Source organism: Terriglobus sp. TAA 43, from assembly GCF_000800015.1.
GTDB lineage: Bacteria > Acidobacteriota > Terriglobia > Terriglobales > Acidobacteriaceae > Terriglobus.
In genome coordinates this window covers 1,209,313-1,324,655 of the sequence record NZ_JUGR01000001.1, presented here as the reverse complement: position 1 = coordinate 1,324,655, position 115,343 = coordinate 1,209,313, and the positions used below count along the sequence as shown (strand labels likewise).

Here is a 115,343-nt window from a genome sequence, read left to right as displayed (position 1 = left end):
TTGCAGGATCAATCAGCGCAAGCCCATCACTTTTCTCGTTGAGGAGGCAGCTCGAGGGATGGCTCGGCATAGGGAGACTGCTGAATCGAATCACATATGGCTCGGTTGGGTGCCGCTTATCGACTCGTTTCATGCGGTACTCAAAGCAATGTGACTGATCCAGCGAGACAACAGCGAATGATCCTTCGAATGCACCATCAAACTGCACGGGAAAGTCGGCTCTATGGTCCGCAGGATCTTTCCCGTTGACCCTGATCACGTCACGCGACTCCACCAGAGAAGATGTGCCATCGCCGTTTGCGGTCCGCTTCAAACGAAAGACTGATTCAATTGCGGCGTCTTGTCTAGGGAAAGCAGGCTCAAGTTTGGAATTTACTGTTTCATCGCAAAAGAGACTGGGCAGACTTTTGTCATAACGCCTTAGGTTCGCTTCCAGCCTTTGTAAGACATCGTCAAGAGTCGGTGGTGTCCCTTGGGCCACGCCCCGGCGGGCTAAGAGCGCAAGAGGGAGGATGAGAAAAGCGCTTGCGAAACATGCCTTGAGAACGCTATGCAAACGATCCTCCCCATTCCCGCATCTTGCGTCACGTTTCTACATGTCTCTGACGAAACGAACAAAATTAGGTATGCATTGAGGCGGTCTTTGAGGTTTCCAGGATGCGATTTGAAGAGCGCCCGGGGGCTGGCGACGTCACAGGCGCTGTTTCTAAAATTTGAGCCGGTTCCGTACGGGTCAGGGGTTTGCGCATACACTGGCACTGAATGATCTCCCCCGCGCAATGTTTTCGAGCAATTGTGACGAGAACGCGGGGTGTCGTGCATCTTCTGACCGCTGTATGTTCACTTGCTGCGTTGCTGTTGTTGGCAGGAATATCGGCTAAAGCGCAGGATTTGGAACCGCGAGCCTATTCAGCATCGCCGGTCGGCCTTTCCTTTGTCGGAGTGGCGTTTGGAAGGTCAAACGGGGGCGTCGCTTTTGACCCCAGTCTTCCGATTCAGGATGCAAGAGCGACCCTGTATTCGCCCGCGCTCGGCCTGGGGCATACCTTCGGTCTTTTGGGCAGGCAGGCACTCTTTACCGCGGCTCTGCCGTATGCATGGGGTAACGCGTCAGGTGTGGTGGGCAATGGTCTGCAGAGTGTCAGCCGCTCCGGTCTGGCGGATGTGAGGGGACGCTTTTCCATCAACATCAAAGGGAGTCCGGCGTTGAGTCCGCGAGAGTTTGTGCAGCGCGGGAGCCATGGTGTCATCGTCGGTACAAGTCTGGCCTTCGTTGCGCCATCCGGCCAATATGGCAACACGAAGCTGATCAATATCGGGAGCAACCGCTGGGCGTTCAAACCTGAGCTGGGTGTCTCTGTGCCCGTAAAGAAGTTCGACCTGGATCTGTACGCAGGTGCCTGGTTCTTCACTGCGAACGACAATTTTTATACCGGGCACTCGATTCGTACCCAGACTCCTCTTACGAGCCTTCAGGCACACATCAGCTATACCGTTCGCCGCGGACTCTGGCTTGCCGTGGATTCAACCTGGTATGGGGGCGGTCAAGTAACCGTGAACAATGGCCCACCGCAGGCGCGTCAGAACAACTCCCGGCTCGGTGTGACTGCATCGTTGCCCTTGTCAAAGGGAAATTCCTTGAAGATTGCCTACAGCAATGGCGTGAGCGGAACGATTGGTTCGAATTTCAGCACCGTCAGTGCCGGCTGGCAGTATGCGTGGTTCGGGCCTCATCTGGGCCGCTAGCGCTCTGACCTTGGATTATGAGCGTAGGTCGCACAACCGCATGAGGCGATCTGTTTCGCGATACGCTTCTTCCACCCAGGCAACAATGTTTGCGGGATCAGGAGAGTACTCCAGCTCAATGGATACCGCACCATCGATGGCCTGCTCCTTGATTGCCTGCAGGTAAGGGTGAAACTTCACCACGCCGCGTCCCGGGGGCAGATCTCCGTGCACCATGCCATTGCAATCACTGATGTGAACGTGAACCGCTTTCCCGTGCAATTGCGAAAGTGAGTCGGGTCCGCAGTCCGAAAGAACGAGATGGCTGATGTCGATGTTGGCGCGAACGTGCGGATGATTGCATTCGGTAAGAAACCGCACCATCTCGCTCACGTTGTTAAGCAGACTTAAGCGGAAAGGCTCGAGCTCCAGAGCGATATCTAATCCTTTCGCGCCAGCGTCGTCACCCAATATGCGGCACGTCTCAATTGCCCATCGCCATTGGTCTTCTGGTGGAATTACCTCACGCTGCCAGATGTACTCTCCGAGGACCAGAACGATATTTCTCGCCTGGAAGTCAGAGGCAAGCTGCAGAAACTTTTTACAGCGTTCCACATGGAAATCGCGCACAGGATCGTTGAAGTCAATCAAGCCTGTTGCGACGACTGGCAGCGAGACAATCGGAAGGTCGCGGCGCTGACATGTATCGGCAATCAGACGCCTCTCTTCCGGTGTTATGGTCATTGCCTCTGTGAAGATGTCGACGCAGTCGAAGCCGATGCGCGCAATGTGCTCCAGGCCCGTGGCTGTATCCATGCCCACCTGATTGAATGCGCTGTTAATGATCCCTAGCTTCATGCTGACTGACCTCGTGCAATTTCATTCCGCGATGAACGGCAATACTGCACTCCGTCAAAAACTCAACGGAGTGCGGTATTGCGATAAGGGCTACGACTTTGGCTGGGCCGGACCACCTGCCGCAATCCATGTGTCTACGCGCTTCTCCAGAATGTCGAGCGGTAGCGCGCCGGAGTCGAGGACTTCGTCATGGAAGTTGCGGATGTCGAACTTCGCGCCCAGCTTCTGCTTGGCACGTTCGCGCAATTCAAGAATCTTCAACTGACCGCTCTTGTAGGCGAGCGCCTGTGCCGGCCATGCGATGTAACGGTCGACTTCAGCCTGCACCGATGGCTCATCCACCGCTGAATGCTCGTGGAAGTAGTCAACCATCTGCTGACGCGTCCAGTTCTTGCTGTGTACGCCTGTGTCCACAACGAGGCGTATGGCGCGCCAGATGTCAGCCTGCAGACGACCATAGTCGCTCAGCGGATCCTGATAGAAGCCTGCGTCCTTGCCCAGGTGTTCGGCGTACAGACCCCAGCCCTCCACGTATGCGGTGTAGCCGCCTTCCTTACGGAATTCAGGGATACCGGTCAGCTCCTGCGAGATGGAGATCTGCAGGTGATGGCCGGGGACACCTTCGTGATACGCGATGGCTTCCGTGGTGAAGAAGGTACGGTTGGCAAAGTTGTAGGTGTTGGCGTTGAAGACGCCGGGACGCTTGCCGTCGGGCGTGCCCTGCTCATAGTCGGCGGGGGCGGAGTTAGCGGCACGGAAGTCCGGCGTGGCCCTTACTTCAAGCGGAGCCTTCGGCAGACGACCGAAGAGTTCCGGAAGCTTCGCCTGCATGGCGGCAAGCGGCTTCTTGTAGGCATCGAGTAGCTGCTCGGCAGAAGTGGGATGCTGCTTCGGATCATTCTTCAGGTGGTCGTTGAAGCTCTTCAGATCGTTGAAGCCGTACTTCTTCGCAATCGCGAGCATTTCGGTTTCATCGCGTTTCACCTCATCCAGGCCAAGCTGGTGAATCTGATCGGCGGTGCGGGTGGTGGTCGTAAGCGTACGAATCTGGAATTCGTAATAGGCCTTGCCATCCGGCAGAGCCGATGCGCCCAGCGTGGTGCGGCACTTGGGGATGTACTGTGCCTTCAGGTAGCGGCCGAAGCGGTCGTAGCTGGGCAACACCTTCTGCGTGATGGCATCCATCGCGTCCTTGCGGATGCGCTTCTGATCCGCCGGTGAAATGGAGGCGGGCATCTTGGCCAGCGGGCCGGCGAAGGGACTCTCTTCCGGCTTGGCAGTGGCGATCTTCTGGATCTGCGCCTGCGCCTTCTCCATCAGCATCTGCGGTACGGTACGGCTGTCCTGCACACCCGCGTCCATGGACTGCTGCACCTGCATGAAGACGGCGGGGATGGCGTTCAGACGGGCGATGTAGTCGTCGTAGTCCTTCACGGTGGTGAAGGGCATCATGTTGATGACTTGCAGGAAGGAGAGGTGGGGGCCGCCGAACTGGTTTACCGGCGTCTCCCAGGGCTTGAAGCGAGCGCCTTCCTGGTCATCGATGAACTGCTTCATCAGCAACGTGGAGGAGAGCTGTTCTTGCTCTGGAAGGCCTGTGGTATCGATGGCACCGAGTTGTGCGATGAGTTCCGCTTCGTGCTGCAGGCTGGCATTGAAGACGGTGGCGCTGTAGTCACTCCAGCGATCGTTGTAGCGGGTGTCGCCGACAGAGGTGGCTGTTTCCGGCGACTGTTTCAGCGTCCATTGCCAGTAGTCATCAAATAGCCGGTTCAACGCGCGGGAGCGCTCGGCCACACTGGTGGCGGCGGCGCGCGGAGCCTGTGCGATGGACTGCACCGGCAGGGTTACAGAAAGGGCTGCGACTGCGAGGGGAAGAAGAAAGCGCATGAGCCGCAGTGTAGCGGATTCTGCGCTGACACTGCGGCCCTGATTGTCCTCAGGTGGACACCATTACGGAGAATGAGTCCAACATGCGGTAAAGCGTTGAGCGGCTGATGCCGAGCACCTCGGCCGCTCGCAGCTTGTTTCCGTCGCAGCGGTGCAGTACGGCAAGCACGTGTCCGCGTACGACCTGGTCGAGCCGCCAGGAGCGCAAATCGATGCGGTCCGGAACGGCGGATGTGGGCACGGGGTGAAACATCGGCGGGCTCACACTTGCCTTATCGTCAGCAGACGTACAAAAGTGAGGCAAAAGAAAACAGGAAGGCCGAAGCCTTCCCGTTTTCGAACTTCTTTATACTGCGGAACTTACGCGGTTGCCTTGGCGCAATGCACATCGAATGCACGTGCCAGCTCCTGCGCGATGGCAGGTGCGTTGGCCGATTCAATGGCGGAACGCTGCATCAGGTACACCAGCTGGCCGTCGCGCAGGATGGCGATGGCGGGTGAGGTCGGCGGGTGACCACCGAAGTAGCCGCGTGCTTTGTCTGTGGCGTCGCGGTCCTGTCCCGCGAACACGGTGATGCTGTGATCCGGGGTGGTGGCGTGCTGCATGGCCATGCGTACGCCCGGGCGCATTTTGCCCGCGGCACATCCGCAGATGCTGTTGACCACAACCATGGTGGTTCCGGGCTGTGCCAGCGCCTGATCGACTTCCGCGCTGGTGCGCGCTTCCTGAATACCGGCGCGGGTCAGTTCCTCGCGCATCGGGATCACCATAATCTCTGGGTACATGTGTGTTTCCTCCGGGCCAAGGCGGGGTGAAGGTCCGCGGCCGTGTCTGTATTGATTCTAACTGGATGCGCCGGGGCGCTGCAGGATTCGCGGACTGGTAGCCTCAAAGGGATGCCGATGCAGATTGATATTCAGAAGGAAATTCCACTTGCGCCGCTGACGACGCTGGGAGTTGGAGGGCCGGCGGCACGGTTCTATCGCTGCCAGAACGAGTGGGAGGTACTGATTCTGAGCGAGTTTGCTCGCAAGGAAGCCCTTCCGCTGTTTGTGCTGGGTGGTGGAAGCAATCTGCTGGTTTCCGATGAAGGATTTCCGGGTCTGGTGCTACAGATGGCCATCACTGGTGTGGAGCGCGAGGGCGACGTGCTGCGCGTGGGCGCTGGCGTCGTTTGGGATGATTTCGTGCAGCACACCGTCGACGCGGGTTTGCAGGGCATTGAGTGCCTGGCGGGCATCCCCGGAACGGTTGGCGGAACGCCGGTACAGAACGTGGGCGCATACGGTCAAGAAGTCAGCGAGACGATTGTGTCGGTTCGCTGCTTCGATAGCGTCGCGGGGAAGTATGTCGATCTGAGTAACGACGCTTGTGGATTTGCGTATCGGACCAGCCGCTTCAATACAACGGAGCGTGGTCGCTACATTGTGACGCGAGTGGATTTTCGACTGCGCGAAGGTGGCGCCCCGTGTTTGAAGTACGCCGATCTTCGCAAGCATTTTGAGGGGAAGCCTCAGCCTTTGCTGGCAGAAGTTGCAGATGCGGTGCGTGTGATTCGCCGCGGTAAAGGCATGGTGGTGGATGCCGGTGATCCGAACTCACGTTCGGCGGGGTCGTTCTTTCGCAATCCGATTGTGGCCAAGGAAATTCTCCTGAAGGTTTCAGAGGCTGCGGGCGTTGGTGTGGATGCTGTGCCGCACTGGCCTGCCGGTGAGGGGCTCATCAAGCTGCCTGCCGCGTGGTTGCTGGAGCAGGCAGGCTTTGTGCGTGGGTATGCGATGGGGCGTGCGGGTATTTCGTCGCGGCACACACTGGCCGTGATCAATCGCGGAGAAGCAACGGCTGCGGACATCATCGCGCTGCGTGAGCAGATCGTCGCGACGGTGCGGTTGAAGTTTGGAATTGAACTGGAGCAGGAACCGGTCAGCGTTGGCTGAGGTTTGCAAGCATTTCTTTCTTCTCTTCTGAGAGCACTTCGTTCGGCGAGCCCCGCGCAATGATGTGGCCTGCTTCGACGCGGATGACTTCATTGGCTTCCAGAGCTTCAGGAAGGTCATGTGTCACGGCGAGTACGGCGATGTTGCGTGCCGCGCAGTGCGTTCGAACCTGCTGCACAAGAGCGTCGCGTTGTGTGCGGTGCATGCCCGTGAAGACTTCATCCAGAAGTAGAAGATGCGGTGTGGAAGCAAGCGCGCGTGCGATGGCGACTCGCTGACGTTCGCCTCCGGAGAGAGTTGCGGGTTTTGCATCCGCGAGAGCTTTGAGACCAAACAGGTCGAACATTTGAGCGATGGATTCGGCTTGGTTGCTTTCGCTTCCGAAAGCGATGTTCTGGCGCACGGTCATGTGCGGGAATAGTGCCGGTTGTTGCGCTACGAGTGCGATCTGTCGCTTGTATGCAGGCGTCGCTGTGATGTTGTTTGCATCAAGCAGAACGCGGCTTTCTTGTGGCTGCCATAGCCCTGCGATGAGGCGGAGAAGCGATGATTTGCCGGAACCGGATGGCCCGAAGAGAACAGTCCACGGCTGCGTTGTTGTGAACTCAGCATCGATGTGGAGAGAACCGATGGGTGCGTAGCATTGCACTTGAAGCTGCGGAGTATTAGGCACGTTCCTGCCTCCGGAATAGCGGCAATGCATACAGCAGCAGTAGAGCGAGTGTTGAGAACCCGAGAAGCGTGAGTGCGAGTGTGTTGGCGGCGTGGAAGTCGCCGTTTTCTACCAGGTTGTAAAGCGCGATGGAGAGGGTGCGCGTGCGACCGGGGATGCTGCCACCCAGCATCAGCACGACACCGAACTCGCCAACGGTATGTGTAAATGTGAGGATGGTAGACGTCAGCAGCGAGCTCTTTGCAAGCGGCACAGCAATCCGCGTGAAGGTTCGTTGTGGTGAGGCGCCGAGCGTTGCGGCGGCTTCAAGATATGCGGGATCGACGGCGCGTAGACCTGCAACGATGGGCTGCACTGCGAAGGGAAGGCTATACAGGATGGAACCCACGACAAGACCACTGAAAGAGAAGGCAAGTGTGTGGCCGAGGATGCTGGTGATTACGCGTCCTACAGCTGTAGTCGGGCCGAGACCGACGAGGAGATAAAAGCCAAGCACCGTTGGTGGAAGGATCAGTGGCAACGCAACGACAGCCTCCGCGAGATAGCGCAGACGGGTTTGAGCAAAAGCAATCCAACCTGCCAGCGGGATAGCGATAAGCAGTAGCACCGCCGTTGTTACGGCTGCCAGTTCCAGCGTCAGGAGCAGGTCGGCGGTGTCCACGCGTTTGAGTGTACCGTTCTCATGGAACCAGAAGGTTCGGCGCTGCGTATGAGTTGTGTATGACACGGTTGATGGTGGTTGCGCTCTTTCTTTTCGGCACCTGTGCTTCAGCTCAGGAGAGCTTCGATGTGGCCACCATCCGGCCCAGCAACCAGAGTGTGAAGTTTGAGCGCGATGGCGAGACGGAAATCTCGCATGGCACGCTGCACATGCATGACGTGACTCTCATCACCTGCATCAAGTACGCTTACCACGTGCAGCGCGCGCAGATTGTCGAGATGGATGGCATGGACAAGCAGCACTACGACATCACGGCGAAGACCGATGCGTCTGCAAACGATGACCGGATGCGGCAGTTGATGCAGGGGCTATTGGCGGAGCGGTTTGGATTGAAGTTTCATCCGGGAACGAAGGAAACTTCGGCTTACGTGGTGACGGTTGCTCCGCAGGGATTGAAGAAGATGAAGCCTGCCGTGCAGGATGGCGATGCGTGGCATCAGAATTCTGCAATGGGCATGGTGGCGAAGGATTGGACGATGCAGGAATTGGTGGCCTATGTCTCCGATCCGCTGGGCGCGCCGATGGTGGACGAAACGCATCTACCCGGAAAGTACGATTTCAGCTTTGACTTTCATCCGTATGTGGATCAGGCGGCGGAGATTCACGCCGATCCGCAGGCAGTGCTGCGCATGACCTTTGAGGGAGAATTGGGATTGAAGATGACGCGACGGCACGTCACCATTCAGACGATGGTCATTGACCACGTGGCGGCACCGACAGAGAACTGACGGCTACTTCACGCGGCCCAGGCCTTTGGTGTCCAGGTCGGATTGGACCTTGTCGCTAAGGATGAAGTTCAGTAGCAAATGGGCGCCTTCGTGATTTGCGCCATTTTTGAGGATGACCGCGGTCTGAACGATTTCGGGATATTGGCTGAGCGGAATCAGAACGAATTGACCGGCATCTTTGAATTTGGGCGAGACGGCCATGGTGCGTGAGATGAATGCCACTTCGGCATTGCCGCTTAGGGCAAACTGTCCGGCCTGCGAAATGCTGTCTGCCTGTACGATGTGCGGAGCCACGTTGGCGTACAGGTTCATCTGTTTCAACGCAGCAATTGCGGCACGACCGTAGGGCGCTCTATCTGGATTGGCAACAGCTACCGGACCAAGGTCTTTACGCGAGAGAACATCGATGGTGAGCGGCTTGAAACGCGAATCATTGCGTGCCCAAAGCCCCAGCGCGCCCTTGGCGTAGGGTGTCGGCGCCTTCTGCATCGTCAGCCCGGAGGCCACGGTCTGTTCTGCGAAATAGAAATCGGCAGAGAAGAAGATGTCCGCGGGTAAGCCATTCTGAATCTGCTGCGACAAGGCAGCCGACGCGGCATAGCTGATTTTGAGTTTCAGCCCTGTCTGTTTCTCAAACAGCGGTGCATAAGCAGTAAGAACAGGTTCCATGTCGGCGGCCGCTGCCACAATGACTTCCTTTGGTGCCACCGTGTTTTGCGCGTGCAGGGAAGCTGTGGAGCAGAGGAGGGCAGCGAAGATCCAGACGGCAAAAAAGCGAAGTCTAAGCATGGTGCGATACCCTAGAGTCATCCATGTCATTTGTCTCACATCAGCTTCGATGCATTGGAAGTGGCGAGCGGATTGCTCCCGATGCGGTTAGCAGCGATTTCCGCGACCCGGCTACCGGCGAACTCTACGAAGTGGAGTATCCGTGGAGCGAAACGCGTGGCGATGCCGCTTCCTTACGCCCCAAGGCCCAGGCACTCCGCCATTTGTGGGCAGAGCGGCGCGATTCCACATTGCCTATTGATGCCAGCGGTGTGTGGCGGTATCGCGATTTGCTGCCCATTTTGCAGGACGAGAACAATGCGGTGACGTTGCGTGAAGGCAATACGCCCTTGTACGACCTGCCCCGCACTGCCAAGTTGTTGGGACTGGATTTTCTACTTGCGAAGCACCAGGGAATGAATCCGACGGGTTCGTTCAAAGACACGGGCATGACCACGGCGCTTTCCGTCGCTGCAGAACGTGGCTACAAGTGGGTGGCGTGCGCTTCGACGGGCAACACGTCGGCTGCGATGGCTGCGTATGCGGCTCGCGCGGGACTGCGCGCGATTGTATTCATCCCTGAAGGCAAGATTGCATGGGGCAAGTTGTCGCAATCCATGGATTACGGCGCGTTGACCGTGCAGTTGAAGACGGATTTCGATGGTTGCGTGAAGTTGTTGACGGAGATCGTCCGCAAGAACCCAATCTACCTGCTGAACTCGGTGAATCCGTATCGCCTGGAAGGGCAGAAGACGCCCGCGATTGAGATTTGCGAGCAGTTGGATTGGCAGGTGCCGGATCACGTGATCGTTCCGGGCGGCAATCTGGCGAATGGATCCGCACTGGGTAAGGGCTTTACGGAGTTGAAGCACCTTGGCTTTATCGACCGTGTACCGAAGATCAGTGTGATTCAGGCTGCGGGCGCAAATCCGCTTTTCCAGTGGTTCACGAATGCAGAGAAACAACTGCATCCTGTCACGGCGGACACGCGCGCTACGGCGATTCGTATTGGCAATCCTGCAAGCTGGCGCAAGGCGGCTCGCGTGATCGAGACGACCGGCGGATGGTGCGAACAGGCCGACGAGAACGAAATTGCCGTTGCCAAGGCGCAGATTGGTGCGGAAGGCATTGGCTGCGAACCAGCGTCAGCGGTTACTCTGGCGGGCTTGAAGAAGCTGCTGAAGTCGGGCCATGTACAGACGGGTGAGCGTGTCGTTCTGTTACTTACCGGTCATACGCTGAAGGACCCGGAGTACACCATCGACTTCCATAAGGATTTGCTGGCAACGAACGTGGCGGAAGCCGCGCCGTATCGCAGGCCGCCGCTGATCCTGGATTCGAACGAGTCGTCCGTGATGCGTGCGCTGGAAGCTGAGATGGCAGGTTCCCTGTAGTCATGGCAGATGGGTTGAAACTGCGGCTTCCTGCGACCTCGGCGAACCTGGGACCGGGGTTCGACGCACTGGGTTTGGCGATGGATTTTGCGCTTGAAATCGAGGCGCGAGAATCCGACCGTTTTTCCATCACATCAACAGGTCGTAATACCGCTCAAACGGGCGATGTGGACGACTCGTTGGTGCTGGAGACCTACCGGAGCGTTCTGGATGGCCAGGAAATCGACGCGATTCCCCTGCATCTGGATCTGCATAATGAGATCCCCTTGGGAATGGGATGCGGGTCTTCGGCCGCGGCGCTCGTGGCGGGAGTGATGCTGGCATCGCACTTCGGTGGCCTGGGCTGGTCGAAGCATAAGGTGCTGACCGAGGCTTCGCTCCGTGAGGGGCATCCCGATAACGTTGCTGCCTGTGTTCTGGGTGGGCTTACCGTCTCGCTGATGACGACCGAAGGTGAAGTGGACGCGTTGTCCATCAAGCCGCCGGTGGATTGGCCGTTGCTGGTGGTCATGCCTGATAGCTCGCTTTCCACGAAAAAGGCGCGTGCCATGCTGCCGGAGAGCTATTCCAAGGCCGATACGATTGCGAACGTACAACGTGTGGCCATGCTGACAGCGGCCTTCGCGCAGGGGCGCGGTGACCTGCTGGCGCGTGCCATGGAAGACAGGATGCACCAGCCGTATCGCTCGCCGGCGTGCCCACTGTTGCCTTTGCTATTGCCTGTGGCAGGAGGCGATGGGGTGTTGGGAGTTGCACTTTCCGGCGCTGGGCCATCGGTGCTGTTGATTGTTGAACCGGGTCGTGTTCAGGCAGCCAAAGAGATTGTGGGCAGAATTCTCCGTGAAAACGGGATGAATGCCGAAACCATCGAAACCAAAATATTTGCGATTTGATGTAACCAAAATTATCTGGTTACTTTTTTGTTACTTTAGTGCAACGCATAACCCGAATTCAGATGCTATTTTTGATTTCGTGGACAACCCTGGGGGAGGGTTAGTCTGCGGACGCCCGTTGATCTCTTACGAGATCCGGGCGTTCTTATTTGTGCGGACGCTGTCTCCAGATCAGCGCGTGCGCGGATCAGACCAGTCGCGCAGAGCATCCCCAAGGAATGAAAACGCGAGTACGCACAGCATTACGGCGATGGCGGGGGCGATCACCATGTGTGGCGCATCGAACAGATGCGCCCGGGCGTCGTTGAGCATCGAACCCCAGCTTGCGGCTGGCGGCGGCACACCGAGGCCAAGAAAGCTGAGTGTGGCTTCCGCAAGAACCGCGCCTGCCATGCCGATAGCCGCTTGCACGATGACCGGCTGCACGATATTGGGCAGAATGTGTCGCAGCAGAATGCGAAGATCGCCGGCGCCAAGTGAACGCGCCGCTTCGACAAACTCTCGTTCGCGTGCGGACATGACTTGTGCCCGTACGAGTCGCGCGTAGTTCACCCAACCGGAAAGGGTGAGGGCAAGAATCACGTTGCGGAGGCCGGGACCAAGGAAGGCGACGAAGGCAATGGCCAGAAGAATACCGGGCATAGCCATAAAGGCATTCATTACATAGACGTTCAGAATGGTGTCGCGCCATCCGCCGTAGTACCCCGCGACTGAGCCGATGACGAGCCCCAGCAGAAGAGAAAGGCTAACCACGGTGAAGGCGACTGTAAGAGAGAGTCGTGCGCCGAACAGAATGCGCGAGAAGATGTCGCGTCCCAGTTCATCAGTTCCCAGCAGGAAGTGATGTCCTGGGGATAACAGCCGCTGTTCAAGGTGTAATCCGGCGGGATCGTAGGGCGCGGCCCACGGTGCCAGCAGGGCTGCGATCGCGAAGAGAAGCAGCAACGCGATGGCGGTCAGGGCAATGGGAGAACGCATGAACTTATCGTACTTGCGCAGAGTTGTTCGGTCATCTGGCGATTCGAAAGCCATGATGGAAAACGGCTTAGCGAAAATTTTCCTGAAGCAGTGGGGAAGAATTCCCGAGACTGTGACGAAGAAGGACTCGTCCGGAAGCTATGATGAAAATGCGACATCTTCATCGACAGGCTGCGAAGGAGCCCCCATCTGGACATCCTGATTTACGGGCTGAACTATGCCCCGGAACTGACCGGCATCGGAAAATACACAGGCGAAATGGCGACTTGGTTGGCTGAACGTGGCCATCGAGTGCGGGTCATAACGGCGCCGCCGTATTATCCCGCCTGGAAAATTGCGGACGACTATCGCGGACGCGGATACGTTCGCGAGGGCGGTGGTGAGGCTGGCGATGGCCGCGGAGAGCCACTGGTGTTCCGTTGCCCGTTGTACGTCCCCGAGAAAGCGACGGGACTCAAGCGTGTTCGTCACTTGTTCTCTTTTGCAGTAAGTTCTTTGCCCGTGCTGATGCACGAGGTAATGGCATCGCATGCGGGTGCGCCTGACATCATCTGGACTGTTGAGCCCACATTTTTCTGTGCTCCTTTCGCTCTGCTTGCATCGCGACTGGCTCATACGCCTGCATGGTTGCATGTGCAGGATTTTGAAGTGGACGCGGCGTTTGATCTTGGATTATTGCCGAAAAAGGGCCCTATTCATACGTTCGCGATGCTGCTGGAAAAGACGTTCTCAAAGGCGTTTCAACGCGTGTCCAGCATCTCTGTGCGCATGGTGGAGCGGTCTCTCACGAAAGATGTGCGACCAGAACGCATCGTTTTGTTTCCGAACTGGGTGGATGTGGATCTGGTGAAACCGGAACCAGCGGATGCTCCCAATCGGTTCCGCTCGGAGCTTGGGCTGGAAGGGAAGACCGTGTTCCTCTACAGCGGAAACATGGGCAACAAACAAGGACTTGAGCTGTTGCCCAAGGTTGCTGTCGCGTTGCGTAATGAAGGATCAATTCATTTCCTTCTCTGTGGCGAAGGAGCGTTCCGCCCCGAGTTGGAAGAGATGGCCCGTGGGCTGACGAACGTGACCTTGCTCCCACTGCAGCCGCTGGAATCACTGAATGAACTTCTGAATTGTGCAGACGTCCATCTGCTTCCGCAGCGCGCGGGCGCAGCGGACCTGGTGATGCCATCGAAGCTGACGGGAATGTTGTCCAGTGGTCGCGCGACGATCGCAACCTCACCAGCAGATACGCAGCTTGGAACCGTGATCTCGGGCGGTATGGATGGTAGCTCTCCTTGCGGTGTCGTGATTCCACCGGAAGATGTGGAAGCTATGGTGGACGCTGTTCATATGCTCGCGGCGAATCCAACGCAGCGTACGCGCATGGGCGATAATGCGCGTCAATATGCAGTACGGAATCTGGGGCGTGAACAGGTTCTGGAACAGTTTGAACGTGACTTGCGCTCGGCTGTTAACGAATATCGCGGACGTCCATTTGAACGTCCACAGACTCCGTTCCGATTTGCACTTGTGAACCGTCGTCGTCGCAGGCGACCGCCCGTTTCTCCCATTCCGGCAGAGTAGACTGAACAATAAGCGGTCCGCATAGAGACCTCAAAAAACCACTGCAACCTTGAAAAGGAATGACGTTGAAAAAAGCTCTTATCACTGGTGTAACTGGACAGGATGGCGCCTATCTTGCAGAGTTTCTGCTGAAGAAGGGCTATGAAGTGCACGGCATCAAACGTCGCACGTCACTTTTCAACACGGCTCGTATCGATCACATCTACGAAGATCCGCACCAGCAGCATCGCAACTTCATCCTGCATTATGGCGACATGACGGATTCGTCGTCGCTGATTCACATTGTGCAGAAGGTGCAGCCCGACGAGATTTATAACCTGGCTGCCCAGTCACATGTGGCTGTCTCGTTTGAGGAGCCTGAGTACACGGCAAACTCGGATGCGCTTGGTGTACTGCGCCTGCTGGAAGCGATCCGCATCCTCGGACTCGAGAAAAAGACAAAGTTTTATCAGGCAAGCACCAGCGAACTCTACGGCCTTGTGCAGGAGATTCCGCAGAAGGAAACCACGCCGTTTTATCCACGTTCGCCCTATGCCGTGGCCAAGATGTATGGCTACTGGATTGTGGTGAATTATCGCGAAGCCTATGGCATCTATGCGTGCAACGGCATCTTGTTCAATCACGAATCGCCCATGCGTGGCGAGACGTTTGTAACGCGCAAAATTACGCGTGGTATGGCGCGTATCAAGGCTGGCCTGCAGGACGCGCTGTTCCTGGGCAACATGGACGCCAAGCGCGACTGGGGACACGCACGCGACTACATCGAGATGCAGTGGCTGATGCTGCAGCAGGAGAAGCCGCAGGATTTTGTGATCGCAACAGGTGTCCAGTACAGCGTGCGCGACTTCGTGAAGCGCTGCGCCGAGTTGCTGGAGATGGACCTGGAATGGTCTGGCAGCGGCGTGGATGAGAAGGCTGTCGATAAGGCTACAGGCAAGACGATCGTAGCTGTTGATCCTCGCTACTTCCGTCCCACGGAAGTGGAGACGCTTCTCGGTGATCCGTCCAAAGCGAAGAATGAACTGGGATGGGTACCGCGTACGAGCTTCGATGAACTGGTGCGCGAGATGATCGAGGCCGATTACTCCGCAGCCAAACGCGATGCTCTGGTGATGGAACACGGCTATAAGCCCTTCAACGTGCGGGAGACCTAGTCATGGCCTACATGCCGAAGGACGCGCCCATCTTTATTGCAGGCCATCGTGGCCTGGTGGGTTCGGCGATTGTGCGCGAATTGGAACGGCTGGGGTACACGAAAGTTCTGACACGTTCGCGTGCGGAACTGGATCTGCAGGATGCGGAAGCAGTTCTACGTTTCTTTCAGGAGACGAAGCCACAGTTTGTAGTGTTGGCGGCGGCAAAGGTGGGTGGCATTCTGGCCAACAACACCTATCCGGCCGACTTCATCCACGACAATCTGAAGATTCAGAACAGCGTGATCGAAGCCTGTTATGCCACGGATGTTGATCGGTTGCTGTTCCTGGGGTCGAGCTGCATTTACCCCAAGATGGCGCCGCAGCCCATGCCCGAAAGCTGCCTGCTGACGGGACCATTGGAACCGACAAACCGGGCGTATGCGCTGGCGAAGATTGCAGGCATTGAGATGTGCTGGTCGTACAACCGCCAGTTTGGCACGAAGTATCTCGCGGCCATGCCGACGAATCTCTATGGGCCGAATGACAACTTCGATCTGAAGAACTCGCATGTATTGCCAGCTTTGATTCGCAAGACGGCGCAGGCCATCAAAGACGGCGCGGAAACAGTGGAAGTGTGGGGCAGCGGTACGCCGAAGCGCGAACTGCTGTATTCCGACGACCTGGCCGAAGCTTGTGCGTATCTGCTGAATCTGCCTGCGGATGAATATGCGAAGCTGTTGCGCGAAGATACTCCGCCGTTAATCAACATTGGCACGGGCGAGGATGTAACAATCCGTGAGCTGGCCGAAACTGTTGCGCGTGTTTTGGGGTTCAAAGGAGTGTTGCGCTTCGACCCCTCGAAGCCAGATGGCACACCGCGCAAGCTGATGGACGTTTCACTGATTCACAGCCTTGGTTGGAAGCACAGCGTCGAACTGGAAGAGGGGATTCGGCGTACGTGGGAGGCTGTGCGAGGTGAGTTGGCGGGTTAGAACGGTTCTGCTGTTGATGTTTGTGATGTTGTGCCGTAGCGCTACGGCACAACACACAGTCGCAGAACAATACTTGTTTCAAGCGATCAACGCGGAACGTGCTGCTGCGGGTTTGCCGTCGGTGACATGGAATCCAACCCTGACCCACGCAGCGCAGGAGCACGCGTTCCGCATGCGGTCTTCACAGGCGATCTCACACCAGTTTCAAGGTGAGCCTGGGCTCGCAGAGCGCGCAGCTGCTTCCGGATCGCGATTTTCTCGTGTTGCAGAAAATGTGGCTACCAGCACGTCGATTCTGGAAATGCACACAGCGTTGATGAACTCGCCGCGTCACCGTGACAACATTCTCGATCCGCAGGTGAACTCGATCGGCATTTCGGTGGTTGTTTCCGGACGACAGATGTGGGGAGTAGAGGACTTCGCACGCGACGTGCAGCCGCTCTCCTATCGCCAGCAAGAGACACAGGTGGCACAGCTTGTATCCGCCGCTGGAGCTTCCAGCGTAGAGGCTAGTGACGCGGCACGCGCCACATGTAGGCAGTCCTCTGGATATGCGGGAGATAGGCCCGCATTCGTAATGCGCTTTACCTCTACCGACCTGAATCACTTACCGGCACAGTTGACCACGCGCATCGCACAGGGTGGATTCTCCAGCGCAGCAATTGGCGCATGTGACATGAAAACTAAATCCAGTTTTGCCACTTACAACATCGCTGTTGTGTTGTATCCCTGAACAGGTCGGGAGAGGGGCGGCGCCTTTGACCTCAGCGCGCTTGTTTGTTATAAAGGGAATGCGAGTTGAGCCGGAGCCCGCCCTCCGGCACCTCGTTCAACACTGATCCGCAGTAGCTCAATGGCAGAGCATTCGGCTGTTAACCGAAGGGTTGTAGGTTCGAGTCCTACCTGCGGAGCCACCACTCCTCAACAACTTACGAGAACGATAAATGCCACGATGATTGGCATTCTCGACTGATTGTGAGCCTTTCGATGGGCCTATCTTCAAAATTCTGCGTAGCGCTGGGTAATTCCGGCTGATTTACACGTTGCCTTGTATCAGCCCCCACCGAGTTCAGAACGCGAAGCGAGCGCTCAAGACGATGTTGTGGTCATAGCTATGCCAGGATGAAGTGGCGAATTGCATGCCAGCTCCCAACACAAGCCCGGTTCGGCTTCCTTGTTGATTCGGGAAAAACTTGATTCGACCAAGCAGAATTCCTGGAGTGATGAAGTTCTGAAGTCGGCCATCGTTGGGTCCACCATGAAAGAAGCTTGCGTTATCTTCGAGCTCCATGGTGAGCAACTTCGCGGCTCGAAATTCAAGCACAGAGTTGAAGTGGACCGTCCGCCCCTCTGAGGCCGCTTGCGAGGTGGGCAGCGTGGCGCCCAACGAACTCAAGACACTCCACCGCCGACCGAATCCTTTGCCGCCCAGGATCGTTGGTGACACCGTTGCGTATTTGGCGCCATTCTTATGCTGGCCTGTTGGAAGCGAAGCGCCGAGCTGTGCGCTGACGATGTAGTTGCCCTTCGTTTCCGGTCGTGCTGCGAGGCGGTACTTGTAGAGCAGGCCTACATCGCCCCATCCGTCGGATGCGGTCGTACTGTTGCGCTGGAAGTAGGGAGGGGGATAGATGTCCACTTGCATATTCGGCGCCGGGATCAGATTGAATCCCTTGCCTGCACCATAACTCCATGTTGTCGTGCCTGCGGAAGTGAGTTGGCGCGTGAAGTCGGAGCGATACACCTGCGCAAGCATTGGGAACGGGCTGACCAGCGGCACGGCCCAGGACGGTTGTTTGGCCTGAGTCGCTGTTGCCATGCTCGCCCATGCATGCCAGAAACGCGCGACTTTGCTCGGCGTTTTGGGGGCTGCCTTACTTTCGTCCGACACCGCGGTGTCTTCCTCATTGCTCTGAGCCAGGAGTGCCGTGGGAGAAGCACTCGCCAAGAGACTGAACGCGATCATCGGAACAAGACTTTTGTAGAACAGTACGGCGACCTCCCAATCCTGCTTCTTAGACTAGCAAGGACCCACCTTGTGAGCGGCCATAGCTTGGACCGATCTATGATCGCTTGGCTCAGCTCATTGCTGTTTGGGTGACGATTGACCGATTCCACCATAAGCACGGTGGTCTGGACTTCGCCGTAGACGAGGTGCAGTTTCTAGATCGCGTATAGCGGTCGGATGGCGGAGAGAGACGTATGAAGAGGAGGCCGAGCGAACGAGAGATGAAAGTTCACAGACCTGGTGTGAGTCATCCCTCGTCATGGCTTCCGCGCGCGCTGCCTTTGAGCAGTCTCTGCTGCGGTACCTGTGCTGGCTAGCTTTGAGCTTAACCGATGAGGGCGTGTTGAGAAACAAAAAAAGAGGCGACTCCGCGGAGCCGCCTTCTCCCAGGTCTGTGTTCAAGTTCAGTGTGATCGATGCAGTGAACTTCCGATAGTTACCAAGGACGCAGGACGTTCTGTTAACAGTGTGCTTCATCGAATGTTCCGAATCGCAACACCGTCGACGAAGACGCAGCCCCTTGCATGAGATATTTTCTCCATGCCACCTGAGAGTAAAAACTGATGGGCTTCTTTGCGTGGGTAGTGCTCGTGGCCTACTTCGCTCTGATGATGATTGTTGGCTATTGGGCACGAAAGCGTGTCGTGAATGCCAGCGATTTCTTTACCGCTGGCGGTGAGATGCCCTGGTGGCTCTCAGGCATTTCGCACCATATGTCCGGATACAGTTCCGCTGTCTTCGTCGGCTACGCCGCTTTGGCTTACACGTCTGGAATCACCGTATATTTTTGGTGGGCGGCCTCAATCTCTCTTGCATTGCTCTTCGGAATGCCCATCTTCCCGGGACGCTGGGTTCGAATGAGGCAGCAGTTTCATGTCATCTCGCCTCTCGAATATCTGAAGGTGCGCTACGATCTGCCGACCCAGCAGCTTCTGGGGTGGAGCGGGGCAATTCTCAAAGTCTTCGATGTGGGGGCAAAATGGAGTGCCTCCGCGATCCTGCTTCATGCCTTCGCAGGAGTGCCTCTGCTTTGGGGAGTCATTCTGACCGGCAGCGTAACGGCATTCTATTCCGTTATGGGTGGACTCTGGGCAGATGCTCTTACCGACCTGAGCCAATTCGTTATTCAGTTCATTGCGGGCGTTTCTATGCTTGTTGCGACGCTGATTAAGCTGGGTGGTGTCAGTTCGGTCTGGCAAATATGGCATCTTCTTCCGCCCGATCACCATAAGCCATTCCACGGCGACTATACCGTTATCTTTGCCGCTACTTATTTCTTCGTGAATGCTTTGTCGTACAACGGCGGCAGCTGGAGTCTGGCACAGAGGTTTCTTGCATCGGCTACTCCGACCGCCGCGCGCAGGTCCGCTCTACTGTCAGCTCTTCTCTTTCTTTTTTGGCCGCTGGTGCTCTTCTTTCCCATGTGGGCGGCTCCCGTCATCTTTCCTCATCTGCAGGACCCATCCGAGTCCTACGCTGCGCTGACGAAGACGCTACTTCCATCAGGCCTGATTGGACTTGTACTGGCGGGCTTGTTCGCGCATACGATGGCGATGACCTCGTCCGATGCCAATGCCGTGTCGGCCGTTATTATTCGGGACATTATGCCCGTGCTTAGGAAAGGACGACCATTCGCGGATAAGCAGCAGCTTTTATTTGGCAGGGTTGCAACATTCTCGTTCCTGCTTATCAGCATGGTGTTGGCGCTGTTTTCCTCTCACTTTGGAGGGGTCATCGGAATGGTCATTCTTTGGTACGGAGCATTGCTGGGGCCTATCGCTGTTCCCATATTGTTGGGGCTCTTACGGCCTTTTCGTAGAAGTGGTCCGTCAGCGGCCATCGGTTCCTGTATCGCTGGTGCCCTCGCCTTTGCTTCTTTGAAGCTTTCTGCAATGCAGCCTTGGCTCAGCAGTCATGCGCACATCGCCAATGCGGTTACGGTGGGTGCTCCTTTGTTCGTCTCGCTATTGGCGTATATCGTGATTGGGGTTTTCTACCCTTCCAGAAACAAAGACTCCGCAGCATTCCTTGAAGCGATCAACCCTCCATCGGAGAGACAGTCTGGTGATCTCCGTACTGCCTTGAATCCGAGTAGCCACGGAGCATCATGAATAGCCCACATTCAACCTCTATGAAGGTCCATATAGCCTCTGACCGAAAGGAACTGGGGCGAAGAGCAGCTGCAGAAATAGCTGACGCAATTCGCTTGAAGCTGCGACAAAAATCGCATCTGCGCATCGTTTTCGCTGCAGCGCCATCACAGGGCGAGATGCTTTCTGCACTTCGTCTTGAGTCAGACATTGATTGGCAACGTGTCACTGCGTTTCATATGGATGAATACATAGGCTTGCCTGAAGATGCACCGCAGCGATTCGGGAACTGGTTGCGAGAGGCCTTTTTCGATCGCGTCCCGCTCGCTGGCTACCATCTGATTAATCCTAATCCTGGTCACGATCCAGAAGCGACATGCCGTGAGTATGCAACGATGCTGGGCAAAGACACGATTGATTTTGTGTTGCTAGGAATCGGAACGAACGCACATATCGCATTCAATGATCCCCCAGCACAGCTCGATGATCCGTTGAGTGTGAAGGTGGTGGAACTGGATGGAGTCTGCAGGCAGCAGCAGGTTGATGATCAGTGTTTCGCCACGCTGGACGATGTGCCGCATCAAGCGATTACGCTTACTGTGCCATCGCTTCTTCGCGGCGAGCAGCTTTTTTGCTGTGTCCCCGGTAGACATAAGGCGGAAGCAGTTCGTGCCATGATGGAATATCCCGTCAGTGGACAATTTCCGGCCACGGCGCTCAAGACTCATCCCAACTGCAGCGTCTATCTGGATACCGATTCGAGTTCGCTTCTGACCACGTAATGTATGGGACGTCTTGTGAAGGAAGAATTGATCATCGGCCGCGACCCCGCTACAGGACAACCTGTGCGCCTTCATATCAAGGACGGCAGAATTGCATCGATCGAGCCGGGGCCCAAAGATTGCGATCTGTGGATATCCGCGGGCCTCATCGATCTCCAGGTAAATGGTTTCGCCGGTCGGGACTTCAATGGCCCTGAGGCCATGGTGCAGGGCGTCGTCGAAATTGTAGACGCAATGCTTGCGACAGGTGTCACCTGCTTTGCCCCCACCGTGATTACAGCTTCAGAGGCGATGATGTTGCGCAGCCTTGAAGTTATTGCAAAAGCGCGGAAAGCTTCTCAACGGGCCGCAGCTTGCATCCCTTTTGTTCATGTCGAGGGGCCACATATCTCTCCTCTGGATGGCTATCGAGGCGCTCATCCTCAAGAGCACGTTCGCCCGCCTTCGCTGGAGGAATTCGATCGTTGGCAAAAGTCCTGTGGTGATCTCGTCGGGATGGTCACGATGTCGCCTCACCACGATGACTCCGCACAGTACATCGCTGGCCTCGTAGCGCGTGGTATCCACGTATCGCTTGGGCATACGCATGCCTCAACGGATCAGATCCATTGTGCTGTCGAGGCGGGTGCCCGCCTTTCGACTCATCTGGGAAACGCCCTCGCTGCGACTCTTCCCAGGCATCCGAATCCGATATGGAGTCAGCTCGCGGAGGATCGCCTGACAGCATCCTTCATTGCGGATGGCCATCATCTTCCAGCCGAAACATTCAAGGCAATGGTGCGAGCGAAGGGGATTGATCAGTCGATTCTTGTGTCTGACATGGTTGCGCTCTCTGGAATGCCGCCGGGAATCTATGTCGCTCCTGTTGGCGGCAACGTTGAACTCAGCGAAGATGGAAGGTTGTCTCTGCTCGGTTCCACCGCTCTGGCGGGAGCAACGGTTCCCCTTGCACAGTGCATAGGAAAGGCTGTTCGAATGAGCGGACGCCCGCTGAGTGAAGTTCTCAGAATGGCGACCGAGATTCCCGGCCGTTTTGTAAACAATCGAGGCCGGATCGCGGTCGGCAGCAGCGCCGATCTGATTCGCTTTCGCTGGACTGGCGAACTCATCCTTCACGATGTATGGCTGAATGGGGAATTGATTGTTCTATAAAGGTGAGACGTTGACCAGCCGACGTATCGCCTAGTCGTTTTGTCGTTACTTCAGAGCGACTCTACCTGAGCCGTTTGGTCTCTGACTATTTCATTTGCACGATGCATTCTTACTGTTGACCGCAGTCTTGTTTTCATCCGGGAGATATCTCAATGGGCTCTTTGAATCGACGCCGGTTTCTTCAGCTAGTCACAACCTCTCTGGTGAGCGCAGCTTTGCCCTCCGTCGCATTGGCGGCTTCTTCTGTGCCTCAACTTGGGCTTGTTGTGAAGGTCACAAAGGACGGTTCTCCGGAAGCCACGATCAAGCATGTACACGATCTTGGATTTACCCAATGCCAAATCTTTTTTGAGGAGTTGAGCCTGAGCAAGGTCGCACCGCTGCAGGATGCGTTGAAGAAGTACAACGTCGGAGTCACGGCTGTCAGTGAACATAATCCCGGGCCGCGAATCTTCGATTTCGATCACGGAGCTGAGACGATTGGAATCGTTCCTCCCACCTATCGGAGGCAGAGGATCGATGCACTCAAACTTGCAGCCGATTTCGCCCACGCTTCTAATATTCCGGCCATTCACACCCATCTTGGGTTCATACCCGAAGAGCCCGGAGATCCCCGCTACGCTGTTGCCATCACCGCGATCAAAGAAGTAGCAAGCCATTGCAAGCAAAACGGAGTAATGCTGCTTTGTGAGACGGGGGAAGAGACACCGATCACGATGCTGCGCATGATTCAGGATGTGGCAGAGGGCAACGTCTTCGTCAATCTCGATACGGCGAATCTCATCCTGTACGACAAGGGAAATCCGGTCGATGCAATGGATGTCTTCGGCAAATTCGTGCGCGGCACTCACATGAAAGACGGTCTCTTTCCGACAAATCCGCACGATCTCGGCAAAGAAGTTGCTATCGGCACAGGGAAGGTAGACTTCCCCGCGCTCATTCGCAAACTCAAAGAGGCAAACTACACAGGACCCTTCACCATCGAGCGCGAGATTTCTGGTCCGCAACAGATTTCCGACATCATGCAGTCAAAGGTCTATCTGCAAAAGCTCATCGATGAGATTTACGGCAGCGGTGTTTAAGGACTCATCCATTACAGCGTGAGACTGTTCTTCTTCGCATCCACGACGTCAGCGTCGACGCCGGGCACCTTCTTCAGTTCGTCGATGGATTTGAAACCACCATTCTTGTCCCGATACTCGATGATGGCCGCGGCGACGGATCGCTTCACTGAGAGCAGGGATTCGAAATCGATCCGGGTTGCTGTATTGACGTTGAGTTTGAGGATTGCTTCTGCCGGCAGATTGGCTGCCAGATAGTCGATGATACGTTTCAAATCAGCATCGTCTGCGACCAGGCCGTAGCCCTGCATCTTTGTGACGGTTTCCTGCCAGCCACTCTTGTCCTGTCGCTTCGAGAGCACTCGTTCGATCTCATGGCATTTGGAACAAGTTTTCACGAAGAGATCCTTGTCAGGACCGTCCGCCATCTGTTGGGCATGAGCGCCCATCACGAAAAATGCAAATCCGAGATATATACAACGCCGGACGACGCGGAGAGTCTGATTGGTCATATTGCCCGGAATTCTAGCAATATAGTGCGAAATTTCTCAAGGAGGCTCTCTTGGCAGTGCTGGGAATACATCGACGGAACCCAGCGGTCACGCCATCTTGGCCCCACTTATTTTCTCGCTTGACGGTTTTATCCCGTAGGCGATAGTTTAGCGGCGCAACGATAAGTTCCTCGCAAAAGCATCCCTACTACCTGCCGTGTATCGCAGCGGGAGATACGATTGGTGTTTGCTTTGACGAGGAGATGAATCGTCTCAGAATTTCGGAGCCGAAAACGCTCTCTGAGTGGCACCACAGGAGGCTTCGTTATGGAGCATCGAAAGAAGTTTTTGGCCGTTGCCGCGATACTGATGATCACATTCAGTACGGCATGGTCTGTTGATTATCTGACTGAGGGTGTCGACAGCTCTCGAACGGGCTGGCTCAAAGACGACAAGTCTTTCAGTCTGACCAATGTCCCCGGGATGAAGCTGTTATGGAAAGTACACCTGGATAGTAAGCCGCACGAAATGACAAATCTCTTCCCTCCGCTGATCGCAGACAGCGTGGATACTCCTGCCGGAAAGAAGGAAGTTGCTATTTTCGCCGGCGCGTCTGATGACTTGTTCGGACTCGACGCGAAGACCGGTCAGACTCTGTGGCACATCAACTTCAAGAGTCCTAATCCGACCGGCGGTCGCCCTGCTGCAACGCTTTGTCCCGGTGGTCAGACAGCGGTTCCTGCGATGCTGAAAACTGGTCCAGGAAGCTACAAGGTTTATGCCGTCTCCTGGGATGGTCAACTGCATACGATCAATCCAGCAGATGGAACCGACGCTGATCCGGTGGAGAAATTTATGCCACCGAATGGCAAGCCGTATGCGCTCAACATCTTTAAGAACGTCATCTACACCAGCACAGCACAGGGCTGCGGTGGCCTCATTAACGGCATTTATTCCTACAACCTTGAGACACACGTCACCAGCCTGTTTTTACCCAGCGGTGGAGGCTTATGGGGACGCCGCGGAACGCCTGTCAGTCCGGAAGGAGTGGTTTACATGGGCACAGGCGATGGGCTGTGGGATGCGGAAAACGGTCGTCTGGGTAACGGCATCGTTGCTGCTCAGATTGACGGCAAGGGCGAGCTCAAACTGACCGATTATTTCTCGCCTCCAAACGCTGCGTTCCTTTTTAAACGTGACCTTGATGTGAACACCACTCCTGTCGCTTTTGAATACCAAGGCAAGAAGCTCCTGGTCGGCACCAGTAAAGAATGTCGTGTCTGGCTACTCGATCGTGACAACTTCGGTGGCGATGATCATCGCACCGATCTCGCGGATACCGGTCTTATCTGCAACGACGAGCCAAACTATGCAGGAACGGGAGTCTGGGGAGCGCTGAGTGTATGGAAAGACGCGACAGGTACTCCATGGATTGCGGTTCCTTTCAACGGCCCGGTCTCTAAGCGATTCCATGCGCCTAAGGAATTCAGTCGTCCCGTCAATGGCGGCGTGGCGGCTTTCAAAGTCGAAGAGCGGAATGGCAAGTGGGCACTAACTCCGCAATGGCTTTCGGTCGATATCGACATGGCTGACGAAGCACTTATCGCCAACGGTGTGATGTTCGTCTACGGCAGCGGCGAGGATACTCGCCAATCACACGTGGATCGCGCCTGGAATGAAACGCCGGAACCGCAGCCACCTGTACCTGCTGCGGGGCCCGTATCGGCGCAGTCCACAATGCGTATTGCGGGCGGACGCCACGCTGTCCTGCTTGCTCTGGATGCCACGACCGGAAAGCAACTGTGGACAAGTGGCAATCAGATCACGGGATGGAGTCATTTCAGTGGTATCTCTGCTGCGAATGGCAAGGTGTATCTGCCCACCTATGACGGCAATGTTTATGCGTTTGGAGTGGCCAAATGACCCTGAACAGAATTTCTCTCCCAATGATGGGACTTGTCGCTGCGACGTTGATGGCACCATTTGCAAGTGCACAACGCGGTGGCCCGGATTGGACAACCTCTGCCGGCGACCCGCAAAGAACATCGTGGGTTCGTTCTGATCCACAGGTAACGCCTGCGAAGATCGTCAAGCCAGATGCCTTCAAGTTCTTGTGGAAGGTTGCGATGGACACCACCGCAGGGAAGGCAGCGGAACCGATCCTGATCTCGACATACATCGGTTATCGGGGGTTCAAAGCTCTCACCGTAGTCGGTGGTCCTGACTCGATCTACACAGTGGATTACGATCTGGGAGTTCCTTTCTGGAGCAAGCATTACGGAACCGCCTCCAAGGCGCAGGCTTGCGCATCGTGGTCTTCAGCGATTGGCAAGCTATCCTCTCTCACACCCATTCCGCCGCGTACACCTCGCCCCTCCGTCGGATATCACACGGTTACCGGCAAGCCGCATGAAGGCATACCACTCGCTGCTGCGATGGGCGGGCAGTTAGGTGGGGGACCAGGGCAGCGTGTCGCTGCTCCCGCGCAGCAACTTCCGCCGGGTATACGTTTCTCTGTGCCGATATTCCTTGTTACCAGCGATGGGATGGCCCGTGCGATCACGTTCGACTCAGGGAAAGAAGCGTTCAAGCCGGTTCCATTTCTTCCACCGGGGAGCGCACCGTCCAACCTGATTGTTGTGCAGGACACACTCTACGCTGCCACGATGTCAGGCTGTGGCTCCTCACCGAACACAATCTATGCGCTCGATGTTAAGACCAAGGACATGGCGCCTGAAGGGACCTGGAAGTCGCAGGGAGGCAACATCCTTGGCGCTCCGGCTTTCAATCGAGCGGGAACACTCTTTGTCTCGACCGACTCTGCACTCTTCGCCTTAAAGCCGAAAGTCCTCGAGAGCACGAAGGTTGCTGATGTGCAGTTGGCTTCTACGCCGATCATCGTCACTGGAAAAAATGCAGAGTGGGTTGCCGCGGGGACAAAGGATGGAAGCATTGTGTTGCTGGATGCGACTGGAGGAGCCTCTACGCCGATCTCAAGTGCAGTCGGTTTCAATCCGACTGCACTTGCCACTTTCGATGACGATAACGGGGCACATTGGCTGCTCGCTACGGATAGCACAAAGAGCATCGGCGCAGTGCACGCCTTTAAGATGACAGAAGACGGTGGTAAGCCCACGCTCACTGAAGTCTGGAAGTCTGCGGACATGGCTTCGCCTGGGCGACCCATTGTTGTTGGCGGTGTCGTATTTGCACTGGCTACTGGAGCGGACCGGAGCCACACAAACGGAAAACCTCCAACGAAGGGGACGCACGCTACTGTCTACGCTCTCGACGCCACTACTGGAAAGCCTTTATGGGATAGCGGAAATACGATGACGTCTTTCGTGAGTACGGGTGAGATGGCCTTCAACGAGAGTGAGCTGTTTGTACCAACCTTCGACAACACGCTCTACACATTCGGTCATCCGGAACCACATCAGTAGCTGTCGGTGGAACATAGTTCCGACTGGATGCTTGCGATTACAAAGAGGACTGACGACATCGTCAGTCCTCTTTGTAATTCTGTTAGAAGCTGTAGCGGAGACTTGCCTGCATGGAGCGTTGACCCGTCTTGCTCGTTACACGTCCAAAGGTGGAACTTGTAGGGTTGACGTCGGGCGCAGACCAGTTGGGGTGGTTCGGAAAGTCGAACGCCTCAAAGCGGAAGGTAAAGTACTGACCTTCGAAGGTGCTGAACCGCTTCAGCAGGCCTGCGTTGAAGTTTTCGACACCCGGCGCACGCAGGATGTTGCGGTTGTGCTGCGGTGTGAATGTGCCCGTGGCGGGTGCGACGAAAGCAGCAGGGTTGAACCAGAAGTTCTGATCGGAGGTTCCGGCTGAGAATGCGCCTGAGGCTCCAAGGTTAGCGCCAGGTGCGATTGAGTAGAACTGTGCACCGCCTCCCGTACCGACGCCAGCAATATCTGTGGACGTTGTGACGGATAGAGGAACGCCGGTCTGGAAGTTATAGATCTGCGTGATCTGCCAGCCGCCAAGCACTTCATTTGCGAACCGGCTCTTACTGTGGAATGGGATCTCTGCGACGGAGTTGATCGTGATGGCCTGACGGATGTCGTAGTCCGCGGTGCCGCAGAGATATTTGGGATCGTTGAAGTTTGGCAGGAAGTTCTTCTGGAACGATCCGCAATCCGTGGCGTTGGCAAAGGTGTAGGCTGCGCCGAAGCTGAGACCCTTTTGGAAGCGATGGTTCACATCGACCTGCAAGCCGCTATAGGCCGAACCTGAGCCCTGGGAGACGAGTGTGATAGGGCCGTAGCCAGCGTAGGGACGATAGGAGTTGATATTGAGCTTCGCGGCAGCCGCCGCCTGAACCGATCCGGCTGGAGCCTGATTCAGATTCGATTGGAACTGACCGTGTAGTCCGCGACGTCCCACATAGGCAACACCTAAGACGGTGTTGAAGGGAAGTTCACGTTCGACAGACACATTCCATACGTAAGCCTCGGGTTGTGGCGAGCTGCGATCGACACGACCAGAGATTGTTGGGAACGAACCTGCCGCGCCTCCACCCGGATTGTCTGCATTGCCGCCGCTGATGCCTGCATAGGACTGCAACGGTGGCGCGCCGCCTTCAAACACGCCGTCAGATACACCTTGCCGGCTCATGTAACGACCGAAGCCTGAACGCAACACGGTCTTGGAATTCATTGCATAGGCAACACCAATGCGCGGTTGGAAGGTGGTGTAATGCACATCGATGTAGCCGCGTGGCAGTCCATGAAACAGGCAGTCCGCAGCACCGGAAACCGCGAGCGGGACATGTGCCTTTGCGCTTTCGGTAAAGCCATTGCCGAAGAGAACCGTGCCGTTGAGGGGATCACCCGAGCCTGCAATGGGATTACCGTTCTTGTCGATTTTGACTGCGCTTGAGGCGCTGTAGAACGCGGGATCAAATGTGCCGATGTTGTTCCAGAGGCTGTAGAACGGTCTCACGATGGAATAGCGAACGCCATAATCCAGATGCAGTTTGGACGAAACCTTCCACGAGTCTTGCGCGAAGAAGTCGAACATGTTCCCGCGATAGGGAGTTTCCGCACGCTGACCGACTTCTGCATAGCTTTGGAAGATGCCGAGCGCAGCGTCTGCTGTATCCAGACCTGTGCCTGCAGGATTGGCGCTGGAGAATTCAAACTTACCGTTCTGATTATTCGTCTGGCCGGGCACGCTGTTCTGCCCAGAGATCTGGTCGTTATCGTTCTCGCCCGCACGTTCATACAGCACACCAGCACGCAACTGATGATTGCCTATGATGCGCGTGAAGGTATCAGCGTAGTCAAACACTTCGCCTTGAGAGTGCGATGGATACGCGCTGCCGTCGAGCGTTGTAATGGCGCTGCTATCGAACTGAACAGTTGGGATCTTGTTTGGGAGATCCTTCCCATTGGGGAACAAGAAGGGGTAGTTGATGCCGTAACGCGTGCGGTCGTACAGGCCAGTGCTGGTGTCAATCGAGAGACGATCGGCACCATGCGCTGCGGTAACCAGAACTTCATTCATCGTGTTCGGGCTGAAGGTGTGGACCCAATCAAGTGAAACCGTTTGGTTAGGACGATTAAAGATGCGCGGGACAAGATCATACGCAGCAGAGAACGGATTGTTCTCGAAGTAGTAGAAATGCGTTAGGCGGAAGCGGATGTAGTCCTTGTCGGTGGGAATGATGTCCAGGTTTCCGCTATCGATCTGCTGATTCTGTGGGTGCTTTGCAATCTGAAGAAGGTTCTGTGTGCCCACAAGAAATCCTGCTGTCGGAGCCGGGAAGGCGGTTAGCAAACCAACGCCGTTGGGGCTAAGCCGATTCTTCGGGATAATGTTTCCGGCGAAGCAAGCGGGGCCACCATTCTTGGGATCGCATATGCCTACTGCGAGAGGATCACGAATGTGTGTCGCGACCGAGGAGAAATCGCCGGTACGAAAAGCCGGATTCGGCACGGTCACAGGAGCAGTATTCGTCGCGGGATAGCGAACGAAAGCTTCTGAGTAAAGAAAGAAGACCTTACCCTTCGGCAACACGTGAGGAATGTATGCGGGGCCGTTCACACTGAAACCGAACTGGTTGTAAGTGAACGGTGCAACGTAGTTGGACTTCACACTCTGGGGGAGTGCCGGGTTGAAGTTTGCAGAGGCATGGTTGCGTACCCAGGTGTTGGCGTTCAGCAGAGGGTTTTGCAGATATTCATACAGAGAGCCGTGGAATCGATCCGTACCCCCTTTGGTGATGATGCGGACCTGACCACCGACGGAGCGACCGTACTCGGCAGGATAGTTCGCTCCTAGAATCTGAACTTCCTGCACGTTTTCAAGATCGACAACACCCACTGAATCGCCGCTGGCGCGAACGCGCACAGCAACGGCGCCGTCGTAGGTGATCAGGTTGTCACGCTCACGTCCACCATTGATATTTAGCCCGCCGAGTCCTGTGCTGAACTGAAAGTTTGAAACATTGCCACTGGTGCTTGTCACACCGGCTTTCAGTAGAGCGAGAGTTACGGGGTTGCGTCCGCTGAGTGGAAGCGTCTCGGCCTGCTTGCTATCGATGACGCGGCCCAACACGGTGCTATCGGTCTGGATGCTGGTTTCCTGTGCGGCGACCTGCACTGTCTCGCTTGCCGAGCCTGTGAGGAGGCGCAGATTGGCAGTGGTCGCTACCGCTGGGTCAAGGATGTTGCCCTTGCTTGTGAGTGCCTGAAACGTAGGTGCCTGTACGCGGATGGTGTAGCGTCCTGGCGAAAGGCTTGGAATGGTGTAGTAGCCCGAGTTATTGGTTGTGGTCTTGTGCTCCGCTCCTGTGGCTTCGTCGGTAACGGTGATCTCGGCTCCATTCACCACTGCCCCTGAAGCGTCGGTGATTGTGCCGGAGACGCCAGACAAATCCGACTGAGCGTGTGATGACGTCGCTGCGCACACCAGTACGCAGGCGGTCGCCAGAACTCTGAAATGTGGTGTTAACGAACGAACTGCAAACGGGTGCCATGACTTCATCACGTCTCTGCCTCAAAGGGAGAAGATTTGCACGAGACACGTACGCAGCCGGAGGTTCTAAACACTTCTTCGAAACGGTGCTCGTGGATGAAGCGATCATGCGTTCCCCCGCATGGGGCTACAAGGTGTTCAAAGGGGTGGAAAGCGTGTGCAGTCACGTCTCTTCAACTGAAATGAAAGAGCTTGTGGTGAGTGGTTTCATCGATATTTATCGAATGGAGAACGATTGCACCCCTCACGCTTACCCGCTTCAAAGACAAGTGTGAACGCTGTGTTCACGAAGCCGTAACGGCATATCGATACGCTGATCCTTGTAACGAAGTACCGAAATGCAGACACTTGAAGAGTCATCGGCACTTGTCGCGGATGCAACGCAGCGCTTCCTGAAGGAAAGTAAGGTCAGGATCGATGCGCACCCCAGCGACCCACGCTGGCAACTTGCTTGCCGTATCGCGTTCAGTGGGAGTCTTGGGCGGTCACGTCTGCTTTCGCGCTTCGTGCTCTTCATTGTGGATCGGCATATTCGCGGACGAAATCACGAGATGACCGAGCAACAAATCGGCATCCTTGTCTTCGATCGTGCTGAAGGATACGACTCGAACGAGGACAACATCGTTCGCAGCTATGCACGCAATCTTCGGAAGAGAATCGAAACCTACTATGCAGAGGAAGGGCAGCATGAATCATTGTTGCTCGACATTCCGCGGGGCGGGTACGTTCCAGTATTTACGCCCAGGCAGAAGGGAATTGAACAACAGGTTTCTGAAACTGAGAGCTCCTCGTTAATATCTGGATCTTTCGTAGCGGAATCACAGGACGATAATCCTTCTCTATCTGATGGGCCCTTTCCTGTCGCGCCAGCAGTGTCGTGGAACAAGAAACGTATATGGATGGCCCTCTTAGCTGCATCGATTGCCTGTTGTGTTCTTCTGTTTGTTTTCCATGGCTTCGGTAAGAGTTCCGATGAGGCTATCTCGAAGAATTTCTGGCGACAAATATTCTCAAAGGATCACGACACATTCGTGGTGCCTTCGGATGACGGGCTCGTGATCATGCAATCGCTTGTGAACCGCCCGGTTCCGCTCGCAGCCTATATCAGCAGCACTTTTCGTAGTGATGCTGAGGCGAAGACAGATTCCAATTCGCCAGAGCTTCTTAAACTAGGGCGCAAGCGTTTTACAAGCGTCGTTGACCTTGAATTTGCATCGCGCCTGGCTGAGTTCCATGCTGAAGTTCCGGCTTCGCACATGGTTGTCCGCTATGCCCGTGATCTCCGAATGGATGATCTGCGCACGGGCAATGCGATCCTGATTGGATCGATTGAATCCAACCCCTGGATACAACTCTTTACGAACCAGATGAACTTTCAACAACGCGTGAGTACTGATCCGGCAATCCCATCGGGACTTATCAATACTCATCCGCTGGCTGGCGAACGCGCGATTTACGGCACTCTGGGAAAACCACACACGTATGGGTTGATTGTCTTTCTTCCGAATCTGACAGCTACGGGCAGTGTGTTGATTGTGGGTGGCTTGAACACTGCAGGCACACAAGCCGCAACAACATTCGTGATGACTCCCTCATTGATGGCGCCAGTGCTGGAACGAGCCAGAACGAAGACAGGGCATCTGCGCTCATTTGAATTGCTGGTCGGCGCAGACGATTTTTCATCGAATGCCTCTGCCCCTCACGTGATTGCCGAGCGCATCAAGTGAGGTCCGCAGCCCACTTCGGCCGGTTGTTGGCGATCCGCACACCCGTGTTAACTACGTGCTCGCATCAATCGATGTCATTGAGACAACAGGAGTAAGTTTCGTCCACCTAAGACGACTCAATTTACACCTAGCGCGACTTTCAAGCCCGAACCATACTTCCTTCACTCCAGCCTTCGATCGCCTGCTTCTCATGGCATTTTGCGATTGTGCTGACGAAAAGGAAGCTTTATGCGTCTCTCCAGAATATTGTTTGCGATCTTGATGTTGGGTTGTACCAAGTGGACACAGGCTCAGACACCCCATGTCAGCCCATGGGCTCCCGTCGAACTGAACTTGTTGCCACCCGTTGCGAGCCTGGATAAGGGCATGTGGATGAAGGGCGACCTTCACGTTCATTCCAGCCATAGCAAGGAATCGAGCAACAATTCAGTTGCGCGGATTATCGACTATTCGAAGTCGATTGGTATGGACTTCCTCGCCATCACAGATCACGACAATCATGTTTTGGGAGATGTCGCGCACAATACCTGGACTGATCCCGATTTCCATTCGGATTCAGTGGTTCTGCTGTATGCCGCGGAGTGGACGACGACGCGCGGACACGGCAATGTGTTCTCGGCAAAGCCGTATGACCATCAGCGGTTTTACGATGTGCGCGACCAACGCGACATCGTCGTGGGCTCCATCAAAAAAGAGCTGGGCGTTCATCTCTCAGCAAATCATCCCAGCGGCAAAGATCACTTTGGGTATTCGTACGACATGGTGGATTCCATTGAGGTTTGGAATTCTGCACTGTGGTCTAAGAACGCTAACGCAATCATGATCTGGGATGACATGCTCTCTTCGGGCAGGAAGCTGACCGGCCGCGGAGGCAGCGATGCGCATCATGGGCGGCCTGACTCGCCAGACAAGGCGACCAAGAACAGCTATCAGGCTGAGGCGAATTATGTTGGCACGCCAACGACATGGGTCTACGCGGTGTCGCGGACTCCGCAGGGCGTAATCGATGCGCTAACAAACGGTCGCGTAGCGGTAAGTGCGAATCCAAATGCGCCGCGTGTGGAGCTATATGCCGATACAGACGGTGATGGCAAGATGGACATGATGATGGGTGATAACGTGAAGGCAACTGGTAAGCCAGTGACAGTGCGTGTTCAGCTTGTCGGGAACAACGTTGCAGACTCCACGTATACCGTCCATGTCATCAAGAACGGCAATCCCTTTAAGACACTGCAGACTACCGGCTCTGTGCCGAATGTAGAGTTTCAAGACACGCCCACACTGATCGGTCGTACCTACTATCGGGTCGAGGTGGAAGGCGCGCCCACACCCTATCCACAGGTGCCCAAATCAATGGCTTTGAGTGGGAACATGGTTGGCTTGTCGAACCCGATCTACTTCAATTTTGATCCGCAGTTCTGATTTCGCTACGCGCGTTGCTTCTCATATCGCCGCAGACTGCTCCGGGAAGATTTCGAAGCAGCCTGCGGCTGATCGTGCCAAATCATGACAGCCATGTTGATGCCAGCCCGAGGCGCATGGCATGCGGATCGACCCTGACGGGACGGTCGAGGGTCTTGCTGCGTCCCGCAGCTGTTTCTGAGCGATCACCTGATTTTGTTCATTCTGTTTCTGGAGAGGCACTTCCGCCCCTATGAAACCCTGTTGTAACAAGAATGTGAAAACTCTCCTGTACTCTCAATCTGCTACCGATTTGGTAAGGGCTTCAGGTCTTCTTAAGGTTTAAGCAGGTACGTTCACTCTAAGACGTCCATCGGCCGATCCTTGTCCGTTGTCGAACCCCGCGAGGTTGTGGGGCGAGAGGCTTTGTTGCTGTATTGACATCGGAGAAGACTTGACTGCGCCGAGTAGCCCCGGCGGTGAAATGCTATGCATATTCTCGTAATTGAAGACGACACACGGATTGCCGCGCTTGTGAATCGTGCCCTCCGTGAGGCGGGATACCAGGTGACTCTTTGCTATGACGGAGTTGAGGGTGAACAGAAACTCTTAACGGGCCAATTTGATCTGGCTTTGCTGGATATTATGCTGCCCGGTCTCGACGGTCTCAGTGTGCTCGAACGTGTTCGTCGTAAGCTCTGCAAAACTCCCATCCTCGTGCTCACGGCCGTTGATGCGGTACCAAAGATCGTTCAAGTATTCGACCTTGGTGCGGATGACTATTTGGTCAAGCCATTCATCCTTGAAATACTTCTGGCTCGCGTAGCGGCACTGGGACGGAGGGCCACACGCGAAGAGCCGACCGTGCTGGCTGCCGGCGGCATTTCGTTAGATCCTGCGAGGCGCGTTGCTGTGAGTTCTGGGCGCGAGGTCGCTCTGACTCGGAAGCAATATCGTCTACTCGAGTTGTTGATGAAGCGAAAAGGTGTGATCACAAGCCGAGAACAACTCATCGAGGCAGGTTGGATTCCCGGAGCCGACGTCAAGGAAAACACTCTCGACGTCTACATCCATGGACTTCGGTCCAAACTACAGCCAGTGGGATCGCAAAACGTGATTATCCGTACGGTACATGGGCTGGGCTACATCTTCGAAGAGGCATAACAGAATGCCGCGTTTCGCCATGAGTGCCATGTCCGTACGTGCCAGGCTCGCTCTGTTCTATGCACTGGTTACGTCTACTGGCCTTGTTCTGTTCGGCATGCTCACGTATGGATTTCTGCACTACGCTCTCATCCAGGGAAAACAGACTCACCTTGATGGCAGGGAAGCTCGACTGATAAGTCTTCTCGCGGCCAATGATGGCGCCGGGAGTCGCGTGCAGCTCTATGACCAGCTCAAGAGCTATGCGTTGGTCACGCATGAAGGGAATCTCTTCCACATCCGTAACGCAGACGGCAGTTGGATGTTTCCTGCGGATCGTCCCGGGCCTTCGCTTCCAGCTGAGGAGGATTGCAGCAGGCCCGTCTACGACACCGTGACACTGGATGGTGGCCCAGTCCTCGTGAGATGTCACTCCATCTTGTTGCGAGGCGCTCCGGTGCGACTATACATCGGAGGTGCTCTGGATGAAGAAATGATCATCCTTCGCAAGTACAGAAACTCTCTGTTTCTACTGCTGCCGGCGGTCCTTTTCGTAGCTTCCTTCAGCGGCTATGCATTGAGTCGCCATGCCCTTGGTCCCGTGGATCGGATTACCAAGGCAGCCTTGGAGATCGGGGTGGGAAACCTCTCCCATCGCTTGCCGGTTCCTGTTGCGCGGGACGAGATCCAGAGCCTGACGATTGCGTGGAACCAGCTCCTTGCGCGACTTGAAGCTGCAGTTCTTCGTTTGAGCCGTTTTTCGGCAGATGCCTCTCACGACATCCGTACTTCCATCACGGTCATGCTTGCGACGGCGCAGCTTTCTTTGAACCGTCCTCGCACCGATTCCGAGTACAGACAGGATCTCGAAAAAGTTGTGATGGAGTGCCGCACCGCGACGACTCTTCTGGATGCTCTGTTGACTCTGGCACAGAGCGACAACTTCGTGAACGAAGTGCAGTTCCAGGAACTGAACCTTTGCGACCTTGTGGTGAGCAGTTGTCGTCGTGTGGAGGATCTTGCTGAGAGCAGTTCCATTGATCTCGATTGGCAACTCCCCGAGACGCCCGTCCTAGTGCATGGAGACGAACTTTTATTGCAGAGGCTCCTTGGCATCCTGTTGGACAACGCCATTCGCCATACCCCACCTGAGGGAGAGATACGCGTCTGTGTTTCTTCCGTAGCAACGCGCCCGATCGTTGCAGTGCGCGATACCGGCATTGGCATGCCAGAAGACGTGCAGCGTCGCGTCTTTGAACGCTTCTACCAGGCCGATTTGAGAGAAGGGAAATCACGTGCCGGGAATGGCCTCGGACTTTCCATAGGGCGTTGGATCGCTGATGCGCACGGAGCAAACCTGACGGTGGAAAGTACGCTCTCGGAGGGGTCGACATTTCAGATTCAATTTCCGCAACCGAACGTCGAGGAGCAGGAAATAGGGTTCTCCGCAGGCGCGCATCGTTCCTGAGAGAGGTCTGAAATCGACCTGAAATCTACCTTAAATTCAACAGGATTCTGCATTGGGGGACTTCTGGAATGTCGATATTCACAGTTCTGAAACCGTTTACTCTCCGAAAGTTCAAAAAAGCCCCCTAGTGTCGCCCATGTTATGCGACAGTTCAACACGTCTCTCGCCCTGTCAGGGTTGTTTCTCTTTGCGTCGGTGCTGACGTCACAGTCACCTGCGCCATCCATTTCTCCGCTGCATACGAAGTCGCCTTTGGCGGCGAGTCCAAAGTCATCGTTCCTCGCAGACAGCCCACTCGACGTGTCGTTGTTAGTACAGCAACCGCCTGCGAACAACTCCGAGACGACCCAGCAGGAATTAAAACAACTGCACACAATCGAGCAGAGCCGATCATCGCAGGACGTTGCAGCTGCGCAGGCAGACGATAGCGAAGAAGACATCTTTGTCTACAAGAACATCTTCGGTAGTGATTTCACCGCGGAAAATCTGCCGGTGCTGGCGAGCCTGTCTGCGGATGTGCACCGTGAAGAGGGGATCGCAAGTGCTCCGCTTAAAGCGCAGTTTTCCCGGCCTCGTCCCTACCAAATCGATCGCACCCTGCGTCCCGTCTGCAAGCTGACGCAGGCAGCAAACTCTTACCCAAGCGGGCATACGATCTCCGGATATCTTCTCGGCTACACCATGGCCTATATCGTCCCCGCCAAACGTGACGAGATATTGGCACGCACCGACGAATACGCCTTTCATCGGCTGGTCTGCGGCGTTCACTATTCCAGCGATCTGGTTGCGGGTCACACGATTGCTTCTGCCATGTTCGGCGTCATGATGACCAACCCCATGTTCCGTAACCGTGTGGAAGCTGCTCGTCAAGAACTCCGAGCGAAGCTGCCCACCGCCTTGTCGCAGCGCTGACCGTTGCTCTGCCTTTACCCGTTGATGGTTCTTGATTTCAACCACTTGTTCCCGGAGGCTTCTATGAATCGCATGAATCTTGTAGCGCTGCACCGTCGGCCTACGCTCGTAGCAACTTGCACCATGGCCGCTTTGTTGGCTGGTCAAAGCGTGATCGCACAATCGAACGCAACCGTAACTGGAACAGTGCTGGATGCGAAGGGAAATGCCGTGCCTGCGGCGGCGGTTCGACTCACGCCGGATGGAAGCTCCCAGGCGCGCACGACGACCACAGACCCGCAAGGACATTTCTCCCTCTCTGGCCTGGTAGGTGGCACCTACCGTATTGAGTCGTCCGCAACCGGGTTCGCGCCGACTGTGCGGCGCGTCTCCGTCGTTAGCGGACAGACCGCGGACATTGCCATGACGCTCAATATCGGTTCGCTGTCGACCGAAGTGAACGTCGAAGCGGATGCGACCAACTCCATCGCCGCAGCCCTCGCCCCTATGGATGCTCTGCTTGATGCGCGTTCGGCACGTACGGTGATCACGCAACACTTCATCCAGAACTTCACGTCCCCCGTCGCGGATTTCGGTGAAGCGGTACAAATGGCGCCTGGTACGTTCACGACGAATGGCAATGGTGTTGGCCTGGGGCAGTCGAGCACGTATTTCCGTGGCTTTCCAGATGGAAACTACAACATCGATTTCGATGGGATCCCGTTTTATGACACGAACACGCCGTCGCACCATTCGTGGGCGTTTTTCCCATCGCAGTTCCTTGGCGGTATCGACTTTGATCGCAGCCCAGGCACCGCTTCCACGATTGGACCCACGCCGTTCGGCGGTTCGATTCACCTGCTGAGTAAGAATGTCTCTCCGATTTCGAACATTCGTGGACAGGTGTCGTTTGGATCATTCAATACGCAACTCTACGATGGCCAGTACGAAACAGGATCGTTGTTCCATAAGAAGTTCAATGCGCAAATCGATGTGCACCATCTTCAGTCAGATGGTTACCAGACCTGGAACCATCAGATACGCAACGCCGGATCGATCAAGGCGCAATATCGCTTTAATGAGAAGAATTACCTGACCGGGTTTTCGGGCGTGATCTGGCTGGATGCGAACACCCCGAACTTCAATACAACACGGTGTCAAATGTACGGTGCAGGCAGCAACTACGCCTGCACAGGAACACTGGCACCGTTTGCTGGCTCAGGTTTGAACTTCCTGTTGACGGACAATTCCGATCCGTATAACTACCTCAATAATCAGTACAACTTCTACCATGTGCCAACCGATTTCGAATACGTCGGTGTGCACTCGGAGTTCGGCAAGAATTTTATTCTCGATGTGAAGCCGTACACCTACAACTACGACAACAGCGAAAAATACACCAACGCCACGCCGATCACCAACTCAAGCACGATCAACGGTTCGAAGACTTATCTGGGCATCACCATCGCGCCTTGTAATGTAGCGGTCGTGAAGAAGGGTGTCACGGCGATCCCGTGCGGAGTAGACAAGTACAACAGCTATCGCAAGTATGGCGAGACGTCTTCCATCAGCCAGGTATCGAGCTTCGGTATTCTGCGCGCAGGTCTCTGGTACGAGTGGGCGGACACGAACCGGCACCAGACACCGTCGGATCCGACCAATAACTGGGCGAACCAGGCGCTTCCAAACTTCAAGGAAAGCTTCTGGACAAATTCCTACCAGCCCTATGCCGAATACGACTTCCATGTCACACGGAAGTTCGATATTACGGCTGGTACCAAGTTTGCGCACTACACCATCCAGACCAAGCAGTATGCGGATGACGGAAAGACAATTGGCGGGTTGGGAACAAATGATCCTGCTTCGTTCATTACGAACAGCGGTTCATATTCTGCGTGGCTTCCTTCACTCGATGGCAATTACAAGCTAAAGAGTAATTGGTCGGTCTATGGGCAGCTCGCTACGGGAAGCGTCGTTCCTCCCAGCTCTGTCTTTGACTACGCTCAGAGCGCGAGCGGTACCCCTGTGAAGACTTTGCCGAAGCAGCAGCGCTCCACCACCTATCAAACTGGAACCGTTCTCAAATTGAAGAGGGTCACGTTTGACGCGGACTTCTATCACACGCGTTTTCAGAATAGCTATTCCTCCGTGTTGGATTCATCGGGTGAGCCGGTGTTCTATCTGCAACCCAGTTCGATCACGAAGGGATTTGAAGCTGAGAGCAACATCTATCTCATCCATGGACTGAGCCTGTATCTGAATGCCACGGTTGGCAGAGCAACGTATGTTGGTAACCTCGCTGTCAGTTGCGTCTCGGGATCGACTGGCTGCGGAACCTCCGCGCCGCAGCTGTCGTTGACCGCTCCGTCCGGTCTTTGGGTGGCGAATACACCATCAGATACGCAGACAGAGGCGCTCACGTATCAACACAAGGGATGGGATTTCGGCATCTTCAACAAACGGATTGGCACCATGTATCAGGACAATGGTGCGTATCACAACCAGGCGACGATTGATCCGTTCTCGCTGACGAACCTGTTCTTCAACTACACAATTCGGAGCGGTAGCCGATTCGATCAGACCAAGATTCGTCTCAGCTTTAACAACCTCTTCGATGAGCACAATGTCACTTCCATCAAGCTGGCAGGAACCGCAGCTACACAAAACATCGCTGCGAACGGCACCACGTATGTGGATCCCTATAACACCGTTGGTCAGACGCCGGTGAATGGCGGCGACAACGTCGGTGTGCTGCCTGGTCGCAGCGTGATGCTCTCCGTGACATTCGGACTCTCTCCGAAACGATAGCCAACAACGGGAAGGTCACAATGGCGTGAACTCTCCCATCGCTCGACCACCTTGTCTCCCAAAAGAGATAAGGTGGTCGAAGTGTTTCCATCTCCTAGAGGACAGTCATATGCGCCCGACTCACCATAGAGATACACGCCCCTTCATGACACGCGTTGTACGGAGACTTGTCGGATATTGCGGATTGGCTGTTCTTGCATTGACGGTATATGTCGGGGCACCGCTTAAAGCGCAGGGGACAGCGCATGAGAAACCTGTCGATGTTGTGATGTTGAGTGACATCCATTTTGATCCTTTGCAGGATCCAGTGAAGGTCAAGGCGTTGGATCAGGCGCCTCTAAGCGAGTGGAAGCGCATTCTGGATCAGCCCGCCTCGCCCGACCGAAAGTCTCGCTTTGATGCCATTCAAGCGGCCTGTTCTGCGAAGGACGCTCAGGATAGTTCTTATGCGCTCTTCACGAGCAGTCTTGCAGCTGCAAAGGCTCATGCAGGTGGACGGGCATTTGTGACGGTGAGCGGTGACCTGCTTGTTCATGATCTGGATTGTCGTTACCGTGCTGCAATGAACCTGCCTCCAGCGCAAGGAGATGATCAGTCTGCCTCTGCCAGGTTTGCGGAAAAGACAACCAAGTTCGTCATTGGCCAGCTGTTGAGCGCATTTCCAAAGATGCCGGTGTATGTGGCTCTTGGGAATAACGACTCGAGATGCAATCACAATCGGCTTGATTGGGAAGACGAGTTCCTGAAGGCATCCGTAGGCGGTGTGGTTGCCGGGCTGCGCGGCGTCAATGCGAATGAAAAACGCGATGCAGAATTGACCTTTCAAAAGGCAGGGTATTACGCAATCACGATGCCAGCACCGATGCAAAACACACGGTTGCTCGTGGTGGACAACATATACATGATGCCGAAGTTCGCCACATGCGGAGGATCTTCCTCGGATCATCGCGCGGAACAAGAACAACTTGCATGGATGCGGCAAGAGTTGCAGAAGGCAAGAGTGCGGCATCAACACGTGTGGGTGCTTGGGCATTTGCCGCCTGCTGTTAATCCTGGGGGATCCACATCTGCCTGTGTAGACAGTGGCAAAGTTGTTCAATACCAGTCGACGGATGCATTGGCGAACGAGATGGTCGAGTCTGGGGATACCATCAGCTTGGGAATCTTCGGGCACACGCACATGGACGAGTTGCATCTCCTGCGTACTTCGACTGGAGGCATCCCAGTCAAAGTCGTCGCTTCGGTGTCGCCAGTTGGCGGGAGTCTGCCATCGCTTACTATTGGAAGCGTTGATCCGACTTCCGCAACGTTGTCGGACTATACCGTCTATAAAGCTTCCAACATATCCGGAGAACATACGGATTGGTCAGTCGAGTATTCTTTCGACGCAACCTACGGAACTCCCTCATTCACAGCCGAACCGCTTTCAAACTTGATCGCACACTTCCAATCCGACTCTGCCGCCAAGAGTGACGTGACCCGCGCATACCGGGAACACTTTCTTAAAGATTCCGCAGGGAAGAAGATGCCTGCGAAATGGCAGGGTTACGCATGCGCGTTCGATCACTTCAGTGCAGACTCTTTTAAACACTGCGCGTGTTCTACTCCCTAGACGCGTGGAGGAGCAGTGCGGCAGTTCTGATTGGAGGTAATTCATGGGGTGGCTCGCCTGGTCTTTGCTTTCCGCAGTGTTCGCTGCTCTCACAGCAATCCTGGCAAAAAAGGGAGTAGCCCATATCGACCCCAATCTTGCTACCGCGATCCGTACCAGTGTGGTGATGGTGATGGCATGGGCGATTGCACTCGCTGTCGGACGTGCCCATACGATACGTACTTTGGAAGGCCGCGACTGGTGGTTTCTCGCGGCGTCCGGTGTGGCGACGGGCTTGTCATGGCTGTGTTACTTCCGCGCACTTGCGCTGGGGCCGGTGTCGAAAGTAGCTCCTCTCGATAAGTTGAGTGTGGTTTTTGTGCTGATACTGGCGTGGCCTTTGATCGGGGAGCGACTCACCTGGACTAAAGGATTCGGAGGCCTACTCCTCACGGCAGGGGCAATCGTGCTTGCCTTGGCAAAGTGAGCGAACAACGCAGCGAATTGTGTGACGATCCTGGCGTCCTTTGCCTTCGCAGTTAGTCCTGTTATCACACGATGGTTCGCGTTCGGCATGCAGGACGGTGGGGATGAAACGAGCGATCCCGGCCAAGGCGAATTTTCGCTCTGCTGCCGGGATCACTCTGCTCATCGCTGTTCGCGAGACTACTTCACGACAAGTGATACAGATGTTTGCTGTGTCACCGAGCCCGCGGTTGCGGAGATGGTGACAGTGGATGTTCCTGTCGGAGTTACCGGCGGCGTTGGCGTCGTGCTCATTTGCGGTGAACTGCCACTCGAGCATCCCCCGGCTACCAGTCCGGACAACAACACGACGACAAACAATGCAGCGAGACGCGATGCATTCGTGAGGCGGGAACGTTTGCTAAAGCCCGCTAGCGATACGAATGGTAGTAGAAGCGCCGCGAGTATCCCTGCGGCCACAGGTTTCATCCTCAGTCGTTCCAGTGGCTGAAGGGCTGAAGTCTGGGTGTTGGTGGTGATGGTCGCGGTGACGATGGACGGTACCGTCGATGACAAGCTGGCCTGCGAAGGAGAGAAGCTGCATGTGGTATTGGCTGGTAGACCGGAACAGGCCAGCGATACGTTGCCGGAGAAACCGTTTACAGACGCGAGACTGAGCTGAATCTGTCCGGTGCTCCCGGCACTTACGCTCACTGAAGGCGAAGCCGAGCTGAAGCCGAAGGTGGGTGTGGCGCCTGCGGTTGTCGCATTGGTAATCGTCGCGAACAGACCGTGCTGCTCCTGATCCAGGCCAGCAGTGAAGTAGACCGTGCTGGTGTCCCCACCGGCCACCGCAGTTGTGCCTGTCACGGCAGTTCCGCCGGTCAACAGTTCCCAAAGGCTGGCGTATTTTAGAGCTTTGCCCGTACTGTCCATCAATTGACCTTGATAGGCGAAGGTCTTTGGATCGAAGACGTTGATGATGCCGTCGCCAAAGTTGCCGATCAGCAGGTCATTCGAAAAGATGCCGAAGTTTGCCGGAGCATAGGCGATACCCCACGGTGCGTTGAGGTTTCCGCCGGTTGCGACGCGACTTACAAAGTTACCGGATGTATCGAATACGCTAACTGCGCCGTTGCCCGCTCCGTTGACGCTCAAATAGGGGGCGGTCGCAGTCCGAAGCGCGTAATTCACAAACACCTGCGTTCCGAGGACGTGAACAGCGAATGGTGCGTACCCGGCTGGCAGTGTGGGGTCCACGAAATTTCCTGCGAGCTTTGTCGGTGCAAACGTGCTGTCGTAGACCTCAATGGCATTGCCGGTGCCGAAGTTGGCGGCAAGAATATAGCTCTTACTGGTGACGCCACCTGAAGCAATATTCAGGATGGCAAGTCCGGGATAGGACGCACCGGCTGCGTTGTTGTTGATAGCGACAGTCGAAATTGCGTTCGCCGTGCCCAGCTTGGAATTCCAACCTGAGATGGTGCCATCGAGAGTTGAGAAGAGGAAGCTGGCTTTCGTGCCGTTTGCCAGCAACATGCCAACTGCTCCGCCCGTCGTGACCGAACCGGCTGGGAGTCCAGGAGCGGTATTCGGAGCAGCGGCGGAAGGCACAATGACCTTGAACGAGACGGTTCCTGCAGGCGGAACGACATAGTTGTATCCGGTGTTTGCAGCACTGATCCAAAACGTTCCGCTTGCACTGATGGCCCACGGATTCTTGAAGTTGGGATCGGTGTTGGTGGCCGCGACGGAGCCATCCGAGAGAAGGTTTGTAACTTTGTAAGATTGGCCAGCCATTGGAAGTGCGGCGGCAAGAACAGCGATGGTGTGCAGCACAAACTTGCGGATCTTCTGCATGGGGCCACCTTTTCGTTCGCATGTAGCGACGGGACAAAGGTAGACTCGCGACACGTGGCAAGGTGTCGCTATCGTGTCACGCATACGTCATTTGACCGTCACGCCAAGTTCCTTGCGGCTGCGTCCTGTCGTATCCAAGACTGCTATTTGGCGCGGCCAGCGTTCCGCTTTCTAACCAAATTTTCACTGTGTTGGCCTTCGCGCAGCGTGCTAGCCTTTCGGCCTACGAAGTAATCCTGTTGCTGCTGTTGCTGTCTAAGAGAGGCTCCTATGGTCACCCGTGTGGCTCGTCTCCTGGTTAAAGCGTCGGTACCTGCGGTCGGCGCCGCGTTTGCGGCCGGGGCACTCCCGTTCGAAATGACACCGCTGTTTCCTGAAGAAACTTCGCCAGCTGGCTTTGGTTTGACCGAAGCGCCGCGTTGGCACATTGCTAAGTTGGCTGCGGATACCGACGTGGCATCCGCATGGAACATGTGCCACCAGATACGAACTGGTGGTATGGGATTAGCCGCAAACACGGTTGACTTCGCAGAACCCGACTTCCAGCAGCAATGGGACTTCGGTGTTCCTGCTGAGAGTAATCAAGCAGCCATGGCTGCTGCCGCTCCGAGAGTCTGCGACAAGCCGGTTGACCCTGCCACTGATCCGAATGGCTATTCAAAGCCTGATCCATACACGTGGCGCTGGTTCCAGGCGGATGCCTACGCAGGGTTCGACACGGCGCGAACTCATATCGACACAGGCGCACTCGGAAACACGCTTGAACGAGTCACAATCGCTCATCTCGATACGGGCTATCGGAAGGATCATGCGGTCCTGCCGGAATTTCTGGACACAACCAAAGGGCGCAGCTTCGTAAAAAACGATACGGACCCAAATTCCGCGGTCGATCCGGGGATCACAGGCTTCGGGAATAATCCAGGACACGGAACAGGCACGCTCAGCCTGCTTGCTGGAAATGTCTTTGACGCAACCAAATTTGGCGATGTCCGTGGCTTGGTGGGTGCGGCCCCGTTTGCCCGCATTATTCCCGTTCGCGTTGCGAACAGCGTCGTGGAATTTGCGAACAGTTCCATCGCCCAGGGCATTCAATACGCCATCGATTCGAACGTGGATGTTCTGTCTATGAGTATGGGCGGCATCCCGTCGCAGGCCTGGGTAGACGTCGTGAACAAAGCCTACGACGCGGGAATTACGTTAGTGACGGCTGCAGGCAACAACTACGGCCCCGGCGGCGTGCGTGTTCCCAAATTCATCGTTTGGCCTGCGCGTTTCAAGCGTGTGATCGCCGCCTGCGGAGTGATGTCGAATGGGAAGCCCTGGGCTGACTTCGCCGATTTAAAGCTGATGGGTGGTTGCTACGGTCCCGACAGCAAGATGGACACAGCGATGGCGGCCTACACACCCAATGTTCCATGGGCAGTGTATGACTGCCCCGCGCTCGTTGATTTCGACGGAAGGGGAACGTCTGCCGCGACGCCGCAGGTGGCAGCAGCAGCAGCGTGCTATATCCAGGCGAATTTGGCCGGACTTCGCGCTTACGACGGCGCCGATCGATGGAAGCGGGTTGAGAGTGTCCGGAAGGCTCTCTTTGACTCCGCGACGAAGTTGGACCAAAAGCATTTCGGCCAGGGTGCCCTCCGCGCGATTGATGCTATGAACCAGCCATTGGCGAATCCTGCCGGTTTGGTCGCTCAGCCCCGTGACTCTGTCGCAGTACCGTTCCTCGGGCCAATCTTTGGCGCACTGTTTGGAATCGCACCCGATCCTACAGCGGAATCGATGCTTCATCTGGAAGCTGCTCAGCTCATCTCGACGCAACCGGAGATTCAGAAGATCCTGGTCGACGCGGACGTCGATCCCGATGGGGCTGTCCCACCTGCGGTCCGGAGCCAGGTGATTGACGCAATCATCGCGTCACCTGCTGCATCTACTGCTCTGAAGCAAGCACTTGCTCATGGGGGAGGAAATGCGGGTGGTCAGGGAGGAAAAGGCGAAGGTGGAGCGGTAGTCGTTGGCAGTAAGGTCGTCCCCAAGATCGATCCGTTGAAGGAAACTCCAGGAGAAACACTCGAGCCCACATTGCCTCTCTACCGTTGTCTACGGGTGTTTGCCTTCGATCCTGCTTTGGGCCTGCGCCTGGATTCCCAGGCTCTAAATCAGACCATCCTGCAGCTTCCATGGGAACGGGACCTGAAACCCGGCCCCGTAGGCGAATATGTTGAGATCGTTGACGTCGACCCCGCAACAGGGGCTTGCTACATGCCAGTGGATCTCAATCATCCGCACATTCTGGCGTCCGACGGACTTGCTCCGTCAGAGGCGCTTCCACAGTTCCATCAGCAGATGGTGTATGCCGTTTCCATGACGACCATTGGTCGCTTCGAGCGCGCTCTCGGCCGCACTGCTTTGTGGGCTCCCCATCTGCAGACAGTGGCCGGGGAAGTAGACCAGGTTCAACGGAATTACGTTCAACGGTTGCGAATATATCCGCACGCCCTGCGTGAGGCCAACGCCTACTACAGCCCCGACAAGAAGTCGCTGCTCTTCGGGTATTTCCAAGCCAATCTCACGAACGCGGGCGATAACCTACCGGGCGGAGTCATCTTTAACTGCCTCTCGCATGACGTGGTGGCCCACGAAACCACTCATGCACTCCTCGATGGATTGCATCCCTACTACCAGATCCAAAGCAACCCGGATATGGCAGCGTTCCATGAAGCGTTTGCCGACACCGTCGCGCTGTTTCAACATTTCTCGATTCCGGAGGCACTGCGATTCACGATTGCGAAGACTCGTGGTGACCTGTCGACTGCAAACCTTCTGGCTGACCTGGCGCAACAATTCGGACAAGCTATGGATGGATCACGAGCTCTCCGCAGCGGTCTTGGAACGAAACCCACACCGAGTGATTATGTGAATGCCACCGAGCCTCACGCGCGTGGAGCGGTATTGCTTGCGGCGATCTTTGAAGCATTCGTCAATCTCTACCAGGCACGTTCGTATGATCTGCAACGTCTAGCCACCGGGGGGACCGGCGTGTTGCCTCCCGGTGACATTCCGTACGACCTCGTGACGCGGCTCTCGGTTGAAGCGGCGCAAACGGCCTCGCGTGTTCTAACAGCTTGTATCCGAGCGCTCGATTACTGCCCGCCGGTTGATCTCACATTCGGAGACTACTTACGAGCCCTGGTCACTGCCGACCTCGATATCGAGCCTCAAGCCGGTGTGAATGCTCGCGTCGCGTTTATCTCTGCGTTCCGGGCCCGTGGCATCTATCCCAGTGGCGTACGAAGTCTCTCGGAAGAAAGCCTGTGCTGGCAGCCACCCAATTTCGTCGTTCCCAGGGGGCAATTGGGAGGCCTGCTGAAGTGTCTCAGCTTGAGCTGGAATCTCGCTACGGACCGACGCAAGTCACACGACGCGTCTGAGCACAATGGCTTTGTGCTGTGGAACTTCCTTCACGAAATGGACACCCAGGATGCGATCGCGCTAGGGAGAGATCTTGGGGTCTATATCGTTCCAGCTCCAGGAATGCCTAAGGAAATTCCTCTAAGACCAGATGGGTATCCCAAAATCGAAATTCATTCTGTTCGACCGGCCAGACGTATCGGGAGCAATGGACAACAAGCAACTGATCTGGTCATTGAGATGGTGCAGCGCTATGTAGAAGTGGATGCTGTAACTAAAACACAGACGACCCTTCGCGGTGGCTGCACGGTCCTCATTGATCTTGAGAACGAACAGATTCGTTACGTCATACGCAAGCGGGTAGATAACCTTAGCCGCATGGCGGACATGAAGGCGTTCACCATGGCTGCGTCGGATAGCGGCTCCCCTTACTTCCTCGCCAGTGAGTACAGCGAGCCATTCGCGATGCTTCATCGTGGATGCTAACTGCTTCACCATCGCATAAGGAATTCAGTATGAGCGCAAAGACTGTAAGCACGGCTGCTGCAAAGACACCGGCGAAGTCCGTCAAGAAGGTCACACCAAAAGAGGTTGTGAAGCCTGAGTTGGCGAACTCATCGATTCGAGTTCGCATGTATCGCCAGGGGCTGGGCGATTGCTTTCTCATCACGCTGCCGGGAACCGACGGTCCGTTCTATATCGTGATTGACTGTGGAGTCGTCCTCGGTACGGATGCGAACGGCATTCAGAAATTGAAGGATGCAATTGCGGACATCACGAGAGTGACCGGAGGCAAGATTGATTTGCTCGTTGTGACCCATCAACACTGGGATCATGTGTCTGGCTTCACTCAGGCAAAAGATGCGATCAGCAATTGGAAAGTCGGGCAGGTCTGGACTGCGTGGACGGAAGATCCAAAAGATCCCCTCGCGAATAAGCTTCGTGCCGAGCGGGAGAAGACTGAGGACGCACTCCGGATGGCGGTCAATCGACTGAACGCTGTTGGCGCGACGGATCAGAGTGCGCGAGTTGCTGGGATGCTTGACTTCATGGGTGCGGCATCCGGGTCGACTGCAACCGCCCTGGAATATGCCAAGGGTCTTGCAGGCAAGAATCTGCGCTTTTGTGAGCCGGGCGAAGCTCCAATCGTTCTTCCGCAGATACCGAACTTCCGATTCTTTGTTCTTGGACCGCCGAAGGATGAACAACTCTTGCGCAAGTCCGATCCCTCTCAAGGGCAGGCTTACGGGCTTGATGATGGATCTGCGGCTTCCAACGCGATGTTCCTGAATGCTCTCGCCCGGGAAGCAAATGGGGTGGCGGGAAACACTTTTGCCGGAGACTCAACGTTGGACGACCCCTTCGAGAGCCGATTCCAAATCCCACTCGCTCGGGCGCAGAAGATTCCATTTTTCCAGGAACGCTACTTCGGGAACGTGCCGGTGAATCCGAAGCGTCCAAAAGATCTTGTTGATCAGTCGTGGCGATGCATTGACGGCACCTGGCTGGACACCTCCGAAACACTCGCCCTTGCTCTTGATTCTGCGACGAACAACACGAGTCTCGTCCTGGCGATTGAAAACGTCGCAACGGGGGAGATATTGCTGTTTCCGGGAGATGCACAGGCTGGAAACTGGTTGAGCTGGCAGGATCTCAAATGGGTCGAGGACGATGAGAACGGGAAGCCTGTCACCACGACAGGACCGGATCTGCTCAAGCGAACAATCTTTTACAAGGTCGGTCACCACGGCAGCCACAATGCGACTCTTAGCGCGAAAGGGCTGGAACTGATGACACAGTCCAACCTTACTGCGATGATCCCGGTCGATCATGCAATGGCGTTGAAAAAGCGGTGGGGCAAGATGCCTCTGCCAGAGCTTGTCGATCGGCTCAACGAGAAGACGAGCGGCCGAGTCCTTCGAATCGATGACACTGCCGTTACGCTGGCTCAACTGAAAGCATCACTCCCGGACAAGACCGGGGCACAGGACTGGTCTGACTTCACGGATCGAGTTACGGTGACCGACCTGTATTTCGAGCTGTCCTTTTAAGCCGCTAAGAGCGTCTTCTTAGGGATATTGGTCACTCGAAGGGGGGTTTTCGTCGGACTGCGATTCTTTTAAGCCTTACTTAAGCTTCGGACACTACTGTTGTGGTTATGGAGTTTCGAGCGAGAGCTTCTTTGGCGGCTGGTGTGGCATTGTTCGCGGTTTGTTCGACCAGTGCAGCCCAGCAGGCGCAAGCCACGACGGTACAACATTTAACACTGGCAGATACCATCCAGCTGGCCAAAGCCAATGAACCGACCTTTGCCTCGGCTCGGGCAGCGCAACAATCGGCAAAGATCGATGCGTATCTGGCGAAAGCCGCCCTTCTGCCGTCAGCCACCTATCACAATCAGATGTTGTACACCCAGCCAAACGGCCAGACGAATCAGGGCGGCCAGGTAGGTGCGCAGGCTTCGCCGGTCTTCATTGCGAACAATGCAGTTCATGAGTATGCCAGCCAGGCCGTTGTGGACGAACGCATCGGTTGGAAGGGTTTCGCAGATGCGCAGGTTGCAACCGCTAATGCAGCTCGCGCAGCAGCAGAGTTGGAAGTGTCGCGACGTGGTCTGGTGACGGCAGTCGTCGGGCTCTATTACTCGGTTGCTACCTTGGGCGAGAAAGTAAGAATTCAGGGGGAAGCGCTTTCTGAGGCGAAGGCATTTACCACCGTCACGCAACAGCGGGAAGCTGCGCGCGAGGTTGCGCATGCCGATGTAGTAAAGGCACAGCTACAGATGCAGCAGAAGCAGCGCGACCTGAGCGATGCGACGGTCGCGGAGCAAAAAGCGCGTCTTGAGCTTGGTGTGTTGCTGTTCCCGGATCCTCGCACTCCATACACAACTGATCCGGCAGTCACCAACCGCGTTCTTCCTACGAAGGAGGAAGTCGATCAAACTGCGTCGAAGAACAACCCGGAGATACGCAGCGCGTTGACAGGATTGCAGGCCGCGAATGCGAGTGTGACCTCTGCAAAGGCGGCGTATCTCCCCGATCTCGGTTTGAATTTCACCTACGGTATCGACGCACCACAATTTGCCAAACGAGGGCCAGATGACGTGCGCAATCTGGGTTACTCGATTAGCGGCACCATTGATATCCCCGTATGGGATTGGTTCTCCACACAAAAGCGCGTGAAGCAAAGTCAGATTCAACGCGATGCTGCGAAGGTGACGCTGACAGCTGCGCAGCGCCGATTGATAGCCACGCTTGAGGAGAGTTACGCAGAAGCGGTTGCTGCACGGGATCAGCTTGACCTTCTGGATCAGAGTGTGACTACGGCAGAAGAAAGCCTTCGGCTCACGAAGCTGCGCTATTCCGCTGGAGAGTCGACCGCGCTTGAAGTTGTGGATGCACAGAACTCGTTCCTCGCGGCTCGGACAGCTGAGTCGGATGGTGTCGTGCGATTCGAAACAGCCCTTGCATCACTTCAAATTCTTACAGGAAGCCTCTGACACATGACCTGTCGTTTGTTTAAGCCCGTCACATTCGCAATTTCGTTGCTTTGCGTTGCATCTATGAGTGGCTGCAAGAAGGCTGCGGATGACACGCCGGCGGCGGTTGTCACCGTAGAAGCGGAGAAACCGGAGCGTGGAGAGATCTCGGAGCACATCACGGCAGATGCCACGCTGTCGCCCCTGGCGCAGGCAGCTATTTCACCCAAGATCACGGCACCGGTGCGGACGTTTTATGTGCAACGTGGTTCGAAGGTGAAGGCTGGGCAGTTGCTTGCTGTGCTTGAGAATCGCGACCTTGCTGGGCAGGCGTTGGATAACCAGGGACAATACACGGCTGCGCAGGCTGCGTTTCAAATGCAGACGCAGGCTCAGGTCCCCGAAGACTATGCCAAAGCACAATTGGATGTTGCGCAGGCTCAGGCGCAGTTGAAGTTGCAGGGAGAGATCGTCACGGCTCGTCAGAAACTCTTGCAGGAAGGGGCCATTGCCGGACGCGACTATGACACTGCTGTTGCGGCGCTCGCCCAGGCGCAAGCCGCATACGATACGGCGTTAAACCATCTTCACTCTTTGAAGAATGTATCCAGCGAAGCCACAAAGCGGCAGGCACAGGGACAACTCTCATCTGCAAAGGGCAAGTATGACGCGGCTGAGGCACAGGTGTCGTATTCGCAGATCCGTACTCCGATTCCGGGAGTGGTGACGGACAGGCCTTTGTTCCCAGGGGAGACAGCGAGCACTGGCGCCCCACTCATCACTGTGATGGATACTTCGTCGTTGCTTGCGAAAGTTCACCTTTCGCAGATTGTCGCGCAACGCCTTAGTCTGGGCGACGGTGCGTCGGTCACGATACCAGGTGTCGACGAACCTGTGACGGGTAAAGTGACCCTCATCAGTCCAGCGCTTGATCCCGGCAGCACCACGGTTGAAGTGTGGTTGAAGGTTGATAACACGGCAGCAAAGTACAAGGCCGGCACGCCGGTTCACACATCCATCATTGGCCGCACAGTTCCGAACGCAGTGAAGATTCCCCTGGAAGCGGTCCTCACTGCCGAGGACGGTAGCAAGTCAGTCATGGTTGTAAGCAACGACGGGACTGCGCACAAGGTTGGAGTGCAATTGGGCATCAATGATGGCGAAGATACCCAGGTAACGCAAGGGCTCAATGGTTCAGAGACCGTGATCACGAAGGGCGCTTACGGGTTGGATGATGGTGCCAAGGTGAAGGTCGGCAAGCCGGGCGCCGAGGGAGACGACAAGTAATGGAACAGCCTTTTCTCCCAGTGGATCAGAAGCCATACTGGCTGGTGCGTTTTCGAGGACCGATCTTCTTCTTTCTGATTGTGCTTTCCATCGCTGGCATCTACGCGGCGGGGAAGGTCCCTATCTCTGTATTTCCGGACACGAACTTTCCGCGCGTCGTGATCGGCGTGGACAACGGTGTGATGCCCGTTGATCAGATGCAGGTGACCATCACAAAGCCCATTGAGGACGCTGTGAATTCGGTTCCTGGCTTGGTGACAGTACGATCCAACACCAGTCGCGGTTCTGCAGAAGTGAGCCTCTTCTTTGACTGGAACGTGGATATGTTTCGCACGTTGCAGCTTGTAGATGCTGCGTTGAGCAAAGCGCGCCAGACACTGCCGGCCACGGCGACCATCACTACCAATCGTCTGACCTTCGCCACGTTTCCGATCCTTGGCTACAGCCTTACTTCGAATCGTCTTTCTCAGACCCAGCTGTGGGAGTTGGCAACGTATCAACTGAAGCCTCCCATCAACCGCGTCACTGGTGTGAGTACGGTTACGGTTCAGGGCGGTAAGATTCCTGAGTTTCATATCGTGCCAAATATGGCGCGTATGCAGACGGCGGGCGTAACCATCCTCGATCTGGTGAATGCTGTTCAGGCGTCGAATATCATCGATTCCCCTGGCCTCTACGAATCGAACCATCAGCTCGTGCTAGGGCTTGTTGGGGCTCAAGCGCATGATGCTTCCGAGTTGGGTCGTCTGGTTGTCAAGAGCACCAACAATGGCGTTGCAGTACGCGTGTCGGACGTGGCCGTGGTGCAGCCCGGTGTGTTACCGGTCTATACGGCCGTGACTGCCGATGGCACTCCGGCGGTCCTGCTCAACATCACGCGTCAACCCTCCAGCAATACTGTTGCGGTCACGGATGCAGTTGCGGCGCAGATCGAAGCTCTTAAGAAGAACCTGCCGCAAGGCGTGGAGTTGAAGCCATACTACGATCAATCGGAACTTGTACGTGCAAGTATCAGTAGTGTTCGCGATGCCATTCTGATTGGCCTGGGCCTTGCGTGCATCATTCTCTTTCTCTTTCTTGGAGATTGGTCGTCTTCTCTTGTCGCCGGACTGGTCATTCCCGTTACCGTCGCTCTCACGGTGTTGATACTGTGGGCGATCGGTGAGAGCTTCAACCTGATGACGCTGGGCGGCCTTGCGGCTGCCATTGGACTTGTCATTGATGATGCGATTGTCGTGGTTGAAAACATCGTTCTGCATCGCGATGGTGGCGAATCTCGTGCGGAGGCCGCGCGTCTTGCGCTGAAAGAGATTGCAGCCCCGCTTGTGGGCTCAACGATTACCCCTGTCGTTGTGTTCCTCCCACTTATCTCGGTGACCGGAGTTACAGGCAGCTTCTTCCGGGCGCTCGCCATTACGATGACGGTTGCCTTGTTAACTTCGTTACTGCTGGCGGTGACGTGGACTCCCGCGTTGAGCCTGGTCCTGCTGCGCGACTCGAAAAAAGAAGTGGCACACGGCGAAGAACAGCACGGACGGATGATGCGGAAGGTGCTCCACTGGCACGAGCGCGGGCTATCGTGGGCTCTGAGTCGTCCATTCTGGCTCCTTGGGCTCTGCGGTGTTCTTATCGTTGGCACGTATTTCGGGTATCAGGCACTTGGCTCTGATCTATTGCCTGAGATGGACGAGGGTGGTTTCATTCTCGACTACATCATGCCGGCTGGCAGCTCACTCACAGAGACCAACCGAGTGTTGGAACATGTCGATCGGATTCTTCACGCCATTCCCGAAGTTGAAAGCACTTCGCGCCGTACGGGTCTGCAGATGGGCCTCGCGGCGGTAACGGAAGCGAATACCGGCGACATGACGGTGAAGCTGAAGAAGGACCGCAGTCGCGCGATCGATGAAGTCATTGCCGATGCCCGTGCGGAGATCAAGAAGACAGAACCAGGCCTTGATGTCGAGTTTGTCCAAGTGCTCCAGGACATGATCAACGATCTCTCCAACGCTCCGGAGCCGATCCAGATCAAACTCTATGCCAGCGATCCAGCGTTGCTGTCTGATATTGCTCCGCGGGTGGGTGAGGAGATTGGCAAGATTCCAGGCGTGGTCAGTGTCGAGAACGGCATTGAGAACACCATCAGCGGGCCAGCTACGAATTTCCAGATTGATCCGACCGTGGCGGGTCGTATGGGGTTCACGCCTCAAGAGGCAGCGGAAGACGCAACATCCATTCTTGATGGAGTTACAACGACGGATCCTCTCATCGCCAACGGACGACCCTATACCGTCCGTGTTCGTTTAGGCGATGAAACACGACAGTCGCTCGACACCATCGAGAACACGGTCTTCAATAGCGCGAGCGGAAAGTTGGCAACACTCGGGTCCATGGCGCAGGTGACGCAGTTGCCACCTCAGAATGAGATTCGTAGAGAGAATCTACAGCGGCTGGTAGTGGTGACAGCGCAGTTGCAAGGATCTGATCTGGGGACCGCCATCTCGAAGGTGCAGCAAACAGTAGCTGCTATGCATCTGCCGCCGACGGTCCATGTCGTCTATGGAGGAACCTACCAGGAACAGCAACAGTCATTCCATGAACTGTTGCAGGTACTGATGATTTCGCTGGCATTGGTCTTCGGTGTGTTGCTGATTGAGTTCCGTAACTTCTCCGCTCCTATCGCAATCCTGTCGTCATCTGTTCTTTCTGTCGGGGGCGTTGTATTTGCCCTCCTGATTACAGGAACAACCTTCAACGTGGCGTCGTTCATGGGCGTCATTATGGTGATTGGTATCGTGGCGAAAAACGGCATCCTGCTACTGGATGCAGACGAGCGTTATAGGCGCGAAGGGACGTCTCCGCGAGAGGCGATGCTGCATGCTGCGCAACGAAGACTGCGTCCCATTCTGATGACGGCCACCGCGGCCATCTGCGGCATGTTGCCACTGGCATTCGCGCTTGGCACGGGATCGCAGATGTTACAGCCGCTGGCGATTGCTGTTATCGGTGGCTTGGTCATCTCTATGGTGCTCAGTCTTATCGTCACGCCGGTCATTTACTACTTGTTGACAGCAAGGAGACATGACAGCGAGGTGATGGAGACGGTGGCAGCCTGACACTCAATCTGAAAATAAAAGAGGCCCGCTGATCGCGGGCATCTTTATTTCAGCGTCTGTGCTGGTTAATGTGAGACCACCATGATCTCGAAACTACCCGGAACAACGGCTGGTCGCGGGCGTGGGCTTGCTGCAGTTGGGGCCGGCGCCGGTCCATACTTCGCAGCGGACAGGAAGATCCGCCCTGTCAACGCGTCGTATGCCATGGTGCGCGCGCCCTTCACTGTAGTCACAGTTTGAATCGTTGGATAACCGGGCTTTGATGTGTCGACAACAGAGACTGTGCCTTCTCCATTCGAAGAGAAGGCAACATGCAACTTACCATCGAAACCCGCAGCATCGGGACCATCACCGATCGATGCAAGTGCTACTAATTTTCCCGTCGTGTAGTTGGAGACGCCCATCTTCTTGCCATCACAAACAGAGAACAAACGGTGCTGAATACGATCAATTGCCATGCCTGACGGAGAATCGCATCCCGTCAATGGCCAGGTGCCAACGACAGCATTCGTTTTGGCATCGAGCTTCACGATCTCATTTTTGTCTTCAATGTTGACGTAGACGTTCCCATTGCCATCTGCCTGTGGGAACTCCGGCTTGCCCGGTAGCGCGATTGTCGCCACGACTTGGTTATTCGTCGCGTTCATCACAGAGACATCCTTGCTCCGTCCGTTGAATGCCCACACCGTCTTCGTTGCCGGTTCATAGGTAATGCCATCCGGATTTGTGCCAACCGTGATCTTGTTGACGACATTGAGAGAAGCCCTGTCAAACACTACGATGGCGTTGCCGCCGCCATCGCTGATATAGCCGGTCTTCCCATCCGGATTCAGTGCAACGCCATGCGTTCCCTTTAGCCCCGTTATAGAGCCAATCAGCTTTCCGCTTGCCGTGTCCAGAACCTCAACCTTCGGACCGTGAGTCACGTAGAGCCGATGAGCTGCGTCATCGCTCAGAAGATAATCCCAGCCGCCCTCGCCACCAATTGGCCAATGATCGCTGACGTGGTAGTTCTGAGCAGCGCAGGTGAGAGGAAGCAGCAGGCAGCAGGAAGCAGCTTCAAGTCTGGAGAAACGCATAATCACTCCGTATGGAAGATGGACTCGGCTATGAAGGCCGGCATCTTTGAGTGTTGGTGCCTCGACTTAATCCTTGCTTAAGTTGCTAACTACTTTGGAGAGGCTGAGCAAGTCATGACGACGGAACCGCTTTCACGGCAAAGTGAAGGCAACGTAGGTTCCTCCTGAAATATCGTGTACGGATTTACCACCCCCGGCTGCGATAACGACATACTCCTTTCCATTGATCTCATACACCGAAGGGGTGGCATTTCCGGCAAAGGGGAGTGTCGTTTCCCATAGAAGTTTTCCGGTTGTCTTATCAAAGGCGTGGAATTTCTTGTCGTAGTTCGTCGCACCAATGAACAGAAGACCGCCCGCAGTAACCACGCCACCGCCGTAATTCTCTGAACCTGTATTTTTCAATCCCTTTGCGGCCAACTCTGGATATTCTCCGAAGGGAATCCGCCACGCAAATGTACCCTTATTGAGATCAATGGCGGTCAAGCTTCCCCAGGGCGGCGTGATGGCGGGATAACCTTCGCTATCGAGAAAGCGTGTTGAACTACCGAGCATGTATTGCTGCTGCGACGGGACGGAGGTGGCGCTGACGATGTTGTCATTTCCTTTCAATACGTATTCCGCAATGGCATTCATTTCCAGTGGGCTCAACTGCGGGAAGGCAGGCATTCTCCCGTTGCCACCGCGAACGATTGTGACCACCTCGCGATTCGTTAGTCTCTGCTCAAGATGAGTGAGAGACGGAACATCCGGCGGATTGCCGGATAGGTTCGTGTTGTGGCAGCCCGAACAATTGGCGTTGTAAAGCCCTTTGCCGCTATTGGATTCCGATGGCGAGGGGCGCTTTGCGATCTTCACAATCCATGCCATCTCATTGGCATTGGTGTAAAGCAGGCCCGTCTCAGGATCGAAGGCCGGTCCACCCCATTCCTGGCCGCCATCCGACCCTGGAAAGAGCACTGTCCCCTCCAATGTCTGGGGTGCGTACTGACCATCACTCAGAACAGATTTGAATCGACGCAAGACATCCGCATGTGCTTCAGGGGTGCGATTGGTAATGTCTTGTTCCGTCATTCTTTGTCGAGCGAACGGTGGCGGGGACACTGGCAATGGCTGCGTCGGTGAAGTTACTTCGCCGGGGATTGTGCTCTTTGGATATGGTTTTTCTTCAATTGGGAAGATTGGCTTTCCGGTCACGCGATCAAAGACAAACACGTGACCCGTCTTGGTTGTCTGAGCGACGGCGTCAATCGTTTTACTGTCCTTGTGAAGGGTGATGAGCGTGGGCGGGGCATTCAGATCGCGATCCCATATGTCGTGATGTACGAATTGGTAATGCCATAAGCGGCGGCCAGTATTGGCATCCAGCGCAACAAGAGAGTTGGCGAATAGGTTGTCACCGGTACGGTCGCCACCGTAGAAATCGGGTGCAGCGGAACCAAGTGGAACGAACGCGATTCCTCGTTTCAAATCAACACTTAATCCGGCCCAGTCATTCGCTGCGCCACTATATTTCCAAGCGTCTTTGGGCCATGTTTCATAACCAAATTCGCCGGGGTGGGGGATAGTGTGGAATTGCCAGCGAATTTTCCCGGTATGCACATCGAATGCGCGGATATCGCCAGGAAAGGCGGGTAATTGTTCGGCGATCATGCTTCCGCAGATGAGCATGTCTTTGTAGACAACACCGGGCGTCGACATTGAGACGAAGAGACCTTCTCCTTCGTGTTTCAAACCAATTCTTAGATCGACGCGCCCATTTTCCCCGAAGCTCTCGATGAGCTTTCCCGTCTTTGCATGCAGCGCGTAAAGATATTGGCGGAAGGTAACGAAGATGCGTGCGTCGCTTCCATTGACGTCGGCCCAGTACGCTACACCACGATTCCGTGTGCTCCCGATCTGTTTGGCTCCTGCGGATGGATCGAAGGTCCATATCTGTTTGCCTGTCGCAGCATCCAGCGCAACGACCTTGACCGTCGGGCTCAGGCCATAGAGAACGCCTTTGACGATAAGTGGATTGGGTTCGAACTCTCTTTTCGCTTTGGATGTTTCACCGGTTTCAAATGTCCACGCGACCTTAAGGTTCTTTACATTCTCTCGGTTAATTTGAGTAAGCCTGGAGTAATGAATGGAATCAGGGCCACCCTGATAGGCTGGCCAATCCTTTGTTGTCCCGGGTATTTGCGCGGTGATGCTGGTCGTTGCGGCAAGCGTGAGGAGGGAAACTGCACTCCGCAACGAGCGGCGGCGCAGCAAGTGAAACATAGTAGTCAGGATCATAGGTTTGTACTAATCGTTCCGAATGAAACTTGAAATGTGGAGCCAATATTTTCAAAGCTTTTTACTGAAAGATCCCCGCGATGCATGTCGGAAATCCACTTCGCGATCGAGAGACCCAATCCCGATCCTTCCGAGGAGTTGCGCGCTTTATCGACGCGATAGAAGCGGTCGAAAATAGAGGACAGGGACTCTTGCGGAATTCCAATGCCGTTGTCCTGGATATCGACCTTTGCTTCGTTGCCGTTCATTTGTAGTCGAACGTTGATCTGTCCACCTGCCGGTGTGTATTTGATCGCGTTGTCCAGCATGATCCAGAAAAGTCGCCGCAAGCTTGGAGCATCACCCATAATCCATGCCGGTTCATTGCGGGATGTTTCGAACGTGATGCGATGCCGTTTGCCTTCAGCGAGCGGAATCGCTTTCCGATACACATCGCTCAGAACGCCCTTCAGATCCGTGCGCGTGAAAACCATTCCTGAATGCCCGGAATCACATCTCGCCAACATGAGCATGTCCGTCAGCAGGTCGGTAGCTTCTTCACACTCACGCAGAATTTCAGAAAAGCACTCGGTGCTCTCCTCATCGAGGGGGAGATTCTTCAGTGCGTATTCTGACTGCGTGTAGATGTATGTAATGGGACTTCGCAACTCATGTGACGCGTCAGCCGTGAAGCGAGTAATCTGTCCGACCGCCAGTTCCAAACGAGACAACATGTCATTGCATGTTTCTGTCAGGGCCTCAAGTTCATCTCCGGACTGAATCGAAGGTAGTCTTCGCGAGAGGTTTCCGATGCTGATCGATCGAAACGAAGAGATTAATTTCGCTACGGGCTTCAGCGCGCGGGTGCTGAGAAAATATCCGATCGCCGCCGAGAAAATCAGAAGGATTGGGGCGGCCCACAGAAGACCGACTGTGAACTGATTCACAAGGACACGGTTGTCCCTGAGCTGGCCGCCAATCACCACATGGTATTTTGCATCGCCAATGATCGTTGGTTCAGATAGGACTCGAAAAGGCGATCCATCATATTGCACTTTGGCATAAGTGCGGTCCTGTGAGGCGATGTTGGCAGGCCAGGGAAATGTATCTCTCGCGTCGGAGGTGACCGGATAGACCTGCTTCCCGTGTTCATCGAGCACATGGACCAGATTGCCTTCCGGGGTGCCGGAGGCAAAGGCATCGAATCCCTGCGCACACTTTGCACTGCCGATGCCGCAGCTTTTGAGAAGGGAAATAGCGCGATCCGCACGGCGAAGAAGTGTCTTGTCTCTGCCCGCCGCAAGAGAGTATGACAACTCTCCATACATCACGATGCCGAATACGAAATAACCAAAAATAAATGCAGTAGAAAACCACAAAGTCAGGCGTAGAGAGATCGACATTCTTCGTTTCATGCCTGGGCTTGTCGGAGTGTGTAGCCCACACCACGTATGGTATGAAGCAGTTGCTTTTCGCCCTCAGAGGCGATCTTGTTTCGCAGCGCTCGCATGTAGACATAAAGCGAGGTATCACTCACTTCGGCGCCAAGACCCCATCCAGCTTCCACGAGCATATCTTTCGTGACAACCATGCCCGCGTTGCGGACAAGCTTTTCCATCAAGGCAAATTCGATTCTGCTCAACGGCTCTGTTCGCCCCAATCTCGAAAGCCCGTGCGTTGCGCGGTCGAGTGCCAGATCGCGAAACTCGAGTCGCTCGGTGGGTACTACGGGCTTTCTGCGAGATACAGCACGTATTCTCGCCAACAGATTCGCCAGGGCGAAGGGTTTAGTCAGGTAATCGTCCGCTCCCAGATCCAGGCCACGAACGATGTCCTCCATGGAATCACGGGCCGTGAGCATGATGGTCGGAGTTGTGAATTGCTCTGCCCGCAACATGGTCAGTACGGTGAAGCCATCAATCACCGGCAAAGTGACATCAAGCAGAATGACATCCAGATGCGGCGACCGGCCGTATTCCACCGCCTGTTCTCCATCGAGCGCGACGGTGACCGTATGGCCATCCCGCCGCAAAGCACGGTCCAATAGGCGGGCCATGCGTGGGCGATCTTCCACAACCAGGATTTGCATAACGCCACGTTAATTTCTGCGCGCGTGTGCAATGTAAAAACCGTGTAATAGGCTCATTTTTTTAGATTCAGCTTAAATTCATGTGTTGTTGTGTCAGCATGTTCACTCCTAGATCGCATGTGACTCGACGCACATTTCTTCAGACCGCCCCCATTTTCGCAACGTCATTCGTCCCGCCAATTAAGCTAAAGCAGCCGTTTACGGCTGGGCTGGTTCCCTTTGGCAAGACCACGGTTGAGACAGGCATTCAGGACTTCTGGGGCCACGCAGATGAAGTGGCGGCGGTCGGTGTGCACCATTTGGAGTTCAATAACACGCGTGCAAAGATCGCTGAGGCCTACGCGTCGCGATGGACGGAACTTCACGACGGCATGGCTGCCCGCGGACTGAGCATGCCGGGGATTGCCCAATATAGCCACATGGATAAGCCTGACGAACTCGGCGCGATCCTGCAGCAGCACATGTTGCTGGGGCAATTTATGTCCAACATCGGCGGAAAATACATCACGCATATGATTGCGCCCTCGGTCATCTTGAACGAGGTGGCCGACGAAGAGGCATATAGCCGAATCAATGTGAAGAGTTGGATTACCAATCTGAACCAGGTGGCCCGAAGTGTCTTTGAGCAATGGGGTGTGAAGATGGCCTATCACCCGGAGCAGAGGGAAGTGAGTCACCATTTATATGAGCAGGTGCTGCAATCCACTGACGAACGGTATGTGCACTTCATCGCGGACGTGGGGCATTTGGCTGCAGGCGGTGCGGAGCCCGTGGATACCTGCAGGAAATATCAGAAGCGACTTGTTGCAGTGCATCTGAAGGATTTTGCGCCCGCACCACCAAAGGACATTGCGGTGAAAGCCGGAAATGTGCCGTTCGGCGATGGCATTGTCGATCTGGTTGGCATTGTGGCCGAACTGGAGAGGAGCGGCTTCAAGGGATGGGTTATGGGAGAGAGTGGCGCCGGAGATGAGGCCATGTATCAATACATGTCCGGAAGACTAGGGCTGCGGTTCTAGGAGCAAGGCATGGATCTGTACTTGTGTGAATCTCTGTTCACACAGTTGCTTTTCCAAGATTCGTTTTAGATTCGCTTGCTGTAATACATCTCTGATGGCGAACCTTCGACAGGCGAATCCAAGGAGACAGCGGATGTTGCGAGCGCTGTTGTTCTTGTTCATAGCCACCCTGCCGGGAATGGCGCAAACACCGATCGCACCTGTCCATCGCATTCAGGTTCTCATCATCACCGGGCAGGACAAACATCCGTGGCGCGAGACCAGCCCCTATCTGAAGGGGCTGTTGGAGGCATCGGGAAAATTTGAAGTGCGCACCACCGAAGAGTTCAAAGGAGCGAACGCCGAGACGCTGCGTCCCTATGACGTCGCTGTTCTGAACTATTCAGATGAGAAGTTGAATGTGCCTGACTGGAGCGACAGCACCAAAGAGGCATTGCTGGAGTTCGTTCGATCAGGCAAAGGGTTGGTGGTTTATCACCACTCCGCTGCGTCCTTTCAAAACTGGCCCGAGTATAGAGAGCTTGTTGGCTGCATATGGAAGACGAGCAGCAGCTACCATTCGCCAGTTCACGACTACCAGGTCAACGTGATTGATTCGAATCATCCCGTCACGTTAGGGTTGACATCCTCGTTTTCTGCAAAGACCGACGAGTTGTATGCCGGACTCGATTGCATTCCCACGAGTGAGTTGCACGTGCTTGCAACCGGGTGGGATGATCACTCGCTCTACGTGAAGAAACGTGAGGGGCCAACACCGGGAAGCCCTTCGCAGGACGAGCCTTTGTTGTGGACACGCGCGTACGGACGTGGCCGTGTCTTTGCGACGATGCTCGGCAATGACATGCGTGCGGTTCGCACTCCCGGTTTCATTTCAACGTTTGTGCGTGGCACAGAATGGGCCGCAACCGGATCAGTAACCATACCTCCCGAACCCGAAGTCGCAAAGTAGAAGCCGACCGTGATTGCTAACGGATGTTGCTTGTCCGTCGAGACTGAACCGTTTCAGAAAAGGGACTACGTACATGCAACGAATGAAGTTGATTGCGTCACTTGCTTTCGCCTCGATGGCTGCTCTGCCGATTTCACAGGCGGAGAGGCGTCCGCAGGAGATTGTCTTCACGAGCCGAATGATTGACCCTGCTGCGTTTGAGACTGCAGCGGTGGGCGATATCAACAACGACGGCCATCTGGACATTGTTTCTGGCGAGAACTGGTACGAAGGTCCACGCTGGATCAAGCACACATTTCGGTCGATCGAATACTACCGCAATGCGACTGAAGATCTGACGGACCTTCTCGTTGACGTCAATCATGATGGATATCTCGACGTCGTGAGTTCGGCCTCTCACGGCAATCGGATCTGGTGGAATGAAAATCCGAAGGGCAAGGCCGGCCAGTGGAAAGAACATCTCATCGAGTCTGGTCATAGTGTCGAGTTCAGCTTCCTCGTCAACCTCGATTCGAAGAGTAAGACTCCCGCGGTGCTTCCTCAGTGGGGCGGCCACACAATGGTCGATCCGCTGGCATGGTTTGAGCTAGCTGACGGTGCGTTCCTGAAACACGTTGTCAGTACACGTAGCTACGGGCATGGCATCGGTGTTGGTGACATGAACGGCGATGGGAAGAATGACATCATCACACCATTCGGTTGGCTTGAAGCGCCCATTGATCCGCGCAAACCAGACTGGGCCCTCCATCAGGAGTTCAACCTCGGGAGCGTCGGTTACATCTATGCGCTTGACGTCAATGGAGATGGAAGAGTCGATCTCGTCACGTCCATGGCGCACGACTACGGCCTCGTCTGGATGGAAAATCTTGGCGGCGGTAAGTGGCAGAAACATGTCATCGACGACACATGGTCGCAAGGGCACGCGGTCACAATGGTGGACTTGAATGGTGACGGCAGACCTGATTTTGTTACTGGAAAACGCTACATGGCCCACAACGGTTCCGACCCTGGAGAGCGGGAACCGCTTGGCATCTATTGGTATGAATATCGGCAAGCCAACGATGGCTCGGTGGAATGGATCAAACACATCATTGATTACGGAAGCCGTGTCAGCGCCGGGATGCAAATCGCCGTGGCCGATCTGGATGGTGATGGCGATCTGGATTTGGTGATGGGTGGGAAGACCGGACTATTCATCTTTGAAAATCAGACACGCTCACCGAGCACCTCAGGACGATAGAGATGACGCGGTTACTCGCTGGACTCCTGTTGTTTTTGTTCACTTCTTCATGTCTCGCACAATCGCCAGCGTCCGGTGGCGATGCAGTGTTCGAGGCGCGCTGCTCCATATGTCATGGTGGTGACGGCAGTGGTGGAGGACGTGCGCCGTCGCTGCTGGGTTTCGTTCGATATCACACCGATCCAGAACTGAAGTCACTTATCCACGATGGCCGAGTGGAGAAGGGTATGCCGAGCTTCGACTTTTCTTCGGAGGATCTGGACCGCTTGCTCTCTCATCTGCGAACGCTTGCGGGATCAAATGCCGCAATGTCTACCGCAGGTTATACGGGCAATGCACCGATGAAGGCGGGCAAGTACAAGCCACCTCCGGGGCCGCATCCAGGTACGGTTCATCTTGTGGATGGCAGGAATCTTAGCGGGACGGTTATTGAAAGTGACTACTCTGCGCAGGTACTCACGAAGGACGGAACCTATCACCTGCTGACACGCGATGGCCAGCATTACAACGAGAAGCCAATCCTTCCGAAGCGTGATTGGACGACCTATAACGGGAACGATTCCGGCAATCGTTTCAGCACTCTGAAGCAGATTGATACTGCCAATGTGAACCGTCTGTCGCTTGCATGGCTTTTTCCGTTTGATGCAAGCCGCCTGGAGACGACGCCTATCGTTAAGGACGGCGTCATGTACATCACCGGATGGAATGAGGCCTATGCCTTGGATTCCGCCACCGGGCAGCAATTGTGGATGTATCGTCAACCGCATACCAAGGGGCTTGTGAGTGAAGCCGGGCGCGGAACCAATCGCGGAGTCGCTATCTGGAATGACTCGGTCTTCATGGTGACGGACAATGCACATCTGCTGGCGCTTAGTCGGATTGATGGTCACAAACTTTGGGACGTTGAGATGGGTGCGGTGATCGATGGATACAGCGCAACCGCTGCTCCTCTTGTGGTGGGGGATCTGATCATCAGTGGCGTGGCCGGAGGTGAAGAAGGCGCACGCGGATTTGTTTCGGCTTACAAAGCCAGCACGGGCGAACGTGTTTGGCGTTTCTATTCGATCCCGCAACGTGGAGAGAAGGCGGCATCGACGTGGGTGGGAAGCGCCTTGGAACATGGATGCGGAGCCACATGGCTGACAGGTTCTTACGATGCTGCACTGGACATGATCTATTGGACAACGGGAAATCCCTGCCCCGACTTCAATGGCGATGAACGCAAGGGAGATAACCTCTACACCAGCAGCGTCGTGGCTCTTTCTGCGAAGACAGGAGAGTTGAAATGGTATTACCAGTTCACGCCGCATGACACACATGATTGGGATGCGGAACAGCCTGTTCTCTTAGTGGATCAACCCTGGAACGGAAAGCCGCGCAAGCTTCTCATTCATGCAAATCGCAACGGCTTCTTCTTCGTGTTGGATCGAAAAAATGGAGAGCTGTTGCTGGCGAAACCTTTCGTGAAAACGACTTGGGCGTCCGGGTATGACCGATCTGGTCGTCCGATTCTTACGGACTCGTCGGAGTCAAGTGAGAAAGGCGAGCTAATCTGTCCAGCCTCGAGCGGCGGAACAAACTGGTATTCCAGCTCATGGAATCCGCAGACAAAGCTGTTCTACCTTCGTGCGAACGAATGGTGTGCAGTGTACAAGAAACAGCAGGACCCTTTAATCGAAAACAGATGGTATGGTGGCGTCGCGCCAAACCAATCGAATGCAGAAAGTTACCTTCGTGCGTTGGATATAAGCACGGGCAAGAAGATTTGGGAAAAACCGCTTTCGACCAACAATCGTGGAGGCGTGCTTTCGACCGCAGGTGGGTTGATCTTCGCGGGTGGTCCAAGCGGAACGTTTCTCGCGCTCGATGCACGTACAGGTAAGACTCTGAAGCACATCAACGTCGGCCAGGACTGGCAGGCATCCCCAATGACATTTATGGTCGGCGGAAAACAATTTGTCGCACTCGCAGGCGCAAGCGGAGTCTTTGTTTTTTCACTCGTCCCCTGATGCGAGAACCCTTTAGCAACTGTGTGAATGTTCCTTTACACGCGGTGTTTTCTCAGATTGGTTTTAGGTCCGCTTGCTGTAATCGCTCCGAACCAATCAATCAGGAGCACACCGCATGCGGAAGTTTGCCGTTTCCAGCTTTTCTTTTCTCCTATGTTTGTCTCCCGCAATCGCACAGACCGATCGCGCAACTCTCACGGGAACCGTTACCGATGCTCAGGGTGGCACCATTCGTGGCGCAGTCGTTATCGCAACCTCACAAGCGAGTGGCCTGACATACAAGGCAACGACGAATCAAGCAGGCGTGTATGTAATCAGTTCTCTTCCAGTGGGAACCTATACCGAAACCATCGTTGAAACCGGCTTCCGCCCGGTACAGTTCCAGTCTTTCGCTCTTCAGATTGGCGAGACACGAGAGATGAATGCGAAGCTTGCAATTGCTGCGGCGGATACCGTGGTTGAGGTAAGCACCGAAGAGGATGATCTGAATCGCGTATCCAGTGAGATTGGCGGCGTCGTCCACGGAGCGCAACTCAATGAACTTCCGATGAATGGCCGTAGCTTTGAGCGTCTCGAAGCTACCGTCCCTGGAGCGGTGGATGCGGCGGGTAGTACGCAAGACCAGATCCGCTTCGTAGGCTTGTCTCAGGAAGACAACGGCTTTCACATGGATGGTGTCGATGCTTCGGGTATCAATCACCAGTTCCAAAAGCTGGACATGCGCCTCCAGATTCCGGTCGAAGCGATCTCTGAGTTCAAAGCGAGCAGCGCAGCGTATAGCGCTGATCAGGGCGGTTCGGCGGGTGGTCAGATTGAAATCGTAACCAAGTCGGGCGGCGATAAGTTTCATGGTTCTGCATGGGAATATCTTCGCAACAATATCTTTGATGCCAGCCCGTGGAACTCCAAGGGACTTCCGACGTTGCGGTTGAACAACTTCGGCGCCAACATTGGCGGTCCGGTTCTGAAGAACAAGTTTTTCTTCTTTGCCAACTGGGAAGCTTACCGGCAGGTTCTTGCGCAACAAGTGACCGGTATCGTTCCAACGGCGGCGTACCGTACCGCAGCCATCGCGAAATCGCCGGCACTGGCAACCATCATCAATTCCTATGTGAGTGGAGGTACACCCACCTCTGATCCGAATGCTCTCTCATTTACCGGTAGTGGTCGAAACCCGGTACAAGAAGATGCCGGCATGATCCGCCTGGACTACAAACCGAATGGCCGCACCACAATCTTCGGTCGTTACAGCACGGATCACTTCAGCACCACAGCACCAAACGGAATTGAGATTACGCCGAACGGGCAGCTTTCAACCTTGTTCAATACGCTAACTGCGCCGAATGCCGTTATTGACGTTTCCCATAACTTCTCATCGTCGATTTTCACGGATCTTCGCTTCGGTTATAACCGTGCTGAGTATAGCGAAGGTGGCGATCAAACGCTGCCGTACAACGTAGCAGTGACCGGCTTCAGCACCCTCGTGACGCCTGCTACCGACGACCGTTTTGATACGGCATATAGTGTGGTCGACGATACGACTTTCGTGAAAGGAAAGCAGGTCTTCAAAGGTGGCTTGCGTGTCCGTCGAGTGCAGGAAAACAAGAACACACCGAAGATCCCTGTTATCACATCGACCTATCTCAACGAATCAAACTTTCAGCAGAACCTGATGGATTCCTATGCCTACCAGGGCGCTGCAGCCATGACTGGACAGCGCCAAACAGAGTACGGCGCTTACCTTATGGACACCATTCGCCTGAAGCAGAATCTTATCCTCACTGCAGGTTTGCGTTATGACTTCTGGAGCGTGGATCACGATGTCCTCGGACGTGGTGTTGTTGTTGATCCCTTAACCTGCCCAAATGTCCAATGCCCCTCTGGTAGCGCCTGGTACTTTCCCGATCGCAATAACCTTGCACCGCGCTTGTCGCTTTCCTGGTCACCTGCAATGTTCCACAACAAAACTGTAATCAGCGGCGGTGGCGGCATCTTCTATGGTCAAGGGCAGTTTGGTCACCAGGGCGCGGCGATCGGAAACATTCCGCAACGCTTCACCCTAGCACAGACAACGACGCCAGGCCTGAGCTTTCCAATCGATCCGTATCTCGGCAATGCATCGTTGAGTGTTAGTCCCACAGGGCAAGACCGCAATCGCAAAGATGCACAGATCAGCGAGTGGACTGTGAGCGTACAGCAGCAGCTGGCTAAGGGGACGTCCATGACGGCTTCTTACATCGGTAGTGTGGGCAGCAGCCTCTGGAGCAACGTAGTCGCCAATGGCGTTGATCCTTCGACAGGCGTCCGCCCTTACGCAAGCTATACGAAGTCAACCTTCACGTGGGATAGAACGCAAGGCACACGAGCATACAACGCCCTTGAACTTGGTGTGCATCGTGATTACCGCACTGGCCTGCTGATCTCAGCTAACTATCAGTTCGCGCATTCAATTGATGATGGTTCGGTGGGCGGAGCAGAAGCGATCAGCCCGCAGAATCAGACATGCATTCGTTGCGAGCGTGCAAACAGCCAGTTCGACATGCGCCACTACGTCTCCGGAAGTGCGATTTGGAAACTCCCTGTCGGACGTGGTCAAGCGTTTCTCAGTAATGCCGGTCCACTTGTGAATACGCTCCTCGGTGGATGGCAGATGGCAGGCATCGCAAGCATCCGCGGTGGTCTTCCGCTCAATGTGACCATATCGCGTTCGGCGACCGCGTTGCCTGACCAGATCAACAACAATCAACGCCCGAATCGCATCGTTGGAGTGCCACTTTATCCTTCCAATCGCACAACGAAGCAATGGCTAAATGCCGCCGCGTTCTCGGTGCCAGCAAACGGAACCTGGGGCAATGCTGGTCGCAATCTTGTGCGCGGTCCTGGACACTGGCAGGCGGATCTAGCCCTACAAAAGACGTTCAAGATCTGGGAAAGGCTTAGCACGTCCTTCCGTGCGGAAGCCTTCAATGTCTTCAATGTCGCGCAGTATGGAAGCCCGGTTGTAGCACTTAGTTCTTCTGGTTCGGGAAGCAATCTGCAGATCGTCCCAGGCAATTTCGGTTTGATCAACAGTGCATTTAGCACGGTTCCTACCGGTAGCGGTACGCCACGTCAGCTCGAACTAAGCCTTCGCATTGACTACTAAGCAGAGGGCGCAGTTCGTAAGAGGAACTGCGCCTCTTTTTCTACAAATGAAGACCATGGAGAAGAGTGTGAATCTAAGTAAGGCCGCAACTGCACTGCTTGCAGTAACTTCGATAGCTATTCCGGGATTGTGCCAGAAGCCGGTACCGAAGCCTCCTCAACCCACCACGTTCCGGTTTCTCAACCCCGCGGATGTGAATCCGGTGCATCTGCTTCCGCCGCCTCCCAAGGATGGATCTGAGGCGCAGACGCGTGAGATGGATGCGGTGAAACACCTTATCCAAACACGCACAAAAGAACGTCACGATCAGGCGCATTGGGACGCGAGCCATGAAGATACATCTCCCTGGCAGGCGGCAATCGGTCCGGATTTCGATTTCAATAAATTCACGGCTACGGCGAAGTTATTGGCGGACGTGTTGAATGATCAGACTGTCGCAACCAGCGCAGCAAAGAACTACTTCAAGCGGAAGTTTCCCGTTGCTGCTGCGATGCCCGGAGATACCTATGGCCAATGGAGCTGTGACGATGAAGATCGCAAGCCAGAGTCACGACCTTTGCGGTCGTATCCAAGTGGCCACGCCACTATGGGATTTACGTTTGGTGTTGTGTTAGCCGATCTCGTCCCCGAGAAGGCACAAGCGATTCTCACGCGTTCAAACGAGTATGCCTATAGCCGTGAGGTGTGCGGTGACCACTATCATTCCGATGTTGAAGCTGGTCACGTCCTTGGGACAGTGCTTGGAACGCTTCTGCTGCACAATGAAGCGCTGAAACCGGAACTCGATGCTGCGAGACAGGAACTTCGTCGGGCCGGTATCACGAAATAGAAGCGTGTAAATAAAGGGCCAACGGTTCTCTTGCTGGCCCTTTTCTTCAGCATTTCATGTGATGCGGCTTCTTACGCAGCTTCGCTTCAGAGGATATTCAGATGGTTCGACATACGCTTGCACGAATGAAGAACCGAAACTATTTGTGCATGCGGATGTTGACGGTCTCCGCGCTTTTCCTCCTGCCAGCCTCTCTCCTTGGGCAGTCCAATGTGACAGGACATGTGTCTGATCCATCGGGAGCGAGTGTTGCTGGCGCAAAGATCGTTGTCACTTCTGGCGGCAAACAACAGGCAGGAATTTCCGATGCAAGCGGAAACTTCCAAGTTCAACATGTTGCATCGGGTAGTTATCGCGTTCATGTAGATGCGATAAATGGGTTCACCGCTTATGACCGGACGTTTACTGTGGGAAGGATCCCCGTCCATCTGTTGATAACCCTTAGGATCGATTCGGTAGCGCAGGAAATTGTCGTTGCTCCGGAGCCGGATGCCGTATCACTCGACAATGGCAACAATCGCGACCAGATTAGCGCAGACGCGGCGTTGTTGCAGTCGGTTCCGGTCTTTGATCAGAATTTCGTTGCTGCGCTAACACCATTTCTTGATCAGAATACGGTCGGTACTGGTGGTGTCACCATCATGGTCGATGGCGTGGAGCGTAAGACCACCGGCGTATCAGCATCGGCGATCTCAGAAGTCCGCATCAATAGTGATCCATACAGCGTGGAGACGAGACAGCCGGGCCGTGGACGCATCGACATCATCACGAAGCCCGGAACGCCGCGAATCCATGGCAGCCTGAATTTCACGTTTCGAGATTCAGTGACCGATGCCAAAAACTATTTCGCCACGACAAGGCCATTCGAACAGAAGCGGATATACGAAGGTTCAATTACAGGCCCGGCCGCGCTCGATCACCACACAACATTTCTTCTTTCCGGAAGCCGACAGGAAGACAACCTCCAGTCGATTGTGCATGCGGTTCTGCCTTCTGGGACCTTTGATGCCAATGTTCCAACACCAATGCATGACACAGAGTTTGCGGCTCGCGTTTCGCATGACTTTTCGGATGCGAATCGCGTGTCCTTTCAATACAACGTCAGTGATGTGGTGACCCGAAACCTGGGGGTTGGCGGGCTTGTATTGCCCGATGCAGGCACAAATCAGAGAGTGCGTGAAGATGACGTGATCTTCACGCAACGCATCATCATCACGCCTTCATTGCTGAACCAATTGCAACTGTTCTACGAGCAGGATTATGGTCCGACTCGCAGCGCGACGAACGCTCCCAAAGTGATCGTGGATGGCAACTTCACAGGCGGCGGTGCGCAGGCAGATGCGTTGCAGAACGAAAACAATCTGAAGATCAACGACACCGTAAGTTGGACGCACGGGCGGCACTACGTCACCTTCGGCGTCAACATTCCCAACCTGAGTCGAAGGGCATGGCATGACGACACGAATCGCCTTGGGACGTTCAGCTTCGCGAGCCTTGGAGACTACGAAAGCGGCCATCCTTATTCCTACACGCAGCAGGCTGGTCCCGGGCGTTCGATCTTCTGGATGAATGAACTCGGTGCATTCATCCAGGATCAATTGCAAGTCAGCAAGAATCTTCAGGTGTCCTTCGGCCTTCGTTATGACTGGCAGACATACTTCAAAGCTTGGAATGATTTCGGACCGCGTGCCTCGTTCGCCTATCGATTGAAGGATGCGAAGACCGTGCTTCGTGGCGGTCTTGGAATGTTCTTTGACAGAAGCGGTGCTGCTCCAGAAGCGGATCTGAATAAGTACAACGGCGTGACTCTTCGGGCCGTTACCCTGCTTAATCCGGGATATCCCAATCCTTATCCAACGAGGTCGGATATCTATTCCTATCCCACAAATCTGGTCACGTTGGAGCCGGGTGGGCGAGTGCCCTATGCGGTGAACTACAGCCTGACGCTGGAGCGTCAATTGATGAAAGGGCTTACCTTTGCTGCGACCTATCGCGGTACACAAGGCATCGCGCTTTTACGTTCAAGAAATGTCAATGCGCCCGTGCCGCCTCAATACAGCGTTGTGCTTGCCCCCGCGGTTGGGATCGTGCGCCAGTTGGAATCGAAGGGAAGACAGATCGGCAACACGCTCGATCTGACTGTTCAGGGCAAGGCTGGCCGATGGTTTTCAGGAATGCTGCTGTACACGTTGAGCCGCACGAACAACGACACAGGCGGAGTGACCTGGTTTCCCGCAAATCAGTATTCCATGGCAGGCGAGTATGGTCGATCGGATCTGGATCAGCGTCATCGGTTCAACATGCTCGGGTCATTCAATCGTGACCATTGGCTAAACCTTGGTGTAGCCGTCAAGCTGTACTCCGCATTGCCTTATACGGAGACGGCTGGTGTAGACCGCTATAACACCGGACTTCTGAATGCGAGGCCAGATGGCATTTCGCGAAACACACTGCGGGGTGGCAGAGTGGCATCGTTGGACGTGCATTGGAGTAAGGAAGCAGAGTTAAGGCTAAAGAACGGCGACGTGCATCCTAAGCTGAATTTCTCTGTCGATGCATTCAACGTTACGAATACTGCATCGTTTACCTCCTTCGTCGGCAATATTCGTTCGACGTTATTTTCCCAACCCACTACAGCAATGCAGGCACGAAGGGTTCAGTTCGGAACCGGACTGACATTTTAGGCAATACAGAACGTATCCGGTGTGTTGCCGGAATACAAACACAAGACCACTCCAAGGAAAAGTTATGATCAGCCGCTACCTGTCTCTGTCTGTCTTCGCTACATCCTTGCTTTGCGCAAGCGCACAGAGCCCTTCGCCACTTCCTGCTAACTACATTCACGTCAGTGCACCCATGGCCCAGCGTCTGGTCCTTGCTGTTAAGGCGAAGCACCCGGAAATCAAAAAGCTTGGCTTGCATGCGACTCCTCCGAATGCCGCTGAAAACGCGATTATCGGGAGCGATATTGCTTCGAAGATCGGCAAGAAATCTTCCGAGCCTGATATGAAGAAGGTCATCGCTGCCAAACCCAGCGCAGAGCGCATTGATAAAGAGGGCATCTATGATCTGTTCCTGCCTGTGACGGATGCACAGGGCAGAGATATCGGTCAGGGCTTCGTGGTGATGGAAGTTCCGTTCGCCAATGCTTCCAATGCCGAGGATGCGCTCCATATTGGAGAAGCGATTCGCAACGAAGTGCAGCAGCAAATTCCCAACCGCACAGCTCTGTACCAATAACCGGCGAATCCCTTCAAAGGAACCGATCATGAAAAAGCATTGTCTGAATGTTCTCTTGTGTTGTGCGACATCTGTAAGCCCACTGCTTGCGCAGCAAGCGACCACCGCAACGGGGGCGCCTCTTAGCCCCGTAAATACATTTGCTTTGCCAAAGCTCGGTGTGGGCAATTTCGATCACCTTGCCGTGGATATCACGCGAAACCGCCTCTTTGTTACACCGGAAGAAGCGAAAATGATTATCGTTCTCGATGCGAACGCTGGCACGATACTCCACGAGGTCGCAGTGGAGCGTCCACACGCGCTCTTCTATCGTCCAGACACGGATCGTCTCTACGTGACTGACGGTCTTGATGGTTCTGTGCGCATCTTCGACGCGAACAGTTTCCAGCAAGTGGAGCGTGTTCCATTGTGGAAGGACGCGGATGCGATGGGTTACGACATTTCAAAACGTACCCTTTATGTCGCAAGCGGAGGAAAGGATCTTGGAGAGAAGTCGTCTCACTTGAGTGTTATTGATACGGCAACGAACCGGAAAGTTCAGGACATTGCGATTGAAGGCGAAACCTTGGAAGCGATGGCCATGGATGTTTATCGTCCGAAGTTGTACATCAACAACACCGCCAGAAACACCGTTACGGTAGTCAATCGTTATACGCATTCCGTGATCGCGAATTGGCCATTGAAGTCCTGTACCAACAACGTTGCCATGGCTCTCGATGAGCCGCACCAGCGCCTCTTTGTAGGCTGCAGAAGCAAACAGATTGTCGTGATGGATACCAATACTGGTGCTGAACTGCAGACATTGCCTATACACGATGGCGTGGACGATCTGACGTTTGATCCGGCGTCGCACCGTATCTACGCTTCAACAAACGGATTTGTCGAGGTGTTCGAGCAGCAGGACCTTGATCACTACACGTCGTTGGGAAGTGTGGTTTCAGCGGAGAAGGCAAGGACATCTCGGTTAGTTCCAGAATGGAGCAAGTTCTTTGTAGCGGCACCAAAGAGTGCTTCATCACCGGCCCGCATCTTCGCGTTCGAGCCTCAAAATACACCTTCACCTCCTGCACCCAAAGTGGAGGTGAAGGAGGCTGTAAACGCGCCGTATGCTCTCCAGATCCTCTCTGAGGAGATGACGCAGCACCCGACTCTCCGCAAGATGGGCCTGCATGCAATTCCACCGGGGCAGCAGGCGATGGTGATCATTGCGAACGTGAATGAGACTCGCATTGGAGTACACACATCCGCAAGCGATTTTGCAGCAACCAAGGAAGGCAAGACCGCGGGACCTCTCATCAAGGACGGCCAGTTTTTCAATATGAAGATGCCGCTGTTTGATGCTCTGGGAAAGACCATCGGGATCCTGGTGATGGAGATCCCGCACACCGATGTATCAACCGAAGAAGAAGCGGCGCGAATGGCAGAAAGTATTCGCGCTGAAATCGCCAGGAAAATTCCTACTGTAAGTGCGTTGTTCGCTCACAACTAAGCAGGCATGCGCGGCTAAGCGTGAGGGGGAGATATGAGGTTGCGCTCCCCCTCATGCGAAGCAACTGAAAAAGAGACCTCAAAGGAAGACCCCTTCCCGAGTTCACTTTCAACACGGATATTTCCGCCATGCAGATCAAGAAGACTCTTTGCAATCGCCAGACCCAGACCACTGCTGCCGTCGCCCGGAGTGCGCGCCGAGTCTACGCGGTAGAAACGCTCAAAGATCTTGTCGCGGTGTTCCTTGGCGATTCCAATGCCAGAGTCGACAATTGTGAATCCGCATCGCCGATCCTCGCGCCATGTCGTCAATCGAATGGTTCCACCCGAGTGCGTATAGCGAATCGCGTTGTCGACGAGAATCATGAGCACTCGCTCTGCGACAACCTGGTTTCCTTGTACGGCAAGCGGCCCGTCGTTGGATTCCGAGATCAACTTGATGTTCTTCAATGCGGCTTGTGTTCTTGCTCGGGGAGTCATGGCTGAAACCGAAGCAGATAGGTCGAACAGCTCCTTGTTGCCTGTGTACTCCTCCAGCCCGCCGCGGGCAAGTGTGAGTAGATCACTAAGGAGACGAGCCATAGAGTCGCTCTCCTCTACGATGTCGTTCAGCCCTCGCTGAACGCGGGTGCGGTCAGTGATATCCATCAGCAATAACTCTGCAGTGGAACGCACAACCGCGACAGGCGCGCGCAGTTCATGCGATGCATCCGCTGTGAACTGTGCGATGCGGTCATAGGACTCTGAGATGCGATCGAGCATGGAGTTGATCGTGTTCGACAGCTGGTCGAGCTCGTCGCCGTTCCCCTGGAGGCTGAGCCGAAGTTCCAAATGACGGGCGTCAATCGTCTGTGCCGTGGCCGTGATCCGGTGTACCGGGGCCAAAACTTTGCCGCTCATCCAACGCCCAACCAAAGCGGCAAGGCAACCTCCAACAGGAATGCAACAAACCAGAAGGAACATGATCCGGTTAAGCAATTGGTCGTACTGTGTCTGATCGACGGCGGCTTGCAGAGTAAACAGGTATGTCCCGACATGTGCGATGCGGCTCATGGTCCGGTAAGAATGCCCGGATCGTAATTGATTTGCACCTTGAAGATCGCGGGCATTCGTCGGCGCACTCGCAACAGGGATCATCAAATCCGGCTGGTAAACAAGCTTGCCATTCGCATCAAGAACGCGGAACATCTTGCCGCGGGGCATGAGTGCGGAGTGTTCTCGAAGCTCCTCGCCCAGATTGTCCATGTCGTGAATTGCCAGCTTGTGCTGGAGAAAGGCATCGATACCGTTGAGGCCTGAGACGAGCTCCTGATCGGCGGCTTCGCGCACGCCCCACGCCGCAGCCCCGTACACAGCGGCACCGAGGAGCAGCACAGTCAATACAACGAGGCCGCTGTACCAAAGTGTGAGTCGGAAACGGATCGTATAGGAGTTCATGGATAGCCTGCAGTCAGCTTGTAGCCGAAGCCACGAACGGTCTGAATCAGTTTTGTCTCGTGACCTGAGTCCACCTTGAATCGCAACTGCTTCATGAATGCATCGAGCGTGTTGTTCTCAACGGTCGTTTCGTATCCCCACACGGCATTGATAATGGCATCTCGTCGCAATACCACGTTGGGATTCCGCAGTAGGTATTCCAGTATCAGATGTTCGGTTCGCGTGAGTGAGATGGCTTGTCCGGCCCGAGTTGCCGCATGAGTGACCGCGTCCATCCTCAGATCGCCAACCTCGTAAATCAGTTGCGGGGACGCCGTTCCTCGGCGCGCCAGTGCACGTAGTCGAGCGAAGAGTTCGTCAAAGGAAAATGGTTTTGTCAGATAGTCATCCACACCGCAGTCCAGACCTCGAACAATGTCGGACTTAGCGTCGCGAGCGGTCAGCATCAGCACGTGAGCGGCAACGCCGCTCTTGCGAAGCTCCCTGGCGATAGAAAAGCCATCCATGCCCGGAAGCATCGCATCGAGGAGAATGAATTCGAACGTGAAGTCTCTACCGAGCTCTAAAGCCTCTTTACCGTCGGCGACAGTTGTCACCCGATAAGACTTTTTTTCGAGCGCATCTTTCAAAACGGACGATAGCTTCGGATCGTCCTCCACTACTAGGATTCTCACAAAATCTGCCTGAGACTGACGGTATCCAAAATGTCTTGATTCTTGATGAATATCCAGTCGCTTTGAAGCGCTGTCGCATCGGCTGGCATGTCTCGTCCTGAGCCGATGCGACAGCGCGACACGTCTATGGCTTCGGCTCAATTGTCAACAAGCTGAAGGAGCCAGTAAGAACTGGACCGCGCTTCTTTCCCGCTAGTACAGGTCCGAACTTTGCAGCTGCGACGAACAGGCGATGGCTTGTCGGATCGACGGTCATGTTGCGCGAACCAACAGGTGTGGTCACGGTCTGGACAACGTGATATTGATTCGGATTGTCCTGGTGAATCACCGTAAGTGTGCCGTCTGCATTTGATTCGAAGACATTGCCCGTTCCCGGGTCGTATCCGCCGCCGTCAACGCCGGCTCCGATGGGTGCCGTTGCGACTACCTTGCCTGCCAGGTAGTCCGAGGCGGCCATTTTGCCGCCGCGGCACCCGCTGAACAAGCGATGATGCGCGGTATCAATCGCCATGGAAACGGGCTGTGTGCAGGGTGCGGTGGACCAGCGGCGCTTTACCGTCGCTGTCTTGCCATCGATTTCGACGATCTCGTTCTTGTCCTCAAGATTGGCATAGATCATGCCATCGCCCGCCGAAACGCCATACTCTGGTTTACCTCCGAGCGGCAGATTCTTTATGAAGCTTCCCGTGCGAGCATCGATCACGGTGGCTGAGTTCGCGTCGCCATTCAGACTGAATACCCGACCCGACGGAGCGTCAAAAAGGATGGCATCGGCGTCCTCAGCCGCGGGGATGCGCTTGAGCACCTTCAGCGTCTTCAAGTCGAACATGACGACGGACTTATCTTCACTGGAAGTGGCAAAGCCGTGACCAAAGGCAGTTGCAACCGCGGTTCCATGCGCTCCATTGATCCCTTGCACTTCTCCAGACAGCTTTCCCGAATCCTGATCAATCACCATGAGCCGTGTTTCGCGCGCAATGAACAGGCGATGATTCGCCGAATCCGGGACAAGGTAATCCCATCCACCTTCACCCCCGAGAACGGAGGTGTGCGTCACCTTATAGGACGGAGCCGACTGCTGTGCCATGAGTGGGGCTGCAATACCGATTGCAAGCAAGAGAGAGGGAAGACGCATTGGAATAGATCTCCTTGGAGGCGATATGGTCTGTTACCCATAATTCGCCCTCGTGGATTCCAACCTAACCAACGATCCTTAAACCAATCTGAATTTAGTCGGGGAACAGTGATGTTGATGCCACCATTGCAATCTGAGCTGTGAGGGCACCTCTCGGGAACTCAGGACGATTGCGCGGATGGCAAGCCATGTGGCACCACACAGTTCCGTCGTGTAACAACCTCTATGTTCTTTGGTCTCTTTCCCTCCTAGTCTCAGAGTTGTTCGCTGAGGCTCTTCGATCGTGACGTCTTGATCTGAGCCTGACATTTCGAAGGGGCTTTTAACGGTGACGATAAGATTCGCTTTCGCAGTAGCGGCGTGGCTATTCTGCACGTTGTGTGTTGTCGCTCAGAACTCTGTCGGTACTAACGGGAAATTTGCGGGACACTGGGTCGCAAACACATCGGGTAACGACATAACCACGTCCTCGTTTGTGACAGAAGTGGTGAACAAAGGGACAGCCGGAGGACCCGCGGGTCTGCATGTGATTCTCGGTACGGCACAAGGTCAATTGGACGTTGCTATAGGACCTTACGCTCCCAAAGCGGTCTCCGAAATTACTGTGGGCAGCAAACTGCAGGTTACGGGCAAGATGGAGACGGTCAACGGCAAGAGCTATCTCTTCGCCAAGCAACTCGTTTTGAATAACGAAACGTTCACGATTCGCAATCATCGAGGAGTCGTTCTTCGTCACCGCACTAAGGCGCGCGCTCAGTCGCAGCCCATGCAGAACGGAGCACTCTAATGACGATTCGTAACGGTCTCTATGTCGCTTTTGCCTTTGTTGTCGCCATCATGCTGGTGGGTTGCAGCGGCGGTTCCGGATCGGGCTCCGGCCCCACACCGACCAATCCGATTAGCGTTGTATTTGTGACTGCGCCACCATCGACTTTGTCGACGGGTGGGACAGCTGGTGTTGCTGCTTCAGTGAACAACGACACGGCGAACGGCGGCGTAACCTGGAGCGTTAGTTGTGGAAGTTCATCTTGCGGCATCTTCAACCCGACCTCTACAACGAGCGGAGCGTCGACGACATATTCTGCACCGGGTGCCGTTCCTTCCGCTTCCACGGTAACGATTACAGCAACCTCCGTTACGGATAAGACCAAATCTGCAAGCGCAACCGTGACGATTACGGCCCCATCCACGCCTAAGATAGCTGATGGAACATACGTGTATCACCTGTCTGGCCAGGACAACAATATGTCGTACTACGTGGGCGGCGCCATCACGGTGAAGAGCGGCTCCATCACAGGTGGCGAGGAGGACTACACGGATGCCGACAATCTCGGAACAAATTCGTTGATCCCTGCGAGTTCGAGTATCACCTTCACCAACGGCAATACACAGTTTGTGTTGGCCACATCGGATCCGAACATTGGTGTGAACGGTGTTCTGACGCTGCGCGGCACTCAGGTCTCTGCAACACGCTTCATCTTGTCAGAGTTTGATAGCTTTGGCGCGGCAACTGGATCGATGGATCTCCAAACGAGTACAGCAACACCAAGCGGCGGATACGCTTTTGCAACTACCGGCGTCGATTCCACCTCGGACGAAAATCAACTCAGTGTCGGTGGCATTTTGAGCTTCAACAATGGTGCGCTCAACACGACTGGTAGCATTTTTGATTTCAACGACGCAAATGATAACCAGAACACGGGCAATGCATTTGTACTGTTGGGACAAACCTTCACCTCGGGTGCGGTAAGCACGCCCGACCAGTATGGAAGAATCTCGATCAGCTTGGCGCCGAATTCGAGCGTGGTTAAGCCCTTCGTGCTAACGGGCTATGTACTCGATGGCAAGACGGTACAGGTTCTGGAAAGTCAGTCAGACAGTCTGAACGCAGACCTCGGTGGAACCATGCTCGCGCAAGGATCGAATGCTGGCCAATTCAGCACCGCCAGCGTTGCCAATACAACTTACGTACATGGCGCGATCGGACAGGATCTCAACGGCCCCGTGACGTTTGGTGGTTATCACACCTTCGCCAGCAACGGCTCGGTTTCGGGGCACCTGGTTGTGAACGATCTTACAAACACAGGACGCGGCATCTACTCTGGCGCAACGTACACTGTAAGCCCGTTGGGGCGGGTGGTGGTGAGCAACATTGTGCCCGACGCATTCTCCAACGCCGCTTTTACGTTCATTCTTTACCTGGACGGCAACGGCAATGCAGTAGAGATTGGTGCGGACAGCATTCAAGAAACCAGCGGCCTGGCGTTTGCACAGAATGGCCTAAGCGACTATGAGGGAACCTATGCGCTCTCGGGTATCGGCTTCCTGAATGGCCCCGCGTACGAGCAACCATTTGGAGCGGTAGGCCCGGTTACTATCAGCAACGACAATCTGAGCGGCTTTACCGACTACACATCGCAAGATCAGAATCTGTTGAGCTTTGCGCCGACGCCGTTCGATACGTACTCAAACACTGGAGTGACCGGGACAGAAAGCTCTTCCGGACTGTTCCAATTGACCGGATTGAACTCGCTCTCATTCAGCATGTCCAGCGGGTACGCATACTATCCAATTGATAGCAGCCGCGTGATGGCGATTGAGTTGGATGGCAATGCAATGAGTCTGCTAATGTACGAAAACGCTCAGCAGACAACAGCGAGTCACTGATTCTGGGTTGAGTATGGTTAGGCGACTCGCACGTCTTCATTGAGTGAGAGTCGCCTTACGATTCTGAGGCAATTGCTCTAACAGAGAGATTTTGGAAACATCCAACACGAGGGCCCACGAAGCCGTGTCCGACGGAACTGTGAAGAGGAGAACCATGTTCACGAGCATCAATCCCGCCACAGGCGTCGAAGTGGCAACCTATCAAGAAATCGACCCTGTGGAATTGGAACGGCGCCTTTTCCTGGCTGCCTCTGCCTTCAAGTCCTGGCGGATTTCACCGATGACAGAGCGGCAGGTTTTGCTTTCCAGGATTGCAGATAATTTCGAGGCAAATAAGCATCGCCTTGCTGAGATGGCCACGATCGAGATGGGTAAGACGTATCTATCCGCAGTTGCTGAAGCCGTGAAGTGCGCCACGGCCTTTCGATACTATGCTCAACACGGTGCTGAGCTCTTGCAAAGCACAAGAACAAAATTACATAACGGCAAGACCGCTGAGACAGTATGGCTTCCGCTGGGAGCCATACTCGGGATCATGCCCTGGAACTTTCCATACTGGCAGGTTGCCAGGTTCATTGCTCCGACAATCATGGCTGGCAACGTGGGACTGTTGAAGCACGCTCCAAATGTCCAGGGGTGTGCAGCTCTCATTGAAGAGATGGTTCTGGCTGCCGGGGCACCGACTGGAGTCTTTCAGAATCTTCCTATTCCACTCTCAGCGGTTCCAGATTTGATTGCTGACGATCGCGTCGCTGCGGTAACCCTTACCGGCAGCGAACGAGCGGGCTGTGCCGTGGGAGCGCAAGCTGGGGGAGCGCTGAAGAAAGTTGTCCTTGAACTAGGGGGCTCCGATCCGTTCATCGTGATGCCTTCTGCGCTTCTTGATGAAGCTGTTCCTCAGGCAGTCAAGGCTCGAATTCAAAACACGGGACAGTCCTGCATCTGCGGCAAGCGGATGATTGTGCATACGGATATCTATGAAGAGTTTCTGGAGAAATTCGTCGTAGCAATGAAAGCGGTTAAAGCCGGAGATCCTATGAATCCAGACATCGACATGGGACCTCTTTCGAGCCTTGCGCAACGCGATTTGATCTTGGAGCAGATTGAGAAAGCGAAGCAGGAGGGTGCACGACTCCTCGTAGGCGGAGAAGTTCTTGAGGGCAAGGGAGCGTATCTATCTGCGGGAGTGTTCGTGGATGTGCCGACAGGCAGTTCTCTCACGCGGGAAGAAATCTTTGGACCTGTAGCGATTGTCTTCAAAGCGAACGATATCGATGAGGCGATTCGCATTGCGAATGATGTGCCGTATGGGCTCGGCTCTTCAGTCTGGACGAATGATCCAGCCGAGCAGGAGCGGTTTGCTCGTGAGATAGAAGCCGGGATGACTGCGTTCAATCAGATACTCGTGTCTATGCCAGAAGTTTCCTTTGGAGGCATCAAGCGATCTGGTCACGGCCGAGAGTTAGGTTCGCTGGGGCTGCACGAATTCATGAATGCCAAGACGGTACTACATTCGTACTAATTACACGACGATGGCATCCATGATTCCGCCCGTAGTTCTGTGGGTAGCGGTCCTCTTCAACGGGGAAGGGGACCGAGGATGCTGATCTTATTCTGTTCGCAGAGTTCCGCAAGCCTCTTGAAGTCTGGGGGCGTGGGTTCAGGCAACGTATGGCGGTCTTGAATTGGTGTAGCCATCTCCAGCATCATCCCGACGAAGCCAACCTTGCCTCCGGGAATTGCATGGACGAGCATATGGGAATTTTTGTTACTGCTGCTCCGAAATCCATGCGGTACGCCGCGAGGCAGGAAGATGTAGCTTCCGGGCCCAGCCACACTCTTTTCTCCGTTGAGAATGACCGTCAACTCACCGTCAAGGATGTAGAACGCTTCGTCTTCATCGTGATGAAGGTGGTAGGGCGTTTCGAAGTCGGGCGGTGCCGTGGTGTGAATCAGAGAATATGCGCCTTCTCCTATTTCGTTTAGAGCCAAGACAAGATGAAGAGCGTTAAGGAACCAGTACGCAGGTGCAGTGTCAAGATTGACGATGGGTGGTTTGGAAACCATAGATATTGATCCTCGGGAATTAGCAGCCGTGGGACGATGCAGATTGAATCTGAAGAAATGCTACCTTTCCTGAAGTTTCGAAAATATAGCGGACGCTACACGGAAGAACGTGTGGAAGTGCACGGGTGACCGGTCGAACGCACATGACCAACGCTTGGGTGCAGCGAAATGCCCGCCACACTGTAAAGAGCCTGCGTTTCGTATAAGCCCTTCATCGCGGGGTCCGCTTTCAGGTTCAAACGCTAATAGATGGCCAGCCTTCTCGGCAGCGAGCGAGACACCGTTCTGTGTGTCGCCGTTTACGCTGTCAGCATCAATCTCTTTCATGAATTACGAAAGGCTGTTGGCCAATCTGTTCCGCGGATCTCTTGTTCCTTGGTCCCTGCGTCTCCCTCAAGAAAACGATGAAAGTTAAAACAGCGGAGCGCAGGCAACCGCCGTCAAGCCGCACAGGAAAAACACGAACATCCATCTCAGAATGGTTCTGGAACGCGCTGGTGCGGCACAGAATTCATGCCACACAAACACACCCCAGCAGGCTGAAATCATCGTGGCGCCTTGACCAATGGAGTATGAAACCGATGGGCCGACAATGTTGGCGCGCGAGGCTACAAAGTTAGCCATTGCACCTGTGCACCAGATAGCTCCTCCCAGCACGCCCCACAGATGCCACGAACCGTTCGCCTGCCAATAGCCCTGCATCGGGGCGGGTTCGCGGCCATCGAGAGGGAAGCGCATGAAGAAATAGTTCACGGGGATAGCGCAGATAGCCACGCCAAGTGCGAAGAAGAGAAGCGCTGCATAGGGGCCGGGAGCATCTTCTATCGTCATGGCCTTTGAAACGAACGGATAGAAGGTTCCCATCAAGAGTCCTGCGATCAAACTAATGATGATGCCACGACGGCTCATGGCTGCGTGTTCGGTTTCCCGCAACCGATAGGCGATGGCATCGAACACGATGGCTGCCGTAACCAATGCAATACCGACAAACAGAAGGAGAGGATTTCCCTTAGGGGAAATGATGTAGGTACTTACTGCACCCACGATGAGTGCAAGGCCAATACCAACGGGAAAGGCCACGGCCAGGCCTGCGATGTCGATCGCCGCAACCAGCAACAAATTCGCAATGTTGAAGATCGCACCGCCCGCCATCGCGAGAAGGATCGAATGTTGCCCTGAGTGAACGATGTCTGCGAAAAAGGAACGCCCTGCGACTCCGTGGCTTCCAAGAGTCACACCCCACACGACTGCCCCCGCAATCAGGCCGATAACGTAGTCCCAGTAAAACAACTGGAATCTGTAGCCAGGACAGAGCTTCATCGAGTTTGCCCATGATCCCCAGCACAGCATGCTGAGGATCATGAACAGAAGTGCAATACCGTATGTTTCAGGCTGATACATGGAGCGCGTCCCTTTCAGTGAGGTGATTTAGTCAATTCTGGGACCGAGCAAGATCATCCATTCGAGACTGACTTTGAATCCTTTCAGAAAACAGGAAGACTACGATACCCACCATTTCAGTCGCATGAACCAGCTTGAGACGTCACTTCTCGAACCTGAGGGCGGCAGACGGGAATCGGCCGTCGGAGGCACTCTTCGTCGCGCCACAGCGCCATTTTCGCTCCCCAAAAGTCATTACTTTGTCACGGTGGACGAAATCCACGATTTATACCTCATTTTGGTATGACAATGTGGGGATGATGCAGACCATGGCGCAAACCTCGTCCGACCACAGCTCCGGCATCGTTGGGATGGGACCGCAGGCCCAGATACTGGTAGTGGAAGACGACGTGCGGATGCAGAAAATCCTCTACCGGCTGTTTCGGGAGAGTGGCTATGCCGTCAGTGTGTGTGGCGACGGCCAGTCGGGATTGGATACATTTCGCGCGACGCGTCCGGCTGCGGTTGTCCTGGACCTGATGCTGCCAAATATCTTTGGGCGCGATTTGTGCCGCATGCTGAAGTCTGAGCGGCCGGAGACGCCTGTCGTGATTGTCAGCGCCATTGGGGAAGTGGCTGACAAGGTGCTGTTGTTGGAGCTCGGTGCGGACGATTACGTAACGAAGCCGTTCAGCCCTCGCGAATTGATGGCACGCGTGCAGGCAGCCATGCGTCGGATGCAGAAGACGCCGACAGTGGCCACCTATTCCTTCGGCGACTGCGAAGTAGACTTCAGCAAGATGAGCGCGAAGCGGAATGGTGTTCCCATCACGCTCACAGCGCATGAGTTTAAGTTGCTGCGTTACTTCATCGCCAACCCGGAACGGGTGTTGAGCCGCGAAGAGCTCTTGAACGAGGTCTGGGGTTATAACTCGTATCCGACGACACGTACCGTGGACAACAAGATTCTCAAACTCCGGCAGAAGCTGGAACCGGATGCGGCAGAGCCGCAGTACCTGCGCACGGTGCATGGCGCAGGGTATAAGTTTGTTCCATAAGGTAGATTTCGGCCCTTGCCTTCGGACAAACATACTTCCGGAATCCGCACACGGCTACTGCTGCAAATCTCGGTAGCGTGCATTGTCGCGGCCACGTTGCTGTTAAGCATGCTGGTGGTTCGCGGGCGCCTGCGCGAACATGCGAGGGAAACGTTGCAGACGGATCTGCAGCATTCCATTCAGACATTCCAGGATCTGCAAGCGCGACAACGCACGGCTTTGCAACGAGAGAATACGCTGCTGGCTGCGCTGCCCACCCTTCGCGCTCTTATGATTGCACGCGACACCACCACGATTTCCGATGGCGCGCGGGACTTCTGGCGACTGAGTGGCAACGACCTGTTCGCACTTGCCGATCAGGATGGCCGCGTACTCGCAACCTATTCCACAGTGCAAAATGCAAATGAAGAATTGAGCGCAGCCTTACAAAAAGTGCTGTTCGCGCCAGGCAAGCATTACCTCACGTCAGGCGGCAACCTGTTTGAGTTTGCAGTAACCCCCATCTATTTCGGAGCAAAGGAGAGCGGCACTTTGCTCGGCTATGTGATCGGTGGATACCGGATCGATCACGAATTGCTGCAAGAGGTAGGACGCGGCGCGGGGGCCGAGGCGATTTTCCTGGTGGATCACCGGGTGGCTGCGAGTACGCTTCCCGATGTGCAGCAGAACGCGTTGCTTTCTGTGGAGGCCTCTCAGAGAACGGCGCCAGTATTGTTGCAGTTAAACGGGCAACGTTACCTTGCGGCCAGCAGCGATCTTTCGTCGCGCGCGGACGTGCCTGTGCATCTGGTGGTGTTGAAGTCGCTGGTTGCCGTGGATCGTGCGGAGGCCGAGATCCGCAGCGTCATCCTATTTGCGGGGCTGCTCTCCATTGGCGTGGGTTGCGTACTGATGTTGTTGCTTGCACGCAGCGTTACAGCACCGCTGGAAAGGCTGGCCTCCGCGGTGCAGGCGTTCGCGGAAGGAAATCGCGACTACGTGCTGCCCTCAGGCGGTCCCAAAGAAGTGCGCTTTCTCAGCGCCACGCTGGCAGAAATGCGGGAAGAGATTCAGAGGAAGAACAGCGCTCTGCTAGAGTCGGAGCGACTGGCCACTATCGGCCGGATGGCAAACTCCGTGTCGCACGATCTGCGTCATTATCTGGCTGCCATCTATGCGAACTCAGAGTTTCTAGCCTCTCCTACAATGCCGCCGGAAGAACGTGCAGAGTTGTTTGAGGAGATTCGGCTAGCGGTGAATGGCACGACGGATATGCTCGATGCTCTTCTGCTCTTTGGCAACACGGGGTCTTCGTTGCGGCGTAGCCCCTCGCCGGTGGCGGCAGTAGTGGAGAGATCGATGTTGCTGGTGCGGTCGCATCCGGATGCAGAGCGGGTCACATTCAAGATGGTGGAAGTAACCGCGGACACCTTCGCAGACATTGATGCCCGCCAGGTGGAACGCGCGATTTACAACTTGTTGCTGAATGCAAGCCAGGCCGCCTCCGAAGCAGATGGTGTGCGTGAAGTAGCGATATCGATTACAGGATCGCAGGATGCGATCGCCGTAACGGTGAGAGATTCCGGCCCCGGCGTCCCGGATGGTATCCGGCATAGCCTCTTTGATCCCTTTGTCAGCAAGGGTAAGCAGAAGGGAACCGGCCTTGGACTTACGCTTGCGCACAGTGTGGCGCAAGAGCATGATGGCAGCGTGGAGTTGGTGAGCAGTCGTCCGGGTGAGACCATCTTCCGCCTGACGTTGCAGCGCCATTCGCAAGGCGTGGCTTCACAAACCCCGCATATCGATGATCTGGTGATTCTATGAAGCATGCATGGACAGTGCCGGTACTTGTCACACTCGTGCTGCCGCCCATGCTTTGTGCGCAAACACCTGAAACGCCACAGGACCGTTTGAAGCGGCTGAGCACCGCGATAGCGCAGACACAATCCCAGATGAAGGCATATGAGCAACAATTGCAGGAACTGCAGAAGCAGGTTGACGCATTGCAGAAGGAGCTTGGCAACCATCCCTCCGAAGAGGTTGCCGGTCCATCGCAGGTAGTACGCCCAGCACCTGCGGACACGACGGAGGAGATTCAGGAGCGACAAGCGATTGCGGAATCGCAAATCGCAACGCACGAGCAGACCAAGGTGGAGACAGAGTCAAAATATCCGTTGCGCTTGACCGGTCTGATCCTCCTCAACGGCTTTATCAATACCCACCGTGTGGACGATGCCATTGCTCCAACATACGCTCTGAATGGGGATGGCAGCACTGGCCTCTCGGTGCGCCAGACGATTCTTGGTTTTGATGCGACTGGGCCACATTTGTTGGGAGCTGAAAGCCATGCGGATTTGCGCGTCGACTTCTTTGCAAACGGATCGCAGCAGACCTACGGAGCTTCGGGGATCTTGCGTCTGCGGACAGCGCATGCCTCCCTGGTGTGGGAGAAGACGGAAGCCTTCTTCGCGCAGGACCGGTCATTGTTAGCGCCCAATGTGCCGACGTCGTTAGTGTCCACAGCGCAGCCGAACCTGTCGTGGAGCGGCGATCTGTGGACATGGAATCCGCAAATAGGAGTGCGGCAGCGCATTCCATTGAAGTCTTCTCAACGCCTGGAAGTCGCGGCGGCGCTTCTGGATGTACAAGACCCGCTGTTGCCAAACGCTACTTCGTCATCCACGGTGACGCGCGCAGAGCGTAGTCGCTGGCCGGGCCTCGAGGGACGTATCGGATATGCCTCGGGACAACAGGACGAAGGTCCTGCTGTCGGTGTTGGTGGGTACTTCGGTCCGCATCGCACTTCAGAGGGGTATCGGTTCAATGCGTGGGCAATCAGCGGCGATCTGCGCCTTCCTATGGGACGCTACGTGCAGCTTACGTCGAACGTCTATCGAGGTGCAGGTCTTGGCGGTTTGGGAGGCGGTGGCTATGTCGATTATTTCTACCCAGCAGGCAAGGATGACGTTGCGCAAGCACTGAATGATGCAGGCGGATGGATCCAGTTCAAGTTCCGCCCAGTAGAACGCCTGCAATTCAACGCAGGATATGGCATTGATAATCCGTTCGCCGCGGATATCCGTTCTTCACTGGCTGGTACACCGTCCTATACAGGACTTTCAAAAAATCGTGACGCGTTCGGGAATGTGATTGTGTCTCCAAGCAAGTATCTTGAGTTCTCACTCGAGTACCGTAGATTGTGGTCGAACTATGTCAACAACGTGTTGCGTCTATCAGACGCTATCGGTCTGGCAGCGGGGTACCGCTTCTGATGAAGACTCTCCCGTACGCAATCTGTCTGTGGGGAATGCTGCTTACTGTGCGTCCTGTACCCGCTGCTGAGGTGACGGCGCGGCTCGTGCAGTCAGACAAAGGGAAGGAACACATGCCTCCCGCGGTACTCTGGCTTAAGCCGTTGCAGGGGAAGGCGGACTTTCCTCCGTCCAGTAATTTCACGTTGCTGCAGAAAAACAAGATGTTTCACCCGCATCTGTTAGTGGTACCGGTGGGCAGTACCGTGAGCTTTCCAAACGCCGATCCGTTCTTCCATAACGTGTTCTCCATGTTTGATGGGCGGCGCTTCGATCTTGGGCTCTATGAGGCAGGATCCACGCGAACCGTGTCATTTACGCGCGAAGGAATCTCCTATATCTTCTGCAATATCCATCCGGACATGAGTGCGGTGGTGCTGTCGCTCGTGACTCCGTACTATGCGATCGCAGATTCGAGTAATGCTTTTCATATTGCCGATGTGCCGGATGGTGACTACGAGCTGCATACCTGGGTGGAGGGACGACGTGGGGAAAAACCTCCGCGTCGCGTACGCATATCACAGGGCTCAACAAACCTCGGCGATATTGAGACGGGCCAGCGCGAGGAACCGCAGGACCATCTGAATAAGTTTGGCAAGCCTTACGATGCATCTCATTCCTCCTATTAAACGCATCAGGGATGAAAGAACTTCATCAATGCTTTTGCGTCTTCCTCGCTGAGGTTTGCGCGTACCCGCATGTGCCGAACAACTGTGCTTGAGATACGAGGCGAGAACCCATCCGGAGGATTGTGGCAGCGCGAGCAATTCTGCTCGAAGACGCGCTGGCCTTCATTGACCTTCGGAGCTTTATGAACTGCGGTCTGCGTGGGTGTTTTGGTCTGCGTAGAAGTCTGAGCAACCGCGGTGGAAGCCAATAGTGCCATTGTTGCGAGCGCAAGTGTTCTCATCTACTTCTTTCCTTTCCACGCGGGAAACAGGAAGCGATACACAATTCCCGTCTGCCAGATGTTGACGTTGCCCTGATATGCGAACTGTCGCGAATAGCTGCTAATAATGCGCGCGTTGTGCGGCAGGTTATAGTCCAGGCCGAAGTCGGCTCGATTGGTATTTTTGAAAGGAAGTGTGTCACTTACGATCGTGTCGCGGCGCCATGTCTGCTGCATGCGGAACACGGGTTCAAATCCACCGAGCCATGGCGAAATCTGTGCGAGACGCGTGGCGCGATAGTCGAACTCAACCCAATAGCCCTGCGCGTGATGTCCACGGGCGAATTCTCCACGCATACGGAGGTTTGTGTTCACCGGCTCCCACCACAGGTGTCCGCCGTAGAAATTTTCGTGCGTTCCCTGTAGCACCCTGCCATAACTGAGGCCGATCTCAAGCCGTTTCTCAGGCAGATAGAGACTGGATCGCCCGCCAAACGCGCGTTGCGCTGTGAACTGTTCGTTGCCTGAACGCGCCGAGTAGTATGCGGCGTAGTCAATGGAGTACTTCTTGCGCGAAACCGCAGAACCACGCAGCTGTCCGCCCAGACCGGAGCCCGATCCCATATTGCCAAGACTGCCAATCAGTGGACCACTTTGAAAATTTCCGATCCAAAGCGGCGATAGCCTTTCGTTGTATGTGCCGAAGGGGATGAGGTAGCTGCCCGCCACCAGCGTCATGTGTTTGTTGAGAAATATGTCCGCTTGCGCGTATGTGAAAGATGCAAAGTGAGCGTGATCGTATCCCTGTGTGCCAGGTGTGTGAAAGAAGTCCTCACCAATGGCCGCGCGCGACTCAATCTGTACTCGCTTGCCAATAGGGGCCATGATAAGCGGTTCGATGAGCGGGAGATATGTTGTGTTTCCGCCGTTGGTGCTGCTGAAGAAACCCATTCCGCCAGAGATCAGCGGCGTTTCTTGCGCATGCAGCGGTACCACGGACGCTGCAAGCAAGAGTGTCGCGACGGGGGAGACGAGAACGTACCATTTCGTCCATTGCATGGTGACACAGTAGAGTGTCTGTCGATTGCGTATGTCCTCAATCAGTCAGGTCTTTGTAAGTACCTTGTCACCGAGCGGAAAAAGACAAGAGTGTCTCATGTCACCGACATGTCACCACGAGCTTGCAGATAGCAACAATGCAATGACATTAAGCTGACAGCCACATGACAAGCACAACTGAGAGCGTGACCTACTCTCTGGTTCGTGATGCAAGCGCCTTCTCAATTGGACCGTGAGTTCTCAGCGTCGATGGTTGCTGGACATTCGACACCTGCCTTGCGGCATCTCGCGTCGCGGCCGTTGTCGCCAATCCTGCAGCAGCGGTTGCTATTGCTGAACACTGTCTGCGATCCAACGACAACCGTTCAGACGCTGCAGACGTGGCAACCGCGGCGATGGAAACAACATCTGCGTTGGCTTGATGTTGGCGGTATTGCATTGACCCTGCACGACGCGATGCTGGGGCAGGAAATGGAAACCGTTATTCCAGCAGAGATTCGATCGAGATGGCAGCGCGATCTTCAGAACAATGTGCAGCGAATGGAAGAATTGGCAGCCGAGGCGTGCGCTATTCATTCAGCATTTCAACGTGGCCACATCTGTTACGCCACACTGAAAGGATTCTCGTTGGCGCCGCTGTCTGTTCCTCGAATGGAATTGCGGTCGCAGGTGGATCTGGACTTCTTGGTTGCTGAGGACGACGTCCTCGGCGCCAAGCAATTGCTTGAAGCGCGTGGATATCACCTGCGCGCAGTGAGCGGTCGAAGCTGGGAGTTCAAAGCGAATGAGAGTGCCGTGCTGGGTTGGCGAGACCAGTATCAACCCACTGCTGCGCGCATTGTTGAATTGCATGTAGAGGCTCGCGACGCGGCACATCCGCTTCTGCCGCGCATTCGTTGGCAGCGATTTCAAGATGTGGATATGCCTGTCCTGCATCCGGCTGATCTGTACTTGGGGCAGGGGCTTCATCTTTTCAAGCACATTCATTCGGAGTTCTTCCGCGTCGCGCATTTATTGGAATTCCGTCGGCATACTTTGGCGCGCAAGAACGAACGATCCTTTTTCGAAGATGTGCGTCAGGCGGCTGCGGATCATCCGCGAGCAGTGCAGGGGCTTGCTGTTGCCATTGCCGTGGCAGAAAGCGCAACGGGTCCTTTCGCCCCTCGCGATTTACAAGCCTGGACCACGGATAAGATGCCGCGGGGAGTGCGTCGATGGGTGCAGGAATACGGCCCAAGGTCCAGTGCTGCTATGTTTCCGGGCAGCAAAAACTATTTGTTGTTGCAGCGCGAACTTGAAGTAGCCAGCGTGACGCCGCGACGCACGGTTCATCACTCGCTGCTTCCACGTGCTTTGCCGCCAGCAATTATCGCGCCCAGAGAGCAAGAGCCATTACGCGAAACATATCTGCGGCATCGCTTGCAGATATGGTTTCTGTTCTTCCGCGCGCGCTTTCATCTCGTAGAGGGATTGCGCTATCTGTATGAGGCACGGCGATGGAATCGGGGAAGCTTGTTCCTACTTGTAATTGTGCTTTTGATGTTTTGCGGCCCCGCACAGGCCCAACAACAACCGACGGATCAAAGTCCTCTGCTATACGGTCCCCCATCGGTAGCACAGGATGCACAGACGACGACATCCACGGTGCAGCCCCGCCGCACAACAGATGTTTCCGCTCCCTCGCAGTACGTGCCGGATACAACAACGTTCACTCCGCGCGATTCATCGTCCAGCGCGACACAAATCATTTCCTTCCTGCAGAACACACCCGATGCGCTGATCGAAGTGAAACAGTTGCTAAGTGATTTTGCAGGACAGCAGGGGCAGCCGACTTCTCCCGACAGTATTACGGATGAACAGGTTTACAGCCGCATTGCAACGAATGCGGACTTTCGCAGAAATGTCGGTACGTTTCTGCAGGCGCGTGGCTTCACGGTGGACACCATTGAGGAGCCTGAAGACCCTTCGATCCCAGCTTTGAACCAGTCCAAGGTATCGAGCCTTGAGAGTCCTGATCGAACTATTCAGCGCCCTGTTCCGGCAAAGAAGGAGACGCCGGAGCCGTCCACAGAGCCGCGCGTCCTGAATCGTCCCACGCCGTATAACTTGCGATCGCTGCACGATCTATATACGCAGGTGACGGACCTTAATGGGCCGTTGAAGCGCTTTGGCGCGGATATGTTCCTTCGTCGCGATCTTGCGACGGTGCGCGCTATGGGGGCTCCAACTGCGACTTCATTGCCCGCTGATGACAACTACGTCCTGGGGCCGGGTGACAGCGTTTCGATACAGATGTGGGGCAGCAACACACAAACACTCACGCGTACTGTGGACCGCGATGGCAATCTCAATCTTCAGGATGCTGGTCAGGCTCATGTTGCAGGAATGAGCCTCAGGCAGGCACAGGAGACTGTTGCCAACCTGATGCGACCACAGTTTCGTGATGTGCGGGTGTCGCTCTCGCTCGGGAAGCTACGCAGTGTACGCGTGTATGTCGTTGGAGACGTTCAACGGCCTGGGGCTTATGAACTGAGTGCGCAGTCTACGGTCATTAGCGCGCTGTATGCAGCGGGTGGGCCGACGGCTGTTGGGTCGCTTCGTGTGTTACGTCACTATCGCGGCACGTTGTTGCTGGGAGAGATCGACCTCTACGATTTTCTGCTGCATGGCACCCAAAGTGAAGAACGCCTTCAGTCGGGCGATACGCTGCTGGTGCCTCCAGCAGGACCACAGGTGGCCGTGTCCGGCGCGGTCAAACGCCCCGCGATCTATGAGCTGAAGGGAAAGACCTCGCTAGCCTCTTTGCTTGAAGACGCGGGTTCACCGACAGTAACTGCGGAGCTCACACACCTCACGGTCGAACGTGTGCGTCCCAACACACAAAGAGAAACCATCGACCTGGCGTTGCAAGATGGGAGTTCGAGTGAGCAAACACATAGTGCGATAGAACACTTTGTCGTGCAGGATGGCGATGCCGTTCACGTTACTCCGATCGAGGCATACAGCCGGCATGTTGTCTATCGCGAAGGCCACGTGCTTCATCCTGGCCGCGTTGCGTGGCATGACGGTATGCGGCTTCGCGATGTTCTTCCGTCGTATCGTGACATGTTGCCGGAGCCAGCAGACCGTGGCGAGATCATTCGTCTTGTGCCACCGGATCTGCATGTGGAGACGATCGAATTCCACGTTTCGGACGTGATGATTGGAAATGAAAATCCTGCGCTGCAGCCGCTGGATACGATCCGCGTACAAGGTCGCTACGATGCTGATGCACCCAAGGTGTCAGTGGATGGTGAAGTACTGCGTCCGGGAACTTATCCGTTTTCGCAGGGCATGACCGCGGCGCAATTGGTTCGCATGGCAGGCGGATTCACGCGTGGTGCGTTACTCACCTCGGCCGATCTTTCGAGTTACACCGTGGTGGGAGCGACACGCGTTCGGGACGAACAGACTACCTTGCGCATTGGGGACGCTGTCCTTCGCAGTGATCTCGAAGCGGATGTTGCCTTGAAACCGGGAGACACACTGAATGTCCATCGTCTCACTGGTTGGGACGATATCGGCGCTTCGATCGAAGTGGTGGGCGAGGTGGCACATCCTGGTCACTATGGCTTCCGGCAGGGCGAACATCTCAGTTCGATTCTGAAGCGCGCCGGGGGCTTTCTGGAGACGAGCTACTCCGACGGTGCTGTGATGACGAGACCGGATGTAAAGGTCTTGGAAGAAAAGAGCAGGCAGGAGTTGATCCGGCAAATTGAAACAAGCGCCTCTGCTGCGCGTACATCGTCCACTGTGACGCCCGCCGATGGTGCAGCGCAACTTCAGTTGGTGCAGGCGCAGCAGGACCAGATCGTAGCGAGCCTTAAGAACCAGCCTGCGAGCGGACGTCTCGTGTTGCACATCAGCAACAACATCACCGAGTGGGAAAATACGCCCGCCGATATTGAGGTGCGCAAGGACGACAAATTAATGATTCCCAAGCGTCCTGGCTTTGTCTTGATAAGTGGGCAGGTCTACAACGCGTCCGCCATAGCCTTCACTCCAGGCAAGAGTGCGGATTGGTATTTGCACAAAGCAGGTGGCACGACCCAGGTAGCCAATAGGAAAGAGATCTTTGTCATTCGCGCCAACGGCTCAGTTGTGGGCCGTACCAGCGGCGGCGGACTATTTCATGACGATGTACTCGCAACGAAGCTCACCCCGGGTGATGTGGTTGTAGTTCCGCAGAAGATTATCGGAGCCTCGCTGTTCTGGCGCAATTTGCTAACGGTGGCGCAGATTTCCGCTTCCATTGCATTCACGGCAGCAGTGGCAGGTGTGCTGTGAGCGAGCTACGAACACACCCTCACACGGGCATCGAGCGCATTGAGTTTCTCTTCGAGCGTCGTGTGTTGTTGGGAAAAATTGGTGTGGTCGTTTTTGCACTTAGTCTGCTCACGGCGTGCCTGTGGCCCAAAACGTACACATCTTCTGCAAGCATCATGCCGCCGGGCAACGGCAGCGTGAGTGCCGCGATGTTTGCGGCACTTGCCGGCAGAGGTTCTGGAGGACTGAGCGGGCTGGGAAGTCTGGCAGGCAGCCTTCTGGGTGTTAACAACTCTTCGGCTATCTACATCGAACTTCTGCGAAGCGGCACGATTAACGGAGAGATTGTAGATCGCTTTGATCTGCAGAACGTGTATCACAAGCGTTATCGCGTGGACACACTGAAGACCCTGGCGCGCCATGTTCAGATACAAGACGACAAGAAGAGCGATGTCATCACGCTCGTGGTGGAGGACCATGACCCGCAGCGCGCACGTGACATGGCGGCTGCGTATCTGGATGGTCTCAACCGCCTACTGAACCGAACAAGCACATCGTCAGCCCGGCAGGAACGCATCTTTGTGGAACGCCGGTTGGTGCAGGCCCGGCACGATCTGGAGCAGGCACAGCTTGCGTTAAGCGAATTCTCCAGCACGCATGGGACGATCGATCTCAAAGAGCAGGCTCGTGCCGAGGTGACCTCCGGCGCAGCATTACAGGCGCAGATTCTGGTGGAAGAATCCAACATCAGTTCTATGCGCCAGATCTATGGCGATGGCAACATACGCCTGCGCGCTGCAGAGGCGCGTGCGTCCGCGTTGCGTGCCCAGTTGAAACGGATTGAGGGCAGCTCCGCCCCGCTTGCTGATATCTCAACGGACTCCATCTCCGACACGCCTGCGCCCTCATTGCGTCAGTTGCCTCGGCTTGCCGTCCCTTTTGCAGATCGGTATAGGGACGTGCAAATTCAGGAAAAACTGTTTGAGCTGCTGACAGAACAGTTTGAGATGGCCCGCATAAGCGAAGCGAAGGACGTCCCTGTTCTCAAGGTGATTGACTCTCCGGCGGTTGCCGAGAAAAAGTCCTTCCCACCACGTGCGCTAATGACACTGGCACTGTGGCTTGGCGTGATGTCGCTGGTGTGCTTTGGGCTGTTGCTGTTCGATCACGTGCAGGAGCATAGGCAGGACCCGCGCGTTCTACTCATGCGCCGCATCGCTTTCTCGCTAATTCCTTTATGGGGGCGGCGATGAAAGGTCAGATACAGAACGTGTTTTATGGCGTGCTGGACTATGTGGCGTTTCCGGCGGTGATGCTGCTCGTCGCTCCAATGCTGATGCGCAAACTCGGCGTGGACGGCTATGGTCTGTGGTCTGTCATGGCCGCTGTTGTAAGTGCTACCAGCATCATTGCGTCAGGATTTGGCGACGCTGCGATCAAGCAGGTAAGCCAGGATCGCGCGAAAGATCGATCTGCGGTGTCGGTTACAGTGCGAACACTATTCATGGTCAGCTGCGTTCTTGCCGCATTGTTTGTCTTGGCGATTGTTGCAGTGTCGCCATGGATTGCGATGCGGATAGCGCATGGCAACGCCCTTCTTCGCGTGGACTGTAGATACAGCCTGCTTCTGGTTGCTGTGTTGATCATGCAGCGCGCCATAGAGAGTACCTTCATAAGCACGCAGCGCGCTTATGAGCGCTATGGTGCTGCCGTCCGCATCAGCATCTTTGCCCGGATTGGTTCGCTGATTGCCGGAACATTGATGGCCAGCCTGTTTCCTCGAGTGTGGTGTGTGCTGCTTGTCACTGCACTGTGCAACGTCGCGGCGACCGTAGTGCAACACCGTCGCTTACGTGAGTTGCTCGATATGCAGCAGCTGCGTCCGCTTTGGAATGCGGACGCAATGATGCTTCTCTTCCGATTTGGAAAGTACAGTTGGTTGCTCGCATTGTCTGGAGTCGTTTTTAGCCAGCTGGATCGGCTTTTTCTTGGGATGTGGCTTGGTGCGCCAGTGATCGCTGCATATGCAATATGCGCACAGATTGCGCAACCCATCTATGGCGTTTCTGCTGCGGGTCTCCATTTTCTTTTCCCTTATCTTTCACATCGCGCCGCGGCGGGCTCGTCCGCAAACCTGGGCCGATCCATTGCGCTTGCGGCTGCAGCCAATATCCTCTTTGCCATCGTCGCGGGGCTCGTATTACAGACCGTTGGTTTGCGATTCCTTGCGCTCCTGGGTCGTTCTGGTCTGAATGGTGATTCGCGGCATCTGCTCGCGGCGCTGGTGTGGAGTTCATCGCTGCTCGCCATCAGCGTGGTCCCCACGTATGCGCTGTACGCATTGGATCGGGTTCAACTGGTCACACTTGCCAATGTACTGGGGGCCTTCGCCTGTATTGCTTGTATGGCCGCCCTTGGATCGCGCTTTGGAGTAACCGGAATCGCCTTCGCCAGACTTGCGTATGGATTCATTTGCATCCTGCTTTATCTGCCACTGTGGTACGCGCTCAAGCACAGAACATCCCCAATTCCTGCACTGCACGCAGTTTGCGAGGAAGTATGAGCGTCGAGGGAGTCATGTTCGTGGAAGAGTCGCGACGGGAGGCGCCTGCTCTCCCTTCCATTGCTCAATGGAGCGGGTTTTTGTATGCCGCGAGGGTGATGACAGTCTTACTAGCTGTACGACTGTTTGGCATGGAGGCGGAGACAGGCGTCGCCATAAGTCTCGTTGCGAGCTTTGGCTTGTTTCTAATGGGGCTCTTAACCGCGCGTCCGGCAGCGGTAATGACGCTTGCGGAATTGCGCACGACTTCGCCCGGCCGTGCGGTTCTGCTGTATCTGGTTGTAACAGGCACTAGCCTCATCTGGACGGTAGCAGCTTCCAAAGCCGCAGCGGCGGCATTCTGGCTGGCAATGATGTGCGATGTTGCCATCGTCGCTCTACAGGCTCGTCAGCATACTGCTACGGAAGTGGCGGATGCGGTATTTCGTGGCTTCGTGTATGGAACTGTCTTTGTCGCGGTCATCGCGTGGTTGTTACCCGCGCAAAGTGACATGCGGCTGGGCGATGAAGAATTGCTGGGACCGAATCAGATCGGCTGGCCCTGTGCTCTTGCGTTCTTTTTTGCGCAGTACCTTCTTCGCCGCCATATACAGAGACGATGGAAGGTCTGCCTTGTATTGTTTGGTGTCACGCTACTGCGCAGTCTTAGTAAAACGACGATTGTTGCGTTTGTGTTGGCACAGGGCTACTTGCTCCTGGTGAATTCCGGTCTGACACGTAAGGCTAAGGTGAAGATTCTCTGCCTGTGCATCGGCACTCTCCTGGTTTTCACACCGTTGTTGATCTCGTACTTCACTTCCTATGCAGACAGCACCTCAGCAGAATCGCTTACGGGGCGCATCGGCATCTGGACGTACATGCTTGCAGAAGCCGTGGAGCGCCCCTGGTTCGGGCACGGCTTTCACTCCGTGTGGAAGGTGATCCCGCCCTTCTATAGCAGCGGCTTTCAAGCACGCCACGCACACAACGAACTACTGCAGCAATTCTATGCATATGGTGCCATTGGCATCACCATGACAGTTGCAATCTACGCGACCATCGTGCGGTCGGTGCGCTCGCTGAGTGATGTCTCAACGAGACAGATATTTGCGGGGCTATTTCTGCTGACACTCATACGGGGATTCGCTGATACGGAAGCATTCGATCTCTCCTGGCCGCTGTGGCTTCTTGTCCTGCTGGGCGCACTGACGCTGGAGCAAATGAAAACAAAGGAGGTGATCCCGTGCGAGTTGTAGTTCCAGTCGTCTCGTCCGCGAACGCCATGTCTGGCGTAATGCGCCACGCCATCAATATGATTCGATCGCTGCTGCTGATCGAACAGGTAGAACACGTCCATGTGGTCGCGGGCCAATGGCAGCGGTATGTTTCGGAATTCCTTCCGGATCACCCAAAGCTTTCAGTGGAGATGGCCAGAATTCGCAGCGATATCTTCTCGCGCAACTTTTGGTACGCAGTGGAATTGCCCCGCACGGTGCGCCGATACAACGCAGATCTGGCGCACTACTCCTACCCCGCGCCATTGCAGCAAACGGCAATGAGCGTGCCTGTTGTAGTGACACTGCATGATCTGTATCCGCATGATTTGCCCGAAAATTTTGGGCCGATCAAGGCTTCGTTCAATAGGATGCTTCTTCACCACTGCCTTGTCTCAGCCGATGCGATTGCTTGTGTCTCGCATAGCACTCTGGATCGCCTTTCGCGTGTACATCCTCTGCTGTCGTTACGGTCTGCTCATGTGATTCCCAATTGTGTCTATGAAATGGACGCGAAAGCAAACGCGCCATCGGGCCTGAGCGACCCTTTTATGCTTTGCGTGGCACAGCACCGTCGCAATAAAAATCTGCTCGTATTGCTGCAAGCTTTTGTACGTCTGCGGTCGATGGTGAACGTCGATCCGCGGCTTCGATTGGTCATCGTAGGAATCGAAGGACCGGAAACGAATGCCATCAAGAGTTTTATTGACGAGCACAAACTGCGACAGCATGTGCTTCTGAAGAGCGGTCTCTCGGAGGGAAACCTTCGTTGGTGTTACCGCGAATGTCGAGTGCTGGTGGCGCCTTCGGTCGTAGAGGGATTCGGGTTGCCGATTGCCGAGGCTCTGCTCGAAGGATGTCGCGTGGTGTGTTCGGATATCCCGTCGTTCCGGGAAGTGGGGAGACGTCATTGTCGCTATGTGCATTTGGGTGACGATGCTGTTTCTCGTTTTGCCGACGCAATGTTTGAAGAGTGTAGTCAGCCAAAACCGGAAGCGGTGGCGCTGCCTCAGTACAGCCTCAAAACGATTGCGCGCCAGTACGCGGAACTATATGAGTCGGTATCGGTGCAAAACCGCCGCAAGATATCGAGAGAGTGCAATGCAGTCGAGCATGTGAAGGGACAGGTGGGGGTATGACAATGAATCGGAAAACTACAGAAGTGCTTGGCATACCAATTTCTGCCGCCAACTTCGCTCTTGCTTTGGATTGGACTGCGGAGGATCTGCACGCGAGGCGAAAAGGGTATTCATGTTTTGTGAGTGTCCATGGCCTTATGGAGGCCCTCCGCAGCGCTCCGTTCGGTCAGTGTTATTCCGAAGCATCGCTCTTGTTCCCGGATGGCGCACCTGTAGCGTGGGTTGGGCGTGGCCAGGGTGAGAAGCACATGGAGCGTGTGGCAGGGCCGGAGTTTATGTTGAAGCTCTTTGGCGATCCTCGTTTTCATGGCGCTACGCATTTTCTCTACGGCGGTGACGAAGGTGTAGCGGAACTTCTTCGGCAACGGCTTTCTGAACAATTCCCGCACGCGAAATTTGCGGGAACGTTCACACCTCCATTCCGTAACCTCACCACAGACGAGAGTGATGCATTGGTAGAGATGATCGCGCGTCTTAAGCCAGACATCATCTGGGTCGGCATCGGATGTCCAAAGCAAGAGTTGTTCATGCAGCAATTTCTGCCACGAATGGAGACGGTGCTGATGTTCGGCGTGGGTGCGGCCTTTGACTTCCACACGGGGCGGCTGAAGGATTCACCGCAGTGGATAAAGGATGCCGGGCTACAATGGGTGCATCGATTGGTGCAGGATCCGCGTAGGCTTTGGAGACGCTACATCATTAGCAACACACACTTTCTGCTCGCCCTACTGCGACAGAAGCTCTTCAAACAGACAGTGAAAGAACGGAAGCCGCGTCCCGCGCAGAATGAAAAGTATGGTGTGACAGAAGAAAGACATCCTTCTTACGGAGACGTGACAGCGACTTCTCCCAAGCGCATTACGGTTGGAGATGCCGGATCGGGAAGATAACGTTCCGCCTGAGGAGATTTCATGCTGAAGCAATCCTTGAGTGCTGCGATCGGTGGAATATTGTTGCTGGTGCCGTCGCTCCACAGCCTCGTGCAGGCAGACCAAACCCCACAAACGATCCAGATCACGGCACACCGCTTTGCGTTTGCTCCGAACGACGTCACGTTGAAAGTAAACCAGCCTGCGGTGTTGGTCTTTCAGAGTGAAGATGTGACACATGGCATGCATTTCGATGACCTTGATATCAACGCAACGATCGCGAAGGGGACTGGGGCAACGGTAAAGCTGACGCCCGATAAGATCGGCGATTTTGTAGGACATTGTGCTGTGTTCTGTGGGGTCGGCCATGGCGATATGTCATTCACAATCCACGTCGTGCAATAGAAATATTTCTGTCCTCCAGCTATCGCGACACTTCCGCCGCCCTCCCCGGAGGGCGTCTTTTTGTTTTGTTCCATGCCTTTCGGAATTGCAGCAAATGTCTCGATGGAGAGACAAATCTCTTTACAAAAGATGACAAGCCGCTAACAAGTTACAAGTTCCGTTTCCGCATACTCGGCTTATCTCTCTTCGGGGTACCGTCGTGAAAACTTTTCGCTCGCATTCGTTTCTTTGTCTCGTGGCGCTGACGACATGCGTTGGCTCGTCGCGCGCGCAGACACCGGGAACGGGCGCCGTCGCCGGACTTGTGACAGATCCTTCCGGCAGTGTGATTAGAAATGCAGAGGTGACAGCGTCTGATGTGGATACCAATGCGGTCCGCGTCGTGCACACCAACGAAAATGGAGCATATCGCGTTGCGTTGTTGCACCCGGGAACGTATTCCATTCGTGTACGTGTTCCTGGCTTCGCAGATACTGCTGACATGCGTGTGAAGGTGGAAACGGGTGGCATTAGTTCGTTAAACATCCGCGTGACAATTGCGCAGGATTCGCAGCAGGTACGTGTAGCTGGTGACGAAGAACTTGCAAATCTTGAGTCGTCTACATTGGGCAGTCTGGTGAATCAGACATCCATGCTTGCGCTACCACTGCGCACCAGGAACTACACGCAACTCCTTAGCCTGGCGCCCGGGGTCATCACAGACGTACCCACGTCATCTCCCATTGGCAACGGCTCCCAGAATGTCGCCTCGAACGGCGCGAAGACGACGGCGAATAATGTGCAGTTCAACGGCGTGGATGCGAACAACCTTGCACAGAACTCTATGGCGGCTATTGGACAGGAAGTAGGTACAGCTATTCCTGCACCGGATGCCATCGCAGAAGTAAAAGTGCAGACCGCGAACTTCGATGCGGCATACGGACGTGGCTCTGGCGCGAACATTGATGTCATGAGCAAGACGGGAACAAACCAGTTCCATGGCTCTGTGTGGGAGTTCTTTCGCAACGACGCGATGGACAGCAATGACTTCTTCACGAAGCAGCAAGGGCAGCCGCGTCCGACGCTGAAACAGAATATCTTCGGCGGCACGTTCGGCGGTCCCCTCCAGCACGATCGCACATTCTTTTTTGTGCAGTACCAGGGAGAGCGGAGCATCAACGGACTGGGAGGCAAACGCTCTGCAGTGTTGCCACTGCTGACGAATGACCGATCAGCAAGAACACTTGGCGCGCAATTCTGCGCTGCAGGACATACCGATGCTTCGGGTGCGCCGCTTTCCGGCTATGTCACACATGCTGGTGGAACTCAGGTCGCATGTGATGGATCGAATATCAATCCGGTTGCTGTTTCCATCCTGAACGCAAAGCTGTCTGATGGATCGTTTGCAGTGCCTGCTCCGCAGTCAATTCTGCCTCAAAGTGATCCTTCGGCGTTGCCGGTTGGACAGTCTACATTTGCACCGCCTGCTCGCTTTAGTGAAGACCAGTTTTCTGTCAACGTTGATCGCGTACTGACACCTCGCAATACTCTCTCGGGCCGCTTCTTCTATGCGCGGGATCCTTTCAAGCTACCGTTCTCAGCGAATGCTGCGAATGTTCCTGGGTGGGGCACTGACCAACTTGATCGCAACACGATGTTTGTACTCGCCGATACGCATGTGTTCAGCCCCACGCTGGTGAACGTGGCGCGTGTTGCATATATGCGTTTCGATGGTGTGGCAAACGTGGAGCATCCGACACTGGCGGCTGATATCGGCCAGAGCAGTCCCACGGGCATCGTCGGCCCCACGACAGGTGCGCCTGGCCTGACAGTAGATGGGTTGTTCACCATCGGTGATGCGGGAACGCCCTCACAGTGGCAGGTAACGAACTCTTTCATCTGGCAGGACACACTCTCCATGACTCGCGGGAAGCACAACATAAGATTCGGTGCTGAGGTGAAACATCATCAAGTGGCCATTGATGCGCCTTTCTCAGCAACAGGATTTGTGGAGACAAATACGTTTGCCGACTTCCTTCTAGGACAGAGTGCGGCGCAAAACGGAAGCCCCATCGGTTCGAGCAACCTCAATATGAGCGTGGGGTCTTCCGGCATCTCACGTAAGGACGGCCGCTATAACGACGTGGCACTGTTTGCACAGGACGACCTACGCCTGATGCCGTCACTAACGATCAATGTGGGCGTGCGCTACGAAATCTTCGGCGCGCCGTGGGAGATCAACGGCCGCTTCCCCAACTTTGATCCTGCCCTTGCTACAGGCGATACACCAGCATCGGGCTCATTGACAGGCTTTGTAGTTCCTTCGAACTTTCCGGGAGCGGTTCCGGCAGGTGTTACGAAGTTAGATCGACGCAGCCTTTGGACAACACGTTTTGGTGACGTCTCCCCACGCTTCGGTTTTGCGTGGCAGATAGCGGGCCATCCAACAACGGTGTTGCGTGGTGGCTATGGTATTTATTTCGATCAGCATTCCGGCGGCTACATTGAAGGGCAGGAAGGGCAGGCTCCGTTCTCCATTCAGCAGATATCTTCCGGTCCGGCGAATGCAGGAGCCACACTGGCGCAACCTTTCAGTCCAATGCTGCCACCTCCTTCCAGTTATCCAACGTTCATTCCGCGCGTGCCTTTCGGCTTCCCATTTCTGCAGGGCATCTCTCCCGATCTGAAGGATGCATACACGCAGGAGTACAACCTGAATGTTCAGACGGAATTTGCGCGCGACTTCTTATTCCAGATTGGTTATGTTGGAACTCGTTCGATCCACCGTCCTGGATCGATTGAGTTTGATCAGGCCCTATTGGCATCACCCACTCACCCCGTTGCGGGTGAGATAACAAACTCCACGAACAATCTGATTCAGCGCCTTCCGATTCAGGGTGTAAGTCCCGGTTCGTTGTTCACGCTCTCCATATTTCAGGCGAACTACAACGCACTGCAATCCACAGTGACGAAACGCATGGCCCACGGATTTCAAATGCAGTTCGCGTACACCTGGTCGAGGGCGATGGATGAGACGAGCGGATCAGGAGGCGGCATCGGGTACGAAGTATGGTTGCTGACGAACGACCAGCACAATACGCGTGGGGGCTATGGGCCGACGGATTTCGACCGCACGCATCGTGGTGTTGTCAGCTTCACATGGCAAGCGCCAAAGCTACGGACAATGCCTGTCGCAATTCGCGCGGCGCTGGGAGACTGGACCCTTTCAGGCATCGGCGTTGCACAGACCGGAACTCCTATCACCGTGATGGATGGTAACGCTGGATCGGTCTATGGAAACTTTCTGAATCGCGCACAACTGTCCGGCTCTGGCAACATCGCCACGACGGGGAGCAACTTCGACCGCGTCATCAATACATGGCTCAACGGAGCTGCATTCACGCGCGCACCTCAGATAGCGTTTGGAACCAGCCCCGCGGATCAGGACTTTGGCAACAGCGCCGTAGGTGTTGCTCGTGGTCCGGGACAACTGAATCTCGATCTCGCGGTAGAACGTGTCTTCAATTTCAGCGAACGGCAGAACGCACGCTTCCGTGCAGAGTTCTTCAACGTCACCAACACCACGCAGTTCAGCAATCCGAATGCAAGTCTCAGTTTCAGCGGTGATCCCAGCGGGCCCATCTCGCAATACCGTCCGAGTCCGAGCTTTGGCCGCATCCTGGGAGACAACGGGAACTCCCGCGTGATTCAACTTGCATTCCGTTACGCCTTTTAAGAGGAGCAGCAGGCATGGCAGAGATGATGAGCGTGGAAGAGATTGAGGCGGCCTGCAATGCATCGCGGCCGCTTGATTTCGCCCGACATCCGTTAGAAGGGCCAGAGTTGAAGCATCATGCGAAAGCCAGCCCATATGGATTTCCAGCGCGTCTTCGCAGCAATTCCGCAAAGGCTCTCTCTCTATATCAAGAGGCATGGAAGGCGTTTCCCCGGAAATTCGATACACCCGAGATTCACGTGGATGTTACCGTCGTGCCCGGTGACGGCGTGGAGTGTCCTCCTACTCCGAATTTTCGAATCCTGTTGCCGTTGATGATCTCCATGGCGGATGCGGACAACTACAGCGTCATTGATCTTGAACGAAACACCACAACAGTCGTGATAAGTGAAGCTGCAATGCGGCATCCGCTGTATGCCACATACTTCTTCCTGGAGCACGCTGCATCGTGTCATATCACGAATCGCTATGTGACGCCGGTGCACGCGGGCTGTGTGGAGTGGGCTGGAAGCGGCGTACTGTTGTGCGGCGATAGCGGCGCAGGGAAGTCCACGCTTTCATACGCATGTGCGCGCGCAGGCTTTGGATACATCAGTGACGACGCGTCGTTCCTTCTGCGAGGTTTGGGTGGTCGCATAGCGCTGGGCAACCCGTACAAAGTGCGATTGCGTCCGGAAGCTGCGCGATTTTTTCCCGAGATGCGTGACCTTCCCATCACTCCGCGCGCGGCGGGCAAGCCTTCGATTGAGGTTGCAGCCTCAGCGGGGATTCGATCCTGCGCGGAGACCCGCGTCAATCACATCGTCTTCCTCAATCGTCGCAGTGGCCGCGAACAGTTGAGTAGTTATCGCGCGGACATCGCGCGTAGTTTCTTCCGGCAGACTGCGTGGGGTGTGCCCGCGCAGCAGCAGGAACGTGATCGTGATGTTGAAGGACTGCTAACTGCTCAGTTGCACGAGTTGCACTACAGCGATCTTGATTGGGCCGTGCATCGGTTGCGGAAGTTGGCGGAGGAAAGCCTGTGATGCAAACTGCAATTGAAGACATCGCAGATCCACCAGCAGAACAAGTCTCGTGGAATGATCCTCGTTCGTGGATGCGACAGTACCGTTTCAGTCGCAGCTTCTGGACCTTCTTCTTTGCTGCATTGTTCTTCGATGCTGGCTTTGGTATTTATTACTTCCTGTTCAATCTGTTCCTCCTCAATCTGCATTTTCAGGAGCGTTCCATCGGGCTGATCAATGGCGCGCTGACACTCGGATCCGTAGCCTGCACGCTGCCTGCGGGCATGTTGGCCAGGAAGTATGGCGTTCGTCCAGTAATGCTGGTTTGCCTTGCGATAGCACCTGCCGTTGGCATTCTACGAACACTTTTCACGCAGCTGCCTTCTCAGGTTGCCCTCGCGATTCTCGGCGGTGCGGCAATGTGCCTTTGGGGCGTTTGCTTTCTGCCTGCCATCGCCGGGCTCACGGAAGAGAACAATAGCGCAGCCGCCTTCAGCCTCATCTTTTCTGTCAGCGTTGGTACAAGTGCCCTTGGCGGCGCATTCGCAGCACATCTGCCTGCATGGATGGCTGCTGCGGGATCAACGCTCCAGACATGGCAGATTCAGCGCTTTATTCTAATCTGCGCTTCACTGCTTGCAGCCGTTGCATTTGTGTTCGCGTGGAGGCTGCAGTTCCCCAATGAAGTTCGCGCTGACGACGAAACGATGCATGGATGGAAGCACCTGCTCCACAGCTCATTCCTGCGGCGTTATGTTCCATTAATGGCGATCTGGTCCGCAATGATTGCGGCCTTTGTTCCATTTGCAAATGTGTATCTCACCAACAGTCTGCACATGAGCCTCAGTCGCATTGGAACAGTCTTTCTCCTGTCGCAGATGGTGCAACTGTGCTCTGGACTGGTGACAGCACCATTGTTTCGATCGCTTGGACTGCAACGTGGGATTGCGGCTACACAACTGGTGACGGGCGCATTGCTATTGCTGCTCGCGTTGACACATACAGTGAACGTGGCGACCACACTTTACCTCTGCTTCTCCGCGGCGCAATGGATGAGTTCGCCAGGCATGTACAACCTGCTGATGCGCGGTACACCCGAGCGTGAACGCAGCACGGCAGCGTCTGCAGTGATGTTCGGCAATGCGCTGGTCTCATCTGGAGCGACGGTACTTGCTGGGATCGGCTTTGCCAGCTTCGGCTATGCATGGATGTTTGTGTTGCTGGGTGCCGTCGCTGTCGGTGTCGCTCTCTGCACGGTTACGCTGCTCCGTCTTCCGCAGGAGGCAAAGGCGTGAAGCGGATATTTATTCTTCTATTTGTAGTAGCCTCTGTAACCGTGTGCGCACAGAGTCGTCATGTCGATCTGTACTGTCACCGCACAGCTAATAAGGATGTCCCTGAGAACACTCTTGAGTCGCTGGAAATGGCGGCACTCTCAGGTTGCGATGTGATTGAGGTCGACGTTCGCAGGACGATGGACGGTGTCCTGATTTTGAACCATGACGGCTTCACAGAACGACTGACGGATGGCGTAGGTGAGGTGGAGACGTCCCTCTACGATGATCTGGCAACACGCGAAGCAGGTGCGTGGATGGGTGGTCGCTGGAGCGGTATGCATATCGTTCGCTTTGATGATGCGCTCACGTTCGCTCGCGCTCATGGCGTACGTTTGATCCTCGATGTGAAGGTGAAGGGAACAGGCGCGGATATCCTGGCCGCTGTCGATCGCGCATCCATGCGGGATCGTGTTCGCTTCGGCGGAGAAGTGGATGATATTCGCGACCGGCTACCGAAACAGACGGGTGCTCCCGAGTCGTGGGTTCAACCAAATGCCACTGCGAAACAGATTGATTCATTACATCGCGACGGAAAACGCGTCATCGTAAATTTCTCTGCGAACGCACATGAGATGGACTTGGACGCAATGCATGCCGCAGTGGCGAACGGAGCAGATGGCATTAATGTTGATTATGTTCGCCTGGGCGCGGACGCAGTCGGCAGACCAGTGGAGGCAACGGTAGCTGCGCTGTCACGAACGGCTTCATCCGGAGACAGTCAACATCGCCTGGAAGCGATTGCACTTCTGCCGCACTTCTACGGCGTACCGCTTACTGAGAGTTTCGCATCATGGCTGCTGGATGTAGATCCACGTGTTTCGCGTGCTGCAGCCGTCGCATTGGTAACAATGCGTCCCCGACCAAACCCACATATTTTCGACAAGGCACTTCGCTCGAAAGACGCACATGTTCAAGCAAACGCTGCGTGGGGAGTCGGTGCATTGCGTGGTCCTTCATCCATGTTGGTCCCGTTGCTACACAGTAACGATCCTATTGTGTTGGAAGAAGCATTGGTGGCGTTGGCGCGTACGCCGGGCAACGTACCTGCGGAACAGTTACTACCTCTGCTTCACCATAAGGACACTGCCGTGTGCGGAGCCGCAGCATCAGCGCTAGCGGCTCACGACCCTGCGATGGCACAACGCATTCTACCCGCACGACTCCGTCTTGAAGTGAAGGAGACGCTTGCACGATACGATGCGTGGACAAAGCGTGGGCAACCGACGCTGACAGAGACAGAAATCAAGACGATCACTGATCACTACCGATCGCAGATGAAGATGCTGCAGGCCATCGGCTCTCTAAAGGGTGAGCCGTCGCTCGTAGCGTTGGAGGAACAAGCCTTCCATCCCGGAGCAGACTTCACGCAGACACTCTCTCAGGTGGCAGGCTTTCAATTGTGGGACCGAATTGCAGATCAGCCAGAGGACGCGGTGCGCCAATTGGGGTCCAGTAATGCCGGAGTTGCAGACCGAGCGGAGTGGATGCTGACGATGGCCGACGATCGCGTAGGACCGGCGGTACGCAGCGCCCTGCGCGATGCAAATCCTGCTATACGGCAACGCGCCATACGGATTGTGGCATTTCGAGCTGACTCTGACGCATTGCATCAGCTCCAGTCAATGCGCGAGCCGGAGGCTGTGTGGGCGGCCGAGAAGATTCACCAGGCTCATGCGGCATTACCTTGATGGGGAGCTGCTCCGGCCCATCTAGGCGGATTCAAGCATCGGTGGGATGGAATCGCTGTCATCTTTTAATTGCGTGCCGCTGGCTCCGAGTGCGTAGGCTGACTGAATGAGATGTGCCAGCCGGAAGGCCGCTTCGTCATAGGAAAGGCCTGCGGGGCGGATGTTTGAGACACAGTTTCGCTCGGCGTCGGTGCGACCGCGACGCGGCGCATAGGTCAGATAGGCGCCCAGGCTGTCGGGTGATTTCAGGCCGGGCCGTTCTCCGATAAAAATAAGGGAAATGTTCGCGTGTCGCAGCTCGCCAATGTCATCCGCGAGTGCAACGCGTGCTTGTGTTGCGAGCACAGGATCCAGTTCCCAATCAGGAAGAGCATCACGCAGGCGCGTGAGCATGGGCAATGCATGCAAGCTGGGTGCAAGTGCCGAGAGCCCGTCCGCAACCACAATCGTGATGCGCCTGATAGACGGCGCATCATCCTCTTTAAGCGACGCTAGGCATTCTGGATTCAACTGACGTCCGAGATCAGGGCGGCGTAGGTATTCCGAACGATCCTTTGCTTTGCTATTTGCTTGCTTTGCAATGAATCCATGTTCGCGCAATTGGGCAGAAAGGGCGGTAACGTCAAGTGCGGCATGAACCGCATCGCGTGCGCGTGCATGATCCATGTTGAAGTCCAACAACGGATTGGTGGGAAGACTCACTCCTACCCGGCCTAACGCAATACGAGCAGACGTCCATTCGCTTAGCGAGGACCATGACTCCGAGTTGACAAGCGAGCGTTCCACGAATCTTCACTCACCTGCCAACGGAAGCATGCGGGCAAGGCTTGGGCTGGATAAAACGAATCGCCCGTTGGCATCCACTATCTGCATCTCGCTGAGCCATTCTTCGAATTCAGGCGCACGCTTCAACCCCAGCACGCTGCGAACGTACAGGGCATCGTGGAACGATGTGCTTTGATAATTCAGCATGATGTCATCCGCACCCGGAACACCGATGATGAAGTTTACTCCCGCCACTCCAAGCAGCGTGAGCAAAGTGTCCATGTCGTCTTGATCCGCTTCGGCGTGATTGGTGTAGCACACGTCACATCCCATCGGCAGGCCCAGCAGTTTTCCGCAGAAGTGATCCTCAAGGCCAGCGCGAATGATCTGTTTGCTGTCGTAGAGATACTCCGGACCGATGAAGCCAACCACGGTATTCACAAGCAATGGCTTACACATACGAGCCACGGCGTACGCTCGCGCTTCACACGTTTGCTGATCCACACAAAAGTTTGCAGATGCGGAAAGTGCGCTGCCCTGGCCCGTTTCAAAATACATACAATCCGTGCCGATGGTGCCACGCTTCAGCGAAAGCGCAGCCTCTTCAGCCTCACGCAACATGGAGAGCGAAATACCGAATGACTCGTTTGCCTTCTGCGTTCCCGCGATGGACTGGAACACAAGGTCAACCGGGGCGCCACGTTTTATCGCTTCCATGGTGTTCGTGACATGCGTAAGAACGCATGTTTGCACAGGTGCGTTGAAGCGAAGACGAAAGTCGTCCAGCAGTTGCAGAAGCCGTATGCTTGACGACACGCTGTCAGTTGCTGGATTGATGCCAATGACGGCGTCTCCACAGCCGTACAAGAGACCATCGATGGTGGATGCAAGAATGCCCTTCGCATCATCGGTAGGATGGTTGGGTTGTAAGCGGACAGACATCGTACCGGGCAGTCCGATGGTGGATCGAAAACGTGTCACAACTTTGCAGCGGCTAGCGGCAAGAATCAGATCCTGGTTACGCATCAACTTGGAGACTGCGGCGACCATCTCCGGCGTCAGTCCGCGGCTGACCGCTCCAAGTGATTCCGGTGTTTGCGTTTCCTGCAAGAGCCATTCGCGAAGCTGCCCCACGGTCAGATGCGCAACGGGAGCGAAGGCATCCTGATCGTGTGTGTCAACAATGAGCCGGGTTACATCATCCTGTTCATAGGGGATAACGGCCTCTTGAAGAAAGTGCTTCAACGGAACGTCGGCAAGCGCATACCGCGCCGCTGCTCGAACGATCTCAGACTCCGCGGCCACGCCAGCGAGATCGTCGCCAGAGCGCGCAGGAGAAGCCTTCGCAAGAAGATCTTTCAAATCTGCAAAGCCATACCGTGTTCCCTGAATTGTGTGAGCAAAGCTCATACGTCAGCCTCGCGAAGCGTTGCGTTCAGCCCCAATACGTCCTGTCACACGCAGCATGAGGTATCCCGCGATGACCGTAGCAAGAAAGATCGTCGCAATCAAGCGGTTGTAATACACAACGCTTGCCAGGCAGACCAAGACACCCAGCAATGTCCAAAGAGGGGCAAACGGGTACAGTCGAATGCGAAAGGGTCTCGGCATGTCTGGTTCTGTCTTGCGAAGGCGAAAAAGAGCGAGCATGCTGGTGGCGTACATAACCAAGGCACCGATTACGGACATGGTAACAATGTTTGCGGTAAGTGGTTGTCCCGCGATCACAAGCCATGAATCGCTGTAGATGGCCGCAATACCCACGATGCCACCCGCAAGAATCGCAACCCAGGGCGTCTTGAATCGGGGATGAATCTTTCCGAAGACCTCCGGAAGATAATCAGCGCGCGCCAAAGCGTAAATCTGTCGGGAATAGCCGAAGATAATGCCGTGCAGCGATGCGATCAGCCCAAACAGGCCGAGCCACACCAGCATATGAAGCCATCCGCTGGAGGAGCCCACAATCATCTTCATAGCCTGTGGCAACGGATCGTTGATGTTTGCAAGCAGACGCCAGTCACCCGCGCCACCTGCCATCACCATGACTCCAAGCGCCAGCACCAGCAATGTTGCAATGCCACCCAGATACGCGCGTGGAATGGAGCGGGCAGGGTTCTTGGCTTCTTCTGCCGCCATTGCCACGCCTTCAATCGCAAGGAAGAACCAGATCGCAAAAGGGACTGCGGTGAACATGCCATGCAGCGTGCCAATTGTCAGGTGATCCTTGCCGGACCATCCACCGGAAAGAAAGTTGGACAGGTGGAAGCCCGGAGCGACCACAGCCATGAAGACAAGCAATTCTGCAATGGCAAGCAGCGTGATGAAGAGTTCAAAGCTGGCCGCAATCTGTACACCAACAATGTTGATCGTCATGAAGACCAGATATGCAATGGTGGCAGCAAGCTTGGGCGACAGTGAAGGGAACTGCACATTCAGATAGGCGCCAATGGCCAACGCGATCGCTGGTGGTGCGAAGACGAACTCAATGAGCGTTGCGATGCCGGCGATGTATCCGCCAAGTGGGCCGAACGCTCGTTGCGCATAAGCAAACGGGCCACCTGCGTTAGGAATCGAAGTCGTGAGCTCTGTAAAACTGAAGATGAAGGTGCCATACATGGTGGCCACCAACGCCGTGGTGATGAGAAATCCAAGTGTGCCTGCGCTTGCCCAGCCGTAACTCCATCCGAAGTATTCGCCGGAAATGACAAGGCCGACGGCGATGCCCCACAGTTGCCACGTGTTCAGTGTCGCCTTCAGATGAGAATGCTCTTCCATTCGCTCCTTTGCCGCAAAACAGAAATTGTGTGCGTGTGCGCTCATTATGCTCATATTCGAGTGCAAGGACTATTGAAATTCGGCAATTCCCGAAAAATGCCGTCTTATGGCATTTGCTGTATCGAGGTTGCTATCGGATAATACCCACCATCATGCCAGCTTCTACCGGGAAGGCTGCGTTGTCATATTCGCCCGAAAGGGCGGAGGTGTATGCGTGTGCGTCAGACGACGCAAATGCGCAAGCGCGTAGCCTGCAGGGTTGGTCGCAGCTCTACGACCAGATCTCCCCGGGGAGCTTTCACGGCGCAATAGAAGGTATCTGCACCGACTCGCTCCATGTGTTTCGCGAGGCTACAAACGCCCGTCTGCGCCAGTCGTGCGTTGTGAAGTCTGATGCTTGGTGGTTCGGCATTCCCGTGCGAGAAGATGTGTCGTTTCGTCTGGACGCACGTATGATCCCGTGCGGTGAGATTGCGATTCGCCGCGGAAATCAGGTGTTTGAACTCATGACACCTGAGTCGTTTGAGATCTTCGGCATCGTGGTGGAACGAAAAAAACTGGAAGAACACCTTCGGCTGTTTCAGGATGTCACTCCTCCCGGCGATCGCGACGATCTACTACGAGCGGCGCCGCACTTGAGAACGCGCCTGCGCATGCTCTTGCATGAACTGCTTTCACAAACACTGCTCTACCCGGAAGTTGCACAGAGTGCGAACGCAAGGGAGGCGATGGAGCAATCGTTGATGGATGCTGTTGCGGACGCGTGTCGCGAGCGTAGTGCAAGTACTGAAGTGAGCAGGGCAGAGCGCCAGCAGGCGATTCTCGTCCGCGATGTCCGCGAATACCTGCTGAGCCTTGATGACCGTGTTGCGTCTGTTCCCGAGCTTTGTCGAAACTTCAATATCAGTCGCCGCACACTGCAGTATGCGTTTGAACAAGTGTTGGGGATGGGACCAAACGCATACTTGAAACTGCTGCGATTGAATGGCGTGCGGCGCGATTTGAGCAAGCGCAGCGCGCTGATGAAGTCTGTTCAACAGGTTGCGGCAGACTGGGGTTTCTGGCATCTCAGCCAGTTCTCAAAGGACTACAAGCAGCACTTTCTGGAACTACCTTCCCTCACATTGAAGCGCACGCAGGATGCCCGCTTAAGATGAAAGTTCTGTGACAAATGCGCCTTTCCTCCGCATTTTGCCGAAATTAGATAACAGGACAACGCATCGGCTGGCTATGCTGCATTCACTTCCCCATGGTGCGAGTGCTCGTTGCAACCCTTTTGTAGCAATGTAACTGGCTTTGGCCACCGTGGACTTTCTTGGAGATCAGGATGTCTATCCGTAGGCTTGCGCCAATTTCGATCGCATCGGTGTTGTTATGTAGCGGTACACTCATCGTCCACGCCCAGTCCACTCAAGGAACGATCCTTGGAACCGTGAAGGACAAGAGCGAGGCGGTGGTTCCCAACGCCGAGGTAAAGCTCACGGCGACTGACACAGGCGTCGTCAAGACTGCAAAAACAAATTCCGCTGGAAACTATCAGTTCCCCAGTCTGAATGCCGGTGCCTACACGCTTGAAATCACCGCGCAGGGATTTGCAACGCAGAAAGTATCGAATCTGCGGTTGACGGCGCGTCAGGAATTGCGTGCTGATGCTGCGCTCGATCTTGGCACGTTGGCACAGGAAACATCCGTTAATGCCAGCGACGCGGGCGCGATCCAGACCGAATCACCTTCGATTGATGCAACGTTATCTGCGACTGCAGTGCGTGACCTGCCTGCGAACTATCGCGCCAGTTCAAACGGCACCAGCCCGTTGACCATGATTCAATCGCTACCCGGTGTGCAGGGTGATAGCAATGGAACGTCGTTCTCCATCCAGGGCGGTCTGCCGTTTCAGACGGAAGTGACCGTTGATGGCATCACGACTCGTAGCGCTACCGGTGGAAATTCGCCCATTCAGAATGCCTTTCCTTCTGGCGATTCCATTGCGGAAATGCGCGTAGACGGCGTGATGAACAATGCAGAATTCGGTCAGCCGGGCGAAGTTACTTCGACGACCAAGGGCGGAACGAACCAGCTTCACGGTGCGGCCTTCTGGTATCACCAGGATGCATCGTTGAATGCAAGAGCCTACGCCGCGTTGTCCAAGGCGAAACTGATTACCAATGACTATGGTGGAAGCCTGGGTGGACCCGTTGTCATTCCGAAGCTATACAACGGACACGATAAGACGTTCTTCTTCGGTACTTACGAGGGCTACCGCAATCCGCGTACAACCTCTGTGCAGTACTACGTTCCCACGGCTGCAATGAAGAAGGGTGACTTCACCCGCGTACAGGGCGTTTCTTCGTTGAAGAACCCTTACACAGGTGCCAACTATGCGTTGGGCGCGGTACCCGTTAATGCTGTTGCGGCGAAGTTCCTGCAGTTCTTCCCGGACCCCAACATCGGCGATACATCAACGTATGTTCCGGGACAGTACAACTACTCCACGAACAAAGACACCTCGCTTTTCTCTGAGCAATTCGATATCCGTGGCGATCAATACTTTGGACAGAAGGCAATGGTGTTTGGCCGGTTCTCATTCAAGAACCACAACCCGCACAGCGCCCAGAATCTGAATGTTCCTTCCAGCGAAAATTCTGAGAAGGATCGTATCTTCCTCGTAGCTGGAAACTATAACTTCACGCCGAACTTGATCAACGAATTCCGGTATGGTTTCACTTTCTCTACGACCGGAAACACGAACCCTTTTGACGGTAAAACCTTCACGCAGAACTCTGGTCTGCAGGGATTACAGAACCTGTTTTACAACGGCCTACCTGAACTCGATTTCTCGTACCTGACGCCTCTGAATGCAGACCGTCTGACGTCTGTGTCGCAGTCCCGCACACATGTGTTCACAGACAATCTGACATGGGTGAAGGGACGCCACACGATGAAATTCGGCCTGGATATCCGCAGGATTGAAGCTATTACCCCGCTTGGTTTTAATGGTGCGGACAACTACGGAACGTTCGATTATTCTTCAGCG

General features: G+C 55.2%; 84 protein-coding genes and 1 tRNA gene (2 of these 85 only partly in view). 58 read left to right on the top strand and 27 right to left on the bottom strand.

The genetic code is table 11. The annotated features are described in order from the left end of the window. Window positions 1–556, bottom strand: partial view of a hypothetical protein gene (locus M504_RS05510; protein ID WP_156993568.1) — the 5' portion only. Its footprint begins 287 nt before the window's first position; 556 of the gene's 843 nt are visible here — the first part of the coding sequence; the start codon lies at window positions 554–556; its stop codon lies beyond the left edge, outside the window. A 260-nt stretch (window positions 557–816) separates the two neighbouring features. Between M504_RS05510 and M504_RS05505 the strand changes: the two genes are divergently transcribed. Beyond that, window positions 817–1,746, top strand: coding sequence for a transporter (locus tag M504_RS05505; RefSeq protein WP_052200442.1), 930 nt, complete (start codon window positions 817–819; stop codon window positions 1,744–1,746). A gap of 15 nt (window positions 1,747–1,761) precedes the next feature. On the opposite strand, the gene M504_RS05500 is transcribed toward M504_RS05505, so the two are convergent. The 4 genes from M504_RS05500 to M504_RS05485 all read right to left on the bottom strand — a co-directional run bounded on the left by M504_RS05500 (window position 1,762) and on the right by M504_RS05485 (window position 5,259). Further along, entirely contained in the window at window positions 1,762–2,583 is an 822-nt protein-coding gene (locus tag M504_RS05500; protein WP_047488864.1) for a sugar phosphate isomerase/epimerase, read from the bottom strand. A 90-nt stretch (window positions 2,584–2,673) separates the two neighbouring features. Beyond that, window positions 2,674–4,473, bottom strand: coding sequence for a DUF885 family protein (locus M504_RS05495; RefSeq protein ID WP_047488862.1), 1,800 nt, complete (start codon window positions 4,471–4,473; stop codon window positions 2,674–2,676). 49 nt (window positions 4,474–4,522) lie between these two features. Then, window positions 4,523–4,726, bottom strand: coding sequence for a helix-turn-helix domain-containing protein (locus M504_RS22700; RefSeq protein WP_047488859.1), 204 nt, complete (start codon window positions 4,724–4,726; stop codon window positions 4,523–4,525). A gap of 107 nt (window positions 4,727–4,833) precedes the next feature. Continuing rightward, window positions 4,834–5,259, bottom strand: a complete 426-nt coding sequence (locus M504_RS05485; RefSeq protein WP_047488856.1) for a BrxA/BrxB family bacilliredoxin — start codon at window positions 5,257–5,259, stop codon at window positions 4,834–4,836. Window positions 5,260–5,301: 42 nt separating this feature from the next. Here M504_RS05485 and M504_RS05480 point away from each other — a divergent pair, with 42 nt between their 5' ends. Then, window positions 5,302–6,411: a UDP-N-acetylmuramate dehydrogenase gene (locus M504_RS05480; RefSeq protein WP_369792891.1), complete on the top strand. Its 1,110-nt coding sequence runs from the start codon at window positions 5,302–5,304 to the stop codon at window positions 6,409–6,411. Here the strand turns inward: M504_RS05480 and M504_RS05475 are convergent. Both M504_RS05475 and modB read right to left on the bottom strand, forming a co-directional pair. Continuing rightward, on the bottom strand, window positions 6,398–7,084 hold the full coding sequence (locus M504_RS05475; RefSeq protein WP_052200440.1) for an ABC transporter ATP-binding protein: 687 nt from the start codon (window positions 7,082–7,084) through the stop codon (window positions 6,398–6,400). The genes M504_RS05480 and M504_RS05475 overlap by 14 nt on opposite strands. Continuing rightward, a complete protein-coding gene (gene modB / locus M504_RS05470) occupies window positions 7,077–7,811 on the bottom strand; it encodes a molybdate ABC transporter permease subunit (protein ID WP_369792890.1) in 735 nt (244 codons plus the stop codon). Before modB ends, M504_RS05475 begins: the two co-directional genes overlap by 8 nt. Between modB and M504_RS05465 the strand changes: the two genes are divergently transcribed. Beyond that, on the top strand, window positions 7,805–8,533 hold the full coding sequence (locus tag M504_RS05465) for a TIGR03435 family protein (RefSeq protein ID WP_084214121.1): 729 nt from the start codon (window positions 7,805–7,807) through the stop codon (window positions 8,531–8,533). The genes modB and M504_RS05465 overlap by 7 nt on opposite strands. 3 nt (window positions 8,534–8,536) lie before the next feature. Here M504_RS05465 and modA read toward each other — a convergent pair whose 3' ends face one another. Next, window positions 8,537–9,322 carry a molybdate ABC transporter substrate-binding protein gene (gene modA, locus M504_RS05460; protein ID WP_047493614.1) on the bottom strand — a complete coding sequence of 262 codons (786 nt, stop codon included), beginning with the start codon at window positions 9,320–9,322 and terminating at the stop codon, window positions 8,537–8,539. 23 nt (window positions 9,323–9,345) lie between these two features. On the opposite strand from modA, the gene thrC reads away from it, so the two are divergent. Next, window positions 9,346–10,695 carry a threonine synthase gene (thrC, locus tag M504_RS05455; protein WP_047488849.1) on the top strand — a complete coding sequence of 450 codons (1,350 nt, stop codon included), beginning with the start codon at window positions 9,346–9,348 and terminating at the stop codon, window positions 10,693–10,695. 2 nt (window positions 10,696–10,697) lie between these two features. After that, window positions 10,698–11,588: a homoserine kinase gene (gene thrB, locus M504_RS05450; protein ID WP_047488846.1), complete on the top strand. Its 891-nt coding sequence runs from the start codon at window positions 10,698–10,700 to the stop codon at window positions 11,586–11,588. 171 nt (window positions 11,589–11,759) lie between these two features. Here thrB and M504_RS05445 read toward each other — a convergent pair whose 3' ends face one another. After that, the gene (locus tag M504_RS05445; RefSeq protein WP_047493611.1) at window positions 11,760–12,566 is read right to left on the bottom strand and encodes an ABC transporter permease; all 807 of its coding nucleotides are present in this window, start codon (window positions 12,564–12,566) and stop codon (window positions 11,760–11,762) included. A 156-nt stretch (window positions 12,567–12,722) separates the two neighbouring features. Between M504_RS05445 and M504_RS05440 the strand changes: the two genes are divergently transcribed. From M504_RS05440 to M504_RS05420, 5 genes are all read left to right on the top strand, one after another. Continuing rightward, entirely contained in the window at window positions 12,723–14,141 is a 1,419-nt protein-coding gene (locus M504_RS05440; protein WP_369792904.1) for a glycosyltransferase WbuB, read from the top strand. Window positions 14,142–14,206: 65 nt separating this feature from the next. Further along, window positions 14,207–15,295, top strand: a complete 1,089-nt coding sequence (gene gmd, locus M504_RS05435) for a GDP-mannose 4,6-dehydratase (protein ID WP_198137626.1) — start codon at window positions 14,207–14,209, stop codon at window positions 15,293–15,295. Between the two features lie 11 nt (window positions 15,296–15,306). Further along, window positions 15,307–16,269 carry a GDP-L-fucose synthase gene (locus M504_RS05430; RefSeq protein WP_047493605.1) on the top strand — a complete coding sequence of 321 codons (963 nt, stop codon included), beginning with the start codon at window positions 15,307–15,309 and terminating at the stop codon, window positions 16,267–16,269. Beyond that, window positions 16,253–17,002, top strand: a complete 750-nt coding sequence (locus M504_RS05425) for a CAP domain-containing protein (protein ID WP_156993566.1) — start codon at window positions 16,253–16,255, stop codon at window positions 17,000–17,002. Before M504_RS05430 ends, M504_RS05425 begins: the two co-directional genes overlap by 17 nt. A gap of 106 nt (window positions 17,003–17,108) precedes the next feature. Continuing rightward, window positions 17,109–17,183 (top strand) — tRNA-Asn (locus M504_RS05420). A gap of 155 nt (window positions 17,184–17,338) precedes the next feature. Here M504_RS05420 and M504_RS05415 read toward each other — a convergent pair. Continuing rightward, the gene (locus M504_RS05415) at window positions 17,339–18,088 is read right to left on the bottom strand and encodes a transporter (protein ID WP_156993564.1); all 750 of its coding nucleotides are present in this window, start codon (window positions 18,086–18,088) and stop codon (window positions 17,339–17,341) included. 752 nt (window positions 18,089–18,840) lie between these two features. Here M504_RS05415 and M504_RS05410 point away from each other — a divergent pair. From M504_RS05410 to M504_RS05395, 4 genes are all read left to right on the top strand, one after another. Beyond that, entirely contained in the window at window positions 18,841–20,388 is a 1,548-nt protein-coding gene (locus M504_RS05410) for a sodium:solute symporter family protein (RefSeq protein ID WP_084214117.1), read from the top strand. Continuing rightward, window positions 20,385–21,149, top strand: coding sequence for a glucosamine-6-phosphate deaminase (locus M504_RS05405; RefSeq protein WP_052200439.1), 765 nt, complete (start codon window positions 20,385–20,387; stop codon window positions 21,147–21,149). Before M504_RS05410 ends, M504_RS05405 begins: the two co-directional genes overlap by 4 nt. Window positions 21,150–21,152: 3 nt before the next feature. Continuing rightward, entirely contained in the window at window positions 21,153–22,301 is a 1,149-nt protein-coding gene (locus M504_RS05400; protein ID WP_047488835.1) for an N-acetylglucosamine-6-phosphate deacetylase, read from the top strand. 152 nt (window positions 22,302–22,453) lie between these two features. Continuing rightward, complete coding sequence (locus M504_RS05395; protein ID WP_047488832.1) at window positions 22,454–23,383, top strand: sugar phosphate isomerase/epimerase; 930 nt, start codon at window positions 22,454–22,456, stop codon at window positions 23,381–23,383. 11 nt (window positions 23,384–23,394) lie between these two features. Here the strand turns inward: M504_RS05395 and M504_RS22010 are convergent, their stop codons facing one another. Continuing rightward, window positions 23,395–23,724, bottom strand: a complete 330-nt coding sequence (locus tag M504_RS22010) for a helix-hairpin-helix domain-containing protein (protein WP_198137531.1) — start codon at window positions 23,722–23,724, stop codon at window positions 23,395–23,397. A gap of 456 nt (window positions 23,725–24,180) precedes the next feature. On the opposite strand from M504_RS22010, the gene M504_RS05385 reads away from it, so the two are divergent. Then, on the top strand, window positions 24,181–25,776 hold the full coding sequence (locus M504_RS05385; protein WP_047488829.1) for a PQQ-binding-like beta-propeller repeat protein: 1,596 nt from the start codon (window positions 24,181–24,183) through the stop codon (window positions 25,774–25,776). Next, window positions 25,773–27,296, top strand: coding sequence for a hypothetical protein (locus M504_RS05380; RefSeq protein WP_156993562.1), 1,524 nt, complete (start codon window positions 25,773–25,775; stop codon window positions 27,294–27,296). The genes M504_RS05385 and M504_RS05380 overlap by 4 nt, the downstream gene beginning before the upstream one ends. A gap of 82 nt (window positions 27,297–27,378) precedes the next feature. Here M504_RS05380 and M504_RS05375 read toward each other — a convergent pair whose 3' ends face one another. Beyond that, entirely contained in the window at window positions 27,379–30,852 is a 3,474-nt protein-coding gene (locus M504_RS05375; RefSeq protein WP_047488825.1) for a carboxypeptidase regulatory-like domain-containing protein, read from the bottom strand. Window positions 30,853–31,181: 329 nt separating this feature from the next. On the opposite strand from M504_RS05375, the gene M504_RS05365 reads away from it, so the two are divergent. The 8 genes from M504_RS05365 to M504_RS05330 all read left to right on the top strand — a co-directional run bounded on the left by M504_RS05365 (window position 31,182) and on the right by M504_RS05330 (window position 42,359). Continuing rightward, window positions 31,182–32,570 carry a hypothetical protein gene (locus M504_RS05365; protein WP_052200437.1) on the top strand — a complete coding sequence of 463 codons (1,389 nt, stop codon included), beginning with the start codon at window positions 31,182–31,184 and terminating at the stop codon, window positions 32,568–32,570. Window positions 32,571–32,798: 228 nt separating this feature from the next. Beyond that, window positions 32,799–33,992, top strand: a complete 1,194-nt coding sequence (locus M504_RS05360) for a CehA/McbA family metallohydrolase (RefSeq protein ID WP_047488821.1) — start codon at window positions 32,799–32,801, stop codon at window positions 33,990–33,992. Window positions 33,993–34,460: 468 nt separating this feature from the next. After that, window positions 34,461–35,135: a response regulator transcription factor gene (locus M504_RS05355; RefSeq protein WP_047488819.1), complete on the top strand. Its 675-nt coding sequence runs from the start codon at window positions 34,461–34,463 to the stop codon at window positions 35,133–35,135. A 4-nt stretch (window positions 35,136–35,139) separates the two neighbouring features. Next, window positions 35,140–36,582 (top strand): ATP-binding protein, encoded by a 1,443-nt coding sequence (locus M504_RS05350; RefSeq protein WP_232296168.1) that lies wholly within the window; start codon window positions 35,140–35,142, stop codon window positions 36,580–36,582. Between the two features lie 141 nt (window positions 36,583–36,723). Continuing rightward, window positions 36,724–37,494: a phosphatase PAP2 family protein gene (locus M504_RS05345; RefSeq protein WP_047488816.1), complete on the top strand. Its 771-nt coding sequence runs from the start codon at window positions 36,724–36,726 to the stop codon at window positions 37,492–37,494. Window positions 37,495–37,557: 63 nt separating this feature from the next. Further along, window positions 37,558–40,281, top strand: coding sequence for a TonB-dependent receptor (locus M504_RS05340; protein WP_232296167.1), 2,724 nt, complete (start codon window positions 37,558–37,560; stop codon window positions 40,279–40,281). A gap of 145 nt (window positions 40,282–40,426) precedes the next feature. Beyond that, complete coding sequence (locus M504_RS05335; protein WP_198137530.1) at window positions 40,427–41,893, top strand: metallophosphoesterase; 1,467 nt, start codon at window positions 40,427–40,429, stop codon at window positions 41,891–41,893. Between the two features lie 43 nt (window positions 41,894–41,936). Then, window positions 41,937–42,359, top strand: coding sequence for an EamA family transporter (locus M504_RS05330; protein ID WP_047488811.1), 423 nt, complete (start codon window positions 41,937–41,939; stop codon window positions 42,357–42,359). Between the two features lie 179 nt (window positions 42,360–42,538). Here the strand turns inward: M504_RS05330 and M504_RS05325 are convergent, their stop codons facing one another. Further along, window positions 42,539–44,197 (bottom strand): TIGR03118 family protein, encoded by a 1,659-nt coding sequence (locus M504_RS05325; protein WP_047488808.1) that lies wholly within the window; start codon window positions 44,195–44,197, stop codon window positions 42,539–42,541. A gap of 270 nt (window positions 44,198–44,467) precedes the next feature. On the opposite strand from M504_RS05325, the gene M504_RS05320 reads away from it, so the two are divergent. From M504_RS05320 to M504_RS05300, 5 genes are all read left to right on the top strand, one after another. Then, window positions 44,468–48,094, top strand: coding sequence for a S8 family serine peptidase (locus M504_RS05320; RefSeq protein WP_047488805.1), 3,627 nt, complete (start codon window positions 44,468–44,470; stop codon window positions 48,092–48,094). A 29-nt stretch (window positions 48,095–48,123) separates the two neighbouring features. Next, complete coding sequence (locus tag M504_RS05315) at window positions 48,124–49,659, top strand: MBL fold metallo-hydrolase (RefSeq protein ID WP_052200436.1); 1,536 nt, start codon at window positions 48,124–48,126, stop codon at window positions 49,657–49,659. 143 nt (window positions 49,660–49,802) lie between these two features. Next, window positions 49,803–51,107, top strand: coding sequence for a TolC family protein (locus M504_RS05310; RefSeq protein WP_232296166.1), 1,305 nt, complete (start codon window positions 49,803–49,805; stop codon window positions 51,105–51,107). Window positions 51,108–51,110: 3 nt separating this feature from the next. Then, complete coding sequence (locus M504_RS05305; protein ID WP_047488800.1) at window positions 51,111–52,373, top strand: efflux RND transporter periplasmic adaptor subunit; 1,263 nt, start codon at window positions 51,111–51,113, stop codon at window positions 52,371–52,373. Continuing rightward, the gene (locus M504_RS05300) at window positions 52,373–55,489 is read left to right on the top strand and encodes an efflux RND transporter permease subunit (RefSeq protein WP_052200435.1); all 3,117 of its coding nucleotides are present in this window, start codon (window positions 52,373–52,375) and stop codon (window positions 55,487–55,489) included. Before M504_RS05305 ends, M504_RS05300 begins: the two co-directional genes overlap by 1 nt. Before the next feature lie 65 nt (window positions 55,490–55,554). Here the strand turns inward: M504_RS05300 and M504_RS05295 are convergent, their stop codons facing one another. The 4 genes from M504_RS05295 to M504_RS05280 form a co-directional block, all read right to left on the bottom strand. Beyond that, a complete protein-coding gene (locus M504_RS05295) occupies window positions 55,555–56,568 on the bottom strand; it encodes a YncE family protein (protein WP_047488798.1) in 1,014 nt (337 codons plus the stop codon). Between the two features lie 132 nt (window positions 56,569–56,700). Further along, window positions 56,701–58,848 carry a PQQ-binding-like beta-propeller repeat protein gene (locus M504_RS05290; RefSeq protein WP_198137529.1) on the bottom strand — a complete coding sequence of 716 codons (2,148 nt, stop codon included), beginning with the start codon at window positions 58,846–58,848 and terminating at the stop codon, window positions 56,701–56,703. Continuing rightward, entirely contained in the window at window positions 58,845–60,230 is a 1,386-nt protein-coding gene (locus tag M504_RS05285; RefSeq protein WP_052200434.1) for a cell wall metabolism sensor histidine kinase WalK, read from the bottom strand. Before M504_RS05285 ends, M504_RS05290 begins: the two co-directional genes overlap by 4 nt. Before the next feature lie 8 nt (window positions 60,231–60,238). Further along, a complete protein-coding gene (locus tag M504_RS05280) occupies window positions 60,239–60,916 on the bottom strand; it encodes a response regulator transcription factor (protein ID WP_047488795.1) in 678 nt (225 codons plus the stop codon). 119 nt (window positions 60,917–61,035) lie between these two features. Here M504_RS05280 and M504_RS05275 point away from each other — a divergent pair, with 119 nt between their 5' ends. The 9 genes from M504_RS05275 to M504_RS05235 all read left to right on the top strand — a co-directional run bounded on the left by M504_RS05275 (window position 61,036) and on the right by M504_RS05235 (window position 74,836). After that, the gene (locus M504_RS05275) at window positions 61,036–61,935 is read left to right on the top strand and encodes a sugar phosphate isomerase/epimerase (RefSeq protein WP_047488793.1); all 900 of its coding nucleotides are present in this window, start codon (window positions 61,036–61,038) and stop codon (window positions 61,933–61,935) included. A gap of 133 nt (window positions 61,936–62,068) precedes the next feature. Then, a complete protein-coding gene (locus M504_RS05270; protein ID WP_052200433.1) occupies window positions 62,069–62,884 on the top strand; it encodes a ThuA domain-containing protein in 816 nt (271 codons plus the stop codon). Window positions 62,885–62,957: 73 nt separating this feature from the next. Beyond that, the gene (locus tag M504_RS05265; protein ID WP_047488788.1) at window positions 62,958–64,124 is read left to right on the top strand and encodes a VCBS repeat-containing protein; all 1,167 of its coding nucleotides are present in this window, start codon (window positions 62,958–62,960) and stop codon (window positions 64,122–64,124) included. A 2-nt stretch (window positions 64,125–64,126) separates the two neighbouring features. Then, window positions 64,127–66,133 carry a PQQ-dependent dehydrogenase, methanol/ethanol family gene (locus tag M504_RS05260; RefSeq protein ID WP_052200431.1) on the top strand — a complete coding sequence of 669 codons (2,007 nt, stop codon included), beginning with the start codon at window positions 64,127–64,129 and terminating at the stop codon, window positions 66,131–66,133. 115 nt (window positions 66,134–66,248) lie between these two features. After that, a complete protein-coding gene (locus M504_RS05255; RefSeq protein WP_047488786.1) occupies window positions 66,249–69,278 on the top strand; it encodes a TonB-dependent receptor in 3,030 nt (1,009 codons plus the stop codon). A gap of 67 nt (window positions 69,279–69,345) precedes the next feature. Then, window positions 69,346–70,107 carry a phosphatase PAP2 family protein gene (locus M504_RS21095; RefSeq protein ID WP_198137527.1) on the top strand — a complete coding sequence of 254 codons (762 nt, stop codon included), beginning with the start codon at window positions 69,346–69,348 and terminating at the stop codon, window positions 70,105–70,107. 149 nt (window positions 70,108–70,256) lie between these two features. Then, on the top strand, window positions 70,257–72,791 hold the full coding sequence (locus tag M504_RS05245) for a carboxypeptidase regulatory-like domain-containing protein (protein WP_047488784.1): 2,535 nt from the start codon (window positions 70,257–70,259) through the stop codon (window positions 72,789–72,791). 64 nt (window positions 72,792–72,855) lie between these two features. Next, window positions 72,856–73,347: a hypothetical protein gene (locus M504_RS05240; RefSeq protein ID WP_047488781.1), complete on the top strand. Its 492-nt coding sequence runs from the start codon at window positions 72,856–72,858 to the stop codon at window positions 73,345–73,347. Between the two features lie 28 nt (window positions 73,348–73,375). Continuing rightward, window positions 73,376–74,836: a YncE family protein gene (locus tag M504_RS05235; protein WP_047488779.1), complete on the top strand. Its 1,461-nt coding sequence runs from the start codon at window positions 73,376–73,378 to the stop codon at window positions 74,834–74,836. Window positions 74,837–74,850: 14 nt separating this feature from the next. On the opposite strand, the gene M504_RS05230 is transcribed toward M504_RS05235, so the two are convergent. From M504_RS05230 to M504_RS05220, 3 genes are all read right to left on the bottom strand, one after another. Next, window positions 74,851–76,272, bottom strand: a complete 1,422-nt coding sequence (locus M504_RS05230; RefSeq protein WP_052200429.1) for a cell wall metabolism sensor histidine kinase WalK — start codon at window positions 76,270–76,272, stop codon at window positions 74,851–74,853. Continuing rightward, window positions 76,269–76,931, bottom strand: coding sequence for a response regulator transcription factor (locus M504_RS05225; protein ID WP_232296165.1), 663 nt, complete (start codon window positions 76,929–76,931; stop codon window positions 76,269–76,271). Before M504_RS05225 ends, M504_RS05230 begins: the two co-directional genes overlap by 4 nt. 139 nt (window positions 76,932–77,070) lie before the next feature. Then, a complete protein-coding gene (locus tag M504_RS05220) occupies window positions 77,071–78,081 on the bottom strand; it encodes a YncE family protein (protein WP_047488774.1) in 1,011 nt (336 codons plus the stop codon). Between the two features lie 328 nt (window positions 78,082–78,409). On the opposite strand from M504_RS05220, the gene M504_RS05215 reads away from it, so the two are divergent. The 3 genes from M504_RS05215 (at window position 78,410) to M504_RS05200 (ending at window position 82,270) form a co-directional block, all read left to right on the top strand. Beyond that, complete coding sequence (locus tag M504_RS05215; protein ID WP_156993558.1) at window positions 78,410–78,868, top strand: hypothetical protein; 459 nt, start codon at window positions 78,410–78,412, stop codon at window positions 78,866–78,868. After that, a complete protein-coding gene (locus M504_RS05205; protein ID WP_156993556.1) occupies window positions 78,868–80,748 on the top strand; it encodes a hypothetical protein in 1,881 nt (626 codons plus the stop codon). The genes M504_RS05215 and M504_RS05205 overlap by 1 nt, the downstream gene beginning before the upstream one ends. 154 nt (window positions 80,749–80,902) lie before the next feature. Continuing rightward, window positions 80,903–82,270, top strand: coding sequence for an NAD-dependent succinate-semialdehyde dehydrogenase (locus tag M504_RS05200; protein ID WP_047488762.1), 1,368 nt, complete (start codon window positions 80,903–80,905; stop codon window positions 82,268–82,270). A 56-nt stretch (window positions 82,271–82,326) separates the two neighbouring features. Here M504_RS05200 and M504_RS05195 read toward each other — a convergent pair whose 3' ends face one another. Continuing rightward, window positions 82,327–82,815, bottom strand: a complete 489-nt coding sequence (locus tag M504_RS05195; RefSeq protein ID WP_052200428.1) for a cupin domain-containing protein — start codon at window positions 82,813–82,815, stop codon at window positions 82,327–82,329. 411 nt (window positions 82,816–83,226) lie between these two features. After that, window positions 83,227–84,216: a GRP family sugar transporter gene (locus M504_RS05190; RefSeq protein ID WP_047488758.1), complete on the bottom strand. Its 990-nt coding sequence runs from the start codon at window positions 84,214–84,216 to the stop codon at window positions 83,227–83,229. A gap of 308 nt (window positions 84,217–84,524) precedes the next feature. Between M504_RS05190 and M504_RS05185 the strand changes: the two genes are divergently transcribed. From M504_RS05185 to M504_RS05170, 4 genes are read left to right on the top strand one after another with little or no spacing between them, the layout of a single operon-like run. Beyond that, complete coding sequence (locus M504_RS05185; protein WP_232296164.1) at window positions 84,525–85,253, top strand: response regulator transcription factor; 729 nt, start codon at window positions 84,525–84,527, stop codon at window positions 85,251–85,253. Window positions 85,254–85,268: 15 nt separating this feature from the next. Further along, entirely contained in the window at window positions 85,269–87,056 is a 1,788-nt protein-coding gene (locus M504_RS05180; protein WP_047488755.1) for a HAMP domain-containing sensor histidine kinase, read from the top strand. Then, a complete protein-coding gene (locus M504_RS05175) occupies window positions 87,053–88,504 on the top strand; it encodes a hypothetical protein (RefSeq protein ID WP_232296163.1) in 1,452 nt (483 codons plus the stop codon). Before M504_RS05180 ends, M504_RS05175 begins: the two co-directional genes overlap by 4 nt. Beyond that, window positions 88,504–89,172: a hypothetical protein gene (locus M504_RS05170; protein WP_052200427.1), complete on the top strand. Its 669-nt coding sequence runs from the start codon at window positions 88,504–88,506 to the stop codon at window positions 89,170–89,172. The genes M504_RS05175 and M504_RS05170 overlap by 1 nt, the downstream gene beginning before the upstream one ends. 5 nt (window positions 89,173–89,177) lie before the next feature. Here M504_RS05170 and M504_RS05165 read toward each other — a convergent pair whose 3' ends face one another. Both M504_RS05165 and M504_RS05160 read right to left on the bottom strand, forming a co-directional pair. Continuing rightward, window positions 89,178–89,453, bottom strand: coding sequence for a cytochrome c (locus M504_RS05165; protein WP_047488749.1), 276 nt, complete (start codon window positions 89,451–89,453; stop codon window positions 89,178–89,180). Beyond that, window positions 89,454–90,491, bottom strand: a complete 1,038-nt coding sequence (locus M504_RS05160) for a hypothetical protein (protein ID WP_232296162.1) — start codon at window positions 90,489–90,491, stop codon at window positions 89,454–89,456. 249 nt (window positions 90,492–90,740) lie between these two features. On the opposite strand from M504_RS05160, the gene M504_RS21720 reads away from it, so the two are divergent. The 11 genes from M504_RS21720 (at window position 90,741) to M504_RS05105 (ending at window position 108,769) form a co-directional block, all read left to right on the top strand. Further along, the gene (locus M504_RS21720) at window positions 90,741–94,817 is read left to right on the top strand and encodes an SLBB domain-containing protein (protein ID WP_198137526.1); all 4,077 of its coding nucleotides are present in this window, start codon (window positions 90,741–90,743) and stop codon (window positions 94,815–94,817) included. Continuing rightward, on the top strand, window positions 94,814–96,049 hold the full coding sequence (locus tag M504_RS05150) for a lipopolysaccharide biosynthesis protein (RefSeq protein WP_052200426.1): 1,236 nt from the start codon (window positions 94,814–94,816) through the stop codon (window positions 96,047–96,049). The genes M504_RS21720 and M504_RS05150 overlap by 4 nt, the downstream gene beginning before the upstream one ends. Next, a complete protein-coding gene (locus tag M504_RS05145) occupies window positions 96,046–97,359 on the top strand; it encodes a lipopolysaccharide biosynthesis protein (RefSeq protein ID WP_047488746.1) in 1,314 nt (437 codons plus the stop codon). Before M504_RS05150 ends, M504_RS05145 begins: the two co-directional genes overlap by 4 nt. Beyond that, complete coding sequence (locus tag M504_RS05140) at window positions 97,356–98,594, top strand: O-antigen ligase (RefSeq protein ID WP_052200425.1); 1,239 nt, start codon at window positions 97,356–97,358, stop codon at window positions 98,592–98,594. Before M504_RS05145 ends, M504_RS05140 begins: the two co-directional genes overlap by 4 nt. Continuing rightward, window positions 98,582–99,751 (top strand): glycosyltransferase family 1 protein, encoded by a 1,170-nt coding sequence (locus M504_RS05135; RefSeq protein ID WP_156993554.1) that lies wholly within the window; start codon window positions 98,582–98,584, stop codon window positions 99,749–99,751. The genes M504_RS05140 and M504_RS05135 overlap by 13 nt, the downstream gene beginning before the upstream one ends. Window positions 99,752–99,888: 137 nt before the next feature. Then, a complete protein-coding gene (locus M504_RS05130; RefSeq protein WP_198137525.1) occupies window positions 99,889–100,641 on the top strand; it encodes a WecB/TagA/CpsF family glycosyltransferase in 753 nt (250 codons plus the stop codon). Window positions 100,642–100,662: 21 nt separating this feature from the next. After that, window positions 100,663–101,025: a cupredoxin domain-containing protein gene (locus tag M504_RS05125; protein ID WP_047488743.1), complete on the top strand. Its 363-nt coding sequence runs from the start codon at window positions 100,663–100,665 to the stop codon at window positions 101,023–101,025. Between the two features lie 199 nt (window positions 101,026–101,224). Then, window positions 101,225–104,740 (top strand): carboxypeptidase-like regulatory domain-containing protein, encoded by a 3,516-nt coding sequence (locus tag M504_RS05120; RefSeq protein WP_232296161.1) that lies wholly within the window; start codon window positions 101,225–101,227, stop codon window positions 104,738–104,740. Window positions 104,741–104,754: 14 nt separating this feature from the next. Beyond that, window positions 104,755–105,765 (top strand): HPr kinase/phosphorylase, encoded by a 1,011-nt coding sequence (locus M504_RS05115; RefSeq protein ID WP_232296160.1) that lies wholly within the window; start codon window positions 104,755–104,757, stop codon window positions 105,763–105,765. Then, window positions 105,765–107,039, top strand: a complete 1,275-nt coding sequence (locus M504_RS05110; protein WP_052200423.1) for an MFS transporter — start codon at window positions 105,765–105,767, stop codon at window positions 107,037–107,039. Before M504_RS05115 ends, M504_RS05110 begins: the two co-directional genes overlap by 1 nt. Then, window positions 107,036–108,769 carry a glycerophosphodiester phosphodiesterase family protein gene (locus M504_RS05105; protein WP_047488737.1) on the top strand — a complete coding sequence of 578 codons (1,734 nt, stop codon included), beginning with the start codon at window positions 107,036–107,038 and terminating at the stop codon, window positions 108,767–108,769. Before M504_RS05110 ends, M504_RS05105 begins: the two co-directional genes overlap by 4 nt. 21 nt (window positions 108,770–108,790) lie before the next feature. Here M504_RS05105 and eutC read toward each other — a convergent pair whose 3' ends face one another. From eutC to eat, 3 genes are read right to left on the bottom strand one after another with little or no spacing between them, the layout of a single operon-like run. Beyond that, window positions 108,791–109,555, bottom strand: a complete 765-nt coding sequence (gene eutC / locus M504_RS05100) for an ethanolamine ammonia-lyase subunit EutC (protein WP_047488735.1) — start codon at window positions 109,553–109,555, stop codon at window positions 108,791–108,793. 6 nt (window positions 109,556–109,561) lie between these two features. Next, the gene (locus tag M504_RS05095; protein ID WP_047488733.1) at window positions 109,562–110,944 is read right to left on the bottom strand and encodes an ethanolamine ammonia-lyase subunit EutB; all 1,383 of its coding nucleotides are present in this window, start codon (window positions 110,942–110,944) and stop codon (window positions 109,562–109,564) included. A 3-nt stretch (window positions 110,945–110,947) separates the two neighbouring features. Beyond that, on the bottom strand, window positions 110,948–112,309 hold the full coding sequence (gene eat, locus M504_RS05090; RefSeq protein WP_156993549.1) for an ethanolamine permease: 1,362 nt from the start codon (window positions 112,307–112,309) through the stop codon (window positions 110,948–110,950). A gap of 152 nt (window positions 112,310–112,461) precedes the next feature. Here eat and M504_RS05085 point away from each other — a divergent pair, with 152 nt between their 5' ends. After that, on the top strand, window positions 112,462–113,466 hold the full coding sequence (locus M504_RS05085) for a helix-turn-helix domain-containing protein (RefSeq protein ID WP_084214098.1): 1,005 nt from the start codon (window positions 112,462–112,464) through the stop codon (window positions 113,464–113,466). 170 nt (window positions 113,467–113,636) lie between these two features. Next, window positions 113,637–115,343, top strand: the 5' portion of a protein-coding gene (locus M504_RS05080) for a TonB-dependent receptor (RefSeq protein WP_047488727.1). Its footprint extends 1,791 nt past the window's final position; only the first 1,707 of its 3,498 coding nucleotides appear in the window; it begins with the start codon at window positions 113,637–113,639; its stop codon lies beyond the right edge, outside the window.

What these genes read in the sequence shown, in the direction of transcription:
- M504_RS05500 (WP_047488864.1), bottom strand. Translation starts at nt 2,583, where the DNA reads ATGAAGCTAGGGATCATTAACAGCGCATTCAATCAGGTGGGCATGGAT.
- M504_RS05495 (WP_047488862.1), bottom strand. Translation starts at nt 4,473, where the DNA reads ATGCGCTTTCTTCTTCCCCTCGCAGTCGCAGCCCTTTCTGTAACCCTG.
- M504_RS22700 (WP_047488859.1), bottom strand. Translation starts at nt 4,726, where the DNA reads ATGTTTCACCCCGTGCCCACATCCGCCGTTCCGGACCGCATCGATTTG.
- M504_RS05485 (WP_047488856.1), bottom strand. Translation starts at nt 5,259, where the DNA reads ATGTACCCAGAGATTATGGTGATCCCGATGCGCGAGGAACTGACCCGC.
- M504_RS05465 (WP_084214121.1), top strand. Translation starts at nt 7,805, where the DNA reads ATGACACGGTTGATGGTGGTTGCGCTCTTTCTTTTCGGCACCTGTGCT.
- modA (WP_047493614.1), bottom strand. Translation starts at nt 9,322, where the DNA reads ATGCTTAGACTTCGCTTTTTTGCCGTCTGGATCTTCGCTGCCCTCCTC.
- thrC (WP_047488849.1), top strand. Translation starts at nt 9,346, where the DNA reads ATGTCATTTGTCTCACATCAGCTTCGATGCATTGGAAGTGGCGAGCGG.
- thrB (WP_047488846.1), top strand. Translation starts at nt 10,698, where the DNA reads ATGGCAGATGGGTTGAAACTGCGGCTTCCTGCGACCTCGGCGAACCTG.
- M504_RS05445 (WP_047493611.1), bottom strand. Translation starts at nt 12,566, where the DNA reads ATGCGTTCTCCCATTGCCCTGACCGCCATCGCGTTGCTGCTTCTCTTC.
- M504_RS05430 (WP_047493605.1), top strand. Translation starts at nt 15,307, where the DNA reads ATGCCGAAGGACGCGCCCATCTTTATTGCAGGCCATCGTGGCCTGGTG.
- M504_RS05415 (WP_156993564.1), bottom strand. Translation starts at nt 18,088, where the DNA reads ATGGCAACAGCGACTCAGGCCAAACAACCGTCCTGGGCCGTGCCGCTG.
- M504_RS05410 (WP_084214117.1), top strand. Translation starts at nt 18,841, where the DNA reads ATGGGCTTCTTTGCGTGGGTAGTGCTCGTGGCCTACTTCGCTCTGATG.
- M504_RS05405 (WP_052200439.1), top strand. Translation starts at nt 20,385, where the DNA reads ATGAATAGCCCACATTCAACCTCTATGAAGGTCCATATAGCCTCTGAC.
- M504_RS05400 (WP_047488835.1), top strand. Translation starts at nt 21,153, where the DNA reads ATGGGACGTCTTGTGAAGGAAGAATTGATCATCGGCCGCGACCCCGCT.
- M504_RS05395 (WP_047488832.1), top strand. Translation starts at nt 22,454, where the DNA reads ATGGGCTCTTTGAATCGACGCCGGTTTCTTCAGCTAGTCACAACCTCT.
- M504_RS05385 (WP_047488829.1), top strand. Translation starts at nt 24,181, where the DNA reads ATGGAGCATCGAAAGAAGTTTTTGGCCGTTGCCGCGATACTGATGATC.
- M504_RS05380 (WP_156993562.1), top strand. Translation starts at nt 25,773, where the DNA reads ATGACCCTGAACAGAATTTCTCTCCCAATGATGGGACTTGTCGCTGCG.
- M504_RS05375 (WP_047488825.1), bottom strand. Translation starts at nt 30,852, where the DNA reads ATGAAGTCATGGCACCCGTTTGCAGTTCGTTCGTTAACACCACATTTC.
- M504_RS05365 (WP_052200437.1), top strand. Translation starts at nt 31,182, where the DNA reads ATGCAGACACTTGAAGAGTCATCGGCACTTGTCGCGGATGCAACGCAG.
- M504_RS05360 (WP_047488821.1), top strand. Translation starts at nt 32,799, where the DNA reads ATGCGTCTCTCCAGAATATTGTTTGCGATCTTGATGTTGGGTTGTACC.
- M504_RS05355 (WP_047488819.1), top strand. Translation starts at nt 34,461, where the DNA reads ATGCATATTCTCGTAATTGAAGACGACACACGGATTGCCGCGCTTGTG.
- M504_RS05350 (WP_232296168.1), top strand. Translation starts at nt 35,140, where the DNA reads ATGCCGCGTTTCGCCATGAGTGCCATGTCCGTACGTGCCAGGCTCGCT.
- M504_RS05345 (WP_047488816.1), top strand. Translation starts at nt 36,724, where the DNA reads ATGCGACAGTTCAACACGTCTCTCGCCCTGTCAGGGTTGTTTCTCTTT.
- M504_RS05340 (WP_232296167.1), top strand. Translation starts at nt 37,558, where the DNA reads ATGAATCGCATGAATCTTGTAGCGCTGCACCGTCGGCCTACGCTCGTA.
- M504_RS05335 (WP_198137530.1), top strand. Translation starts at nt 40,427, where the DNA reads ATGACACGCGTTGTACGGAGACTTGTCGGATATTGCGGATTGGCTGTT.
- M504_RS05330 (WP_047488811.1), top strand. Translation starts at nt 41,937, where the DNA reads ATGGGGTGGCTCGCCTGGTCTTTGCTTTCCGCAGTGTTCGCTGCTCTC.
- M504_RS05325 (WP_047488808.1), bottom strand. Translation starts at nt 44,197, where the DNA reads ATGCAGAAGATCCGCAAGTTTGTGCTGCACACCATCGCTGTTCTTGCC.
- M504_RS05320 (WP_047488805.1), top strand. Translation starts at nt 44,468, where the DNA reads ATGGTCACCCGTGTGGCTCGTCTCCTGGTTAAAGCGTCGGTACCTGCG.
- M504_RS05315 (WP_052200436.1), top strand. Translation starts at nt 48,124, where the DNA reads ATGAGCGCAAAGACTGTAAGCACGGCTGCTGCAAAGACACCGGCGAAG.
- M504_RS05305 (WP_047488800.1), top strand. Translation starts at nt 51,111, where the DNA reads ATGACCTGTCGTTTGTTTAAGCCCGTCACATTCGCAATTTCGTTGCTT.
- M504_RS05300 (WP_052200435.1), top strand. Translation starts at nt 52,373, where the DNA reads ATGGAACAGCCTTTTCTCCCAGTGGATCAGAAGCCATACTGGCTGGTG.
- M504_RS05295 (WP_047488798.1), bottom strand. Translation starts at nt 56,568, where the DNA reads ATGCGTTTCTCCAGACTTGAAGCTGCTTCCTGCTGCCTGCTGCTTCCT.
- M504_RS05290 (WP_198137529.1), bottom strand. Translation starts at nt 58,848, where the DNA reads ATGATCCTGACTACTATGTTTCACTTGCTGCGCCGCCGCTCGTTGCGG.
- M504_RS05285 (WP_052200434.1), bottom strand. Translation starts at nt 60,230, where the DNA reads ATGTCGATCTCTCTACGCCTGACTTTGTGGTTTTCTACTGCATTTATT.
- M504_RS05280 (WP_047488795.1), bottom strand. Translation starts at nt 60,916, where the DNA reads ATGCAAATCCTGGTTGTGGAAGATCGCCCACGCATGGCCCGCCTATTG.
- M504_RS05270 (WP_052200433.1), top strand. Translation starts at nt 62,069, where the DNA reads ATGTTGCGAGCGCTGTTGTTCTTGTTCATAGCCACCCTGCCGGGAATG.
- M504_RS05265 (WP_047488788.1), top strand. Translation starts at nt 62,958, where the DNA reads ATGCAACGAATGAAGTTGATTGCGTCACTTGCTTTCGCCTCGATGGCT.
- M504_RS05260 (WP_052200431.1), top strand. Translation starts at nt 64,127, where the DNA reads ATGACGCGGTTACTCGCTGGACTCCTGTTGTTTTTGTTCACTTCTTCA.
- M504_RS05255 (WP_047488786.1), top strand. Translation starts at nt 66,249, where the DNA reads ATGCGGAAGTTTGCCGTTTCCAGCTTTTCTTTTCTCCTATGTTTGTCT.
- M504_RS05245 (WP_047488784.1), top strand. Translation starts at nt 70,257, where the DNA reads ATGCGGATGTTGACGGTCTCCGCGCTTTTCCTCCTGCCAGCCTCTCTC.
- M504_RS05240 (WP_047488781.1), top strand. Translation starts at nt 72,856, where the DNA reads ATGATCAGCCGCTACCTGTCTCTGTCTGTCTTCGCTACATCCTTGCTT.
- M504_RS05235 (WP_047488779.1), top strand. Translation starts at nt 73,376, where the DNA reads ATGAAAAAGCATTGTCTGAATGTTCTCTTGTGTTGTGCGACATCTGTA.
- M504_RS05230 (WP_052200429.1), bottom strand. Translation starts at nt 76,272, where the DNA reads ATGAACTCCTATACGATCCGTTTCCGACTCACACTTTGGTACAGCGGC.
- M504_RS05220 (WP_047488774.1), bottom strand. Translation starts at nt 78,081, where the DNA reads ATGCGTCTTCCCTCTCTCTTGCTTGCAATCGGTATTGCAGCCCCACTC.
- M504_RS05205 (WP_156993556.1), top strand. Translation starts at nt 78,868, where the DNA reads ATGACGATTCGTAACGGTCTCTATGTCGCTTTTGCCTTTGTTGTCGCC.
- M504_RS05200 (WP_047488762.1), top strand. Translation starts at nt 80,903, where the DNA reads ATGTTCACGAGCATCAATCCCGCCACAGGCGTCGAAGTGGCAACCTAT.
- M504_RS05195 (WP_052200428.1), bottom strand. Translation starts at nt 82,815, where the DNA reads ATGGTTTCCAAACCACCCATCGTCAATCTTGACACTGCACCTGCGTAC.
- M504_RS05190 (WP_047488758.1), bottom strand. Translation starts at nt 84,216, where the DNA reads ATGTATCAGCCTGAAACATACGGTATTGCACTTCTGTTCATGATCCTC.
- M504_RS05185 (WP_232296164.1), top strand. Translation starts at nt 84,525, where the DNA reads ATGGCGCAAACCTCGTCCGACCACAGCTCCGGCATCGTTGGGATGGGA.
- M504_RS05175 (WP_232296163.1), top strand. Translation starts at nt 87,053, where the DNA reads ATGAAGCATGCATGGACAGTGCCGGTACTTGTCACACTCGTGCTGCCG.
- M504_RS05170 (WP_052200427.1), top strand. Translation starts at nt 88,504, where the DNA reads ATGAAGACTCTCCCGTACGCAATCTGTCTGTGGGGAATGCTGCTTACT.
- M504_RS05165 (WP_047488749.1), bottom strand. Translation starts at nt 89,453, where the DNA reads ATGAGAACACTTGCGCTCGCAACAATGGCACTATTGGCTTCCACCGCG.
- M504_RS05160 (WP_232296162.1), bottom strand. Translation starts at nt 90,491, where the DNA reads ATGCAATGGACGAAATGGTACGTTCTCGTCTCCCCCGTCGCGACACTC.
- M504_RS21720 (WP_198137526.1), top strand. Translation starts at nt 90,741, where the DNA reads ATGGTTGCTGGACATTCGACACCTGCCTTGCGGCATCTCGCGTCGCGG.
- M504_RS05145 (WP_047488746.1), top strand. Translation starts at nt 96,046, where the DNA reads ATGAAAGGTCAGATACAGAACGTGTTTTATGGCGTGCTGGACTATGTG.
- M504_RS05140 (WP_052200425.1), top strand. Translation starts at nt 97,356, where the DNA reads ATGAGCGTCGAGGGAGTCATGTTCGTGGAAGAGTCGCGACGGGAGGCG.
- M504_RS05130 (WP_198137525.1), top strand. Translation starts at nt 99,889, where the DNA reads ATGGAGGCCCTCCGCAGCGCTCCGTTCGGTCAGTGTTATTCCGAAGCA.
- M504_RS05125 (WP_047488743.1), top strand. Translation starts at nt 100,663, where the DNA reads ATGCTGAAGCAATCCTTGAGTGCTGCGATCGGTGGAATATTGTTGCTG.
- M504_RS05115 (WP_232296160.1), top strand. Translation starts at nt 104,755, where the DNA reads ATGGCAGAGATGATGAGCGTGGAAGAGATTGAGGCGGCCTGCAATGCA.
- M504_RS05110 (WP_052200423.1), top strand. Translation starts at nt 105,765, where the DNA reads ATGCAAACTGCAATTGAAGACATCGCAGATCCACCAGCAGAACAAGTC.
- M504_RS05095 (WP_047488733.1), bottom strand. Translation starts at nt 110,944, where the DNA reads ATGAGCTTTGCTCACACAATTCAGGGAACACGGTATGGCTTTGCAGAT.
- eat (WP_156993549.1), bottom strand. Translation starts at nt 112,309, where the DNA reads ATGGAAGAGCATTCTCATCTGAAGGCGACACTGAACACGTGGCAACTG.
- M504_RS05085 (WP_084214098.1), top strand. Translation starts at nt 112,462, where the DNA reads ATGCCAGCTTCTACCGGGAAGGCTGCGTTGTCATATTCGCCCGAAAGG.